A 115,343-nucleotide genomic window follows, 5' to 3' on the forward strand; every position below is an offset into this window, starting at 1 on the left:
CGCTTCTTCTGCAGGTACCGTCACTTTCGCTTCTTCCCTGCTGAAAGAGGTTTACAACCCGAAGGCCGTCATCCCTCACGCGGCGTCGCTGCATCAGGCTTTCGCCCATTGTGCAATATTCCCCACTGCTGCCTCCCGTAGGAGTCTGGGCCGTGTCTCAGTCCCAGTGTGGCCGGTCGCCCTCTCAGGCCGGCTACCCGTCGTCGCCTTGGTAGGCCATTACCCCACCAACTAGCTGATAGGCCGCGGGCTCATCCTTCACCGCCGGAGCTTTTAACCTTCCCCCATGAGAGGGAAAGTGTTATCCGGTATTAGACCCCGTTTCCAGGGCTTGTCCCAGAGTGAAGGGCAGATTGCCCACGTGTTACTCACCCGTTCGCCACTAATCCACCCCGAAAGGCTTCATCGTTCGACTTGCATGTGTTAAGCACGCCGCCAGCGTTCGTCCTGAGCCAGGATCAAACTCTCCGTGAATGTTTTCCCGTAATCGGGTAGACACCACGAGAGCGGGACAACCAGGTCGGAATATGACCGGTCATCCACTATGTCCTCGCTGTGTGCATTGCCTACCAGGCCAGAGACCTGTTAGGACTTTTCAAAGGAACCTCGAACCTGCCGAAGCAGGTCGGGGTATCAACATATCTGGCGTTGACTTTTGGCACGCTGTTGAGTTCTCAAGGAACGGACGCTTCCTTTGTACTCACCCTCAGAACACTTTCTGGGGCTTTCCTCCGGGCGCTTCCCTTCGGTCTTGCGTTTCCGACTCTATCAGACTCTTTCGTGTCCGATTCCCCGTCAGCGGGGTTTGTCTTTCCGGCTGTTGGGCCGTTCCGACGTCCAAACTCTAGCGAATTTTCCCGGCGACTCATAATCGAGTCTTCGTTCTCGATTTCGGCATGCCGAAATCGATCCCGTGTGGGATGTCGCGCTGAAATTTGGTTGCCGCATTCGCGGCGGATCGGTTGTCGAAGAACCGTTCCGGCTCCGTGACAACTCGAAGAACCTTACGGAGCTCGGCAGGCCGTGTCAACCCCTCCCCCGGCGCCCCGGGCAATCGCCTCGCCGGCCGGTCTCAGCCCAGGTCGGTGAGGCGTCCGCCGGCGTCCGGCTGGGCGTGCTCGACGCGGCGCAGGAGGCGGATCAGCATCTCGCCGAGGACTCCCCGCTCATCGCCGGAGAGGTCCTGGAGCAGGTCCTCCTCGAAGTGCGTGGCCATCCGCATCGCCTCCAGCCACTTCGTACGACCCTCGTCCGTCAGCTCGACGATGACGCGCACCCGGTTGTTCTCGTCGCGGTCACGGGTCACCAGGCCCTCGCCCGCCATGCGGTCGATGCGGTGCGTCATCGCGGCCGGGGTGAGACCCAGCCGTTTGGCGAGCTCACCGGGGCCCAGCCGGTAGGGAGCGCCGGACAGGACCAGGGTTTTCAGCACCTCCCACTCGGCGTTGCTGATGCCGAGGGCGGCGACCTGCCGTCCGTACGCCACGTTCATCCGGCGGTTCAGCCTGCCGAGGGCCGAGACGACCTGCTCGACCTGGGGGTCCAGGTCGCGGAACTCGCGCTGATAGGCGGCGATCTGCTCGTCGAGGCTCGGCTCCTGGAGCTCGGGCTCGGTGGTGTCAGCCATGGCGGGCAGTATGGCACGCCCTCCGTAGCCGTCGAAGTCCTTCGGTCTGTATTGTTGACGTTCTAACTTTAGTGTTAAAGTCTTCGGGTTCGAGTCGTTCGTTCATGTGGTTTCTAGACCTTGAGGTAGGTGAGTGTGACCAGGGAAATGGGTGCAGCACTGCGGCGGATCCAGCTGGGGAGCGCGCTGAGCGCGTTCGGGCTGGGGTTCACCGTTCCGTATCTGTACGTCTACGTGGCGCAGGTTCGGGATCTGGGTGCCGGTACGGCGGGAGTCGTACTGGCGGTCTTCGCCATGGCAGCGCTCGCCGTCCTACCGTTCACCGGCCGGGCCATCGACCGTCGCGGGCCGCTGCCCGTCCTGGTCGTCGCCTCGGTCGTCGCTTCCCTGGGCGCCGCCGCGCTGGGCCTCTCCTCGGGCGTCACCGCCTCCGTCCTGTCGGCAGCGGTTCTGGGTGCGGGTACCGCCGTCATGCAGCCGGCCCTCGCCACCATGCTCGTCCGCTGCTCCGACACATCCACCCGCACCCGCGCCTTCGCGATGCAGTTCTTCCTGCAGAACCTGGGACTCGGCATCGGCGGCCTGGTCGGTGGGCTGATCGTGGACACGAGCCGGGCCTCGTCCTTCACGATGCTGTTCCTGATCGAAGCGGTGATGTTCCTCGTTCTCGGCGCCATGGCGGCGACCGTACGGATGCCGCGTAACCCTGCCGTCGTTCAGACGGCGCCGGCCGACGGGTCCGCTCCGCGCGGTGGGCTGCGGGTGCTGCTCTCGCACCGGGCCATGGTGCAGCTGTGCGTACTGGGCTTCGTGGTGTTCTTCGCCTGCTACGGACAGTTCGAGTCCGGCCTCGCGGCATACGGCACCGAGGCTGCCGGGATCCAGCCCTCGACGCTCGGGGTCGCGCTGGCCGCCAACACCGCCGTCATCGTCGTGGCCCAGTTCGTGGTGCTGCGCCTGGTGGAGCGTCGCAGGCGCAGCCGGGTCATCGCCTCGGTGGGTCTGATCTGGGCGTTCGCCTGGATCGTGGCGGGCTATGCGGGTCTCGGACACGGCAGCCAGACCATGGCGACCGCCGCGATGATCTCGACGTACGCACTGTTCGGGCTCGGCGAGTCGATGCTTTCTCCGACCGTCGCGCCGCTGGTCGCCGATCTGGCGCCGGAATCGATGGTCGGTCAGTACAACTCGGCGTTCGCGCTGTGCAAGCAGCTGGCGCTGGCGGTCGGTCCCGCGGTGGGCGGTCCGATGGGGGCGTCGCTGCACGGCCCGTACATCGTGACGTTCGTACTGTTCTCGCTGGGCATCACGGTGCTCGCCCTGCGGCTCGGGCGGCGGCTCACCCCCGTACAGGACCAGCCTTCGCTCGCGGCCGTGCCGTCGCGGGTGGTGGCCGTGTCGCTGCCGGAGAACACGTCGGCAGCGGTGCCGGCGCCCGTCGCCGCCGTGCACTGACGGGGCGGGCCGGCGGGCCCTGGTCCGCTACTGCGGCAGCGCGAATTCGCACCAGACGGCCTTGCCGCCGCCGGGTGTGCGGCGACTGCCCCACGAGGTGGCGATCGACGCGACGATGGAGATGCCCCGGCCCGCCTCGTCCCCCGGTTCGGCCCGGCGGCGTCGCGGCAGGTGGTCGTCGCCGTCCGTCACCTCGATGATCAGCCTGCGGTTCGTGCGCCGCAGACCCAGGCGCATCGGCGGCGTCCCGTGCTGCAGGGAGTTGGCCACCAACTCACCTGCGGCGAGGACGCCCAGGTCGCACAGTTCCACCGGGAAGCGCCACGACGTCAGTACACCCGTCGCGAAGGCACGGGCGCGCGGTGCCGCCTCGATGCCGCCGAGCAGATCGAGCGAGGCGTTGTGGAAGAGTTCCGCGGTCGCTCCGGTGCGCGCGGGGTGCTGGACGACCAGCACCGCCACGTCGTCGTCGTGTTCCGCCGTGATGTTGAGGGAGCGCATCAGGCGGTCGCAGACCACCTGGGGCGACCCCTTGGCACCTGAGAGCGCGCGCTCCAGCGAGGCCACGCCCTCGTCGATGTCCTCGCTGCGGCGCTCGACCAGGCCGTCCGTGTAGAGGACGGCGGTGGAGCCGGGCGGCAGTGCGATCGTGCCCGAGGTGTGGATCCAGCCGCCGGTGCCGAGCGGGGGTCCGGTCGGGTCCTCGGCGCGGTGGACCGTGCCGTCCTCGTCGCGCACCAGGATCGGGAGGTGGCCTGCTGAGGAGTAGACGAGCAGCCCCTCGTTGGGGTCGTGGACGGCGTAGGCGCAGGTCGCGATCTGGCTGGCGTCGATCTCGGCGGCGAGTCCGTCGAGCAGCTGGAGCACCTCGTGCGGCGGGAGATCGAGGCGGGCGTACGCGCGTACCGCTGTGCGCAGCTGGCCCATCACCGCGGCCGCGCGCACGCCGCGGCCCATCACGTCCCCGATGACCAGCGCGGTGCGGCCGGCGCCGAGCGTGATGACGTCGTACCAGTCGCCGCCGACCGCGGCGTCCGTGCCGCCCGGCTGGTAAGTGGCGGCGATCCGCAGGTCGTCCGGCTGCTCAAGCTCCTGCGGGAGCAGCGAGCGCTGAAGGGTGACGGCCGTTTCGCGGAGGCGGCTCTCGCTGGTGCGCAGTCGCTCGGCCGCTTCGGCGTGGTCGGTGACATCCGCCGCGTACACGAGGACGCCGCTCTCACGGTGGTTGTCGCTGTCCTGCCGCACGGGGGTGCAGGTGATCGTGTACGAATTGCCGCTGCCGGCCTTGCGGGACTTGACGGTGCGCGGCGTGCCGCTGCGCAGGACCTGGTCCATCAGAGGGAGCAGGCTGAGCTCGGTGAGCTCGGGCATGGCCTCGGCCGCGGGAACACCGCAGGGGCGGGGGCCGAAAGCTGCGGCGTAGGCGTCGTTGACGTACGCGATGCGGTGGTCGGGTCCGTGCACCAGGGCGACGAGGGCGGGCAGCCGGCCGAGGATGTCGCGGGCGGAGAGGTCTTCCAGGGCGGGTGCGGCGGACGCGGCGCCGGGCCCGTCCTGACCGCCGTCCGGAGGGCCCGACCCGGTGTCGGCCTGTGCGTACTCGGCGCGGGCCGCCGGTACGGGACTGCGGTCGTCCCGGGCGGCTCGACGCTGCGTACCGGGTAGGCGGGCGCTCCAACGCGTGAAGTTCACGGAATCCATTGCCTCGTGTGTCGGTCTGGTCCGCTCGGGCGGGCTGCTTCCTCTGCCGGGGGTCACAAGTATGTGGTGGCGGTCTCTCGCCCCCGGGGACGGTCTTCCTCGATGGTCACTGTCGGTCGCTGCCGGCCGGGTCACTCTGTGCAGATGTGAGCCCACCTATGGTCACACGTCCAGTGTGTCGGACCCTACTGACAGTCGTCGTCCGGCCGGGGGCGCCTTCCTGCGGCGATCTGGAACTCGGCCCTGGGGTGTTCCAGTGAGCCGAGGGAGACGATCTCGCGCTTGAAGAGTGCGGCGAGGGTCCATTCGGCCAGCACCCGGGCCTTCCGGTTGAAGGTCGGGACGCGGCTCAGGTGGTACATGCGGTGCATCAGCCAGGCCGGATACCCCTTGAGGCGGCGGCCGTACACGTGCGCGACGCCCTTGTGGAGGCCCAGGGAGGCGACGGAGCCCGCATAGCTGTGCCGGTAGTCCTTGAGCGGGCGGCCGTCGATCGCCGCGACAAGGTTGTCGGCGAGGACCTTGGCCTGGCGGACCGCGTGCTGGGCGTTGGGGGCGGTCTCCTTGCCGGGTTCGGCCGCGGTCAGGTCGGGGACGGCGGCGGCGTCACCGGCGGCCCACGCGTGCTCGGTCCCGTCGATGGTGAGCCGGGCGGTGCAGACGAGCCTGCCGCGTGCGTTCAGGGGGAGGTCGGTGGCGGCGAGCAGGGGGGCGGGTTTCACTCCGGCGGTCCACACGAGCGTGCGGGTCGGAAAGCGGGAGCCGTCGCTGAGCACGGCGATCCGGTCCTCGCAGGACTCCAGGCGGGTGTCGAGGCGTACGTCGATGTTGCGGCCGCGCAGCTCCCGGACCGCATACCTGCCCATCGACTCCCCTACCTCGGGGAGGATGCGGCCGGTCGCCTCGACGAGGATCCATTTCAGGTCCTCGGCCTTGATGTTGTGGTAGTAGCGCGAGGTGTAGCGGGCCATGTCCTCCAGCTCGGCGAGCGCCTCCACTCCCGCATAGCCGCCGCCGATGAAGACGAAGGTGAGTGCGGCGTCGCGAATGGCGGGGTCGCGGGTGGCGGACGCGATGTCCATCTGCTCGATCACATGGTTGCGCAGGCCGATGGCCTCCTCGATGGTCTTGAAGCCGACGCCGTGATCGGCGAGGCCGGGGACCGGGAGGGTGCGCGACACGGATCCGGGGGCCAGGACGAGCTCGTCGTACGGGATCTCGACGGCGCCGGTGCCGTCCTCGCCCGTCGCGAGGGTGGTGACGGTCGCGGTGCGCTTGGCGTGGTCGATGCGTCGGGCCTCCCCGACGACGATGGTGCAGTGCGCCAGCACCCGGCGGAGCGGCACGACGACATGGCGCGGCGAGATGGAACCGGCGGCGGCTTCGGGAAGGAACGGCTGATACGTCATATAGGGGTCGGGGGTGACGACGACGATCTCCGCCTCACCGCTTCTCAGTCTCTGCTTCAGCTTCCGTTGGAGACGCAGCGCTGTGTACATCCCGACATAGCCCCCACCGACGACGAGAATGCGCACACCCGGCGGGGGGCCGGGGGGTGTTCCCCCGGAATCTGAAGCCATCACCACCCCATGACGCAACGTGCGCAGGAGTTTGTCCACAGCCCCGGCAAATTGTGTGACCGGAGGTTCTGTACGGACCTCAGGTGACAGCCGTGCCGCTTGTGCGGAAGTCGTGCAGGTCAGGGGTTACGGGGACGGCCTCGGGAGGGGCTCCGATCGGTGACCGGCCGGTCCGCGCTCGGGCAGGAAGGCGCTCCCGGCGGGCTGCCCCCTTCTGAATTGACCCGGGCTCAACTATGTTCATATGTCGTCGGGGTGTCGGATGGTGACCATCGATCCACCCTCGACTGACACGGCGGGAGTCTCCGGGGGGAGACGTCATAACCGGGGGAACTGTTATGCATATTCAGGAATCGCATTGGCCGACTGCTGCGGTCACGTCCGAAGGAATCGGGCAGATCGGGGCAGTCGGCACGGTGAGCGGTGTCGGGACCGCCGCATCGTCGGAAGCCGTGAGCGTGCTGGGAGCCGCACTCGGCGCCCAGGCCGGCGGAGTCGTCGCACACGCCCGCTCGGCGCCGCTGCGCGTGGACGCCCAGCGCAATCTGGAGCACGTGCTGCGGGCCGCACGTGAGGTTTTCGGCGAGCTGGGGTACGGCGCGCCGATGGAGGACGTGGCGCGCCGCGCCCGGGTCGGTGTCGGCACGGTGTACCGCCGCTTCCCCAGCAAGGACGTGCTGGTTCGCCGGATAGCCGAGGAGGAGACCGCCCGACTGACCGACCAGGCCCGGTCCGCGCTGGGTCAGGAGGAGGAGCCGTGGTCGGCGCTGTCGCGCTTCCTCCGGACCTCGGTGGCCTCGGGCGCCGGGCGGTTGCTGCCTCCGCAGATACTGCGGGTCGGCGTCGAGGCCGAGGAGCCCGCGGCGGTCGGCGACGAGGGGTCCGTACGGGTCGCGGACGGTGAGGCGGGAGAGGCGTGGGACGAGCCTCGGGTGCCGCAGCAGCGCCAGGAAGCCGGTCAGACTCCGGTCCAGGCGGGTCCGCGGGTGGCCGAGCGCCGTCCCGTACCGGCGGACGAGGTCGTGGACCTCGGCGCCGGGGCGGCGGATCTGCTGGAGGTCGTGGGCCGACTGGTCGACCGCGCGCGGACGTCCGGTGAGCTGCGCCGCGATGTGACGGTGGCCGATGTGCTGCTGGTCATCGCGACGGCGGCGCCCTCGCTGCCCGACGCGGCTCAGCAGGCGGCGGCCTCGGCCCGGCTGCTGGACATCCTGCTGGAGGGACTGCGCTCGCGCCCTGCGTGAGCACGGCCGTCGACACGTCGCGCGGGCCTGCGTGAGCACGGCCCGTCGACGTGTCGTGCGCGGCGGGTGTGAGTGCCGACGGCCCTCGTGCCGCGGCGGTAAGGAGTGGGTGCGGACGTCGTGCCCTGCGCGGCGGTGCCAGGTCGGGTGGCCGTCGTGCCGCGCGCGGGTCGCACTCTCATCCGTCCGGCCGGGGGCGCCGTAAGGAGAGAGGTCCGTCGGTCCGCGTCCGTACGCCGGTCTGCCGCCGTACGGACGAGCCGCTCACGGCGCGACTCCCGCGTCCGGTCCAACTGGCGCGTCAACATATCCCGTTACTCCTTCCCCGAATGAGTGCCCGCTAGCGCACCCCTTCGGGAAAACGCCCCGGATGAGTGGTTGACGGGGCTGAAGGGTCACCGTTTCCGCGCTCTGTGGCACGCTTGCCCGGTATTCGGGTCCGACAGCGCATACGGGGGCGTCCGCGATGAGCGGTGACGGGCAGCAGGAAGAGTCGCTCGACGGTGTCTCCACCGCGGACGGCGGCACCGAAGCGGCCGGGCGGGCCAGTCATCAGGTGCCGAGCCAGGCCGGGTCCCGACGCCCGGACGCAGGGGAAGAGGGCGGCGGCACGGTCCTGCCAGGGCCGTGGCCGCCCGCTCCGGTCGAGAACCCGGCGGGCACGGCCACGGACGCGAGCGATGTCGCAGCCGCGGTGCCCATGCAGCGGATGCCCAGCCGTACGCCCGCCGGGGACGGGCCCTCCGACGCCCAGCTGATCCTGCGGATGCGGGACGGCGACGACCTCGCGTACGAGGAGCTGTTCCTTCGCCATTCCGACGCCGTGCGCCGCTACGCGCGTACCTGCTGCCGGGATGCGCACACCGCCGACGACCTGACGGCCGAGGTCTTCGCCAGGACCCTGCAGGCGGTACGGGGCGGCAAGGGCCCCGAGGAGGCCGTGCGGGCCTACCTGATGACGGCGGTCCGGCACGTCGCCGCCGCGTGGACGAAGACCGCGAAGCGTGAGCACCTGGTCGACGACTTCGCGGTCTTCGCCACGCAGGCGACGCGCACCTCGGAAGTGTCGGACGCGGACACGCTCGATCTGGGTGCCGACGTGCTGGCCATGCACGAGGCCGAGCAGTCGATGGCGATGCAGGCGTTCCGCAGCCTCCCGGAGCGCTGGCAGGCCGTCCTGTGGCACACCACCGTCGAGGAGGAGTCGCCCAGCGACATCGCCCCGCTGTTCGGACTGACGGCCAATGCCACGTCCGTGTTGGCCAGCCGCGCCCGTGAGGGGCTCAAGCAGGCGTACCTGCAGGCCCATGTGAGCCAGGCGCTCACGTCCGGCGGGGACTGCGCGCGCTATGCCGACCGGCTCGGCGCCTATGCCCGCGGGGGTCTGCGGATGCGGGCCGAGCGCGGCCTGCGCGGCCATCTGGACGAGTGCGCGAAGTGCCGGCTCGCGGCAGGCGAACTGGCCCATGTCAACGCGGGGATCCCCGCGCTGCTGCCGGTCGCGGTCATCGGCTGGTTCGCCGCCGGATACGCGCTCAAGGCCGCCGGAATCGTGACGGGCGGCGCAGTCGGGGCCGCGGGTGCGGGGGCCGCGGCCGCGGCGACCGGGGGAAGCTCGTCCGGGGGTTCCGCCGGTGGCGCCGCCGCTTCCGAGGGGCTCGGGGCCCCGGCGAAGGCCGGTATCGCGGCGACCGTCGCCGTCGCGGCCGCGGCCGGACTGGTGTGGGCGCTGGTCGGGAACGACCAGCCGCGCCCCGAGGCGAAGCCGGTGGCCAGGCCCCCGGCCGTGGCACCGGCCGTGCCGACCCCCCTGCCTACCCCCGCGCTGTCGAAGCCCAAGCCGGCGCCACCGGCTCCCGCGCCGCCGGAACCCACGCCGACGCCCACGCCGAAGCCCACCCCGACGCCCACGCCGACCCCGAAGCCCACCCCGACGCCCACGCCTCCGCCGGTGCCGAAGCCCACGCCTCCGGCGCCCCCCGCGCCCAAGCCCACACCGACGCCTACTCCCCCACCGCCGCCCGCGCCGGCCCCGGAGGTGTACCAGGTCAGCGAGCTGGCCTACACCTTGCTCGGCGACCACACCGACCCAGAGGTGGTGCTCAGGGAGAGCAGCTGGGTCTGGCAGCGGTCCGGCATGTCGGTCGGCGGCACGCGGTACGCGCACGGGGTGACGGTCCACAGCCGTTCCTCGGTCTCCATCCAGTTGAACCGCCAGTGCACGCGTTACGAGGCGATGGTCGGCGTGGACGACCTGACCATGGGACTCGGCTCGGTGCGGTTCTCGGTGTTCAACGGCGCCGGGGCGCTGCTGTGGGAGTCCCCGGTGATGAACGGCGACGATCCGGCGGTTCCGGTGAGCGTCGGCATCGAGGGCCAGGAGCGGATCCGGCTCGTCGTGGAGCCGACGACCCCGTTCGGCGGGATCGCCCTGGCCGACTGGGCCGAGTCGCGCATCAGCTGCCGCTGAGGGAGCGCGAGCCGCCCCGTACCTAAGGGCTGTCCCGCAATTCCTGGTGGATCAACGTGCGGCGTCAGATGCGGTGTATCGCAAGGCGGAGAGCCGCCCGCATACTGGATGTATTCGGGCGTTTCGACAACGCGGCGAAGTGCCGTAGCTGTCGTCGTGCGCCCGCCAGGAATTGCGGGACAGCCCTTAGGCCGGGGGAACCACCGGCGTGTGGAAGGGAGTCGTCTCGTCCAGCGTGCGGGGTGAACCGCCCCGGCCCGGGTGGGAGCGTAACGTACAGCGCGAGTGACGCAGTCGTTCCGGGGCCGACTCGCTCATCGTGAAGTGCTCGGCGACGCCCGTGTCCCTCGGAGGTCACGGAAGGTCCGCGGCGAGCCCTTCCAACAGGTCGATGACGTCGTCGATGGTCATACCGAGACCTGCGACGCGCTCCTCCTCGTACCGCAGCGGACCAAGTTCCTCACGGGCCAGCCGCTCGGCCGCATCCACCTCGGCCTGCTCCGCCTCGGTCCTGGGTCCGGACAACCGCCAGGTGTCGGCGGCGGCCAGGATGCGTGCGGCGGCTGCGTGACCGCCCACCTTCGGCAGCACGGTCACCACGCCGTCCGCCAGGTACGCGGTGACGATCTCGGCGCACTGCGCTTCCCTCGCCGCCACCAGAGCCGCCGTCAGCCCGCGCAGTCCGACGACGGGGCCGCCCCCGGGCTCGTCCACGGAGATCCGGGCCGAGAGCCCCTCGAGCGCCACGGTGAAGTGCGACGGCGGGCCACCTCGTCCGGCCTCCTTCTGGGCGGCGACGAGCAGGGGGCGGGCGGTCGCCGCATCACCGTGGTGGAACGCCATGGTGGCCCGGAGGTAGTGGGTGTAGGCGGCCGCGTCGTGCACCTGGTGGCTTTCCGCCTCGGTCTCCGAACGGTCCAGCCCCAGTGCGGCGGCTTCCAGGTCGCCCGTGCGGTAGGAGAGTTCAGCGAGCCGGGCCAGGAGGAACGGGGCGTCGGCGTGGGCCCCCACCTCGCGGGCCAGCAGCAGCGCCTCCTCGTAGGCCGCGCGCGCCTCGTCGTACCGCCCGCGCATCATGCCCGCCTCGGCTGCGGCGCTCGCGACCTGGGCGCGCATCCACCGGTCGCCGATGCGGCGGCTCAGGACGCGTAGTTCGGCGAGGTCGTCGTCGATGCCGGGCATGCCTCCCGGCATGTCGACGAGCATGTGGGTGCGGAACATCAACGTGACGCCGTACTCCCACTCGCCCCCGTGGACACGAGCGTTGTCGACGGCCGCGTCGATCTTCCGCCGTACGTCGTCCGTGGTCCCGGTGAGGAACGAAGTCATCGGCCAGAGCAGCCCGGGGAACCGGGCGCCCCGCGGCCCGGAGGAGGCGAACGTCTCGGCCACCCGGCTCACGTGCGCGTGGAGCTGGGCGTCGTCCTGGTTCATCTCGGTCGGCCCGCGATCCGCCGCGTAGAAGAACCAGAGGATGTGGAGGTTCATCCGGTCCCAGTACCGGGGGTCCGTCTCGTCCGAGGGATCCGGGCCCAGCGCCAGGGTCTTCTCAGTCCAGGAGAGGCCCTCGGGACGGTAGTTGCGCAGCCACCAGAACCAGCCCATGCCCAGCACCAGCCGTGTCGCGTCAGGTTCACAGGGCAGAGCGGGGGAGGTGGTGCGCTGGAGTGCGGCGCGGATGTTGTCGAGGTCCGTCTCAAGGCGCTGGATCCACGGGAGCTGCTCGCCGGAGCGCAGGCGGGGCTCGGCCTCCTCGACGAGCGCGGTGAAGTACGCGGTGTGGGCGCGCCCAGCGGCCTCCCGTATGTCCGGGGTCTCGGCCATGCGCTCGACGGCGTACTCGTGAATGGTCTCCAGAAGGCGGTAGCGCATCGTGCCGTCCTCGGCCGGGGCCGCGACGACCAGCGACTTGTCGACCAGGGCGCCGATCAGATAGGCGGTGCCGGCGCAGCTGTGGGGGCCGGGGCGGGGCGGTGTACTGATGACGGCTTCCGCGGCGGTCAGGTCCCAGCCGCCCGCGAAGACGGAGACCTGGCGCAGAGCGGTGCGTTCGTCCTCGTCAAGGAGGTCCCAGGACCAGTCGACGACCGCCCGCAGGGTCTGCTGTCGGGGCAGCACGGTCCTGCTGCCACCCGTCAGCAGGCGGAACCGGTCGTCGAGCCGGTCCGCGATCTGGCGGGGGCCGAGCAACCTCAGCCGGGCGGCGGCGAGCTCGATGGCGAGCGGCAGCCCGTCCAGGCGGCGGCAGATCTCAGCCACGGCTCCCGCATCGTGGGCCGGTTCGTGCTCGGGGTCGAAACCGGGGCGGACGGCCCTGGCACGCTCGGCGAACAGACGGTGGGCGGGCTCGGCGGGCAGCGGGTCCACCGGTCGTACGGACTCGCCGGGGACGCCGAGCGGTTCACGGCTGGTGGCGAGGACGCGCAGGAGCGGGCAGCGGGTCAGCAGGATCTCGGCCAGAGCGGCGGCCGCGCCGATGACGTGCTCGCAGTTGTCGAGGATGAGGAGGACGGGCCGGGCGCGAGAACCGAGGCGGTCGACCAGCAGATCGACCGGGTCCGTGCGCGGGAACGGTCCCTCGGGGGCGCTGTCCCGCAACAGCGCCGTCTCGCGCAGCCCCAGTGCTGACAGCACGGCTCCCGGGACGGCGTCGGGGTCCTCCACCGGGGCCAGTTCGGCAAGCCAGACGTCACGGGGGGTGGCGTTGGTGCGGTCCTCGCGTGATGCGGACTCCTCGGCAAGGCGGGTCTTCCCCGAGCCGCCAGGGCCGATGAGGGTGACCAAGCGGGACCGGGTCAGGTCGTCCCGGATGGCTTGGAGCTCGGGCTCGCGGCCCACGAAGGAGGTGAGCCGGGGACGGAGGTTGCCGCGGGGCGGTTTCACGTGAAACGTGCCGGTCGGGGCGGGGGTGGGCGGGATGGGGGCGGGGGCGAGCAGTTCGTGGTGGAGGGAGGTCAGTTGGGGCCCGGGGTCCGTGCCGAGGCCCTCGGCGAGGGTGCGGCGCGCGTCCTCGTACGCGGCGAGCGCGTCGGCCTGCCGGCCGTCGGTGCGCAGGGCACGGATGAGCTGGGCACGGAAGCGTTCGTCGTACGGGTGGGCCGCGGTCAGCTCCGTCAGCTCGGCAACGAGGGCGGCAGGGGTCGGGGTGGCGTAGGTCGGGGTGACGTCCGGGGCGCTGGGGGTCGGGGTGGCGGGGGTCCGGGTGACGTCCGGGGTGCTGGGGGTCACCTGTGTCCCGGTCACCGCGCAGCGCAGGTCGGCCTCGATGCGGCGCTCCAGTGCGGCCAGCCGGTGGGCCTCGGGGCGAAGGGCGTGGCCCTGCTTCCCGTCGGGCAGGTCCGCGAGGGCGGGACCGCGCCAGAGTGCGAGTGCGGTACGCAGGGTGCGGGCCGCGTCGGCCGGGGCATCGGCCTCCAGTTCGGCTCCGCCCTGCCTGGCCAGTCGCTCGAAGACGTACAGGTCGACGTCGTCCGGCCGCGCGGCCAGGCGGTAACTCCCGGGGCCGCTGGCCAACGCCTCCTTGCCCAGCGACCGCCGCAGCCGCCCGACAAGGGCCTGGAGCGCGGCGGTGGCGTCCGCCGGGGGCTCATCCGCCCAGACGTCCGCGACGAGCTCGGTGACGGGCACGGCGCGGCCCGGCCTCAGGGCCAGTGCGGCGAGCAGGGCGCGCAGTCGCGTACCGCCGAGGGGCAGCGCAGTGCCGCGCTCGTCCCGCGCCTCCGTGACACCCAGAATCAGATACCGCACCCCGCCATTGTGGCCCGCCGCTCGCACGCCAGGGCATCGAAGGCCGCACCCGTCACGCGGAGTGGGACACCGGACGTGGGAAACCGGCTGCGGCTACCCCTGCAGCGACCGCCGTGCCGGGGCCACTCCGCCGGCGACCGCGCGCTGCCGGGGCGCCGCCGACCCGGTCCAGCAGGTCCCGCGCCGCGAGATGAGACGGCGCAGCCACAGTTCCGTGGACGCGAGATCGGCCAGGCCGTCCAGAGGGAGTGGCTCTCCCTCGGAGGCGGCGCGCAGGGCTTTGCGTACGACGCGGGCCTCGACCAGACCCGCGTCGGCGAGTAGCGGGGCGTCGAAAAGGGCGATCAGCTCGGGCAGGGAGGCGCGCAGACCGGTCCGGGTGACGGCGGCCGAGGTGGCTTGGGACGGGGTGCCCCAGCCGGGCGGCAGTTCGTGGATGCCCGCTCCCGCAAGGACCCGGCGCAGGATCGCCGCGCGGGCGCCCGGCTGGACCCTGAGGGACTCGGGGAGCGCGCGGGCGGCGCGCACGACCTGGTTGTCCAGGAAGGGGGCGTGCAGCCGCTGGCTTCGGACTTCGGCGGCCTGTTCCAGGATTCGGTGACCGGCGGCATGCCGGGCGAGGGAGGCCCTGGCCCTGGCCTCGCCGGGGCGCTGGACGGAGGTGGGGCGGATCGCCGCCTCCTGGAGACGAACGGACACTTCGGCCAGCGCCTCTCCGGTGAGCCACCGTGCGGCAGGGCCCGGCCGGGACCAGGCCAGCGCCGCGAGGGAGGCGTCGGCGGGAGTGTCGAGGTCGGGGGTGAGGCGGTTGGCGTCGGGCAGGCGGTCGGCCGCCGCTTCGAGACCGGTGCGGTAGGACGTACGGGCCAGCCGACGGGCGGCCCGGTAGACGGTCAGCGGCACGAACAGGGAGTGCGCGGAGGGGCGTTCGGCCTTGGCGAGCGCGGCGACGGGGCGCACCAGATGGCGCCGTCTGCGATCGATCAGCAGATCTGCGAGACGGGCCGGATGGGCGTCGAGCACCTGCCGGGCGCCGTCGCCCACGAAATGGTCGGCGCTGCCCGCGGAGAGGCGGCGGCGGTTGCGCTCGACGAGGACGAGGGAGGGGGCCGGCTCGTCGGTGAGCGGCCCGTTCTCCAGGTCGGCGTAGGGCAGGGCCTCTTCGCCTGCGGCCACCACGACGTGGTGCAGCCTCGGGTTGGCGGCGATGAGGCGGGCGCGTTCGAGCTCGTCCTCGTGCGCGCGGGTCGTCAGGTCGTTGAACGTGACGGCGAGCAGCCGCTCGCCCGCTCCGGTGCCATGGCCCAGGATCGTGCCGGGCAGACCGGGGAGCCCGGCGGCGAGCAGGGCGAGCGTCGCGGAGGCGCTGCCCCCGGAGAGGTCGGAGCCGATCCCGGGGACGGGCGCGCCCCGGGCGGCACGGCGTTCGGCAGGGCCCATGCCGGGGACGGGGCCGGGGTCGGGCGGCAGGGTCTCCGGGGCGTGGCGCGGCGCCAGGAGTCTGGCGCGCACCGCCTCGACGAGGGCGTCGCGCACCCCGTCGACGGCGCTCACCGGATCGAGTTCGGGCGCGGCCACGGCGAGGGAGGCCACCGCCTCGTACCCCGTGATCTCCCGTGAGCCCTCGCGGAGGATCAGCGCATGGCCGGGCGGGATGCGCTTCACGCCCTGGTACGGAGTGCCGTCGCGCAGCGCCTCCGGGGTTTCGGGGCAGGCGAGCAGGGCGGCGAGGTGACCGATGTCCAGCTGGGCCTCGATGAGGTCGGCGAGGGGGAGCGCTGCGGTGGCGTACGCCGTGCCGCCGGCCCAGGGCGTGTAGAAGACGGGGCGCGCTCCGGCGAGGTCGCCGGCCACGGTGATCCGTCGGCCTATCTGGACGACGGCCGTGTAACTGCCGGTCCATGCGGTGAGGTGGCGCAGCGCTCCGCCCCGGGCGGCGAGCAGCCCTACGCGCAGTTGTTCGTCGGTGGCACCGCAGCAGCCGAGGACGGCGAGCCGTGCGGTCGGGGCGCCTTCAGCGGTGTTCACCCGGACGGTACGGATCTCGTCGGGTCGCCAGTCGCCCACCGCCCAGAGCGGATCCGGGTCCCCCCAGAGGAGTTGGGAGCCCACGGGGTGCATCGTGCGCCCCTCGTCACTGCCGCCGACCGCTCCGACCGTGCCGAAGCTCGCGGCGATACTGCTCCAACCCACCAACCAACGCACCGCCGCCTCCACAGGCTGTGGACAAAACGGCGCAGCAGGGCAGTATCGGGAGAACTCCGGTAACGCACGGCGCCGTTGCGGACATGCTGCCACGACAACGGCGCGCAGGAGTGGCTACGGACGGCGCACGTCGTGAGCGCATGCGCCCCTGGCAAAGGCCGGAGAGCAGCCGTCGGACCTGGCGTTCCGCGAACGGCCCGCGCGCGTCGGCCCCGACGGCAACGGAGCCACGGATTCCGCGCGTTGCTTGCGCTACAACGCACCGCGGAACGACGACCCGGATCCGGCCACGCCGGCGCATCAACCGGGCGGCCGCCGAGATGTCGCGGAGCCGTCGGCCCAACCTCCGTCGACCGGCGACATCAGGCCAATCTGGGAAGGCGCGGGAACCGATCAATCAGCTCGAACCGACGATATTTACCCGTGTTCGCACCCGTTTGTTCCGAGCTGCGGGGAGGCCTCGGGCGTACCTCGCACGCGCCCGGAAGGGCTCCGCCGCCGACCCGGGGACCGCCCGGACGGATCGCCGCCGCACCGGCGCGACGCACGGTCCGGGAGGCGCGGTCCGCCCCCCGGACCGGTCCGCCGCCTGCGGGGAATGAGGCGACGGTGTTCCCCCAGCCCGCTGTGTCCAGTGCAGCGGGCCGACCCACGCAGCATCCATGCAAGCCCTCTCGCCGGGGCCGGGCCAGAGCGCACGGCCGGGCGCACGGCCACACACCAGGAGCACGCCAGGACACCCCGGACGGGGGCTCCGGCGGGCACCGCCGGAGCCGTAAGGCCAAGGCGCCGGACACACCTCCGCACACGGGTCCTGGCTGGTCGACGGGCGGGAGAGGAGCCCGGCCGACCGCGCCGCCCCCGCGATCCGCTCCCCGTCCGCGCCCTCCTTCACCCTCTCCCGGGCGCCGCCCCGGCGATCTCCGCACGGGTACGGGCGGGCTCCACAAAGCCTCCTCCGTACCCCCGCCATTCCTCCGCCCTTCCTTCGCGCGGCGTTCGCCTCCCGCTCTCCCCTCCTGCCCCTTCGGCCCCTCGCGACGCCCGGCTCCCGACTGTTCGCCGCGTGGTGGCCGGTACGGACAACAATCCCGCCATACGGACGTCTGGCCCTTAACGGTAGGGATGCGGCGAACTACGCTGGGTTTACTGATGTTCTCAGCAGGGCGGCATATTCCTCGGGGCTCGGCCAAATGCGTGTGCGGCCGGAGTGCCGGGGTTCGTCCCTGGGGAGAACCCGGTACGAATGCCGCGCGCCGCATCGGTGACGCGGCTGCCGTCTGTGTGTCGAGGGGTGGCGCATGTCCAGGGAGCAACGCGGACCGAACGAGAAACTCGGAACCGTTCTCGCCCTCGCGGGAATCAGCAACGCCGGGCTCGCCCGGCGGGTCAACGACCTCGGGGCGCAGCGCGGACTGACACTTCGGTACGACAAGACATCGGTGGCCCGTTGGGTCTCCAAGGGCATGGTGCCCCAGGGCGCCGCGCCCCATCTCATCGCTGCGGCGATCGGCGCCAAGCTCGGCCGGCCGGTCCCGCTGCACGAGATCGGGCTGGCCGACGCCGATCCGGCGCCGGAGGTCGGACTGGCGTTCCCGCGCGACGTGGGTGAGGCGGTCCGGTCCGCGACCGAGCTGTACCGGCTGGATCTGGCCGGACGGCGGGCGGGCAGCGGGGGGATCTGGCAGTCGCTGGCGGGTTCCTTCTCGGTGAGTGCGTACGCGACCCCCGCGTCCCGCTGGCTGATATCCCCCGCAGACCCCTCGGTGGCCCGTGCCTCGACGGCGGCAGTGGCCGCCATCCTGGGCACGCACAGCACGCAGGGCGCACGGGGCGCGTCAGGGGCGCAGGGGGCATCGAGTGCTCCAGGCACTTCACCTCCGACCGGCGCTCCGGTCCGGGGGGGCAGCTCGGGCTCCGTACCCTCGCAGGACGCGTCGGGACAGTCCACGGCAGCGGCCCCCGGACGTCACGCCTCCGCCAAGCCCGGCACCTCGCTCATGCCCGGACACGGTGTGTCGATCCCGGTCCAGCCCGGCCCGGATTCCGCGCACGAGGTCTCGCCGTTGCGGGTCGGCCACAGCGATGTGTCCAAGCTGCGGGAGGCCGCCCAGGACGCGCGCCGCTGGGACTCCAAGTACGGCGGCGGTGACTGGCGTTCGTCCATGGTCCCGGAGTGCTTACGAGTCGACGCGGCACCCCTGCTGCTGGGTTCGTACAGCGACGAGGTCGGCCGGGCGCTCTTCGGAGCGGCGGCCGAACTGACCAGGCTGGCGGGCTGGATGGCCTTCGACACCGGTCAGCAGGAGGCGGCCCAGCGCTACTACATCCAGGCGCTTCGCCTGGCACGGGCCGCGGCCGACGTACCGCTCGGCGGCTACGTCCTCGCGTCCATGTCGCTCCAGGCGACCTATCGCGGCTTCGCCGACGAGGGCGTCGACCTCGCGCAGGCGGCGGTCGAGCGCAACCGCGGACTCGCCACGGCACGCACCATGAGCTTCTTCCGCCTGGTGGAGGCCCGGGCCCATGCGAAGGCGAACGACGCGCCGGCCGCCGGGGCCGCCCTGAAGGCCGCCGAAGGGTGGCTGGAGCGCTCCCGGGACGGCGACGCGGACCCGTCGTGGCTGGGCTTCTACTCCTACGACCGGTTCGCGGCCGACGCCGCCGAGTGCCATCTCGACCTGAAGGCGCCCCGGCAGGTGCGGCGCTTCACCGAGCAGGCGCTGTCCAGACCCACCGAGGAGTTCGTCCGTTCGCACGGTCTGCGGCTCGTCGTCTCGGCCGTCGCCGAGCTGGAGTCGGGCAACCTGGACGCGGCCTGCGCGGCGGGCACCCGGGCCGTGGAGGTGGCAGGCCGCATCTCGTCGGCCCGCACCACCGAGTACGTACGCGACCTGCTGCACCGGCTGGAGCCCTACGGGGACGAGCCGCGCGTGGTCGAGCTGCGGGAGCGCGCCCGCCCGCTGCTGGTCGCGCCCGCCTGAGGGCTGTCCTGTCACTCCCGGTGTATCGGCGCGCGGCGTCGAATGCGGTGCGTCGCAGGTGGAAGAGCGACCGCATGGGGGATGCCTTCGGGCGGTCCCGCCAACGCGGCGAGGTGCCGTAGCCGTCGTCGTGCGCCCGCCGGGGATCACGGGCAGCCCTTGGCACCGTCCGGTCCCGCCGGGCCGTGCCGGCCCGCGCTCCCCACGACCGCGCGGGGCCGCCACGTGACGCGCCACGCTGTGCCCGCGCTGGTTTAAGTGCGTTGTCAGTGGGTCAGTGCACTATCGGGGTGGGAGGTGGCGTGATGATGACGCACGCGGCGTACGACTGCGATGTGCTGGTGATCGGCGGCGGGATCGTCGGTCTGTCGACCGCGTATGCGATCACGCGGACCGCACCGGGCACGCGCGTGACGGTGCTGGAGAAGGAGTGGGGCCCGGCGCGCCACCAGACCGGGCGCAACAGCGGAGTGATCCACAGCGGTATCTACTACCCCCCGGGCTCGCTGAAGGCGCGGTACGCGCTGCGCGGTGCGGCGGAGATGGTCGACTTCTGCCGAGAGCACGGCATCGCCCACGCGGTGACCGGCAAGCTGATCGTCGCGACCGGCCGCTCCGAGCTGCCCCGGCTGCACGCCCTGGTGCAGCGCGGCCGGGAGCACGGGCTGCCGGTGCGCGAGCTGGGTCCCGCGCAGATCGCCGAGTACGAACCACGGGTACGGGGCCTCGCCGCGATCCGGGTGGGCACGACGGGGGTGTGCGACTTCGGCGCGGTCGCCGAGCGGTTCGCCACCGAGGTGCGCGGTGGCGGTGGCCTGATCAGGTTCGGCGCCGAGGTCACCGCGATCGACCGCCGGCAGTGGGGCGTCGCGGTGCGCACGGCGGACGGCCTGGTGGTGCGGGCGCGGGTGCTGGTCAACTGCGCGGGGCTGCACTGTGACCGGATGGCACGGCTGGCGGGCGACGACCCGGAGATGCGCATCGTGCCCTTCCGGGGCGAGTACTACGAGCTGGCCCGGCCCGAGCTGGTGCGCGGCCTGGTCTATCCGGTGCCCGATCCGGCGTTCCCGTTCCTCGGCGTGCATCTGACCCGTGGCCACGACGGCAGCGTCCACGTCGGACCGAACGCGGTGCCGGCACTGGCCCGCGAGGGGTACGGATGGCCGGTCGTCCGCCCCCGCGAGCTGCTGGACACGGTCAGCTGGCCGGGCTCGTGGCGGATCGCCCGCAGACACTGGCGGTACGGCGCGGGCGAGGTGCACCGCTCGCTGTCGAAGCACGCGTTCACGGCGGCCGTACGGCGGCTCCTGCCCGAGGTGACGGAGGCCGATCTGCGCCCGGCCCCGGCCGGAGTCAGGGCCCAGGCGGTGCTGCGGGACGGCACGCTGGTGGACGACTTCCTGATCCGCGAGGCCCCGCACACCGTCCACGTGCTGAACGCCCCGTCGCCCGCCGCCACGGCCGCGCTGCCCATCGGCCGGGAGGTGGCACGCAGGGCGCTGCTCCGGGCTCAGGGGACGGGGTGGAAGCCGCCCGCCGTAGAATCAGGGCATTGTGTCTGAGCCCTTGAACCCCTCCCCCGCGACGCCCGGCGACACCGCTGCCGAGCCGGACGGCACGCTCCCCACCGGGGCGCCTCCCACCGGCACGAACGGTGCGGACGACGCCGCCACGAACCATGCGGCCTCCGCCGGCACGAGCCATGCGGCTTCGGCGGGCACGGACGACGCCGACACGGACGACGCCGCCCCCGCGACCGCCGGAATCCCGGACGAACTGCGCGCCGCGGCCCTGGACCGTGCGCGCAGGCTGCGCCAGGAGCCCCGCTTCCCGGGCGGCCCCGCCGCCGATCCGGCCGGCTCGCACCACGAGCGCCGGATCCGTAGTTTCCAGCCGCGCCGCAGCCGGGTCACACCCGGCCAGCAGGACGCCCTGGAGCGCCTCTGGCCGAAGTGGGGCCTGGACATCGACGGGCTGCGGGTCCTCGATCTGCGGGAGCTGTTCGACGGACTCCCGGTGGTCCTGGAGATCGGCTTCGGCATGGGCGAGGCCACCGCTCAGATGGCCGCCGACGACCCGGGCACCGGCATTCTCGCCGTCGACGTGCACACCCCCGGCCAGGGCAATCTGCTCGGCCTCGCGGACCGGAACGGCGTGTCCAACATCCGGGTCGCCAACGGGGACGCGATCATCCTGCTGCGCGAGATGCTTGAGCCGGACGCACTGGACGGGCTGCGGGTGTACTTCCCCGACCCGTGGCCCAAGTCGCGCCACCACAAGCGCCGGCTGATCCAGCCGGAGTTCCTCGACCTGGCGGCGCAGCGACTGAAGCCCGGAGCGGTGCTGCACTGCGCGACCGACTGGGAGCCGTACGCCGAGCAGATGCTTGAGGTGCTGAGCGCGCACCCCCGCTTCGAGAACACGGCCGCGGACGGCGGCTACGCACCACGGCCCGCGTTCCGGCCGCTGACCCGGTTCGAGGGGCAGGGACTGGACAAGGGCCACGTGGTGCACGACCTGCTCTTCGCCCGCCGCTGACCGGACACCCGGCGGTCACCGGCCCATCCGAGTACCCGCCACTGACCGGACACCCGGCGGTCCCCGGCCCACCCGAGTGCGATCCATGCACCATGGCCGTTGTCAGTCCGGCTCGTTAGGGTCGTGGGGTGTCCGACGGGTCTGTTCAGCGACAGTCGCAGCCGGCCGTCCCCGTGCTCGAGGAGCACCGGGTCGGCGAGATCCTGGCTGCCGTACCGGACCGGGGCCAGTGGCGCTATCACCCACGCCGGGTCGGCATGCTGTGGCGGAGCAGGACGTTCCGCCTCGTCGCCGTCTTCACCGTGCTGGCGCTCTGCGGGCTGGTGATCCTCGCCCTGGTCCGCGACCAGACGGGGACGCAGGGGTTCCTCGTCGGGCTGGGTCTGGCCGTGCTGCCCGTCCCGGTCCTGATGACGGCGTTCCGCTGGCTGGACCGGGTCGAACCGGGCCCGTGGCGCACCATGCTGTTCGCCTTCGCCTGGGGTGCCTGCGCGGCCGCCCTGGTGGCGATCATCGCGAACTCCTTCGCGACACGGTGGATCGCCACCGCCACGGCCGATCCGGGCGGCGCGGACACCCTGGGCGCCACGGTCATAGCTCCCGTCGTGGAGGAGAGCGCCAAGGCGGCAGCCGTCCTGCTGCTCTTCCTCTTTCGGCGACGGGACTTCGGCGGGATCGTCGACGGCGTGGTCGTCGCCGGCTTCACCGCGACAGGTTTCGCCTTCACCGAGAACATCCTCTATCTGGGCAACGCCTTCGGCGAGGACCAGCAGATGGGCTCGGGCTTCGCCTCCGTGACCGTGGCGACGTTCTTCGTACGTGCGGTGATGTCGCCGTTCGCCCATCCGCTCTTCACCGTGCTGACGGGCATAGGTTTCGGGATCGCCGCGAGCAGTGCGCGCCATCAGCGGTTGCGGCGCATCGCGCTTCCGCTGCTGGGCCTTCTCCTCGCCATGGGCATGCACGCCCTGTGGAACGGCTCGTCCTCGTTCGGCCCGTACGGTTTCTACGCCGTGTACGGGGCCTTCATGGTCCCGGTCTTCGGGCTGGTGACCTGGCTGGCGATCTGGGCCCGCCGACGCGAGCTGCGCACCCTCGGCGTCGAACTGCCGGCGTACGCCGCAGCCGGCTGGCTGTCCCCCGCCGAGCCTCTCGCCCTCTCCTCGATGCGGGCCCGCGGCATGGCCCGGGACGTCGCCCGCCGGCGCGCGGGGGCAGCGACGGCGGGCCCGTACGGCACGCCTCACGGCTACCCGCACCATCCGGCACACGCTCCCGCGCACGCCCATCACGCCGCCCACGCCCACGCACGCGCCCGGATGCCCGCCGGGGCGCGGAAAGAGGTGAAGGCCCAGGGCAGGGCGGCGGCCCGGACGGTCGCCGAGTACGAGTCGTTCGCGACCTCGCTGGCCTTCCTCCGGCGACAGGCCCGCCGCGGCACGGCGGGCCCGGACTTCGCCGAGCGCGAGCGGGAGTTGCTGCACCACCTGTGGCAACGCAGAGGGACCGCGGGTCCCGCCCTGGCGTTCGCGGCGCAGGCCACGGGTCGTCTGCGCCCGAGGTTCGTGCCCTCTTCGGGCGGGCCGTACCCGGGACCGGCCCAGGGCTACGGGGCGTACCCGCCCCACGGCGGCCATGCCCCGTACCCGCACCCCTCACACCCGTACACCGGGCAGCCCTACAGCGCACCGGCGTACACGAACCCGCCGCACTACAACCAGCCGCGGTACGAACAACCCAGCCCTTAGGCGGAAGCCTCGGTGAGGTCGGCCAGGTCCTGGTCCGTCAGCCGAAGACCGGCGACGGCCACCAGGGCCGGAAGCTGCTCGACCGTGCGGGCCGAGGCGATCGGTGCGGCGACGGTGGGCCGGGCCGCCAGCCATGCAAGCGCCACGGTCGCGATCTCCGCGTCCCGCTCCTGGGCCACCTTGTCGAGCGCGGCGAGCACCTTCTGTCCACGCGCGGACTCCAGGTGCGCGCCCGCACTCCCGGCCCGCGCGCTCTCCACGGCCGTCCCCGGGCGGTACTTGCCGGTGAGGAACCCGGAGGCGAGGGCGAAGTACGGAACAGCCGCGAGGCCGGCGTCGGCGGCGGTGTCCTGGAGCTCGCCCTCGTAGGTGTCCCGGGAGACGAGGTTGTAGTGCGGCTGCAGTGCCACGTAGCGGGCGAGCCCCTCGCGCTCCGAGAAGTCCAGCGAGGCGCGCAGTCGCTGCGAGCTGATGTTGGACGCGGCGATCTCGCGGACCTTGCCGTCCTTCACCAGCTGGTCGAGTGCGGTGATGATCTCCTCGACCGGGACCGTCTCGTCGTCGAAGTGCGTGTAATAGAGGTCGATGTGGTCGGTGCCGAGCCGGCGCAGGGACTCCTCGGCGGCGGCCTTGATGGTGGTGGCGGAGAGCCCCTTGTACGCGGGGTGTGCGCCGACCTTGGTGGCCACGACGATGTCGGAGCGGTTTCCGCGCGCGGCGAGCCACTTGCCGATGAGGGTCTCCGACTCTCCGCCCTCGTTGCCGAGGACCCACGCCGAGTAGGAGTCGGCGGTGTCGACGAAGTTGCCGCCGGCCGCCGCGTACGCGTCGAGGACGGCGAAGGACTGCGCCTCGTCGGCGGTCCAGCCGAAGACGTTGCCTCCGAGGGCGAGCGGGAAGACCTGGAGGCCGGAGGAGCCGAGCTTGCGGAGAGAAGTCATGAAGGGAACAACCGCTGTCACGGGTTCCGCTATTCCGTGGCCGATACATCTGAACCGGCCCGAGAGTGGACGGACACGGACCGGCAGCCCTGACGTCGGGGGGTGAGCGTCAGGGCTGCCGGGGCGATGGGCCGGAGAACCCGGCGGGGGGGAACGGTCTCAGACCGTGAGGCCCCGCGCGGTCAGCCAGGGCATCGGGTCGATGCCGGTGCCGTCCGGGGTGTGGACCTCCAGGTGGAGGTGCGGGCCGGTCACGTTGCCGGTCGCGCCGACGCGCCCGATGGTGTCGCCCGTCGTGACCTTCTGGCCGATGCTGACATCGATCGAGGACTGGTGGCAGAACCACAGCTCCGTGCCGTCCTCCAGCTCCAGGACCGTGCGGTAGCCGTAGGAACCGGAGTAGCCGGCCGACGTGACCGTGCCGGTGTGGATGGCCTTGATCGGGGTACCGGTCGGCGCCGCGAAGTCGAGGCCCGTGTGGTAGCCGGAGGACCACATCGATCCGGCCTCGCCGAAGGTCGAGGTGATCGTGTACGAAGAGGTGGGGATGGCGTAGCTGGCGGCGAGCTTGGCCAGTCGCAGGGCCTCCGCCTTCTTCGCCGCCTCCTCCGCCGCCTTCTTCTTCTCGGCGGCGATCTTGGCCTCGGCGGCGTCCTGCTGCTTCTTCGCCTCGGCTGCGGCCTTCTCCGCTGCGGCCTTCTCCGCGACCGCCTTCACCTCGGCGTCGGCGGCGTCCTGCTGCTGCTCGGCCTGCTGGAGGATGCGGGCGCGGAGTGCCTCACCGGCGTCGGTGGTGCCCTGCTCGGCCTCGGCGGTGGTGATACCCGCCGTCGTCAGCGGAGCGGAAGCGGTCTCGGCCGCGGCCTTCTCCGCCGCGGACTCGGTCTCGCCCGAGAACAGTGCGCCGACACCCGGGAGGGACTTGGCGTCAGGGAGATTGTCCGCGATGGAATCGGGAAGAGAAATGGAGACCGGCGGCTTGCTCTGGGCGGTGGCCATGCCACCCGCACCGACGGCCGCGATGACGCCGACGCCGAGGACGGTGGAGCTGCGAGCCAGACCATTGCGCTGCTTGGCGACGCGGTGCTTGCCGCGCACCGGCCGAATGGACTCCTCGGTGGGATTCCATTCCTCCCAGGTCCTGTCGGGCCCGGAGTCGTCGGCGCGGAAGTCGTTGCCGAAGTCGCTGCCCCGATCGGTCCCGTAATCGGTCGCGTAGGCGGCCCCGTACTCCGTACCGAAAGTGGTGGCGGGCCGGGTCGCGAAGTCATCGCCGTACTCGGACCCGAACCGGGAGGGAGCTTCGGGGGCAGGCTTGTTGGACGCCACTGGGGCGCACTCCTTTCCTTCCTTCTCGCCTACCGGGTTAGCTGACGGGTTCGGAGCAGGAAGGTCTCCTACGGGTGCCTCAGCCTCGTCACGAGACAGAGATGCCCGATTCACCCCATGTAGGTGGTTCCCCGGTTCCCTTGCGGAATTCGGCGCTCGCGCACGGTGCCGCCACTGACGGCGGCTGGGACAACCGCGCTGCGTTATCGAACGTTAATAGACACCGGGGTCCGATTCCAAGCCGTTCCCACTGATCGTTCACGTCTTTGGCCTGGACTTTACGGGACACAACCGGGCGGAATCGGGCGAGTTGATCGCCAGTCAACCGGTAGCCGCTTTCTGACGTTGCGTCAAATGTTATGCGGAGTGGTGCTCTTCAGTTACGGACGGTGGTATCGCCGGCCGGCAGCACCGCACCCACCCGCCCCAGGGGCTGACCGGCGGGCCTTGCGTACGGACCTTGAAGCCATGCTCACCCGATCCCACCCCCCAGGCCCACGATCTTCACGGTCCTGCGCCGGTCGGGCTGGCCCTCGGCCGGTCGCCCGACCGCGAGCAGCGCCATGTCGTCCGTCGACTCGCCACCGGTGTGCAGCCGCACGTCGTCGGTCAGCGCGGAGAGCAGCTCCTCGGGCCCCGGGAAGATCCGGCCCCGCAGCCGTTCGGCGGGGTCGTAGAAGACCCCTTCGTCGTCACGGGCCTCGGAGAGGCCGTCCGTATAGAGGAGGAGCGTCGCCCCGGCGGGCAGATCCCACACATCGGCCCGGTCCGGCCACACCCCCAGGTCCATCCCCAGCGGCAACGCCGGCACCGAAGGAGCGAGCACCTCCAGTGCCCCGTCCGCGTGCAGCAGCAGCGGCTCGGGATGGCCCCGGTTGACGATCCGCACCCGGGTCGAGCCCGGAGGGATCTCCGCGAGCACGGCAGTGATGAAGCCCTCGACCGCGTCGAGGCCGCCGCGCCGGCTCGACTCCCGAGCGAGTGCGCGCTCCAGACGCTGCGCCACGTCCTCCAGGGTCTTCGCCTCCTCGGCCGCCTCCCGGAAGGCCCCGATGACGACCGCCACCGCTTCCACGGCGTCCAGACCCTTTCCGCGCACGTCCCCGACCACCAGTCGCACCCCCTGCGGGGTGTCCGTCACCGAGAACAGGTCACCGCCGACGAACTCGTCCGCCTGCGCCGCTTCGTACCGCGCGGCCACGTGAAGCCCGCCGATCCGCTCGGACGGCGTCGGCAGCACCGCCCGCATGGCGGTCTCCGCGATGACGCGTGCCGAGGCCAGCTGCTCGTTGCTGCGCCGCACGACCCCGTTGATCACGACGGCGAGGACGGAGACGGTGAGGACGGTCAGGAGTTCGATCGAGGGCACGACCTGGATCAGGCTGCCGCTGGAGATCCGCAGCCCGACGACCGCCAGCAGCGCGGCGACGCCGGTACGGACGGTGCTGGCCAGCGAGAAGAACGGCGCGGCGATCAGCGGGGCCGCCGCGAACAACGGGATGGCCGTGAAGGCGGGCGGGGTGAGGGCGTCGAACAACAGGCCCCCGGCGATCATCAGCGCCGGCAGCGCCCGGACGAACCGGCGGGTCCGCACACCCCCGGCACGCCTCCTGCGCCGCGTATCCCGCTTCCCCACCTGCTGGTCTCCTGCCCGGTGCATCCACGGCCGCGGACGGTACCGCGCACCACCACCCCCAGGCTTCCCGGAGCGGGGTCGCGGGGCGACTCCTCGTCGGCCAATGGGGGTACGGATGCGGCCTCTGCGGCTCGCACGGCCGCGACCCGGCGGGCCGGCGGCGTACAAACGAATCAGGCCCGGCACGCTGTATGCATGCCGGGCCTGAATCTTCAGTAGCGGGGACAGGATTTGAACCTGCGACCTCTGGGTTATGAGCCCAGCGAGCTACCGAGCTGCTCCACCCCGCGTCGGTAAACACAACTCTACGGCATGTCGGGGACGCTCATGACCACCCCGTACCCGGACCCTCCCACGAGAACGCCCTCGCCCGGGCCGCCGGCCGTGCGCCGCCCGATCCCCTCCCACCGCGGACACCCTCCGCAGGCAGCCGCTCCTCCCCCTCAACCCTGGCATCTGTACGGGGAATCGACGCACCCGAACCAGAACAAACCCTTCCCACACGCCTTTTGGCGCGCCGGAGCTCCGCCTCCCCTGCGGACGATCTTCACCAGGCCGTCAAAGTGTTGGAAACGAGAAGGTGTTGCGAGGAACACGTGTTCTGCCGCAAGGTAACTGCTGCATCCCCCGGACCGGTGGGCTGCCCGTGCGAGCAGGCCCCGGAACGCGCATGTCGCCGCGCCCCGCAAGCCGCTCCCGGTCTCTCATCGCAGCCTGTCTGGAGGGCCCTCGACGATGACCGCACCGCTCACTCCCGCCCCCGCCCCTGTCCCGGCCACCTCGCCCTCACCCATCCGCGCCGCCGTCCTCAGCGGCGCCATCGGCGGCGTGATGGGGGCGGTGATGAGCGCGGCAGTGAACTACGCGGCCGTCGGCCTTCCGGACAGCGAGTCGGTCAACGCGCTCAACCATGGGATATCGGGCCTGATCAGCGGCTTCATCGCCGGCTTCATCGGGATCCTGACGCACAGCCGGAAGACCGCGTCGGCGGCACGCGCGGCAGAGGCTGCGCCTGCGTCCACATCCGCCTCCGCGATCCCGCGGCCGGCCGAGCCTGCGGAGCCGACCGCCGACGCGGCATCGGCCGCGACCCCCGCGCCGGAGAAGTAGCACCGCACTCCGCGCCGCGTCGCACCGCGCCCGCCCGTCCCCCTTCCCCCTCCCGGCGGAACACGGGAAACCCCAACAGGCGCATGCATAAATGCGGTGATATGACTGATTTCAGATTTCAGTCATTCGACGCGGCGCCGGGAGTGGACCGATGGACGACTATCCGCTGCTCAACCTGTTCTGGACCATGCTCTGGTTCTTCCTCTGGATCATGTGGCTCTTCCTCCTGTTCCGGGTCATCATGGACATCTTCCGCAGTGACGACCTCAACGGATGGGCCAAGGCGGGCTGGCTGATCCTGGCGCTGGTACTGCCGTACCTGGGCGTCCTGATCTACGTGATCGCGCGTGGCAGGTCCATGGGGACGCGGGACGTGCGGGAGGCGAAGGAACGCGACGCGGCCTTCAAGGCGTACGTGAGAGAGGCCGCGAACAGCCCGGACGCCGGCGGCACGTCGAGAGGCGGCCACGTCGAGGACCTCGCGAAGCTCGCGGACCTCAAGGACAAGGGTGCGCTTTCGGAGGAGGAGTACCAGCGGGCGAAGTCGAAGCTCCTCGTCTGACCCCTCCCGGTCGCACAGCCCATCCGGGCCACGGCGTCGGTGACGGCCTTTCCACGGCCGTCACCGACGCCGTCGTCCGTGCACGGCCGGCACCGGGAAGCCGCTCCACCACGCGACACGGCCCGTCAGGTACGCCGCACGGCCGACTCCCACTCCTCGCGGGCCGGCCCGTCGAATTCGGGCGTGAAGTCCGGGTGCTGCGCCAGCCAGCACGCCACGCGGCCGCGCACCTCCTCGGTGCCGTAGGCCTGATCAGCGGGCTGGACGAGATGGCGGATGCGGGCGCGGGCCCGCATGACGACCGGGTCGTCCCAGGAACAGGCGGACAGCGCGGCCTTCTCGCGGGCCGCCCCGGTGGGCGGCTGCGCGGACACCCGCGCGGGATGCCTGAGCCGGTCCTCGTTGGCGCGGTCCATGGCGACCTGGACGTCGAACCACGGGCGCAGGGTCCGCCCGGCCCAGTGGTGGTAGTCCACCGCGAACGCCTCCGGGTCATCGGCGGCATGCGATGCGTGGCCTGCCGCCCACTGCGCCGCCCACAGGGCCAGCGCCACGCCCTGCCCCATCGTGGGATTGGTGTGCGTGACCGCGTCGCCGACCCCGACCAGGCCGGTGGCCACGGGCCCGGCCACGTCGCAAAGGCCGGTCCAGCGGTTGTCGAGGCCACCCATCGCCAGCACTCGGGAAACCGCCTCGGGCCGCAGGTCCAGCCATGCGGCCACAGCGGGAAAGGTCCTGGCCACCCGTTCGAACACCTCGGGGTCCAGGAGGGCGCCACGGGTGGGGTCGGCAGTGGACACGGTCAGGAACACCGCGAACGTGTCGTTGTCGGAGGGGAACACCCCGCCGACCGCGAAGGCCGCCACCGATCCCGCCTTGACCCGCCCCGGATCCCTCGGGCCGCCCGGGGGCAGCCGGTACCAGCGGCAGAAGTACGCGATCCCGATGCGGTGGTTCTCCACGACGGCGTCCCGGCAGCCCGCCTCGGCCAGCCAGCCCGGCACCGGGGAGCGGCGCCCGCCGGCGTCCAGCACCAGATCGGCGTCGTGGCGCCCGGACCGCGACCGCACCCCCGTCACCCGGGGAACGCCCCCGGGTGCGCCTGCTTGCCGGTCCACGGCGAGCCCATCGGCGGGCTCCCCGAGCCGCACGTCCACGGTCGGTTCGCGGTGGACGGCATCGTGCAGCGCGGCCTCCAGCACGATGCGCCGCGTCCGGATCGTGATCAGGTCCTCGTCGCCCGGGAGTGCGGGCGGGCGGGCGTCGAACCAATCGAGCTCGTTGTGTTCGGCCGCCCCCATCCGGAGCATCGCCTCGTACACGTCGGGGGCCTCCTCCCGCAGCACGGTCCGGACGGGTGCCAGGAGCCCGTGGGGCTGGACGGCCTGGGGCACCCCCGGGCGCCGCCAGTCGAAGAAGTCCGCGTCGAGATCGGGCCCCGGCCGGTGTCCGTCCCGCTCCAGCACCGTGACCGGATGCCCCCGACGTCCCAGAAACAACGCGGCGGCAAGGCCGCCGATCCCGCCACCGACTATCGCGACCCGTGTCAATACAGCTCCCTCAGCGCCGAGTTGCCCATCCACGGTAGCCCGGCGGCAGCGGCTCGTACCCGCCGCCCGTACATCCGTGCAGGACGACTTCCGTACCGGCACGCGCGGCGACCCGGGTCACCGCGCGGCAGGCCGACGGGTCACCGTAGGCGTGAGCAGCCTGGCCCGGGACCGGGGCACGAGCACGACCACGAGATCAGCGGGTCGAGTGGAGCAGCGAGGTGAAACGCCAAGCCCAGAATCGCCCCTGGTGGGGAGGGCGCGTGCGGGTCAGGAGGTGACGACGGAGAAGTCCGGGTCACCCGGGTCCAGGAGGCCGGCGAGGCGGGACAGGGCCGATGCGTCACCTGTTGTCTCGATGCCCCGCTCACGCATCGCATGCGCAAGAGCCTTGGAACGACGCAGCGCCCCGACCGGACGAAGCCGGTCGGGGCGCTGCGTGGCAGGTAAGAGGGGCACCCCTCCCTGCATCGCGTAGGCCGTGTGGGACTCGAACCCACAACCAACGGATTAAAAGTCCCGGCGAATTCCTGCCGGGGCTTCCGTGGGGCACTCCGGGGATCCAGAAATTCCTGGTCAGAGACTCGCCCTTGACGGCCGGTCCAGATCTGAGCGCGTCGTGCCAGCACGTCCGCTCACGCATCGCTCACGCATCGAGGAGCAATGCTCGTGACCTGTGGATCGGCCTCGGGACGGACGCGAAGGGCGTACCTTCCCGAGTGATCGACTTCTGGTCATCGAGTAGACCGGCGTTGCACCGTCGGTAGGGAAGGCGTGCCCGTGCTCAGCGTAGTGAACGCCGAGGATCGACCGAGACCGGCTCCCTGATCGACGACATCGTCCGGGAGCGGTGCGCGGCGGCTGCTGGACGCCGCACTGGAGGCCAAAGTCAACGCCTACATGGCCGAGTTGGCGGATCAGCGTGACGAGAGCGGACGCCGTCTGGTGGTCCGCAACGGCTATCACCAGCCGAGGAAGGCGACCACTGCCGCCGGGACGGTCGAGGTGAAAGCGCCGCGGGTCAACGACAAGCGCGTCGATGAGGCAACCAGCGAGCGCAAGCGGTTCAGTGACTTGCTGGCGCCGCCCGCCGAGTGAACTGAAGCTGGCGATCTCCTGTGACGTTTGGTTGGCCTCTCATCCAGTGAGTGGTCCCGTGTCCCGCGCTGCCCTTGCGAGTGCACGGACCAGTTCTGTCTCTCCGGCCGCGGGCCAGATCAGGGCCCAGCTCGCCATCGGGGCGTCGTGCGGGTGGAGATAGCGGAGGCCGTGCCACTGGTAGTAGCGTGCGGCATCGCCGTGGACGAGGCTGATCGTCTCGCCTGCCGCGACCACGGCGGCGAGCTCTTGGAACGAGGAGACCTTCGGGCCGCGCCGGATGGGCCGACCGCCGGGGGTGTGGGTGGGGACGAGCGTCTGCAGCCAGTAGTCGGGGACGGATGTGGCGGAGTGGGGGAGAGGCCAGTCGGCCAGGTCCTCCATGCTGACGGTTTCCCGGCGGGCGAGGGGATGGTCGGTGGCGACCATGAGAAGCAGGGGTTCGGTGACGACGATCGGGCCGACGGTCAGATCTGGTTCACGGACGGGCAGCCAGGCGGTCGCCACGTCGACCGAACCGTTCCTCAGGGGGCCGAAGGGGTCCGTGAAGATGATCTCCTGAATGCGGAGGTCGACCTCGGGGTGCCGGCTCCGGAACAGGTCAAGTATGCGTACTTGGTCGTGTGCCTGCGGGCCGTGCAGCCCGAGGGTCAGTGTCCTGGTGGTGCCGCGGGCGGCCGCAGTGGCAGTGCGAGTGCCTTCGAGTATCTGCTGATAACCCGCGTTGAGGGCTTGCCGAAGTTGTTTCCCGATGGCAGTGAGCTCGACCTGGCGGCTGTTCCGAGCGAAGAGGCGCGCGCCAATTTCGCGTTCCTGTTTGGCGATCGACTGGCTTACTCGCGCCTGTGACACGTGCAGGCGGTCCGCGGTCCGGCCGAAGTGCAGCTCCTCGGCCAGCGTCAGGAAGATCTCGATGTCCCGTAGTTCCATTGCCCCCGCCTTCAGTGATAACTCCTGGGTTATCAGACCATGTGAAGCCGGGCATTGTTCGCGCGTTTCGCGCGCTGCATCCTGGATCACGACCTCTCCGAGGACATCCACTGGTACTCAGCGCAGGCGCAGGGAGATGACGTGCTCACACCGCTCGCGTACGGCTTGGCCGTGGTGCTTGATCTCCTGGTGGTCTTCATCGGGCTCCGCTTCTTCTTCCAGCCGCGGGCCGCTGCCGCAGGCTACGGCGTGCCGGCCAAGGAGAACGGCGACTCCGCGTATCTGACCATCAAAGGGCTGCGTGACCTCGTCTCCGGCCTTCTCGGGCTCGCCCTGCTGGCCTTCTCGGACACACACGCGGCGGCCTGGTTCATGCTCGTGATCGCACTGACCCCGCTCGGAGACACGGTGATCGTCCTCCGTCACGGCGGTACGAGGGCCGTGGCCTTTGGTATCCACCTGGCAACGGCAGTCGCCGTTCTCGTCTCGGCCGGGCTTCTATTTGCGGCCTGACCTCTACGCAGGCCGCACTCCGCAGCTTCTCGAAAGCGAGCAGATGTCCCTGATTCACCCGGATTTCGACCGGTCCCTTGTCATGCGCGAGGCCGATGCCGAGGTCATTGGTCGCGCCCCGACCACCGTTCGCCTGCTGGCCGACAGCCACGCCACCGGCGGCGCCCTGTCCACCCAACGTGTCACCCTCGCCGAAGGCGCGAACGGTGCGAACCCCCACCACCACGCTAACTCCGCCGAGCTCTTCTACCTGCTGGACGGCACGGCTCAACTCCTCTCCGGAGACAACGTCGTCACGGCCGGGCGGGGCGACCTCGTCGTCGTCCCGCCGAACGTGCCGCACGCCTTCGCGGCCGCCCCTGGTGAAAGCGCGGACATCCTCATCGTGATCACTCCAGGGGTGGAGCGGTTCGAGTACTTCCGTCACCTCGAGCGCATCGCGTACGGAAAGGTCCCGCCGGAGACCCTGCTGGACGTCCAAGAGCTGTACGACACGTACTTCCAACAGAGCGAGGCATGGAACGCCGCCCGCGCCTGACCCGGCGGGCCCGCAGGCTCAGTTGGCAGGGGGAGGGGAACACATCATCCGATGCATAGCAGCAGAGAGAAAGGAGTATGCGGTGGCGGAACATGGTGACGGTCGGTGCGGAGCCCTGGCGTTGACGGCAGCCAGTGGCTGCGGCAGCGACACGAGGGCGGCGGCAAGAACAGCGCGGCGGACGGTGACGGATACGGGCAGTCCGCGGGCAGTGGGGGCGGCTCATGGATACCGATACGAACGGCCGGCCTAGTACCACGCCATGGCGGACATCGAGACGTTCGTCAGCCAGCGCACCACGTACCTGCGTCTGGAGGGCAAGGACTACGACGACTAGTAGGCCGACCCGGACGCGGAGTCGGCCGGCAAGCTGTGGGGTATCAATGAGTGCGCCGTCTTTTCGGACGTGACATGCAATGGGGTCACGCTCATGTCCGACGACGACATGAAGAGCTTCCAGACCCAGGCGCGGAAGCGGGGCCCGCTCTTCGCGGGCCGCCGAAGTAGTCCTGGTTGGTCGTCGGCATCTTGATACCGTCCCTTGCCACCCTGTTCACACAGAGCAGCGACAAGGACCCACAAGACACCAGTCTGGCCGCCGGGACTACGGGGGACGGGCCCCCAACGGCGGATGCCATTCTCGATACGCGAGGGAGATCATTCATGGCTCGATGCAAGGCATGTCCCGAAAGGAAGGGCCAGTGCCGCACGTGCAAGGGCACCGGCAAGGTCTACGCATGGTCCGGCCCGCGCAAATGTGACAAGTGCGGAGGCGACGGCGTCTGCTGCGGATGTAACGGGTCGGGCTCCACTCCCGACTGGTAGCCCAAGGGCATGGTCTTAAAGCAACGCACTGCGAGGTCAACGCCATTAGGCTGTTGCGGCGTTGTCCACACGGAGGAGATTACTTTGCGAGCGACGCACCGGCACGTCGTGCATCTGGCTCTTGTGGCTGTACTGACCGGTTTGGCGGGCTGTTCCGACGGCGCGTCGGGCACGGATGCGGGCGCTGGGTCCCCGGATGCGGCTTCCGGCGCCAAGCCTCCGGCCGCGGCGAAGGCGAAGGCGTTCGATCCTCCGACAAAGTTCGGCAAGGAGATCGCCCTGCCCGTGGACGAGGACATCAAGGACTGGGGCTTCGCCCTGCTCGGTCCTACGCTGTACCACCGGACCTCCGCGGCCCTTGACGCCTACGACACCCACTCCGGGCGGAAACTCTGGTCCTCTTCCCTGGGCCGCAAGGACTGGTACACCGGCAAGGAGCGCGAGCCGAGCGACGATCAGACCATCCCCCCGGTCTTCGCCCAGCTGGACGGTCGCACGGGCGTCCTCTTCGCGTACGCCGACTACACGAAGGGCTCGGGCACCGAGCCCGACCGGACCGATGTCTATCTGCGTTCCGTCGACGCGGACAGCGGCAAGGTGTCCTGGACGGTCCGCCTGCCCGCGCCGAAGGGAGCGACCGTCAGCTATCTGGAGCCTGGAGTGATCGGCGCCGAGGACGGAACCGCGGCCGTCAGGGTCCACACCGACAGGGACGATGCCGGCAGTGACGGCGGTCAGAGCGCCACCACCTACGCCGTCGACCTGAAGAGCCACCAAGTGATCTGGCAGAAGGACGGCTTTGCGGGCGGCACGCTGGACAGCGGCGTCGTCATCGGCGCCCAGCTCGGCGACGAGGCAACTTTCCAGGCAATCGACGGCTGGCACTCCCAGGACGAGGACCTCGCTCTCACGGGCCTGGCCCTCACTGACGGCGCCCCGCGCTGGAAGCATGAGGGCAGCACTGGCGTGGAGGTTGAGGCGGTGGGCGGCGGCTTCTTCATCGCGGGCTCGCTGCGCGACAGCCGTACGGGCGAGCTCGTCCCTTCCGCACCGGACGGTAGCTTCATCCACTGCTTCAACGACCAGCGGTCCGTGGTCGTCTGCAACACCAAGGAGACCGCACGGGGTATCGACGCCCAGAGCCGCAAGGTGCTCTGGACCATTTCCCAGGACGACCCCTCACGGAAAAAACCCGACGTCGGGAACGCCTTCCATGGCGCCGTCTACGCCGCCACCGACACCGACGGCGTCATCCTCGACGCCCGCACGGGCAAGGACCGCAGCATCTCCAACAGCGGAAGCAACTACATGATCAACGAGTACGCCGCAGTGGACATCTACATGAGCGTGTACCCCGCGACTGGGTGAGCTGGGGCTTCAATCGATTGCCGTCGCCGCGCGACCACGTCCTGGCTGTCTTCGGTATCGCATTCAGATGAGGAATCCGAGCGGCCGCCGTCAGAGCGCTGTACGGCGGCCCGTCGCTAGCCTCACAGACCGGTCAACTGCGGCTCGCCACTGCAAGGGGTCTTACAGCTTCCCCTCGAGGGTGCACGGCCACCAACTCACTCGAAGGCAAGCCCGCGGAAGACGTTGCGGACGTCCGCCAGGGACTGACGGTCGCGGGTGTAATAGAGCTTGTTGGTCAGGAGCACTGCCCACCGGCGCTGGCCTGGCGAGATCCACATGCCCGTGCCGGTGAAGCCGTAGTGGACCCAGACATCATCAGTGGGCGTAGTTCCGGGCGCGGGGTGCCAGAACAAGCCGCGTACCGGCTGCAGCTCGCCGGTCTGGATGGTCAGCGATTCCGAGGCCCAGGAGGAGCCGATCCCTGCCCGGCTGGGCGCGTTGGTGGGGTCAAGCATGTAGCGCAGAAAGGCGCCGAGGTCGTCCATGACGGTGAAGGCGCCGGCGATCCCGCACACTCCGCCCAGGAGCCGTGCGGAGAAGTCGTGGGCGATGCCCTTGAGGTGGGCGTTGGTCTCCGGGTCGAGTTCGGTCGGGGCGCATCGTGAGGCGGTCTCGGCGGGCAGCGGCCCGAAGCAGGTCGTATGCATGCCCAGTGGCTGCCACGTCCGCTGAGTCGCGAGCTCGTCGAGGCGCTGGCCGGCGAGATGCTCGGCGAGGTATCCAAGGATGAGGGCGGCTCGATCGGTGTACTCGACGGCCTCGCCGGGTGGACGGTACAGGGCTTCGTGGAGGACTCCGTCACGAACGTCTTGTGGGTCCGTGCCGTAGAGGTTCTTGAGCTGGGCTCGCAGCGGAACACCGGCCGTATGGGTCAGCAGCTGTCGGGCGTTTACGACCCCGAGCGGGTGGCCGTCGACTTCGTACCAGAAGGTGCCGAGTGGGATGTCGAGATCGAGTTTGCCTTCCTCCCAGAGGGCGCCGATCGAGGCCCACACCGCGAGGATCTTCGTCAGGCTGGCGGCATCGAAAATGGTGTCAGACTGCATCGGCGTATCGAGGTCGTCGGGGTCGAGCACTCCGGTGGAGCCGGAGGCGTGTACGCCAGCAGCGTCACCGACGGCCCATACGGCACCTGGGTAGACCCTGTCGCGGACGCCTTCGCTCAGGAGCTGCTCGATGCTGTCGGTGCGGTACGTCATGGTCTCCCTGTTCGCCGTGTGCATCCCGCCGGGTCAGCGTAGTGACGTGGGCGGGTCCGGTGGGCGATCGGCGTGGCGGCATCGCCTGCTGTGCGACGTTCATGTGAGCCGGCGGCCCAGGTCCGTCAGGGCTTGAGCGGTCGTTGAGAGTGGGTAGCGGGCGGCGTTCGCGTAGCCCGCCTGTCGGAGAGCGGGCAGCAGTCCCGGTGCGGTCCGTAGCCGGTTCAGGTCGCGGGCGAGTGCGGTGGACTGCGTGAAGTCGGTGGCCATTCCGGACCCTGCGAGGACCTCGGTGAGGCCGGACACGGGCTGGTACAGGACAGGCAGGCCGCAGGCTTGGGCCTCCAGCGCGACCAGGCCCATGGCCTCCAGGGTGGTGGACGGCAAGGCCAGTACGTCGTGCTCGGTGAAGGCTTTCCACAGCTGTGGACGGCGGAGCCAGCCGAGATAGCGGGCCCGCACGCCGGCCCGCTGGAGCAGCGGGGTCAAGGCGCGGAACTGGGCTCGGGGGGCGGCGACGCTCAGCTCGACGCCCGGAATGGGCGCCAGGCCGGTGATGAGGCGCTCGACGCCTTTCTCGGATGTCAGCCGTCCTGCGTACAGGACTCTCAGGTGGCTGGTTGACGTGCGGGCGGGTCTGGCCGGTGGATGAGTGAGCAGATGGTCGGGGATGCCCCAGGGGATGTGGACGACCTTGCGGCGGTCTGTTTGCGGGGCGAGTTTGAGCAGGTGATCGGCCATGGCAACGGTGGAGACCACGATTGCATCGGCGGCTCTCGTTGTCTCGCGCAGTACCTGGAGCTGGTCGCGGTGGGCTTCGGCGAACAGCAGGTCGGTGCCGTGGACCATGGCGATCCTCGGGTGTGCCGGCAGGGCCCGGAGTAGCGCGGGGGTGGCGCCGAACGCGAGATGGTGCAGGTGCAGCACGCCGATCTGTGCCGGATCGATCGCGGTCACCAGAGCCCGGCGCAGGGCTTCGACGTAGCGACTGAAGCTGGCACCTTCCAGACACTTCCCGGACACGGACAGCAGGTCGAGGCCCGAGGGGAGACGGGGCCTGGGGCCCGGGGGTGCCAGCATGAAGGCCCGCGCGGGGATGAGGGGCTCATCGCCGGTATAGAGGTCGAGGAAGAGTTCGACGCTGCCGCCGGGGCTACCCACCGGAAGGTCGAGGAAGGTGGCTGCCAGAGGGCTCGCGGTTGGGCGAACGACGGAACTCACAGCGCTCCTTGGGGGATCTCTTCGTACAGGCGGGAGATGTCGATGCCGTTCGTCGCCGTGTACTTGGCGTGTTGTTGCTGGTAACTGGCCGGGGCGCCAGCAGTGGTGAGGAAGACGAGCTTGCCGAAGGTCATCCCCGGGTAGACGCGGGCGGGCTTGGCGACACGGATCTCCAAGGTCCAGCGGATCGCGTGGCCCTGGTGGCCGAGCGGGGCGGATACGTGGACCCAGATGCCGAGGGCGCCGATGGTGCGGTTCCCGTTGAGTAGCTGTGCGTACGTTTCCGAGCCGGTCTTCTCCAGAGTGATGCCGAGGTAGAGCACTCCGGGCCGCAGGACCAGGCCGGTGGTGGGGATGGGGTGTTCGGTGAAGGTGGTGCGGGAGGCGGCGTCGAGGTCGCCGTCACAGATGCGGATCGTGTCGCCCAGCCGCCAGTCGTAGGCGTTGGGTGAGATCCGCTCGGGCTCATAGGGGGAGATGGTGATCTCTCCCGTGCTGACGGCAGCGGCGATGGTCGAGCCCGTAAGAATCACGAGGCGACCGCCTGGATGGGCGCGGTGTCCTGCCAGTAGCGGGAGGACTGGGGGCCGGCGGCACCCTGGTACTTGCCGCGGTACAGGTCGACGTCGCCGGTGGAGACGAAGAACATGATCTGCCCGATCTTCATGCCCGCGTACACCCGTAGCGGGCGGATGGGCGAGAGCATCAAAGTCCACTGTCCGTGGAAGCCGATGTCGCCGATCGGCGCGGTGATCTCGACGAACAGGCCGAGGCGTCCGACCGAGGAGCGGCCGAAGAGGAGGGGGACGAAGATGTCCGAGCCGACCTCCTCGACGGTGTGGCCGAGGTACAGCTCGCCGGGCTGCAGGACGTATCCGTCGTCGCCGATCAGGATCGAGCGCGTGGGATTGGTCTGGTGGGCGTCGATCACCCTGGCGGCATACGTCAGCAAGGTCGGACCGAGGCGGACGTTGTAGCTGTTGGGGTTCGTCTGGTCCGGGGTGAAGGGGGAGATCCGTACACGCCCGTTGGCCACGGCAGCCTTGATCTCAGGTCCGGTGAGGATCATTACTGGCCTCCTTCTTGGGAGTCGGCGGAGCTGGGGAGCGAGGTGGTCAGGACATGGCTTACGGCTTGGCGAAGGCGTAAGCCCGCTTGATGAGTTCGCCCGCCGAGGTAGCTGTCGGCGAGGTAGTCGGTGGTCAGCACGGTTCGGATCGCCGGGGGGAGAGGCGCAGGGGCGACGATCAGGGGGCCGACGAGTTCGGTGAGGTGGTCGAGCAGCTTGCCGTGGTCCTGGACGTGCTGCTCGGGGAGGAAGGCATGCACGAGCTGGTTGCCGAAGGGCTCGATGGCCAGCAGGTCGCCGAGGGTCAGCGTGGCGCCGAGTGGCACGGGACGCAGGGCGGTCTCGTTGAGGACGACCGCGTCAGCGCCGAGGCCGGAGTGCAGTCGGTCGGCGACCTCTTCGAGCAGTCTGCGGCGATCCAAGGGCGCATCGCGGAGGCGCTCGTCCACAGCGCCGATGGGGCTTCTCAGTCGCAGTCCGATGGCTGAGATCTTCTCCATCAGCGAGGTGCGTTCGTGAGGAACGGAATGAGCGTCGGGGAAGGACCTGATGCGGGCGCCCCAGCCGCTGCCGACAGGCTCGGCGGCGGCGTATCCGACACCCAGTTCGCGGCCCTTGACCACGAGGGTGTCGCCGACGTGCTCGGGGCCGAAGCTGTCGCTGTGGCAGTGCCCGGCGAAGATGACATCGGCGCGCGGGCAGGCTGCGGCCAGCTTCAGGTCCTCGTCGAAGCCGGAGTGGGACAGCACCATCCACGAGTCAGCCCTGTGGTGGTTCTCCTGCATCACTTCGTGCAGCGCCTGTGCTGGGTTGCTGATGCGGTGGCCGGCGCGCTGGTCGGCAGGGATGGCGTTGAACGCCTGCGGGCCCATCACCGCGGTGACAGCGACTCGTCGTCCTCCGATGTGCTGGATGCGTACGCGGTTGAAGAGTGGCGTGCCTCTGTTGTCGGTCGTGTTCGCGCACACGGTCATCCGGTGCAGCTGCGGCTCGAAGTAGTGCGGCCACCCGTGGTTTCCGGGCGCGAGCAGGTCGTACAGGGTGGTGAGGACTTCGCGCTCGATGCGTCCCTCCCCGAGGTGGTAGTAGCCGCTCCCCTCGAAGAAGTCTCCGCAGTCCACGATCAGGCTGTCGGGCCTCGCAGCGTGGAGGTGGGCGAGCATCGGAGCGGCCGAGTCGAAGGCGGAGTGGACGTCGGTCGTCGCGATGATCTGCCGCAGTTGCCGGTTCACGGGATCACCTCGCAGATGTCGGCGCCGAGGGCGTGCAGCTTGACGGGCAGGTCGGCGTGGCCGCGCCGGAGCTGTTCGAGGCCGCCGAGGGTGGTCACGCCGCGAGCGGTGAGGCCGGCGATGAGAAGGGCGGAGCCCGTGCGGATGTCGGTGGCTTCCACTCCAGCACCGGTCAGCTGCTGCGGCCCGGTGAAGCGGCACTGCGTGGGCGACAGCTCGTCGATCGTGGCTCCTAGGCGGGCGAGCTGAGGCAGCAGGTTGCGGTGGCGGCCGGGGTTGATGTCGTCGGCGAACAGGTGCGTGCCGGGCAGGGTGAGGGCCAGAGCCAGCAGCGCGGGCTCGAAGTCCGCGTCCAGACCGCCGGGGGAAAGAGAGGCAATGGCTCGCAATGGTCGGCCAGTGGGCTGCGTGTCCTGCGCCTGGACGGTGAGGGTGCCGTCCTCGGCGTCGGCGGGAATGCCGAGCCAGCGCAGCGCGGTGATCAGAGGGGTGATGTCGTCGCGGCGTACGCCGAGGATGTGCGCGTTGCCACCTGTTACCGCGACTGCGCAGGCCAGCGTGCCCGCTTCGATCTTGTCGCCAGGCACTCGCCACGCGATCTCCTCACCGGAGACGGATTGAGGCGGCTGAAGCGTGAGGACGGCCTCGCTGACTCGGCACTCCCACCCGGAGATCCTCAACGCCTCTACGACACTGAGAACTTCGGGTGACAGGTTCGGTTGGCCCAGTCGCAGCGGCCGTCCGGCGACGACCGTACGCAGGACAGCTGCGATGCTCGCTCCGCGGGACCGGAAGGGGAGCATGATCGACACCGTCCCGCGTCCGCCAGTGGCTGCTTCCACGAGGTAGCCGCGGTCATCGACGGTCGAGCGGTCACCGAACCGCTCGTACACCTTGAAGTGCTGCTCCATCCCGCGTTCCCCGATGGCGCAGCCGCCCGGCCACGGCAGCCGGGCCCGTCCGTATGCGCCGAGAAGTGCCGGGACCAGGTAGTACGAGGCCCTGATACGCGCGGCGACCTCGGGATCGGGATCCGGCCGCTGCTTGTCGCTCGGCAGGATCACCGTGGTGTGTGGATCGCTGACCGGACGGGCCGCGTGCCAGCCGGACTGCTGGAGGAGGGCGAGCATCGTTCCGACATCCGTGTTGGCCGGGACGTTACTCAGGTGCACCGGGCGATGCATGGCTGCGGCGGCGGCCAGCAGGGGCAGGGCCGCGTTCTTCGACCCGTCTACGGTCACGGCCCCTGCGAGCGGAACGCTCGGGCGCACGGCGACGACTTCTGCGGCGACTGGGGGAATGCGTACGGCTGGCAACAGTCAGCTCCTCATCTGGGGCACGTGTGTGGCGACGGTTGGAAGCGGAGCGCTGAGATCGAGCTCGGCCCAGCAGCGCTTACCGGAGGGCAGTGGGTCGAATCCGTGGCGGTCGGCGAGTGCGGCGACGAGGAACAGGCCGCGTCCGCCCTCTTCTTCCGCATCCGGCAGGCCGACTTCCGGGATGTCGAAGCTGGTGTCGATCACGGCGATCCGCAGCGCCTCGTCGCTGAGGTAGGCGCCGGCTGTGATCGGTCCTTTGTGTGCGTGGCGTACCGCGTTGGTGATCAGCTCCGAGGCCACCAGCACGGCCGCGTCCAGGAGTGCAGGTCCAAGAGCGGCGCCCCATTCCCGTATCTCCTGGGCGATCTGCCGGCGCGCCGACGCGGCGCCGGCAGGTGTGCCTGGGACGGGAATCCGGATGTGGTGCGCTTCCATGAGCGGCCTCCTGATCGGTTCGGCCACTCCACGTAACTGCCGGACGGGCCTCTCGGACCAGGGCGTGTGCGGGTGCTGCATCGTCTATGCAGGAGCTGCATCACGGTGCACTGCCGGTCCCTTACGCTCGGTTGGGAAGGCAGGATCGGCGACGGCGGGAGGAGCCGTGGCACAGATGGCCGAAGCGCACAGCGAAGCGAGACGGATCAGTGAAGTGATCCGTCAAGCCCGCGTATTACAGCGGCGTTCGCAGAAGGACGTCGCCTCCGCCCTGGGCTATCACCAGTCCAAGGTGAGCCGCCTTGAGGGCGGTAGGGGCACTGACGACATCCGCATGCTGCGAGATGTCTCGCGCGTGCTGGCGATTCCGCCGCACCGCCTCGGCCTCGCCGCCGCCTCGGACATCAACCACTCCGAACCCGAGACAGAGGACATGCACCGCCGTACCGTTCTCGCCGTCGGCATCGCCGCGCTCGCGACCCCGACCCTCCCTAGCACCGCCCATCAGGACTTGGTCCAGTCCCTGCTGCCTGGAACAGCCCGTGTGACTGCCGAACCGGTGCCTGATCTCCAGTGCATGCGGGACCAAGTCGCAGGTGTACGACGCCTCTTCTGCACCTGCGATTACACAAAGCTGGAAGGCACGCTGCCCGTCCTGATCGGGCAGTTACGGCAGGCCATCAGCGACAGTCCCGGATCGAGCGACCTGTCCGGGCTCCTCGCCACGGCGTACCAGACCTCGGCGAGCCTGCTGCTCAAGCAGAGCGACCAGGGCAATGCCTGGCTCGCGGTCGGACGTGCCATGTCCGAGGCCGAACGCTCCGGCGATCCGGTCGTCCTCGCCTCCAGCGTCCGCGTTCACGCGCACGCCCTGGCCCGTGACAGCCACACCGCTCAAGCCGTCGCCCTCGTCCGGCACACCGCAGACCAGCTCACGGGCTCGTACGACCAGCGCTCCCCGAAGTACCTCGCGGCACTCGGACTGCTGCTTCTGCGCGGGGTCACCGCCGCCAGCAGCGGTGGCGACCGCTCCGCCACCCGGGACTTCCTCACCGAGGCGAAGGAAGTCGCCCGCTACGTGGCACTCGACAGCCCCGACGCCTGGGCCAACTTCAGCCCGACGAACGTCGCCCTGCACGGACTCAGCGCGGCGGTGGCCTTCGGCGACGCGGGCGTCGCCCTGGACACCGCCCGGCCTCTCATGCGCCGCCACATCCCCGTCCCCGAGCGTCGTGCTGCCTTGTGGATCGAGGCCGGCCGCGCATACAGCCAGCAGGGCCGCCTGGCGGACGGGTACCAGGCCCTTCGCATCGCCGAGAGCTGCGCGGCCCAGGACATCCGTCGCCCGGCCGTCCGTGGGCTGGTGGCCGACATGGCCGCCCGCGACCGTCGCCGTACGCTGCCGGAACTGCACCGTTTCAGCCGTCAACTGGGAGTCCCCGCGTGAGTGATCAGCCGGACCTGCAGACCAAGAAGCCTTTCCTGTACGTCGTCGTGTGCGCCTCCGGCATCGCGGGCGACGTCGGCATCCTGATCACCGCGGCGCAGGAGGCGAACTGGGATGTGGGTGTCGTCGCCACCCCGCAGGGCCTCGGTTTCATAGACGCCGAGGCGGTCGAGGCACAGACCGGCTATCCGATCCGCTCGGCCTGGCGCTCGCCCGGCGACCCACGGCCGCTGCCGCCCGCCGACGCCATCGCGGTGGCCCCGGCCACCTTCAACACGATCAACAAATGGGCTGCCGGAATCTCGGACACCCTGGCGCTGGGCATCCTGTGCGAGGCGTACGGCTTCGGCATCCCTACCGCCGTCATGCCCTACCTGAACTCGGCGCAGGCCGCCCACCCCGCATACAGCCAGAGCCTGGAGCGGCTGCGCGAGATGGGCGTCCTGATCGGTTCGTACGAGCCCCATAAGCCGAAGGCCGGCGGTGGCGCGGACCAGTACCGCTGGGAAGAGGCGCTGGAGCTGCTTACTCCCAAACTGTCCGCACCGGCCTGATCACCGCCGCCGTGCTGGCGGTGCCTGCGGCGGCGGAGGCGCCGCTGCCGAGTGGATCGGGGCGGCAGCGCGGGGCGTGGTGCTGCGCGCCCTGGCCGCCTGTGCGCGGGGACCAGGGGCGTGACGGTCACCAAGGCGGCGGATGCGCCAGGTCAGCGCGCGGGCGGGGCTGTGGGCGTCGTCCAGGGTGCGCTGGCCCAGGGCCTGACCGAGGACGGTCGTCGCGTTGTGCCCGACAGCCTCTGCTTCGGCGAGCACGGCGGTGAGTGCGTCCCAGGCGGGGTCGTTGAGGATGCGCTCGGCGTGCTCCGGCACGGCCTGCTGGAGGTGGTGGGCGTAGCGGTGCTTCATCTGAGGGCTGGGGGCACGCTGTGCGAGGCCAGTCAGGACCGGCTCGGCGACCTGGGCGTACGCGACCTGAAGGTGTACGAGAGCCTGTTCTGCTGCCGCTTCCTGCTGGGCGTGCTGGTGGGTGCGGTGCCAGTGCATGGCGAGCACTACTGCCGTGAGCACGGTGTCCAGCAGCATGGCGATTCCCGACCCGTCGCCGTCCGAGGGCCGGTCTCGCCAGATCGTTTGGATTCCCCGCCGCAGAGCGTGGGTGCTGGCGAGGTCGGCTGCGATGCGGGAGCGGGTGGCACGCTCGAAGGCGACAGCGGCTCGTTCCAGTTCGGCCTTCGCCGCGGTCGGTGCGTTGATCGGCAGTAGATCCAGCGTCGCGCCGAGTAGGACCAGTTGGCCTTGGGCGGTCCGGTCGTCGCCGTGGGTGAGGTGGTGGGGGATGCGCTCCGCAGCGGCGGTGGCTTGGTGCCATGGGTTGCCCGGCCGGATGGTGACCGGTTCGGGGCTGGTGGTGGCGAGGCTCTTGCGGATCTTGGGCAGAGACAGGTCGGGGGCGAGGGTGGAGCCCGCGTAGAAGACTGGCTCGCCCTTGTCGTTGGTGTCGTGGGGCAGGGCGAAGTTGCAGCCGAGCGCATCACCGGAGGGGCCGCGCTTGAAGCGCACAGCCACTCCTGTGTTCTCCAGCAGTGCGAAGAACTCGGCCTCGTCGGACGCGGCGGCAACCGCGCGGCGTACCCGCAGACGCAGGACGTCACGGGCGGCGGCTCCCTGGCCCAGGCGCTTGGCCTTGAAGTGCTCCTTGCTGGTGAGCCGCTTTGCGCCGGTGCCGTCTCCCGGCTTCAACCGCCGGAGCCCGTAGTCGACTTCGATCGAGCGGGCCTCACGCTGGACTGCGCGCTGGTCGTAGCCGCGCTCGGGCCTTCGGCCGTCGTGGCGTACGAGGGTGGCGGCGATGTGGATGTGGTCGTCGGCGTGGCGGACGGCCACCCAGCGGCAGGCTTCCTCGTCACCGTCGGGGGCTATGCCGGCGGCGGCCACCATCCGGCGGGCGATGTCCGCCCACTGCCCGTCGCTGAGGATCGGGTCTTCGGGCGCGGCGCGGACGGGGCAGTGCCACACGGTGTCCCTGGGGGCCTTGTCGCCCAGCATCTTCACGGGCTGGTCGAGTTGTGCGACGAGCTGGGCCTGCACGTCCTTCGGGTCGCGGTGGGGGCTGCGGCCGGGGTCCGGGGCGAAGCCGTTCCAGGACGCCACGAGGTGTGGGTCGGTGTGCTCGTTGGCCCGCCCCTTGCCGAAGAGGTAGGCGATGGTGCGTTGCGTGGCTTTCGGGCCCGCACCGAGAATGATCTTGGGAATCACCGGCTCACCGGGCCTCAGTGACCTGGGCGATGGCGATGTCCAGTTCGCCGATGGACGCCTCGACGCGGGCCAGGAGCCTTTGGACAGTGGCCGGGTGGGGCCAGGCTCCGTCCTTGTTGAGGTGATGGGTGAGCTGATTGAGGTTGCTGCCGATTTTGCCGAGCTGTCCGTTGGCGGCCATGAGCGTCTTCACCATGGCGCGGTAGTCGGCGACAGCTGCGGTGGGGTCGCTGGCGCGGGAGGCGGCGAGCGCGCACTCGGCCACATAGCCACCGGTCGCCATGCCGCTCAGAGCAGCGGCGCTCTTGACAAGGACGAACTCTTGGTCGTTGTAGCGGGGGTGGACGCGGCGCTCGCGCAACTGCTTGTCACGCAGACGACGACGCGGCGCTGGCTGCTGCGGCATGCTCGATGACGGCTTGGTGTCCCCTGTCCCGGCTGGCTCCCCCGAGCCGGCCGACTCCGGTGCCGCCTCGGCGCCGGATGCCTCCGCCTGCTCTGGGGCGGAGGTCGGGTAAGGACTCCTTACCCGACAACTTGCTCCGTCTGAAGCAGCCCGTCCGAATGCCTGCCGCACACGTTCCGTCAGCACAGGCGACTTCGTCAGCGGTATCTGTTCCTTGGGGTGGTGTGGATCGTGCGTCATGAACGGTTCTCCCGACGAGGATGAGGCGGGCTCGGTAGGGCCCGCGAGCTGCGAGCGGTCACACAGACCCGTCCTTGGCTGTGATGAGCCAGTAGTGACCGGCCTGGCCGGGTGACCGGAACGGGTTCCGGTCACCCGGAGGGTTCCTGGTCAGCCGCTGGCTGGATCGCTTTCGGCAGTGGCTGTGAGTTCGTTCCGGAGGACGTTGGTCACCTCGGTCAGCCGCTCACTGGAAATCGAAAGGCCCTTGTCCTCAACTGCCTTCCGGACAGTGGCCCGGGTGAGTTTTCCCTGCTCAGCACAGGCAGCCCTGCCGATCTCCACGAGATCCCCGAGCGGGGCGCCGGGCGGACGGCCACCCCGGGACTTGGTCTCCGCAACGTCCGCAGGAGGTTCCGGAGGCCCATCGAGCACGGCGGCCGGTGGCTCGGTGAGCGTGCCGGGTTCCGCTGGCTCCGCTGATATTCGGGCGGCCCGGAGGGGGGTGGTGACCGATGCCGTCAGCACTTGCCCGGAACCTGCGGTCGGGTGCTGGTCCACGAGCTGGTGGATCTGCCGCATCAGTACGGCGAAGGCCACCATCGCGGCTGCCGGGGGAACCGCGGCCACCACGTAATCGAGGAGCGGGGCGTCACCGGTATCGCGTGTGCCGCTGACCCCGGCAACGTTCAAGGCGATGGAGCCGGCCGAGCCGATGGCGGTCACGGCTATGGCCCATCGGTCGGTGACCCGGCGCAGCCCTGCGCGGAGCATCAGCAGCTCACCCGCGACGATGAAGGCGTCCAGGGTGGCGGGCCATGCCCAGCGGCGGACCTGTGAATCTCCCAGCCCGTGCTGCCCGGCGACGTCGGCCAGGTGCGCGTAGGAGAGCCAGAACGCTCCGGCGGTCAGGGCGACGATGACGATGCCGGCCGCGATGAGCGCGTAGCGCTCGGCAGCACCCTGGGACGCTGTTTGTTGTCCTTCGGCCGTCCGGTTCTCCGGCTGGTGGTGGTCCGGGGGCGAGAGGGGAGGGGTGGGCAAGCGGGTGCTCCTGGAGTGGTGGTGTGGTGCGTCTTTGGCGTCTTGGCCGTTGCAAGTGCAGGTCAGGGCGGTACGGCAGCAGCTCCGGCTGGCCGTCTCGGTGGTGCCGCCGGCGTCTTCAGCTCTGTCGAAGTACGGAGCAGGCGGTTCGCCGCGCCAGTACCCGGCCCGGTGGCCGTGTCCCGAGTCGGGACAGCGCATTGCGTCTTCCGTCTCACCGGTCAGGGCTGTGACCTGCACTGATACGGCAAGGACGCGTAAGACGGTGCAAGACGGATCCGGGCAGCGTCTTGAACGGACAGGCCGGTGGTCGTGATCGCGTTGCCGTCTTGACCCCGGTCGCCGTCTCGCCTGCAGGCCGTTTGACCTGCGTGATCACGGCAGGGACGGCAGGGACGGCAACCAGGGCGGCGGGCCTCAGCCCTGGTCGGCGGCGGGGCGGGTGCCGACGGGGTGGACGGTGGGGCAGTACCGCCGCCAGCTGTCGAGGAACTTGTTGCGCGTGTAGCCCTTGCGCTGCGTTCCGTCGGCCATCCGGACGTTGCCCGGCCCCACACCGAAGCCCCGCAGCAGCCTGCCCAACTCACGGGCGTTCAGCCCACCGCGCCCCCACTCCGCCCACGGGCCCTCGGGGTCCTGGCGCAGGTGATGCAGGAGCTCTTCGGTGGACAGGCTGTCCACCTCTCGCTGGGCGGCGAAGACCCGGCGAGTATCGGCGAGGATTCGTGCGCCGCTGGGGTGGTCCTCCTCGGCTGCCACTTCGGCGGCGACCATCCGCGCGCACGCCACTCGGGCCCGGCGCGGCCAGGGCCCCCCAGCCAGTTCGGCGACGATCACCAAGGGCTCCCAGGTGTCGGCTGCACGGTCCTCGACCGGCATGTCCGGCTCAAGGATCGCGGCCTCCTCCAGAAACTGGCGGGCCCACGCGTTGATCCCGTCGCGCAGCTCGTGCAGGGCGGGAATGTCACGACGAGAACGGAAGGGCTTCACCCTCTCCCCTTCGGCCCGCCGACGCATCCGGATCACGACCGACCGGTCCATGATCGTGTCGGGCAGGTTGCCGATCCCCGCGATGGCCGCCATGGCGAAGGTGGCGAACTTGTGCGGGGTGTGGTCGTTACCGACGACCCGAGTCACGTAACGCCCTCGCTGATGACCGGCGTTGAGCAGGCCACGCGTCTCCTCGTTCCGCTCCGCCTGCTTTGGCGTGCCGAAAATTGTGTCCGCCTCGTCCACCAGAAGTGTCGGCGGTTCCTCCTCGGTGATCGAGCGGAAGATCGCCGCTGGTGTGGTGTTAATGGTGAGCATCGGCTCGTGGACCGTCTCGGTCAGCACGTCCAGGAGCCGCGACTTGCCGCACCGCTTCGCCGGCCCCACCACCGCCAGCCGTGGGGCGTGCTGCCACGCGGGCTGGAGATGCGTCGCCACCACCCAGAGGGTGATCGCGTCCAGCGCCTCGGATGAGGGCGGGATCACGAACTGGGCTATCCGGGAGCGCAGTTCGTCGAGCAACATCGTGCCCGGTGTCGGTTCCGCGTCCGGGACGGCCTCCAGTCCGCTCGCCGGGTCCTCCTCACTGGCGCTGCCGTCGGCCGCACCGTCGCCCGGGTCCGCTGCTGCGCTGTCCTCGTGCGCGTGGCGCAGGTGGGCGCCGGGCCGGCCGGGGACGGCCGTGGTGGGCCAGGCCGCTCGGGCAGGGGCGGAATAGGGCTCGGGGTTCTCAGGTTGCACTGGGCGGCTCCTCGTCTGGCGGTGTCGGGCTTGCACGCCCCTGCCGCCGGGTCGATTCTCATGGGATTGCTGGGGAGTCCTGGGGCCTCCGGCGTTGCACCGCCGGGGGCCCATTTCCTTCTGGCGGGTGGCTGGCCGTCCCGTGGCCGGGCATCCCGCGTTCCTTCAGGGAACGCACGGTCTGTTCCCTCGGGGAACACAGGCCGCCGTCCTTCGGGGAACACGGACAGTACGTCCGCACCTCGCAACAGTCCAGCGTTTCTGTGTCAGCTCAGCGCAGAAGCGTCTGCGGCACTCCCGGCGCTTCAAGCCGCCAGGCCCAACAGGGCCAACAGGTCCGCGGTCACCACGCGATAGGCGTTCCCGAGCCTGAGCACCCTGCAGGGGTACTGGCCGCGCTTGGCGAGCTCGTACCCTTTGCTCCGGCCCAGCCCCAGCGCCCGGTTGCCTGTCTCCAGGTCAACGGCTACCGGCAAAGCCAGCAGGTCCTCACGACTCATCCCCTTCAACGACCCCTCCGTGGTGTTCTCGCGCATGCGCCATCCCTTTCGGCACAGCCGTCGGCGAACGCAGTCATCACGTCCGGCTCCAGGCGTCTACCAATCAGGATCCACAAGCTAATGTGTCTTCATGACACAACGTCGTGTGGATGATGAAGCGGACAACTTCCCGGAGTGGGTGGACCGGGTCCAGGCGAACGTGGCCGGCGAAGTCCGCCGCAGACGAAAGGAGATGGGGTGGAGCGCGCAAGAACTGGCCGACCGATGCGAGCAGCTCGGGCACCCGATCCCGCGCAACGTGATCGCCAACATGGAATCCGGCCGCCGGGCCGGCCTGCCATTGGTGGACGTCCTGGTCCTGGCTGCCGCCCTGGAGACGTATCCGGCCTGCCTCGTCTTCCCGGTCGGCTACGTCGACCGGACCCAGGAGCTCCCCTTCGAGCACCTCGTGCCGACCTGGGACGCTCTGCGGCGCTTCACCGGCGAGCAGGAAGTACCGGGGCACGATGCCGGCCTCGTACCCGACTTCGAGATTCACGCCAGCCTTGTGAGCACCGCCCTGGTTGCGCTCGACGAAGAAGAGCAGGCGCGGTTCGCCGTCAAGACGGCAACCAGCCGCGCCCAGCAGGAAGAAGCCGAACGCAAGCGGACCGAGTACGCCGACCGGGCCGTCTCCGCGAAGTACAAGCTCCGCTATCTCCGCCGAGACCTTCTCGACGACGGAGCCATCCCGCCCGACCTCCCACCCGCACTCCACGACGTAGACCCGCCCGAATGGGCCCCTGAGACCACCCCGGAGGAACGCCCTTGAAGGGATCCACCCACCGCCGCTGCTACTGCCGCAACGCCGAGACCGGCAAGCCGCTCGGCAAGAAGTGCCCCAAGCTCACCAGCCGCAAGCACGGCTCCTACTCCATACGCCAGGAGCTCCCGCCACGGGCCGATGGCACGCGCCGCTCCTTCAACCGCGCCGGCTACGAAACACTGAAGGCCGCACAGGTCGACCTGGACCACGTACGAGCCCTCATCGCCATCGCGGACTCGGACGATGATCACGACCTGAACCGGATCGCGGAGCTGCTCGAACAGGTCGCCGACGAGAAGGCTCCCCTGCCCGACATCGATGACACCCGCAGGCGTTTCAGGGCAGGCTTGGACCTGATCGGACGGCGGACAGTGGGTGAGTGGCTCGACCAGTGGCTTGCTGCGAAGAAGTCACGGAAGACGACGCTCAACGGGTACGCCTCCCACATCCGCGTCCACCTGAAGCCCCGTATAGGCCATGTCCGTCTCGATCGTCTCAACGTCGGCCACCTCGTGGAGATGTACGACGGCATAGCCGACGCCAACGAGGTAATCCAGGCGGAGAACCTCGAACGGCGCGAGCAGATCGCCAGGTGCAAGCCCAGTAGGCCCGGCCGTCCCGTCGCAGCCGAACGAGCCCTGCTCGCCGTCGAACGGGCGAAGCTCGCCAAGATGAAGCCGTTCCGGAAGATCACCGGGCCCGCTACGCAGCAGAGCATCCGGCGCACGCTGCGAGCGGCCCTCAACGCGGCGATCGCCCAGCAGTACATCTCCTTCAACCCGGCTTCCCACGTCGAGCTGGAGTCCGGCAAGCGCCCGAAGCCGCTCCTCTGGACCGCGCAGCGAGTGGAGCGCTGGCGTGCAACCGGCGAGCTGCCGTCGCCGGTCATGGTCTGGACGCCGGCTCAGTTCGGAACGTTCCTGGACGCAGCCGAATCCGACCGGCTCTACGTGCTCTTCCACCTCGTGGGTACCCGCGGTCTCCGCAGGGGCGAGGCCGTCGGCCAGAACTGGACGGATGTCGACCTGGACGCCGGCCTCATCACACCGGCCAAAGAGATCGTGGTCGACGGTTGGGATCCGTACGAGTCCGCCCCCAAGACGGACGGCAGCGCCGGGACGATCGCCCTGGACAGCGTCAACGTCGCTCTCCTGCGGGAGCAGCACAAGGCCATGCAGAGCGCTCGGGAGGAGTGGGGCGACGCCTGGAACGAGACGGGCAAGGTCTTCACTCGCGAAGACGGCTCCTGGCTGCATCCGGAGACGGTCTCCGAGACGTTCAGGCGCATCCTCGCCACCACGGATCTACCGCCGATCACCCTGCGCGATCTGCGCCACGTCGCGGCCACGCTCACCCATGGCGGGGGCGGCGACCTGCACACGATCAAGGAGACGCTCCGCCACTCCACGATCACGCTGACCTCTGACACGTACACGAGCCTGCTGCCCGAGGTCGACAAGGCCGCGGCCGAAGCCGCAGCCGCATTGATTCCTCGCGTCAGCCGACGGATGGCGGATGAACGGCGAAACCCGCGTACAGAATGACGCGCCAAGGAAAGGAGGGCGGAGAGGCTTTGCGGTTATGCCATCCCCGTAGCCCTGCCGAGGCTCGTGACGTTCTCCAGCATGGCGTGGAGAAGGAATGGCGGGTCCGTCGCAACAGTGCGCGTCGTCTCCAGATACGTCGCCGCGTTCTTTCCGTCGACGGCCTCGTCCGAGCTCACAAGATCCCTCCTGCGCAGGTCCCAAGCCGGCCAGTGCTGACCGAGGTAAGTCTCCAGGTTGTCCTCGAAAACCGTGTACCGAGCGGTGGACTCGTCCGAAGGCTGAGAGACGACCGTGCTCCCGAGGTACCGTAGAAGATCGGCGTTCTTCTCACGGTTTCGCCGCGCGTCACGCTCGTACTTCAGTTCCTTCTCCCGCCGCTGCTCCGGAAGCAGATTTGCCGTCGACTGCCGCTTACGCTCCTCGGTACCTGCATCCCCGTCAAACACCATGTAGCAGGGAACACCCAGCATCCTGAAAAGGACGTCAGAAATCATCAGGTTGTCCTTTCCAGTCACCTCGATAACGCTGATCCCCTCCGCGCCGAGGTTGATACCAGCACGCTCCGCGCAGCCCGTGATTACTCCCTCGTCTCCTCGCCCCTCAACCAGCACCACTGCGTGGGCAAAGAAGCCCTCGGCAAACAGCCCCGCCAGCCTCCCGACCGTCCGACTCTTGACAGTGTTCGCTTCGATGAAGCCGTCGAGGACACGGCACAGGTCATCCTGGGACGCCTGACGGATCTCGGTGACGGGATGTGCCTCACCCACGGCACGGCGCAGACGGCGGATTTGGTGGTAACCCGTCGGGTCGAGGAAAACAGGGCTGTGCGTGGCGTACATGACCTGAGTGCGCCCCTCGGGGGAAGCAGCCACCAGCTCGCGCAGCACCTTCGCGAAGGTGCGTGCCTGCGGCGGATGCTGGAAAAGCTCGGGCTCCTCGATGGCCAAGCACAGCGTCCGGGAATCGCCCTCTGGGCGTCGGCGATCAGCAAGGTACTTCAGAGCGGCGATGATCAAAGCTCGCTGAAAGCCATGCCCTTGCCGGTGGACTGAGGTCTCTGCCGCGCCATCGCGGATACTCACCTGGAAGGTGGTCCGAGCCGGCCTCGGTGCATGAACCGTGGGAGTCACGACCACCTGACGACCCGTGGTAAACCTCGCGACCTCGGAAGACAGAGCAGCCGAGATGTCATCGAGTACCGGCCCGTACACCTTCGCGTGTACCTCCTGCCGGGCTAGGTGTGCGCTCTCCTCGATCTCGCCAAGCTGCTCATTCGCCTCTGTCCGATCCACTGCGTGGTCCAGGATTCGGCCCAGCGCTGTGGCCCTCTGGTCGTCCGCCTCCTCGTACGCCCGAAGGTCCGCGGAGACGAAAACGAAGTCGATCAGCTGGCCGAGCTTGCTCTGCCCCGCGAAGCCAAAGAAGTGGGTGTCCTCGATCTCCGACTCGGTGAGCTGCTCCCGATGGGCCAGCTCCCAAGTCCGCATGGCCTCAAGTGCCTTGTCCTTGCTCGCGGCCTTCGGCAGCTCCAGGCTGGCATCTCCGTCACGCAACTCGTCGTACGCCTTGCGAAGGTCGGTCGCTTTCTCGAACTTCCTCACCTCCTCGAACGGGTGGTACGCGAGCGCCTTGCCCGTGATCTTGTCCTCGCCGTTCTGCCAGGTCCGCCACACGCTCACACTCTCGGCCCCGTCGGGCGCGTACCGCCCGAGGACCTCCCGGTCGTGGGCAGTGAGCCCATCGAACTCCACCTCGACGACGATGCGGCCGCCCTTCGCCGCCGAGTGGACGTCGTCGTCACTCAGCGCGAGTGACCTTTCGCCGTTGAAGAACCAATCAAGTGCGCGTAGCACGGTGGACTTGCCGACACCGGTCGGCCCGATAAAGGAGGTGATCTCTTCGAACGAGACATCCACGTCGTGCAGACAGCAGAAGTTCTCGATGCGCGCGCGCTTGATCTTCACGATCGTCCTGAGCATGAGGTGTCGAATGGGGTGAGTGATCCCCAAGGTGATGATCATCACGCTAGCAGCCGACTCGATATGAGATGAGAGGTTTTCCGGTATCTGCCCTGCGACCCCAGAACAGCAACGCACCCAGCGCCGATCTGGTATCCGGAGTTCACGAAGCCGCGTCCGTCATGCCTGCTGCCAGACCATCCGCTCACGCATCGCTCACGCAAGAGCCCCGGAACGACGAAGCGCCTCGACCGGCCGAAGCCGCTCGAGGCGCTAAGTAGCAGGTCAGAGGGTTGCCTCTGCCCTGCATCGCGTAGGCCGTGTGGGACTCGAACCCACAACCAACGGATTAAAAGTCCGCTGCTCTGACCAATTGAGCTAACGGCCCTCGGCGAATCACCCCCGAGCATAGCCCGCCGTGGCCCGGCCGCCGATCGGGTATCGGTTGCCGGGCCCCGTCGTCATCGCAGCGGCCCCGTTCAGCGGGGTGAATTGGGGGCGATCGTGCGTGTGTGATCGGGATTGAGGAACCAGTGACGGGCCGAGGCGAACCACCAGGTGGCGGCGAATCCCAGGACCACCAGGACGGCGACCGGTGCGTAGTTGAAGGTCTCCCAGGTGACGGGCGAGACCTGGGGCAGCATGAAGAGCACGGTGATGACCACCACCCACACCACGGCGACGATGCCGATGGGGCGGGACCAGCGGCCGAGGTGCCAGGGGCCGGGGCTGAAGTCGTCGCCGCGCAGGAGGCGGAGCAGGGTCGGAATGACGTACGCGATGTACAGGCCGATGACCGCGATGGAGGTGACGGCCGCGTACGCGGTGACGTTGATCAGGTACGGGAGGCCCAGGGCCAGGGCGCCGAAGGCGGCCAGCCAGACCGCAGCCACGGGGGTGCGGGTGCGTGGGCTGACCGTGTGCCAGACATGCGAGAACGGCAGGGCGCCGTCCCGAGAGAACGCGTAGATCATCCGGCTGTTGGCGGTCACGGAGGCCATGCCGCAGAAGAGCTGGGCACCGATCACCACCAGGAGCAGGAGCTTGCCCGTGGTGGCGCCCAGGGCGTCGAGGAGGATCTGGGCGGGCGGGGCGCCGGTCGGGGAGGCCAGGGCTCCGTCGTACGACTGGATGGCGAAGGTGAAGCCGAGCAGCAGCACGAGGCCGGCGATCCACGAGGTCCAGATGGACTGGACGATGCCGCGCGGGCCGGCGGTCGCGGCGTCGTGCGTCTCCTCGGTCATGTGGGCGGAGGCGTCGTAGCCGGTGAAGGTGTACTGGGCCATCAGCAGCCCGATCATCACCACGTAGAAGCCGCTGCCCCAGCCGGTGTTGTTCACGAACTCGGTGAAGACGAACGACGCCGACTGATGCGAGTCGGGTACGAAGGTCAGCGCGCCGACGATCACGGCGACGCCGAGCACGTGCCACCAGACGCTGACGCTGTTGAGGATCGCGACGATGCGCACGCCGAAGGTGTTCAGCAGGCCGTGCAGCAGCAGGATCGCGGCGAAGAGGAGGATCGTGCGGCCGGGCGTGACCTCGAAGTCGAACTGGAGGTTCAGGTAGGCGCCCAGGAACGACGCCGCCCCGAAGTCGATCCCGGCGGTGACGGCGACCTGGCCCAGCACGTTGAACCAGCCCGTGAACCAGGCCCAGGCCGCCGCCGAACGCGGCGGGGCCAGCCGGTGCGCCCAGAAATACAGGCCGGCGGAGGTCGGGTACGCCGAACAGATCTCCGCCATCGCCAGCCCGACGAACAGCGTCATGAGGCCGACGCCCACCCAGCCCCAGGTGATGACGGCGGGGCCGCCGGTGTTCATGCCGAACAGATACAGCGTCAGGCAGCCGGAGAGCACCGAGATGATCGTGAACGAGACGGCGTAGTTGGAGAAGGCGGACATCCGTCGGGCGAGGACCTGGGTGTAGCCGAGTTCGGCCAGCCTCGCCTCGTCGGAACCGGCGGGCGGACCGGTCGGGAGGGCGTCGGTCGATGGACTTGCGGACGCGAGGCCTTCGGGCGCTGGGTCCGGTGCGTGGGCCGGGGCCGGTTCCTCGGACGGGGCACCGCGGGGGTTGATTGTCATGCCCCCAGCGATTCCCTCGCCGGAGGCATGACATGCGCCGGTTGTCGGCCGCGTAGTCCGTCAGGCTCTCAGAAGAGACCCTTGTACGCCTTCCAGCCGGTGGCGATCTGCGTGCGGGGCCCGAACGACCCCTTGCCGTTGCCGTTGTTGCGGAACAGCTTGCCCGCCGAGTCGCGTACGACGATGTCGTTCTTTCCGTCTCCGGTCAGGTCACCGACGCCCACCATCGCGTTGTACGAGCTCCCCCAGCCCGAGAACACCTGCGCCCGCGGCGCGAATCTGCCGTTGCCCAGGCCGTTGTAGCGCCACAGGCCGCCCTTGCGGTCGTGGCAGAGCAGGTCGGCGCGGCCGTCACCGGTGATGTCACCGACGCCGGTGATCTGTGCGTAGGTCTTCCAGTTGGTGTAGATCCTGACCTTCGGCGCGAACTTCCCCCCGGCCGCCCCGGGGAAGAGGTACATGTCACCGGTGGTCGTCTGCCGGGCCAGGAGGTCGGCCCGGCCGTCCCCGTTCAGATCGCCGGGCGAGGTCAGCACGTCGAACTGCTGCCAGCCCTTGCCGATCGTGGTGTGGCTGCTCTTCGGCGTGTAACCCGACTGGCCGCAGCGGCCGGTGTACTGACGGAGTTCGCCGCCCGGAATCCGTACGAGCAGTTCGGCGCACCGGTCGCTGCCGGTGTCCGCGAACGGAACGGCGAGGGTGCCGGCCGGCCAGCCGGTGCCGGTCTTCTTGCCCTCGAATCTGCCCGAGGTCTGCCCGAACTGAACGGTCAGCCCACCGGACGGGTTGAGGGTGACGAGATCACCCGTACTGAGAAAGCCCTGGTCGTGGAAGCCCGCCGTGCCGCCGCTCACCGTGATGCTCCCGCTGGTGGTGTACATCCCCGAGCCGTCCTCCGCGGTCGCCCGCAGGGTCCAGGTGTGCCGGCTGTTTACGGCGAACTTCCCCGTGTCCGTCCGGCCGTCCCACTCGACGCCCGTCTCGGTGCCGGAGCCGCCCTTGAGGGTGCGTACGGTGCGGCCGGTCACGTCCTTGACGGTGTACGTCCAGGTGACGGGCTTGTTGAACTGCCAGGTGCTGAGCCATGCCTCCGGGCCGTACATGCCCTTGATGTCGATGTAAGGCTCTGCGACATCGGAAGCCAGCTTCGCGAGGGGCTGTGCGGGCACGCCGCTGGGCACGATGTGGATGGACCGGGCGGCATCCAGGTAGGCGATGTCCCCGCCGAACTTGTCCACCGCCCAGGTCAGCCGTCGCTGGTCGGCGGTCTTCCCGGCGGGCAGGTCGGCCACCGCCCGGGGAGCGGCCGCCTTGCCCGTGTGGAAGTCGGTCAGCAGCAGCTTCCCGGCGGTCCGGTCGTGCCGGACCAGATACCCGTCGCCGACGAGGGCGGGCCCGGACGGCACGGTGAACGACTTGTTCGCCGTACGGTCGTACACCCCCGCCGCGCCGGTCGTCCCGCAGTTCCAGTAGATCCAGCGCCCGACCGTGCGCACCTCCTTGATCACACAGGGAGCGCCGGTGGCGAGCGTCTGCACGACCTTCCGCTGCCCCAGATCGGTGGCGGTGAGCGCGCCGGTGGTGGAGGTCGCCGCCCAGAGCGTGGTGCCCCAGACGGATGCGGCGGTGGGCTTACGGACGACGGGGTCGGCGGTGGCGCGATAGCTCGGGTGCACACCGGCCTGCTGTTCGGCGGTCGAGCCGCCGTTGGCGACCCAGGAGCGCCCGGTCAGATCCACGATCTTCGTGGTACCCGCCGGGTAGAGGGGGCCCCCGTAGTGCGAGGTTCCCGACATCCTGTAATTCATGCTCTCCAGGCCGGCGTTGTCGCCTTCCCCGTCGACGAAGACGACGCCGAAGCTCCCGTTGCCCGCGCCGACCAGCTCCACACAGGCGCCCATGTCGCAGGGCACGCTCCTGAGGTGGGCGCCGTTGGCAAAGGGGCCCACGTACCCGCGGCTCTGCCGCTCCCCCACGGTCACGCCGTCGGCGGACACCTGACGCTCGTACACCACCCGGTCACCGCTGGGACTCTGCTCCACGGTGTTCAGCCGCCCGCCGGAGAAGTCGAGGCCGTAGGTACCGGTGGTCGCCACGACGGCCGGAGCCGCGACGGGTGCGGCCTCGGCCGGTACGACAGTCGTCGCGAGGACGGTGACTCCCACTACGGACCCCAGCCATGCGGCACGGCCACGAACGAACGCTGTCAACGCAGTCCCCTCCCAGGTGATGGATCGGCCACGGGGAGGACGCGGCAGCGCGTGCCGCGGTCTGTGCGAAGTGTGAAAGCCCCCCGGCCCCAACTCCCCGTGTGCGTGGGCTGACCTTAACAGCCGCCCCACAGGCACCGTCAGCAAAATTCGAACCCGTTCAACAAAGCAGGACCCGCACATCACCGAGGTGATGTGCGGGTCCTGTCAGGCAGTCAGGCGATCGGAGGATCAGCCGTTGCGCTTCCAGCGCGGCTTCTCGTCACGACGGCCGAAGGAGCCGGTGCTCGTGCCGGTTCCCGTGGCGCGGTGGTCGTCACGGCGACCGGTGGGGCGGTCGCTGCCACCGCCGGAGCGGAAGCCGCCCGCCGGGCGGTCGTCACGACGGTCACGGTTGAAGGGACGGTCGCCGCCACCGGAGCGGAAGCCACCGGACGGGCGCTCGTCACGACGGTCGCGGTTGAACGCCGGACGGTCGTTGTCACGGTTGAATCCGCCCGACGGACGGTCGTTGTCGCGACGCTCGAAGGAACGGCCGCCACGGTCGTCACGACGGTCACCGCCACCGGAGCGGAAACCGCCCGAGGGACGCTCGTCACGACGGTCGCGGTTGAACGCCGGACGGTCGTTGTCACGACGCTCGAAGGAACGGCCGCCACGGTCGTCACGACGGTCACCGCCACCGGAGCGGAAACCGCCACCGACCGGACGGTCCTCACGACGGTCGTTGCTGCCGCGGAACGACGGACGGTCGCTGCTGCCGCGGTAGCCGTTGCTGCCGGCCGGACGGCCGCTGCGCTCGCCGACACGGTCGTTGCCGCCACGGTAACCACCGCGGTCGCCGCCGCGGTTGTCCCGGCGCTCGAAGTTGCCGCGGTCGTCGCGGCGCTCCTCGCGCGCAGCCTGCTGCTCCGGTACGGAGGTGGCGGCCAGGAGTGCGGCCTCCGCCTCGGCGGCGACCTCGGCCACCGCTGCCTCGGGGTCGTCGCCCCGCTCGCGTGCGGCGCGGGCGACCAGGCGGTCGGCCTCCTCGCGCAGCTCCACGGCACGGCGCTGGATGCGCTCCAGCTGCTTGGTCAGGTCGGCGGCCTCGCGCTCGGCCTGCTTGGCGGCGTTGTTCGCCGAGTCGGCCTGGACCTCGGTGAGCGAACGGGCGCCGGTGATCTCGGCGACCTCGGGCTCGAACACACCCGCGCCCTGGACGATGTGGCGCGACGCGTCGACGCCCGCGTCCTCCATCAGGCGGAAGATCTGGCGACGCTGGTGCGGCAGCGCCAGCGAGACGACGACACCGGACTTGCCGGCACGGGCGGTGCGGCCCGAGCGGTGCAGGTAGTCCTTGTGGTCACCGGCCGGGTCAACGTTCAGGACCAGGTCGATGCCGTCGACGTGGATACCGCGCGCGGCGACGTCGGTCGCGACGAGCGCGTTGACGAAGCCCTTCTTGAAGTCTTCGAGAACGCGGGTACGGGCACCCTGCGTCATGCCGCCGTGCAGGGCGTCCGCCTTGACGCCGGCCTCGATGAGCTGCTCGGCGATGCGGTCGGCGCCCAGCTGGGTGCGGACGAAGATGATCGTGCGGCCCTTGCGGGCGGCGATCGCGGAGGTGACCGGCGCCTTGTCCTTCGGCTTCACGACGAGGACGTGGTGCGACATGGTCGAGACGTTGCCCTGGGCGGAGTCGACCTCGTGGGTGACCGGGTTGCTCAGGTAGCGCTTGACCAGGGTGCCGATCTCGTTCTCCATGGTGGCGGAGAAGAGCATGCGCTGGCCGCCGCCGGGGATCTGGTCGAGCAGCTCGGTGACCTCGGGCAGGAAGCCCAGGTCGGACATCTGGTCGGCCTCGTCGAGGACGGCGACCTGGACGTTCTCCAGGGAGCAGGCGCCCCGGTTGATGATGTCGCGCAGCCGGCCCGGGGTGGCGACGAGGACGTCGACACCGCGCTCCAGTGCGTAGATCTGGTTGCCCATCGACGTACCGCCGCAGACGACCTTCATCTTCAGGCCGAGCACGTCGCCGTAGGGCTGGAGCGCGTCCGCGACCTGCATCGCGAGCTCACGGGTCGGGGTGAGGATGATCGCGCGGGGCTTCTTCTTCTCGGTGTGGCCACCGGCCAGGGAGGCCAGGGTCGGCAGACCGAAGGAGAGGGTCTTGCCGGAGCCGGTACGGCCGCGGCCCAGGATGTCCTTGCCGGCCAGGGCGTCCGGGATGGTCGCCGCCTGGATCGGGAAGGGCGACGTCACACCGTTCTGCGCGAGCTTGCGGACGATGCCCTCGGGCAGGCCCAGCTCGGCGAACGTGATGGTCGGCTCGGCGTCCGCCTCGGCGGAGTCGGCGTCGGCCTGCTCGGCCTGGGGGGCGTCGGTCTCGACGGAGTCGACGGACTCGGCGATGACGGCCTCTGCGGCCTCGATGAGCTCGGCGCTCTCGACGTCGTTCTCGACGTTCTCGGGCATGACGGTGTGGTCAGAACTGGAAATTGACATGCGAAATGCGAAACCTTCCGGAGTCTCGGCACGCGCCCGTAACTCCGTGTTTTCGCAATTTCGACCGCCTCAATGCGGTCCAGCCACGGCAAGGGAGAGTACGCGCCACACGGCGCTCTTCTGTGTCGGCGCCGGGCAATGGGATCAAACGATCTATAACCATACGCACTCTTCCCCCCATTACGCAACCCGCCCCATGCCGGCCACCCCCTCAGGCCGGTCCCACCTGCGGTGATGCCTCCGGAGTCCGCCGCGCGTACACGCCGTCCGGCGCACCTTTCGCACCGGTACGGAACTGGGCGGCGGGCGACGCCGAGGGCACCGGGGGCGGCTGCTCGGAGGTCCCCGGCTCGGGCTCCGGCGGCTCCGGCGGCTGCGGGGTCTCGGCGGGGCCCGGACCCGGGCCGGACGGAGTCGGCGATTCCGGCTGCTCGGGGGCTCCGGGCTCCGGCGCGGTGGGCGTCCGTGTCGGCGGACGGCCGCCCTGCGCCGCTCCGGGCCGGCCGGATGCGGCGGCGCCGGGGCTGCCCGAGGGGGCGGCCGAGGCGCTCGGCTCGGCAGACCGGCCGCCTTTACGCTCGGAGTGCGCCTCGGCGCCGCCCCCGGTACGGGCCCGGCCGGTACCGGCCACCGTGGATCCGTCCGGCTCGGCCACCGAGCCCTTCGGCGCGGCGGAGCCGGAGGGCGCCGGCTTCCCGCCGTCGGAGCCGATGCTCATGCAGCCGGTGGACGCTGCGATCGTCACCGCGGTGACGGCCGCCCAGCGGATGGGGACGGGCAACTGGCGCACGGGGGCACCTCCGGGGGCGCGAAGAAGGACGAGGCATCCCGAAAACGAGCCGGGAGCGCTGTGCCCAACTCCCGCCACCCTGCCGGGGACACGCCCGCGGGCGAGCCCGCACACCTCATTCACACCTGACCGTGTGCCGCATCTCACCCGAACTCGTGTGCGCGCGGCCTTCCGCCCTCACCCGTAGCCGAGCGCGTGCAGCCTCTCGTCGTCGATGCCGAAGTGGTGGGCGATCTCGTGCACGACCGTGGTCTCCGTCTCCGTGACGACGTCCTCGCGCGACTCGCACATCCGCAGCGTCGGCCCCCGGTAGATGGTGATCCGGTCCGGCAGGACGCCCGCGTACCACTCACCGCGCTCGGTCAGCGGCGTGCCCTCGTAGAGCCCGAGCAGCTCCGGATCATCGGCTTCCGGTTCGTCCTCGACGAATACCGCGACGTTGTCCATCAGCCGGGTGAGCTCCGGCGGAATCCGGTCCAGCGCCTCGCCGACCAGTTCCTCGAACGCTTCCCGCGTCATCTCCAGCACCCCGCCATTGTCACGTACGGCCGCCGGATGCGCCCCGGTGCACCGACACGCATATCCGCCCCTTCGCCGGGGCATACGCGCCCAATGGCCGACCCGTTCCGTGCCGCAGCAGCCCGTGTCCAACACCTCATCCGCCCCCGCCCGCGCTCCGGTCGTCGGCCCGGTCGCCGCTTCCACGGCCACGGGATGCTCGCCGGCTCGCCGCGTCCGTTCGCCCGCGCGCTGGGGCTGGTCGCCGTCGTGCTGTTCGGCGCCTGGCTGGGGCTGCTGGCCGTCGGCAGCGTCCGCACGCCCGTGGGACCGATGGACACGACCATGACCCTGCGGCCCTCGCTCAGCGGCGGCACCAAGATCAACGTGTCCCCCCTCGGTGCCCTCGAACTGGACTCGCACCACGCCCCGGTCCGGCTCGACGTCGACGTCGACCGCCTCGACCCGGTCCGCTCCGAGGCCCTGGTCCAGCACCCCGAACGGCTCGCCGGTCTGGAGAGCGAGGTGAGCGGTGACGTCAGCGCCGGCGCCCGCGAGCTCGCCGTGCGTTCCTGCGTCGCGGTCGTCTCCGGGGCCACCGCGCTCGGCCTCGCGGTCTACCGCAGGCCCAGGCGCGCCCTGGCTGCCGGAGGGCTGGCGCTCACGCTGCTGGCCGCCTCGGGCGTCGGGGCGTACGCCACCTGGAACCCCGAGTCCGTCCTGGAGCCGAAGTTCTCCGGGCTGCTGTCCAGCGCCCCCTCCGTCGTCGGAGACGCCCGCTCGATCGTCACCGACTTCGACGTCTACCAGCAGGAACTCGCCCGGCTGGTCACCAACGTCACCAAGCTGTACGACGCCACGTCGACGCTCCCCGTGTACAGCCCGGACCCCGCCACGCTCCGCGTCCTGCACGTCTCCGACATCCACCTCAACCCCGCGGCGTGGCACATCATCGGCTCGCTCGTCGAGCAGTACGACATCGACGTGATCATCGACTCCGGCGACACGATGGATCACGGGGCGGCCGTGGAGAACAGCTTCCTCGACCCGATCAGCGACCTGGGTGCGCCCTACGTCTGGGTCCGCGGCAACCACGACTCGGCGGTCACGCAGAAGTATCTGGAGGGGAACAAGCGCTTCAAGAACGTGCACGTGCTCGACGAAGGCCGCGCGGTGACCGTCGGCGGGCTGCGGGTGGCGGGCATCGGGGACCCGCAGTTCACTCCGGACCGCACGGGCCCGGAGCAGGCCGAGGACGTCGAGGGGGCGGCGGGCCGACGCCTCGCCGCGGCGCTGCGCGGGCAGGGGCGGGCGCGCACCCCGGTCGACATCGCCGTCGCCCACGAACCGGAGGCGGCCCGGCAGACGGACGGGGCGGTGCCCCTCGTTCTGGCCGGGCATGTGCACCACCGGCAGAACGAGCTCATGAAGGGCGGTACCCGGCTGATGGTCGAGGGTTCCACGGGCGGGGGCGGGCTGCGGGCCGTACAGAACGAGAAGCCGGAGCAGGTGCTCGCGTCGGTGCTTTACCTGGACCGCTCCACCCGCCGTCTGCAGGCCTGGGACGAGATCACCCTCGGCGGCCTCGGCCTGACGACCGCCGAGGTCAGCCGCCATCTGCCCAAGGAGGGCCGGCCCGACGCGACGCCCTCCCCTATTCGGTTTGGCTGACACCGAAACGCACGTGTATTGTCTCCGACGTGCCCAAGGGCACCGGTCAGGGCTCGACCGTTCTGAAACCTCAGAGGTGGAAGGAAAAGCCGAACCTCTTGAGGGGGGAAGCGGAGTCGGACGCTTCTCACTTTCCCTTCGGGCGACAGACGCAGAAGCAAGCTGTACCAGCAGTTCTGCCCTCATCGTCTAGTGGCCCAGGACGCCGCCCTTTCAAGGCGGTAGCACGGGTTCGAATCCCGTTGGGGGCACGCACAACCTGTGCGACACTTAGTCGCACAAAGCTTGGTCCTGTGGAGCAGTTTGGAGTGCTCGCCACCCTGTCAAGGTGGAGGCCGCGGGTTCAAATCCCGTCAGGACCGCTGCAGCCCTTATGAGCTGCGTGGCTGGGTAGCTCAGTTGGTACGAGCGATCGCCTGAAAAGCGATAGGTCGCCGGTTCGATCCCGGCCCCAGCCACCACCCGAAGGCCCCGTCCGATGGACGGGGCCTTCGTCGTGTCAGACGCCCTCCCCGTCCACGGTGTTCACCGCGTCCGCGCCGTCCCTGCTCCGGCGCCGCCCGGACCGCACCGCGAGTACCAAGAGCACCACGGCCACCACCGCGACCAGCAGCACCGCGTCCGGCACGCGCTCGCCGATGTTCCGGGCCCACTGCTCGACCGCGAACGACTGGTCCACGTCCAACAGTCCGGGCAACGCGGTCGTGCCGTCGTACGCCAGGAAGAGCACGCCGAGGCACATGAAGAAGAGCCCCGACAGCAGGGTCGTGGTGTGCAGCTCGAAGCGCCCGAACCGCAGGACACGGCCGCGCAGCCACGCCCTCCGGCCCAGCTCGAACCGCTCCCAGAGCAGCGCGAGCAGGAAGAGCGGCACCGCCATGCCCAGCGCGTAGACGGCGAGCAGCAGTCCTCCGTACGCCGGGCTGCCGCTGACGGCTGCGACGGTGAGGACGCTGCCGAGGATCGGTCCCGCGCAGAAGCCGGCCAGGCCGTAGACGGCCCCGAGCGCATAGACGGACAGCGCGGTCGTGGGGCGGATCCGGCCGCTGAGGGCGGAGATCCGTCCCGAGGCGAAGCCCACGCCGACGATCTGCGCCACGCCGAGCACGATGATCAGCCAGCCCGCACCGAGCACGAGGGCGTCGCGATGGCTGTAGAAGAGCCGTCCGGCGTACGAGCCCGCGGCGCCGAGCGGGACCAGGGTGGTGGCCAGGCCCGCGTAGAAGATCCCCGTCCGGGCGAGCAGCCGGGAGGCGGAATCGATGGAGTACGCGAAGAAGGCGGGGAGCAGCAGGGCGCTGCACGGGCTGAGCAGGGCCAGCAGCCCGCCGAGGAGTGCGGCGAAGTAGCCGATGTCCGCCGTCACTTCGCGGAGCCCCGGCCGTTCGCGGCGCCTTCCGGGGATGCGGTGCCGTGGGCGCCCTGGCCCGCGTTGCCGAGGTTCTTCGCCCGGTCGGCCGCCTGTTCGATGGCCTGGGTGAAGGTCTCCGCGGGCTGCGCCCCGGCGATCGGGCGGCCGTTGATCAGGAAGGACGGCGTGGACGTCGCGCCGATCCCGTACCCCTGCTCCTGGTCCTTGCTCACCGCTGCCGCGGCCGCCGCGCCGTCCGTGTCGCGGACGAAGCGGTCGAGGTCGGGCACTCCGGCCTCGCGGGCCAGAGCCTTCAGCCGGTCCTTGCCGAACCCCTTCTCCTTGACTCCTTCGGCGTACGCGGCGCGGTGGAACTCCCAGAAGCGGCCCTGCTGCCCTGCGGCCCAGGAGGCACGCGCGGCGGCCTCGGACTCGGAGCCGAAGATCGGGAAGTTGCGCCACTCGATGCGCAGGGTGCCGTTGTCGACGTACTTCTTCACCAGGGCCGGCTCGGTGTCCCGGGCGAACTTGCCGCAGTAGCCGCACTTGAAGTCGGCGTACTCGATGAGGACGACGGGCGCGTCCGCCCGGCCGCGTGCCAGTCTGTCGCCGGCGTCGCGCCGGGCGAGCTTCGCCAGCTCGGGGTAGACGCCCTCGTCGGGGTCCGCGGTGACGCCCGCCACCACCGAGGACGAGGAACCGGGGCCGGGCGCATCCGGGGCGGTCGCCCGGTAGGACACATAACCGAGCAGCGCTGCGGCGACGACCACCCCGGCGCCGTAGATCAAGGGCTTCTTGCCGGCCGCCCGGGACGAGGGCTTCGGGGGCGGGTTGGACGTGGACGTGGGCATGCGGAACTCCGAGCTGGCGATGCGGGAGGAAAGGGGCAGGACGGCCGGGAAGAGCAGGCCGTCTACACCCTCAGCACGGAGAGCTCCACCGGGCTCGGCGCGGCCGCGTCGAGTCCCCGCGGTGTCATCGGCGCGGGCCGGTGGGCCGGGCCCGGAACGGTCGCTGCGGGCAGGCCCCACTCGGCGAGCCCCGGCGCCTGGTCATGGGCCGCGCGGGCCCGCCCGGGAACGGCCGGCACGGTGCCGTCGTGCTCGCCCTTCCTGCCGCAGCCCGGAAGCCCGTCTCCCTGCGCGGTGGCCATGGACGCGGCCACGGAGGGACCCGCCGGAGGCGTCGACGCCGAAGCCGCCGACGGTCCGCAGAACAGCCCCAGGACAACCGCAAGGGCCGCCACCAGGCAGCACCACGACGAACGGGACACGGCGGACAGGCCTTCCGGCAGGGGGCACGGCAGAGGGAGCAACTGTCCGGAATGGTACGTGCTGTGATCACCCCGTCCCCGGGCTCACGGGCCCGGTGACCGAGACCGCGCGAAATAGGTTCGCCGTTCCTCGGGCCCGGGTGAGATCCTGGGACCCGTATGTCTACTTCCTTTGCCGATCTCCAGTCCCAGCTCGGGCAGCTCTCGCTCCGCGACGCGCACCGGCTCGGCCGCCGCCTCGAGGGCGCGCGCCGCATTCGTAAGCCCGAGGCCCAGCAGGCCGTGCTGGACGAGATCGCGGCCCAGGCCACGAAGGCAGCCGGGCGGCTCGCGCTGCGGGCCAGGCGGATGCCTGCCCTTTCGTACCCCGAACAGCTTCCGGTCAGCCAGAAGAAGGACGAGATCCTGGAGGCGATACGCGACCACCAGGTCGTGATCGTCGCCGGTGAGACCGGCTCCGGCAAGACCACCCAGATCCCCAAGATCTGCATGGAGCTGGGCCGGGGCGTCCGCGGCATGATCGGGCACACCCAGCCGCGCCGGATCGCGGCGCGAACGGTGGCCGAGCGGATCGCCGAGGAGCTGAAGACGCCGCTGGGCGAGGCGGTGGGCTGGAAGGTCCGCTTCACCGACCAGGTCAACCAGGACGCGACCTTCGTCAAGCTGATGACGGACGGCATCCTGCTCGCCGAGATCCAGACGGACCGCGAGCTGCTCGCGTACGACACGATCATCATCGACGAGGCCCACGAGCGGTCGCTGAACATCGACTTCCTGCTCGGCTATCTGGCCCGGCTGCTGCCCAAGCGCCCGGACCTGAAGGTCGTCATCACCTCGGCGACCATCGACCCGGAGCGCTTCGCACGCCACTTCGGCGAGGCGCCGATCGTCGAGGTCAGCGGCCGTACGTATCCGGTGGAGGTGCGCTACCGGCCCCTCCTCGAGGAGGACAGCGAGGACTCCGACCGCGACCAGATCACCGCGATCTGCGACGCCGTCGACGAGCTCCAGACGGAAGGGCCCGGCGACGTGCTGGTGTTCCTCTCCGGCGAGCGGGAGATCCGCGACACGGCGGACGCGCTCGGCAAGCGCAACCTCAGACATACCGAGGTGCTCCCCCTCTACGCCCGCCTGTCGCACGCCGAGCAGCACCGCGTGTTCCAGCGCCACACCGGCCGCAGAGTCGTCCTCGCGACGAACGTCGCCGAGACCTCGCTGACCGTTCCCGGCATCAAGTACGTGATCGACCCGGGCAACGCCCGTATCTCCCGATACAGCCACCGCACCAAGGTCCAGCGGCTGCCGATCGAGCGGATCTCGCAGGCCAGCGCCAACCAGCGCAAGGGCCGCTGCGGCCGTACGTCGGACGGCATCTGTATCCGGCTGTACTCCGAGGACGACTTCCTGACCCGTCCGGAGTTCACCGACCCGGAGATCCTCCGTACGAACCTGGCCTCCGTCATCCTTCAGATGACCGCGGCCGGTCTCGGCGACATCGAGAAGTTCCCCTTCATCGACCCGCCGGACCACCGCAACATCCGTGACGGCGTGCAGCTCCTCCAGGAGCTGGGCGCGCTGGATCCGGAGGAGAAGGATCCGAAGAAGCGGCTCACCCCGCTGGGCCGGAAGCTCTCGCAGCTGCCGGTGGACCCGCGGCTGGCCCGCATGGTCATCGAGGCCGACCGGAACGGCTGCGTCCGCGAGGTGATGGTCATCGCCTCCGCGCTCTCCATCCAGGACCCGCGCGAGCGGCCGTCCGAGAAGCAGACGCAGGCCGATCAGCAGCACGCCCGGTTCAAGGACGAGACGTCCGACTTCCTGGCGTTCCTGAATCTGTGGCGCTACATCCGCGAGCAGCAGAAGGAGCGCGGTTCCTCCAGCTTCCGCCGGATGTGCAAGCAGGAGTATCTGAACTTCCTGCGCATCCGCGAATGGCAGGACATCTACGCGCAGCTGCGTACGGTCGCCAAGCAGATGGGGATCGAGCTCAATGAGGACGACGCCCCCGAGCATTCGGTGCACACCTCTCTGCTGGCCGGCCTGCTCTCGCACATCGGGCTGAAGGACACCGAGAAGAACGAGTACCTGGGCGCCCGCAGCGCCAAGTTCGCGATCTTCCCGGGCTCGGCGCTCTTCAAGAAGCAGCCGCGGTTCGTGATGTCGGCCGAACTGGTCGAGACGTCCCGGCTGTGGGCGCGGGTCAACGCCAGGGTCGAGCCCGAGTGGATCGAACCGCTGGCCCAGCACCTGCTGAAGCGCACCTACAGCGAGCCGCACTGGGAGAAGGACCAGGCGGCGGTGATGGCGTACGAGCGGGTCACGCTGTACGGCGTACCGATCGTGGCCCAGCGCAAGATCAATTTCGGCCGTATCGACCAGGAGGCCTCGCGGGATCTCTTCATCCGCAACGCCCTGGTGGAGGGTGACTGGCGCACGCACCACCAGTTCTTCCACGACAACCGCAAACTCCTGGGCGAGGTCGAGGAGTTGGAGCACCGCGCCCGGCGCCGCGACATCCTCGTGGACGACGAGACGCTGTTCGACTTCTACGACCGGCGCATCCCCGAACACGTCGTCTCCGGCGCGCACTTCGACTCGTGGTGGAAGCACAAGCGCCGCGACGAGCCCGACGCGCTGGACTTCGAACGCTCGATGCTCATCAACGAGAAGGCCGGGGCCGTCACCAAGGACGACTACCCGGACTCCTGGCGGCAGGGGAAGCTCAAGTTCCGGGTGACGTACCAGTTCGAGCCCGGCGCGGACGCCGACGGCGTGACCGTCCACATCCCGCTGCAGGTGCTCAACCAGGTCACCTCCGAGGGCTTCGACTGGCAGATCCCGGGCCTGCGCGAGGAAGTGGTCACCGAGCTGATCCGCTCCCTGCCCAAGCCGATCCGCCGGCACTACGTGCCCGCGCCGAACTACGCGGACAAGTTCCTGGACCGGGCCGTACCGCTGCAGGAGCCACTGCCGGTGACGCTGGCCCGTGAGCTCCAGCGGATGGTCGGCGTGCCCGTCACCGCGGACGACTTCGACCTGAGCCGGATCCCGGACCACTTGAAGATCACTTTCCGGGTCGTCGACGAGCGTCGCCGCAAGGTCGCCGAGGACAAGGATCTGGAGGCCCTCCGGGTCCAGCTGCGCCCCAAGGCCCGTCAGGCCCTCTCCAAGGCGGCCGCGGCGACCGCGGGGCCTTCCGGGGAGTCCATCGAGCGTTCGGGCCTCACGGACTGGACGATCGGCACGCTGGACCGCGTCTTCGAGACGCGGAGGGCGGGGCAGCCGGTCAAGGCCTTCCCCGCACTGGTCGACCAGGGCGGGACGGTGGCCGTACGGCTCTTCGACACCGAGGCCGAGCAGCAACAGGCGATGTGGCGCGGCACCCGGAAGCTGATCCTGCTGAACATCCCGGTGAACCCGGCGAAGTTCGCCTCGGACAAGCTCACGAACCAACAGAAGCTCGCGCTGTCCCGCAATCCGCACGGCTCCATCCAGGCGCTCTTCGACGACTGCGCGACGGCGGCCGCCGACCGGCTGATCGCCGCGCACGGCGGCCCCGCATGGGACGAGGCGTCGTTCCGGAAGCTGTACGACAAGGTGCGCGCCGACCTGGTGGACCTGACCGTCCGCACGATCGGCCAGGTCCAGCAGATCCTGGCGGCCTGGCAGGCCTGCGAGCGCCGGCTGAAGGCCACGAACAGCCTGGTCCTGATCAACAACGTCACGGACGTACGGGAGCACCTCGCCCGCCTCGTACCGCCCGGGTTCGTCACCCTGACCGGGCTGCGCAGGCTGCCCGACCTGATGCGCTACCTGGTCGCCGAGGACCGCCGGCTCCAGCAGATGCCGACGAACGTCCAGCGCGACACCACGCGCATGGAGAAGGTCCACGAGATGCAGGACGAGTACGCCTGGCTGCTGGAGCAACTGCCGCAGGGCAGGCCGGTCCCGCAGGAGGTCCTGGACATCCGCTGGATGATCGAGGAGCTGCGGGTCAGCTACTTCGCGCACGCGCTGGGCACCGCGTTCCCCGTCTCCGACAAGCGGATCGTGAAGGCGATCGACGCCGCCGCCCCGTAAAGGGCCCGGCGGTGGCCGCGTAACGGCTCCACCACCAGGAGTGAGGTCGACCGCACCCTCTGACCTCCTGTACAGTCTGTCTTCGCAGCCAGCCGCAAGGCAGCAGCGAAAACCTGGTCCTGTGGAGCAGTTTGGAGTGCTCGCCACCCTGTCAAGGTGGAGGCCGCGGGTTCAAATCCCGTCAGGACCGCAGTAACGAAAGCCCGGATCCTCTGGATCCGGGCTTTCGCGCGTCTTGACTCCGGTGTCCGCCGACGAGTACTCAGAACCAAGGACCGCCCCTGGATTTCCCGGTGGGGGCGGCGCGCATCCACCGGGAGGTGGCGCGGATGACGGCATCCACGGGCGAGGGCTTCCTGTCGGAACGGGCCGATGCCCGCGAGCCGGCCCGGGTCCGGGGCTCGGACCCCGCGCCGGACCCTGACTCCTCCCCGGCACCTGTTCCCGCTCATCCCCCGACGCCCGCCCCGGCCCCCACCCCGGCTCCCGTCCGCCGCAGGGCGCCCCGGCACGAGATACGGGCCCTGCTCCGCGCACACCTGGCGGCCGCCTCGGGCTATCGACACCTCACCCGGCACTGCGCGGTCTGCGCACGGCTGCTCAGGCTCGCCATGGAGTCCCTGGCGGCCCCTGACGGGCCAACGGGGCCCACCGCGACCGCGACCGCCCCCGAACCGTCCGGGACGCCCACAGCGGCCCCGGCGGCGCCCGAGCCGCCAGAGGGAGCCGCGGAGCGCGTGACGCCTTCGGAACCTCCGACACCGCCCGCCCCGGAGACCGCGCCCCGTACCGGCCGTGCGCCCCTCACCGCAGAGCACGCGAGGCCGTCAGGAGCGCCGGAACAGACCGTGCGGCCTGTGACGGCGGGACCCGGGACCGCCCCGCAGGCCCTCGCGAGGCGGTCCGCTCCGGCCCGGACGACGACCCGCCCCACCCCCGCACTCGCCTCGTCGCCGCCCCGCGGCGCCGAAGCGGGCCGGGAAGGGCCGCACGGCCGCGCGGGAGCGGAGGACCAAAGTCCTCCCGCCACGTGACCAATGGCTTCGCCTTCCACTCCCCAGGAGTGGGAGGCTCGACCTTGGCAAGACCCACATCATGTGACGGGTGTCACTGAATCAGTTTTCAGAAGGGGTGGCTTTACACCCTTCCTACAACTGGCGAATTTAATATGTGCAATTGCACCCCTGGCGCGGGGGTGGCGTCGGAAGACCGCACAGCACCCCATGCGGTCCCTGCGGGGCCCCGGCGCACTGACCCTTCGCGGGGGTGAGCGCACCCGAACGAGCCCCTCCCGGAGCCAACCGGACGCCCGGTTTCCAGGGGTCCGGAGTGGCCGGATGCCGACGGGAAGCAGGAGGACCACGGAACCGCACGGTCGGCTGCACGCACAAAAAAGATCGCGCTGGACCCGGCGGAGTCCAGCGCGATCTCATGACGACACCCGTATGGCACAGGTATGGCGCCCGTTGGGGCGGGCGCCCGTCATATGGAGCTATGGGTGGGCTATACGGGTTGGGGGACCCAAAAGCCCAGTTGTGACGCGGCGACAGGGGTATGTCAGGCCTCGCTGCGCTGCTGCGGAATACCCGCAAGCAGTGCGCGGACCTCTGCCTCGCGGTACCGGCGATGTCCACCGAGCGTGCGGATGGACGTGAGCTTGCCTGCCTTGGCCCAACGGGTAACCGTCTTCGGGTCCACGCGGAACATCGTGGCAACCTCAGCCGGGGTCAGCAGCGGCTCGGCATCAGGGGTGCGAGCGGTCATGAGCGGCCTCCTCGGGAGAACCGAACATTCTCGGTTCTTTCCTCTAAATTCTGCACCTTGACCCGCGTTGCCCGAAATGGCGGACGCGGGCCGAGTCGGTTATAGGACGAACGGCTTGTCCTCGGCACTACAACTACACCATCCGTCCAGCCACGTCGGCCAAACCGATGGAATTGCCCTCCCAGGTGTTCATCAGCGACGGAAGCCGATGGACCATGCCATAGCGGACAGTCACACCACCGTGACGATCAGTCACAGAGCGATCAGGAGTCGTCAGACCCCCCATAGAGTGCAATGCTGAGCATTCCGCCCATACTTGGACGGATGGAGCCCTCCCCGGACTCCTTGTCCTATTTTGGCACGAGGAGTAGGTAAGGACGCAAGGGCCCCGTAAGTGCTATCCATCACGCTTGAGACAAAGGCCCGGTTCGGGACGTAGGTCCCGCCACCACTCGGCTACGGTTCCGCCTCTTCACTCCCACGTGTCACATGGGTCACAGGTTCATGGGTCGTCAGTTCGCGAACTGGCGGTCCCTCACGGCCCTCCAGCGCTCCGCCAGCCGCGCGTAGGCCTCGCTCGCACCCTCGGTGTCCCCGGCGCCCAGGGCCGCGATCCCCTCGGCCACGTCCGCGGCGCTCCGGTCCGCCGCGAGCTGCTCAGCCGGCAAGGCATGCACCAGTCCGCCGTAGTCCAGCTCCACGAGCGCGCGCGGATGGAATTCCTCCAGCCACCGGCCGACGTCCACCAACCCCTCGGCCAAGGGGCCGTCGTCCATGGACTCCCGCAGTGTCTTCAGCCCCCGGGCCAGCCTCCGCCGCGCCTGGACCATCGGCGTCCGGTACCGCAGCAGGGGCGGCTCACCGCCCTCGGCCGCCTCCCGGTACTCGCGCTCCTCGTCCGAGAACAGGACGAACCAGCGCACCGGGACCTGCCACACCGCCGTCCTGATCCACGGCCGGGCATCCGGGTTGCGCTCCGCCCACCGCTCGTGGTCGGCCACGGCCTGGCCGCGCACCACCGGGGGCAGCACCGCGTCGAGCACCGCACCCGGGAACATGTCCGCCAGCCCGTCCAGCGCCAGCCACCCGCGCAGCCGGGTCCGCCACGGGCAGACGCACACCACTCCGTCCACCTCCGCGACGAACGCGTCGGCGCTCTCGTGGGGCGGCACGCCGACCGGCGGCGTGGCCGCCAAGTCCGCCAGGGAGCGGCGCAGTTCGTCCTGGGCCGTGGGGATCCGCCCGCGGCCCGCATAGCGGGCCCAGTGAGCACGTTCGGCTTCCGGGAAGGCCGCCAGTGGCTCGTACACCCGGAGGTAGGACGCGTAAGGGACGAGCACTGAAGACACCACCGACATGCAGCGATCGTGTCACGCCCGTACTCCTGTAGTGGGTGATCCACCGCACTGACACGGATCCGTGCCCCCGGAGGACTTACGCTCTTGCCCAGTCGGACCGTCCGTGCCGGTCGGTCCGGGGCCCTCCCCACCTTCAGGGGGGTCTTTCCGCCGCTTCGTACTTGGGAGTCACCACAGTGACCGATGTGACCGACGGCGTCCTGCACACCCTGTTCCACTCGGATCAGGGGGGCCACGAACAAGTCGTGCTCTGCCAGGACCGTGCCAGCGGCCTCAAGGCCGTCATCGCCATCCACTCCACCGCCCTGGGCCCGGCCCTCGGCGGCACCCGCTTCTACCCGTACGCCTCCGAGGAGGAGGCCGTCGCGGACGCGCTGAACCTGGCGCGCGGCATGTCGTACAAGAACGCCATGGCCGGTCTCGACCACGGCGGCGGCAAGGCGGTCATCATCGGTGACCCCGAGCAGATCAAGACCGAGGCGCTCCTGCTGGCCTACGGCCGTTTCGTCGCCTCGCTCGGCGGGCGCTACGTGACGGCCTGCGATGTCGGCACATACGTCGCCGACATGGACGTCGTGGCCCGCGAGTGCCAGTGGACCACCGGCCGCTCCCCCGAGAACGGCGGCGCCGGCGACTCCTCAGTGCTCACCGCCTTCGGTGTCTTCCAGGGCATGCGGGCGTCTGCCCAGCACCTCTGGGGCGACCCGACGCTGCGTGGCCGGAAAGTGGGGGTCGCGGGCGTCGGCAAGGTGGGCCACCACCTCGTCGAGCACCTGCTGTCGGACGGCGCCGAAGTCGTGATCACGGATGTGCGGGACGAGTCCGTGCGCCGGATCACCGACAAGCACCCGGAGGTCGCCGTAGCGGCGGACACCGAGGCGCTGATCCGTACGGAGGGTCTGGACATCTACGCGCCGTGCGCGCTCGGCGGCGCCCTGAACGACGAGACCGTTCCGGTGCTCACCGCCTCGGTGGTGTGCGGCGCGGCCAACAACCAGCTCGCGCACCCCGGCGTGGAGAAGGACCTGGCGGACCGCTCGATCCTGTACGCACCCGATTACGTGGTGAACGCGGGTGGTGTCATCCAGGTCGCGGACGAGCTGCACGGGTTCGACTTCGACCGGTGCAGGGCAAAGGCGGCAAAGATCTTCGACACGACCCTGGCGATCTTTGCTCGTGCGAAGGGCGACGGCATTCCGCCGGCTGCCGCGGCCGACCGGATCGCCGAACAGCGGATGGCTGACGCCCGCCGTAGCTGACCGCGTCGGGGGCCCGACCGGGCGTCATCCCCGTACCTGGCCCCATGCGACCCGCCGACCGGCGAGACAAGACTCACGCCGGTCGGCGGGTCGCATGCCAATATGAGGTTAAAATCGCAGTTGACCAGCGAGGACAAAGCTCCTCGCGGGTCTCTTCCGGGGCACGTGATGCGGGCGGCGTACCGTATGGCCGCGGAAGCAGGTACCGTTAAAGCACTACAGGCACGGTCTCTCTGCCGAGAGTCCGTTCTGAAACATGAACGCGTGTCAAGACTCTGGGGCCGTCGAGCCCCGTCACCGAGGGGGTCGAGCCATGGGGCGCGGCCGGGCAAAGGCCAAGCAGACCAAGGTCGCCCGTCAGCTGAAGTACAGCAGCGGCGGGACTGACCTGTCGCGTCTGGCCAATGAGCTGGGCGCATCACCTTCGAGTCAACCACCGAACGCAGAACCGTTCGAGGACGACGACGAGGAAGATGACCCGTACGCACAGTACGCGGATCAGTACAACGACGATGACGAGGACGAGGACGACCAGTCCGGTCCGTCGTCACAGCGCCGCGGCGCTTGACCTCGCGCTGACACATCAACCCGGTCCGGGCCTGCCCCGGACCGGGTTCTGTGCTGTCCCGGGAAGGTTCTGCGCTGACCCCGCCCGTAGCGGGGGTTGTCCTGGGCAACCACGGGCCCGGTCGTCACGCGCATGGTGTCGGGCCGGCTCCGACCCGTCGGGGTCGTGGCATGCGGACGGGCCTTCGCGGCCCGTCCGCATGTCTGTGCGTCCTGGGCGCGCTCAGCGCGCGTAACCACCCACGAGCTCCGCGCCCGTAGTGTGGGCACCGCGATCGGTGATCTCGCCCGCGACCCAGGAGTCGACGCCGCGGTCGGCCAGCGTCGTCAGGGCCGCGTCCACCGATTCGGCGGGGACGATCGCGATCATGCCGACGCCCATGTTGAGCGTCTTCTCCAGCTCCAGCTGCTCGACCTGGCCTGCCTTGCCGACGAGGTCGAAGACCGCTCCCGGCGTCCAGGTGGAGCGGTCCACCGTCGCGTGCAGGGAGTCCGGGATGACCCGGGCCAGGTTGTTGGCCAGACCGCCGCCGGTGACGTGGCTGAAGCCGTGCACCTCGGTCGTACGGGTCAGTGCCAGGCAGTCCAGGGAGTAGATCCGGGTGGGCTCCAGGAGCTCCTCCCCGAGCGTCCGGCCGAACTCCTCGACCTCGCGGTCCAGCGTCCAGCCGGCCCGGTCGAAGACGACGTGGCGGACGAGCGAGTACCCGTTGGAGTGAAGACCGGACGATGCCATCGCGATGACGGCGTCACCCTTGCGAATACGGTCCGGGCCCAGCAGCCGGTCGGCCTCGACCACGCCCGTACCGGCGCCGGCGACATCGAAGTCGTCCGCACCGAGCAGGCCGGGGTGTTCGGCGGTCTCGCCGCCGACCAGGGCGCAGCCGGCCAGCACACAGCCTTCGGCGATGCCCTTCACGATGGCTGCGACACGCTCGGGGTGCACCTTGCCGACACAGATGTAGTCGGTCATGAAGAGCGGCTCGGCACCGCAGACGACGAGGTCGTCCACGACCATGCCGACGAGGTCGTGTCCGATGGTGTCGTACACGCCCATCTGTCGGGCGAGGTCGACCTTCGTGCCGACGCCGTCGGTGGCGGAGGCGAGCAGCGGACGCTCGTAGCGCTTGAGGGCCGAGGCGTCGAAGAGTCCGGCGAAGCCGCCGAGGCCTCCGAGGCCCGCGACCTCGGGACGCTGCGTCTTCTTCACCCACTCCTTCATCAGCTCTACGGCGCGGTCGCCGGCCTCGATGTCGACGCCCGCTGCCGCGTAGGAAGCACCTGTTGTCTCAGACATTGCCTGGGATCTTTCGTGTGGAAATACGGGGCTGGGGGGAAGGCTGCCGAGCGGTCCGGGTCACGGACGGCGCAGCGCGTCGGCCGCGGCGGTCGCCGCAGGGCCTGCCGCCAGCTCGGTCTCCAGCAGCTGCTTGCCGAGCAGCTCCGGGTCCGGCAGCTCCATCGGGTACTCGCCGTCGAAGCAGGCGCGGCACAGATTCGGCTTGTCGATCGTCGTCGCCTCGATCATCGCGTCGATCGAGATGTACGAGAGCGAGTCGGCCCCCATCGACGTGGCGATCTCGTCGACGGTCATGCCGTTGGCGATCAGCTCGGCGCGGGTGGCGAAGTCGATACCGAAGAAGCAGGGCCACTTCACCGGCGGGGACGAGATCCGGATGTGGATCTCGGCGGCACCGGCCTCGCGGAGCATCCGGACGAGTGCGCGCTGGGTGTTGCCGCGGACGATCGAGTCGTCGACGACCACCAGTCGCTTGCCCTTGATGACTTCCTTGAGCGGGTTCAGCTTGAGGCGGATGCCCAGCTGCCGGATGGTCTGGGACGGCTGGATGAAAGTCCGGCCGACGTAGGCGTTCTTCACCAGTCCGGCGCCGAACGGAATGCCGCTGGCCTCCGCGTAACCGATGGCGGCGGGGGTGCCCGATTCCGGTGTCGCTATGACCAGATCGGCCTCGACCGGGGCCTCGGCTGCCAGCCTGCGGCCCATCTCGACCCGGGAGAGGTAGACGTTGCGCCCGGCGATGTCGGTGTCGGGGCGAGCCAGGTAGACGTACTCGAAGACACAGCCCTTGGGCTTCGCTTCTGCGAAGCGAGAGGTGCGCAGACCGTTCTCGTCGATGGCGACGAGCTCGCCCGGCTCGATCTCGCGGACGAAGCTGGCACCGCAGATATCCAGGGCGGCGGACTCGGATGCCACCACCCAGCCGCGCTCCAGCCGGCCGAGGACCAGCGGGCGGATGCCCTGCGGGTCACGGGCCGCGTAGAGGGTGTGCTCGTCCATGAAGACGAGGGAGAAGGCGCCCCGCACGTCGGGAAGCACCTTGGTGGCCGCCTCCTCGATGGTGAGCGGCTTGCCGTCATCGTCGGTCTGGCCGGCGAGCAGAGCGGTCACCAGGTCGGTGTCGTTGGTCGCTGCGACCTGGGTGGCACGACCGTCCTTGCGCGGAAGGTCGGCGACCATCTCGGCAAGCTGGGCCGTGTTGACCAGGTTGCCGTTGTGACCCAGGGCGATCGAGCCGTGCGCGGTCGCACGGAACGTCGGCTGCGCGTTCTCCCACACCGAGGCACCGGTGGTGGAGTAGCGGGCATGACCGACCGCGATATGGCCCTGGAGCGATCCCAGAGACGTTTCGTCGAAGACCTGCGAGACCAGTCCCATGTCCTTGAAGACCAGGATCTGGGACCCGTTGCTCACTGCGATGCCCGCGGACTCCTGTCCACGGTGCTGCAGGGCATACAGTCCGAAATAGGTGAGCTTGGCGACCTCTTCACCCGGAGCCCAGACACCGAAGACGCCACAAGCGTCCTGGGGGCCTTTCTCTCCGGGGAGCAGGTCGTGGTTGAGTCGTCCATCACCACGAGGCACGCCACCGAGTGTAGGCGAGATCGACCACTGGTCCGAATTGGCGACCCCTCGCCGGAGCGGGCGAGGAGCAACCCCTCGCCCCCTTCCGGAGCCGCACCGGACGGTGACACGGAGTGATCATCGGGTGATGGCGACCGGACGGCCGCAACCGCCTCGGGGCAGTCGCCGCCGGGATCAACGGCGGGTTACCGACGAGTTCCAGCCACCCGCCCGCCGCACTTCCGGACCCGTCCGTGGCGCTCAGTGAGGTGCCTCGGCCCGGACTCCCACGAGCCCCCGAACGCTCGTTTCGTGGTGAGCCTCACACCGCGCGGTGGCCACGAGGACCGGTATGCGGCTTCTCGTAATGCCTGAGACCGCGCCGCCGGGCCGGTGGGTGACGCCCGAGGCCTCGCCGCCGGGCCGGTCGGTGACGCCCGAGCGGAACCGGCGGGCCGGACGGTGACATCCGGGCGTACAGCCGGGACGCCTGAGGCCTCGCCGCCGGGCTGGTTGGTGACGTCCGAGCAGAACCGGCGGGCCGGACGGTGACGCCCGAGCGGAACCGGCGGGCCGGACGGTGACATCCGGGCGTACAGCCGGGACGCCTGAGGCCTCGCCGCCGGGCTGGTTGGTGACGTCCGAGCAGAACCGCCGCGCCGCTCAATGCCACCCGAGCAGAACCGCGGGGACCGTCCGAAGCGCGAGACCGGCGTTGACAGGCGCATGTCTCGTTGGCAGGCTCCTGCCCCATGCAGCCCCTCGGTGACCGCACGGTCACGCTCGTGGAGCGCCGTCACGTCGATCTGGGACGTGTTTCGAGCGCCCTCTGTCGCCGCGCCTGAATCCTTCGGCGCACGCGCGGGTTCCGCTGCTCCCCTCCCCTCCGCCTCGGCCCTTTCTGAAGCCACCCGGTCCCGTCGTCCGACGCGACCTCCCGGCCGCTCAGTGACGCTGCGGTTCCTCGCGTGCACTGCTCGCCCCACACTTCGTGCATCGCGCGTGCCTGTTGCGCCTCATGTCGTACGTGCGCGGAGGTTGCACCTGCCCTTCCTGCTGCGGCTGCGGCTCTGGTCGCGGCTGCGCCTTGGGTCGCGGCTGCGTCTTCGGTCGTAACTGCGCCTTGGGTCGCGGCTGCATCTCTTGCACCGCGCGTAGCTGTGGGACCTCCCGGGCCACCCGCGCCCGGGGCGTCGCGCGGGCATCCGTAGATGTCGGGCTTATCAGGCTTTCGGGGCACGTCCGTGCGGCCGGCCTGCCCTGGCTGTTGAACCCGTCCTGCTGGGAGCGGCTGCCCCCCGCCTCCCCTCCTTGCCCTACCTCAACCTGTCTCGCCCAGTCCCGAACCGACTTTTCTGTCCCGTTCTGCCCTGTCCTGCCCTGCCCTGTCCTGTCCTGTCCTGTCCTGGAGTAGCCATGTCCGACCTTGATCCGAACAGCAATTCCCAGAGCAATTCCCTGACGCGACGCGCCTTCGGCACCGCTGTCGGAGCCACGGCAGCCGCCGCCGCGGTGGGGCTGCCCGCCACCACCGCCTCGGCCGCACCGGCGCACGAGCAGCCCTTCCGCGCGGCCCGGGGCCGGCACTCCCGGCGGCCCAACATCCTCTTCATCCTCGGGGACGACCTCGGCTGGGCCGACCTCTCCTCGTACGGCTCGCCGGATATCCGCACACCGAACCTGGACCGGCTCGGACGGCAGGGCGTGCGATTCACCGATGCCTACGCCGGGTCCGCGACCTGCTCGCCGACCCGGTTCAGCCTGTACACCGGCCGCTATCCGGGTCGCACGAAGGGTGGCCTCGCCGAACCCATCGCAGACCGGTCGGTCGGTCTCGACCCCACCCACCCGACCCTCGCCTCGCTGCTGCGCGGTGCCGGGTACGCGACCGCGCTCATCGGGAAGTGGCACTGCGGCTATCTGCCGGACTACAGCCCGACCAAGTCGGGCTGGGACGAGTTCTTCGGCAACTTCGGCGGGGCGCTGGAGTACTACTCGAAGCTCGGTCTCGGCGGGGAGTACGACCTCTACGAGGGCGATGCCGAGTACAAGGACCTGCGGTACTACACCCGGATCCTCACCGAGCGGGCCAGCGAGTACGTACAGCGCGACCGCGACCGCGAGACGCCATGGCTGCTGAACCTCAACTTCACCACTCCTCACTGGCCCTGGATAGCCGAGGGCGACACGGCGGAGAGCGCCGAGATCGTACGGAAGATCAAGGAGGGCGGCCTCGGTGGACTGTTCCATGCGGACGGGGGGTCGGTCGCCAAGTACAAGGAGATGGTCGAGGATCTGGACCGGTCGGTCGGCGAGGTGCTGAAGGCACTGAAGCAGTCCGGCCAGGAGGAGGACACACTGGTGTTCTTCGCCAGCGACAACGGCGGCGAGCGCTTCTCCTACCAGTGGCCACTCTCCGGCAACAAGAGTTCCCTCCAGGAGGGCGGCATCCGGGTCCCGGCCGTGCTGCGTTGGCCGGCCAGGATCGACCCGGGGCAGGTGAGCGACCTGCCACTGTTCTCGCCCGACTGGACGGCGTCACTCCTGGAGCTGGGCGGGGCCCGGCCCGACCCGGCATATCCGCTGGACGGCGTCAGCCTGGCCGGATACCTGCTGCGTGGCGAGCGCCCGAAGGAACGCGATCTGTTCTGGCGGGTGCGCGGGGAGCGCGCCCTGCGCCGTGGTGAGTGGAAGTACTACCGGGGCAGGAGTGGGGCGGATCAGCTCTTCAACCTGGCGCAGGACCAGCGGGAGCAGGCCGACCGGGCTGCCGCCGAGCCGGAACTGCTGGCCGAACTGCGGGCTGCCTGGGAGCGGACGGATGCCGGCCTGTTGCCGTATCCGAAGGCGTCCTGACGTCCTACCCCTGCTGCCGCTCCTCCTCGTCCCGAGCCGAGGCCGCGAGTCCCTTGCCGCAGCACGGCGAGGGACAGTGCGCGAGGAGCCATCCCGTAAACCGTCCACCTGCCGCGGAGCTCATCGCGCAGGGCGTGCGGGGCGTACGGGGCATACGGGATTGCGGGGCCTGCAGAGGTGCGGGGGGGGCCTGCGGGGATGCGGGGCGTGAAGGCCGTGCAGGTCGTGCTCAGGCCGCTGCGCAGGGCGTGCACATCTGGCGGGTGGCGACGAGGCGGCCGGACGCCGGCGCGGAACCGGCGGCCTCGCCCGTGCCCCCCGGAAGCCGTCACAGCCGAGGGGGCTACGGGCGCGGTGCCCCACAAACCGTCACAGCCGAGGTGCCCTGGGTGGGGTGCCGGGAAGCCGTCACAGCCGAGGCGACTGCGGCCGGGGGCGGCCCCTCAACCCATCAGGGGCAGCAGCGCGGCAAGGTCCGCCCGTTCACCGCTGGCGCTGACCTTGGCCGCGTCGAGTTCCCGTGCCCAGTGCGTACGTCCGGTGGCGAGCCTGATCCAGGTGAGGGCGTCGGTCTCCACGACATTGGGCGGCGTGCCGCGGGTGTGCCGCGGCCCTTGGACGCACTGGACGACCGCGAACGGCGGGACCCGCACCTCGACCGAGCCGCCCGGAGCCTTCTCCGCCAACGCGTCGGCGAGCAACCGGGTACAGGCCGCCAGCGCCTGACGGTCGTACGGGATACCAAGCCCCGTCGCCTCATTGAGGTCGTAGGTGTGGACCACGAGCTCCACAGTGCGGGTGACCAAGAAGTCCCCGAGTCGCATGGCACCGACCCTGGTGGCCAGCAATCGGTCCTCGGGAATGCCGGGCACCAGCGCCTCGAATCGATCTGCCACGTCTCCGTACAGGGCGTCCACATCGGGGTGGGCGGAGGCCAGGGCCGCGGTGTCGTCGGCGATCCGGCCGGCCCGGCCGGCTGTGGAGAACGGCCACTCGAGCAGGTTCACCTCGGGCTTGGCGAGGGCCGGTTCGGGGAGCTCCAGATTCTTGCTGACGTGCGAGAGCGCCATGGTCAGGTGGACGGCGAGCTCTCGCACGGTCCACGTGCCGAGCCCGCTGGGCATGTCCAGTTGCTCGGGCGTCAGGCTGCCTACGGCGGTGCGGACATGGGCGAACTGCGCCAGGACCGCAGTGCGGGTCCTGACCGGGTCGTAGCGGCGAGCGCGCTTCTGGGAGGGCGGCATGGACGGGAGCCTACGGCGTGCCGCAGTTCCCGGACCCACAGCACCGACGGCACCCACAGCCCCGCCAGCACATCCAGCACCTGCAGCACCTGCAGCACCTGCCTGGGCGCGCGGGTCAGGGCCGGGTCGCGAAGTCGCCCAGCCCCTTCTCGAGCAGGCCGAACGCCCGCTCTGCGAGAAGAACGGCATCCGAGGCAATGGCGTCGGCGGAATCACCGGCCAACAGCCGCCGATGATTCTCGGCGATCAGGGTGTTGCGCGTACCGATCAGCTGGGCCGCCACGATGCGCGCGACGGCCGGCTCCTCACCCTCCTCGACCAGGACGTCGATGAGCAGCTCGTCAGTGCGGGCGAAGAACGCGTAGGTCCGAGTGAGCAGGGCCGGGGTCTGCTGAATCAGTTGGAGAAGCCCCAGCGCCACCGGTGAATCGCTCATCCCCACAGCGGGATCCCGGCGCTCGATCGCGGCGAGGAACTGGCGGCGCATGCCGGCTACTGCGGACTCACCGCGGGCCCGGTCCCGCACTACCTGGGCAACGTCCCCGATGTGCTCGGCCATGGGAGCGAGGACCAAGTCCTCTTTGCTGTCGAAGTAGTTGAAGACCGTCATCTTCGACACGTCGGCTGCTTCAGCGATTTCCGCCACTGAGACCTGATCAAATCCGCGTTCGCCGAAAAGCCTTGCGGCCTCGGCCAGCAGGCGGCGTCGCGTCTGGATCTTCTTACGCTCACGCAGGCCCATGCCCTCACTCATGCCATCACTGTACCAGGATGAAATTTATTCCAAGCCTAAATATTTACTTGGTACACATTAATGAGAAGGAGTGGTGTGGCCATCGCAGCACGACGCCGAATGCGAGTTTCGCCGCGCCCGAAGGCACAACCAGCACGGCACCCGAAGCACAACGCGAAAGCCACGCGCCCAGCAGTGTCTGCCACAACTCTGCCGCAACGCCTCAGCCATGTCAGCGGCAACGCCTGCAGCCACATCCGCTCCTGCGCCTGCATCAATGCCCGGAGCCGGCCCCGGGCTCGGCCCCGGCCCCGGCCATACCGTCGGCATCGCGCCCTGCATCATCACGATCCTGCTGTCCGGGCTCAACTCGAACATCGCGCGCTCGGCAACTGCGCCCATCGTCCGCGACCGCGATCCGGCACAGGGGGGGCGAGCGGGCCCCTGGTTGATCGCCGCCTATCAACTCGCCGCGCCCGCCGCGCTCCCGCTGTAGGGATAACTGGGCTTCGCCACGCCGGAGTCCGCTTCTTCCAGACGCTCGACACCACCCTCGGCGCTTCCGTTCTCGGAACTCTGCTCAGCATGGTGTACGCAGCTCGGGGAGCCGGTGGGACGACCAGCGACATCAACCGGCTCACCAGCACGCATACCAACAGGCCGTGAGCGCCTTCATTTCCTCCCCTTCATGGGCTTCGGCTGCGCAACCACCGCAATGGTCCTGGCCCTGGTCCTGGCCATCCGGCTCCTCGGGCCTGGCAGAACTCAGAGGGCCTGAGCCACGCTCGAATCCGGAGCGTGAGGGCCGCCCGCCTGCCCCCCGGCTGTGAACGCCTCCCCGCTGGCAGGCACACCTATCCCCCGCCAGGTGAAGGGAATCCCGATCGCCACGTCGAGGTCCGGGTCGTCCATCAACTGGAAGTGCACATGGGGTTCGGTGGAATTCCCCGAGTTGCCGCACTGGGCCAACTGTTGTCCTGCCCGGACGGTCTCCCCCGCGTGCACCTGGAGTGAACCCCGCCGCAGATGGGCGTACATGGCATACGTGCCGTCTCCCAGATCGAGCACGAGGTGGTTCCCGACGATGCTCCCCGGACCGAGTACGTCCCGCACGGACGCCTCGACCAACATCAGATAGATCAACGCCGGCAAGGAATTACGGCTGAGGTGGTCGCGTTTGCCATCCGCTGCGTACACGACTGTTCCATCGGCCACCGCAAGCAACGGGGCCCCGAAGGCCGGGAAGTGGCGGTTGCGGCGGGCGACCGGCCACACACGGCGGAACTTCGGACGGGAGCGACCTCCCGCACCCTTCGGCTCATGCTCGGGCTCGGGCTCGGGCTCGGGCTCGGGCTCGGGCTCGGGCTCGGCCACTATGTCGATCGCGTACGTCTGCCCGTAGCCGTGTATCCCGTGGCTGGGCACCTTGTCCGCCGGACTGTTCAGCGCGACCCACCGCCCTGTCACGGGCAGCCCGACCTCCACTGCAGGTCGTGGGTCCGCGGCTGCCGAGCGGGCCTTACGGCCCGCCGCCAGAGCGAGCGCAATCGCGGCCGCCGCGGGTACCCAGGTCAGCCAGTAGGGGAACAACGGGCGGGCGAAGAGGCTGAGGACCACCATCACGAAGAAGATGACCCAGCAGACCCGGTACAGCACCATGACGGTTTTACGGACAGACATGACTTCCCCCTGGTAGCCGGTCTCGTCGTCGGATCGCCTCTCGGCTCGTTTCTTGGTTCGCCGTTGGGGCCGCCTTTCGATTCCTTCGGTTCGTTCCTCGGTTCGCCTCTCGGTTCATCTCTCGGTTCGAACGCCGGATTTCTGCGTATGGCGCGACTCAGGGCTTCGCAGCTGTGAGGACCACCAGTAGCGGCACCACGCGGGCAGGAGGAACCTCATATCTCCCCCGCCCCTTCATTTGCAGCCAGCCCGCACCGGTCAGCTGACGCAGATGGTGATAGATCTGCCCCGTCGTCCCGGTCTCGTCGAGAGCCGCGAGTTCTGCGGCCGTGCGCCTGCCGCGAAGGATCTCCCGGAGCAGCCGCAGCCTCACCGGGTGACCGAGCGCGGCAAGCGCTTCGGCGGTATCCGCCCAGTCGGCACCCGCAGGTGCGGGGCCGTCCGCCTCGCTCCGCACGTTCGCCTCACCTGGGTCGCCCGGGGCCAGCAGCTGCTCCGTCAGCGCGCCGTACTGCCACTCGTACCGCTCGCCCGTCGGCAGCCGTACCGCGCCCGTGTACAACACCCCGCCGTCAGCCGCCTCCGCCCCCGCGAGCTGCTGCTTCAAACCCTCCAGCGCCCAGAAATCGGCAGCCGCCGGAGGCGGGGTGAGAGGTCGCTCGCCCACAAGGGCCTCAAGTCGCCGCTCCAGCTCCGAGACCCGCTCCTCCAGTTCCATAATCAAGGATTACGTAATTACGTAATCCCCGTCAAGAGGCCATGCGAAACCAACACGCGGCGCTTCGTGCCGCCGCACCACCCCTGCACGCGCAAGCCCCCGCCCGGTCGAACCGGGCGGGGGCTTGCGCGAAGGGTGACGGATGCGCCCGTCGAGCTACGCGAGCAACGCGGGGATCGTCCCCTCGTGCGCCGTACGCAGCTCGCTCAGCGGAATGCTGAACTCGCCCTGCACCTCGATCTCCTCGCCGTCCACGACACCGATCCGGGTCACGGGCAGGCCTCGCGCCCCGCACATGTCGTTGAAGCGGAGTTCCTCGCTGCGCGGGATCGAGACGATCGCGCGTCCCGCCGACTCGGAGAACAGGAACGTGAACGCGTCCAGTCCGTCCGGAACGACCAGCCGGGCACCCTTCCCGCCGCGCAGGCAGGACTCGGTGACCGCCTGGATCAGGCCCCCGTCGGACAGGTCGTGCGCCGCGTCGATCATGCCGTCGCGGGACGCCGAGATGAGGATCTCGCCGAGCAGCTTCTCGCGGCCCAGGTCGACCTTGGGCGGCATGCCGCCGAGGTGGTTGTGGATGACCTCGGACCAGGCCGAGCCGCCGAACTCCTCGTGGGTGTCGCCGAGCAGGTAGAGGAGCTGGCCCTCTTCCTTGAAGGCGACCGGCGTACGACGCGTGACGTCGTCGATCACGCCGAGCACGGCCACGACCGGCGTCGGGTGGATCGCTGTGTCACCGGTCTGGTTGTACAGCGACACGTTGCCGCCCGTCACCGGGGTGCCCAGTTCGAGGCAGCCGTCCGCCAGGCCACGCGTGGCCTCGGCGAACTGCCACATGACGTCCGGGTCCTCGGGCGAACCGAAGTTCAGGCAGTCCGAGATGGCGAGCGGCTTGGCGCCGGAAGCGGCGACGTTGCGGTACGACTCCGCCAGCGCGAGCTGCGCACCGGTGTACGGGTCGAGCTTCGCGTACCGGCCGTTTCCGTCGGTGGCCATGGCGACACCGAGGTTGGACTCCTCGTCGATGCGGACCATGCCGGCGTCCTCCGGCATCGCAAGCACGGTGTTGCCCTGCACGAACCGGTCGTACTGGTCCGTGATCCAGGACTTCGAGGCCTGGTTCGGCGAAGAGACCAGCGCCAGCACCTGCTCGCGCAGCTCGGCGCCGTTGGCCGGACGGGCCAGCTTGCCGGCGTCGTCGGCCTGCAGCGCGTCCTGCCATGACGGGCGGGCGAACGGGCGGTGATAGGTCGGGCCCTCGTGGGCGACGGACCGCGGCGGCACGTCCACGATCTGCTCGCCGTGCCAGAAGATCTCCAGCTGGGAACCCTCGGTCACCTCACCGATCACGGTGGCGATGACGTCCCACTTCTCGCAGATCTCCAGGAAGCGGTCCACGTGCTGCGGCTCGACGATCGCGCACATGCGCTCCTGCGACTCGCTCATGAGGATCTCTTCGGGCGAGAGCGAGGAGTCACGGAGCGGCACGGTGTCCAGCTCGACGCGCATACCGCCCGAGCCCGCGGAAGCCAGCTCGGAGGTGGCACAGGAGAGCCCGGCGCCGCCGAGGTCCTGGATACCCGCGACGAGCTTCTCCTTGAAGATCTCCAGGGTGCACTCGATGAGGAGCTTCTCCTGGAACGGGTCGCCGACCTGTACCGCCGGGCGCTTGGCCGGACCGGTCGACTCGAAGGTCTCCGAGGCCAGCACCGAGACGCCGCCGATGCCGTCGCCTCCTGTACGGGCGCCGTACAGGATGACCTTGTTGCCGGGCCCGGAGGCCTGGGCGAGGTGGATGTCCTCGTGCTTCATCACACCGATGCAGCCCGCGTTGACGAGCGGGTTGCCCTGGTAGCAGGCGTCGAATACGACCTCGCCGCCGATGTTCGGCAGGCCCAGGCAGTTGCCGTAGCCGCCGATGCCCGCGACGACACCCGGGAGCACACGCTTGGTGTCGGGGTGGTCGGCCGCACCGAAGCGCAACGGGTCGACGACGGCGACCGGGCGGGCACCCATGGCGAGGATGTCGCGGACGATGCCGCCGACGCCGGTTGCCGCGCCCTGGTAGGGCTCGATGTACGAGGGGTGGTTGTGCGACTCGACCTTGAAGGTGACCGCGTAACCCTGACCGACGTCGACCACACCAGCGTTCTCGCCGATGCCGACGAGCATCGCGTCGTTGTCGGGGACCTTCTCACCGAACTGCTTGAGGTGCACCTTGCTGCTCTTGTAGGAGCAGTGCTCGGACCACATCACGGAGTACATGGCGAGCTCGGCGCCGGTGGGGCGGCGGCCCAGGATCTCGCGGACCCGGGCGTACTCGTCCTCCTTGAGGCCGAGCTCCTTCCAGGGCTGCGCGGTGTCCGGGGTTTCGGCCGCGTGCTTGACCGTGTCCAGGCTCATGCGTTGACCAGCTTCTTGATGATCGAGGTGAAGAAACCGAGGCCGTCGGTACGACCGGTGCCGATCAGCGGCTCGACAGCGTGCTCCGGGTGCGGCATCAGGCCGACGACGTTGCCCGCGGCATTGGAGATGCCGGCGATGTCGCGCAGGGAACCGTTCGGGTTGACGTCCACGTAGCGGAACGCGACGCGGCCCTCGGCCTCCAGCTCGTCGAGCGTGTGCTCGTCGGCGGTGTAGCGGCCGTCCATGTTCTTGAGCGGTACGGAGATTTCCTGGCCCGCGGAGTAGTCCGAGGTCCAGGACGTCTCCGCGTTCTCCACGCGGAGCTTCTGGTCGCGGCAGATGAAGTGCAGGTGGTTGTTGCGCAGCATCGCGCCGGGCAGCAGGTGCGCCTCGGTCAGGATCTGGAAGCCGTTGCAGATACCGAGAACCGGCATGCCCGCCTTCGCCTGCTCGATCACCGTCTCCATGACCGGCGAGAAGCGGGAGATGGATCCGGCCCGCAGATAGTCGCCGTAGGAGAAACCGCCCGCGAGGATGACCGCGTCGACCTGGTGCAGGTCCTTGTCGCGGTGCCACAGCGATACGGGTTCGGCGCCTGCGACCCGCACGGCCCGAAGGCTGTCCTGGTCGTCGAGCGTGCCCGGAAAGGTGACGACTCCGATACGAGCAGTCACTTCGACTCCTCGGCCTTCTCCACCTTCACGGTGAAGTCCTCGATCACGGTGTTGGCGAGGAACGTCTCGGCCATCTCGTGAATACGGGTGAGGGCGGCGTCATCGACCGGCCCCTCGACCTCCAGCTCGAAACGCTTTCCCTGACGTACGTCCGCGATTCCCTCGAAGCCGAGACGGGGCAGCGCACGCTGCACAGCCTGTCCCTGCGGGTCGAGAATCTCGGGCTTGAGCATGACGTCGACTACGACGCGTGCCACTGGCACTCCCGGTGTGGTGGTGTGGTGCGGCTGTTTCTCCGGGGGGTTCCCCAGACCCCCGCGGGTCCACTCAGCGTACCTGGCCAGAAATTCTACGCGGGTAGATATCGGGCGACCCAGATCACGCCGAGATATCGGCCGCGACAACAGGTGCGAAAAATCCTGCAAAAAAATCCCCACCAGCAGCACACAAAGCAGGTTGACACGCGCAGGTAATTGGGTGGGCTTCACAATGCGGCCCCCGTCGCTGTACAAATGATTACCAGGGAAAGCAACATTGCCCCTAAACGGCCGACACCGGTCGGCCCGCATCCGCGCTCACAGCCGGAAGGCCGGCATCCGCGCACGTCAGGCGTGGATGCCGTAGGAAAGGACCGATATCCGTGGCTCAGCGCGTAGTGGTCACGCTCTCCGACGACATCGACGGGGGAGCAGCGGCGGAAACGGTCACCTTCGCCCTGGACGGGAAGTCGTACGAGATCGACCTCAATCCGTCCAATGCAAAGAAACTGCGCAAGGCCCTGGCGCCCTACGTGGCAGCCGGCCGCAAGCAGACAAATGCAGGCAAGCACGGCAAGGTTCCCGTCTCGTACCGGCACACCTCGCTCGCGCCCGACCCGGCGGCCGTCCGCGCCTGGGCACGCTCGCACCGGATGGAGGTGCCGGCCAGGGGCCGGATCCCCAAGAAGGTCTACGAGGCGTTCCAGGAAGCCAGTTGACCGGGCGGGCGCTGCCGGCCGACAGGTGGGCGGGTGTCGGACCCCTCGCCACCGGCCGCCCGGACGACACCCCGCGGGAGCCGACTTGCGCGACACCCCTGCAGGTCGGCTAGAGTCTGGAGCACGCCGAGGGGCAAGGCCGAAAAGCCAAACCTCGCGCAGCGTGCGGGTGTAGTTCAGTAGTAGAACATCCCCCTTCCAGGGGGAAGGCGCAGTGTGCAATTCCTGTCACCCGCTCTGCATCGCTCTCCTCAACCACTCCGGTGGATCAGGTAGAGTAGTGCTCGCTCCACCGGTGAAAGCCGAGTGGCTGCAATGCGGACGTAGCTCAGTTGGTAGAGCGCAACCTTGCCAAGGTTGAGGTCGCCAGTTCGAACCTGGTCGTCCGCTCTTGATAGAAGGCCCTGGTCGATTTCGACCGGGGCCTTCGTCGTATTCGCTTCATGGACATATTTCTCCCCACCTCCACTCGCCTCACCCATGACGTTTGTCATGGGCAGCGGTGACAGCTCGCACTGCTCCTGGTCCCGTCCGGGGGCCAACCTTGAGTCCATGACCAGCGACGAGATTTCCCGTGACTGCGTGATCGAGGTGGACAGCGTCCGTCGCAGTTATGCGGGCGGCTTCGAGGCCGTGACCGGCGTCTCATTTTCCGTAGCGCGTGGCGAGCTGTTCGCTCTGCTCGGGACGAACGGCGCCGGCAAGACATCCACCGTCGAACTCCTGGAGGGGCTGGCCCGGCCCGACAGCGGCGCGATACAGGTGCTCGGCCACGACCCGTACGCCGATCGGGCCGCAGTCCGGCCGCGCATCGGGGTGATGCTTCAGGAGGGCGGCTTCCCGTCCGACCTGACCGCCGCCGAGACCGTGCGTATGTGGGCGGGCTGCACCAGCGGTGCCCGGCCGATCACCGAGGCGCTGGAGCTGGTGGGGCTCGGCCACCGGGCCGGGGTCCGGGTCAAGCAACTCTCCGGCGGCGAGCGGCGACGGCTCGACCTGGCGCTCGCCCTCCTCGGCCGGCCCGAGGTGCTCTTCCTCGACGAACCGACCACCGGCCTCGACGCAGAAGGGCGGCGCGCCACCTGGGAACTGGTGCGGGAGCTCAAGGAGGACGGCATCACCGTGCTGCTGACCACGCACTATCTGGAAGAGGCCGAGGCTCTCGCCGACCGACTGGCGATCATGCACCGGGGCCGGGTCGTGACCACGGGCAGTACCGCCGAGGTGACGGCCGCGCGGCCGGCCAGGATCCGCTTCGAGCTGCCCGCCGGAATCGCACCGGCTCGGCTGCCGCTCAGTCTGCACGCCGCGGCCGAGGGTCGGCGGGTCGAGATCCGTACCCACCGGCTGCAGGAGTCGCTGACCGAACTGCTGGGCTGGGCAGCGGAGTCGGATGTTGCCCTGACCGGGCTCGACGCCCGGTCAGCCTCACTCGAAGAGGCATTTCTCGATATAGCGAAGTCCGCCGCAGAGACCGAAGAGGTGACCGTGTCATGACGACCGCAACAACCACAGCACCGGCCGCAGCGATCCGGACCATGACAACGGCCCGCGGCAGGATGCTGGCCCTCGGCCGGGCCGAGATGACCCTGCTCGCCCGCAACCGCACGGCTGTCGTCGTCGCACTACTGGTCCCCTCGGCCATGATCATGGCGATGAAGTCATCGCTCGAGAAGGTGGACCTCGGCGGGACGGGGCTGACCGTGGCGGCGGCCGCGCTCACCGGCGGCATTGGAACGGTCCTGATCCAGGCCGTCTACATGAACATGGTCGCCGCCTATGTGGCGCGGCGCGAGGACCTGGTCCTCAAGCGACTGCGTACCGGCGAGGTCAGCGACGGCGAGATCCTGACCGGGACCGCGCTGCCCTCAGCAGCTCTGGCCCTCGCGCAGTCCGCGCTGATCATTTCGACCGGTGCGGCCTTCTTCGGCATCACTGCTCCACGTCGGCCCGAACTCCTCCTTGCAGGGCTGCTGCTGGCCGTTGCGCTGTTGACGCTGCTGGCCGCGGTCACCTCCATAGTGACGCGCACCGTGCAGACGGCCCAGCTCACTACGCTGCCACTGTTCCTCGTCTCGATGATGGGCTCCGGACTCTTCGTTCCGCTCGAAATCTTTCCCGACCCGCTCGCGTCAGCCTGCGAGTTCCTGCCACTGACCGGCGTGATGACGCTCGTACGGTCGGGCTGGCTGGGCGTCAACGAGGGCACTGACCTGCTCGGCGCAGCGTTGACCGGACTGGTCTGGGCAGCGCTCGCGGTGTTTGCTGTGCAGCGGTGGTTCCGCTGGGATCCCCGACGCTGAGAGAGGTTGTGGCGCGTTGATGCACGTACGGGGCTGGCGCCGCAGCTGGCAGGAGCGCAGCAAGCTTGAGCGGATCGATCTCTATTCGCGGGTGACCATCTCCTCGATCCCCTGGCTCTTCACCCTCTCGTGGCAACTGGCACCCTTCAAGTCCGACATCCGCCATGAACCGCTCCCGCTGGTACTGGGCTCGCTTCTGCTTCTCGTGAGCCTCGCGCAGTGCCTGCTGAGCAACCGCAATGTGCAGCGGTCGTATGCGCACTACCTGGGCATCTCCGTCTTTCCCGGTCGGCGAACGCTCGCGCCGTTGGCCCTGCTGCTGCTCGGAGTGGGCCTGCTGGCGTCCCTGGCCGCGGTGGACGGTGTCGCGGGCCCTGGACTGCTCCTCATGAGCCTGAACGCGCCGATGGCGTTCGTGATCACGCGGGTGCTCCTGGTTCCTCTCCGCACGTTTGTGATCGAGTCGCTCGTCCTCACCGCGCTGACCACCGCCGCCCTCGCCGCGGCAGGAGTGCGGGGAGGGACCTTGGCCGGCGTCGTGCCGACCACGCTCTTCGGGTTCGTGCTGGTCCTGATCTCGGTGCGGCCCAGCGCCTGGAGCCTCAGCGTGATGTGGCAGGCCGAGGAGGCCCGGGACGTACAAGCCCGGCTTGCCGTCGCCGAGGAACGGCTGAGGTTCGGGCGGGACATGCACGATGTGCTGGGCCGCAACCTCGCGGTGATCGCGCTGAAGAGCGAACTGGCGGTTGAGCTCGCACAGCGCGGCAGGCCCGAGGCACTGGACCAGATGGTCGAGGTTCAGCGGATAGCCCGCGCTTCGCAACAGGAGGTACGCGATGTCGTGCGGGGTTACCGGGAGGCCGACCTGACCACGGAACTGGCCGGGGCCCAAGGAGTGTTGAGGGCGGCCGGTATCGAATGCGCGGTCACGGGCGGCGACGGTACCGGGCTGCCCGGCCCCATCCAGTCGGCCCTCGGCTGGGTGGTGCGCGAGGCCGCGACCAATGTGCTGAGGCACGGCGATCCGGGCCGCTGCACGATCCGGCTCGACGTCTCGGCGGACACGGTGGTGCTGAGCGTGGAGAACGACGGGGCGTCCACCACGGCCCCGGAGGGGACCGGTTCCGGGCTGGCCGGACTACGCGAACGGCTCGGAGTGCTCGACGGCGTGCTGGAGGCGGGTCCGGCGAAGGACGGTCTGTTCCGGCTCAGCGCGCGCATTCCGCTGGCGCGCGCGGAGTCCCCTGACGCCCCGCACGCGCCTTCCGGTGACATGTCGCGTATGGCCCTTCTGGAGGAACGACGATGACCGCGGTACGGGTGCTGCTCGCCGACGACGAGCACCTGATCCGGGGCGCACTCGCCGCCCTGCTCGCATTGGAGGACGACCTCATGGTGGTCGCGGAGGCCGCGACCGGCCCCGAGGCGCTCGCCATGGCCCGGGCGCACCACCCCGATGTGGCGGTGCTGGATCTGGAGATGCCGGGGGCGGACGGTGTGAGCGTCGCCATATCGATACGGTCCGAACTGCCTGGCTGCCGAACCATGATCGTGACGAGTCATGGCCTCCCAGGGCACCTCAAGCGCGCCCTCGCGGCAGGCGTGCGGGCGTTCGTCCCGAAGACCGTAAGTGCCCGCCGACTGGCCGAGATCATCCGTACCGTGCACGGCGGAAACCGCTATGTGGACCCGGAGTTGGCGGCAGACGCCATCGCAGCGGGGGATTCACCGCTGACCGGGCGCGAGGCCCAGGTCCTTGAGCTGGCGGGCGACGGGGCGCCGGTCGCCGAGATCGCGGAGCGGGCTTCCCTGTCACAGGGAACGGTGCGCAACTACCTCTCGGCAGCGACCGCGAAGCTCGGGGCGGACAACCGTCATGCCGCAGTGCGTCTCGCACGGGAGCGGGGATGGGTATAGTAGTTCTCGCGCTTCGGCGCTTGCGGACGTAGCTCAGTTGGTAGAGCGCAACCTTGCCAAGGTTGAGGTCGCCAGTTCGAACCTGGTCGTCCGCTCGGTTCAGCAAGAAGCCCCCGGCCATTCGGTCGGGGGCTTCTTCGTGTGCGGCCCTGGGGCCTTTCGCCTGGATCAGCCCGCGAGCCCGGCATGATCCGGACGAAGGGCGAGGCCTTTCGTTGGGATCAGGCCGGATCAGGGAGCGGGGCCCGGTGGGTGCAGGTGCAAGGCGGAGGACCCGGAACCACTGCGGGGCACGGGGGCGACGACAACACCGCAGGTGTGGGTGCCGGGCCCCGCGAGCCGCATGGTCCAGACGAGAGGCCCTAGCTTGACTCTGTCGGGGATCTTGGAATTCCTCGGTGCAGCAGCATGATCAACGGGCATGCTCGGGTAGTTCCGCCGACCGATGCAGCTGTTGAGGTGCCCGTTGTCCCTTCGCCCCCATTCCGGTGAGCAAGTCCCTTCTCTGACCGCGCAGATCGCGCGGGCGAGCAATCCGGACGGTACGACGGCGATATGGGTTCGCGACCGCCTCGATGGGCTGTGGTGCGACGAGGACTTCGCCCACTGGTACCCACGGGATGGGCGCCCGGGGCTCTCGCCCGCTCAACTGGCCACCGTCTGTGTGCTGCAGTTCCTGCTCGGCCTGTCGGACCGGCAGGCCGCCGAGGCAGTCCGCTGTCGCATCGACTTCAAGTACGCCATGGCGATGGAGCTGGACGATCCCGGATTCCATCACAGCGTGCTGGCCGACTTCCGCGACCGTCTCGCCGAAGGCGACCGGGCTGACCGACTCCTCGACCTCATGCTGGCCCGTCTCAAGGAGGCCGGCCTGGTACGCAAGCGCACCGACTCCACCCACGTCCTGGCCGCGGTGCGTGACCTGACCCGTCTGGAGCTGGTCACCGCGGCGGTCCGCGCCGCACTCGAAGAAGTCGCTGGTGTGTCCCCTCACCTGCTGGACGGGCTGGTCGATGAGGAGTGGGGCCGCCGCTACGGTCGGCCGGTCCGCCTGGGAAAGAACCCCACCAAGCCCACGACCAGGATCCTGACCACCGGGAACGATGCTGTCCGGCTCCTGGAACACATCTACCAGCACGAAACAGGCCGCACGTCCGGCCCTCGCATCCAGGCTCTGCGCCAGATCATGGTGCAGAACTACCACCGTGACCAGGCAGGCCGGCTGGCGCTGGCGCACCGCCGAGAAGGAAGGCGGCCCCGGGCTCCCGCCCTCGTCCCGGGCAATCGTCTCGCCGTACGACACCTCGGCCCGCCACGCGAGACACGGGCACATCATCAGCTGGAAGGGGTTTGCCGCTCATCTGACCGAGACGTGCGCTCCCGACGGCTTCAACGTGATCACGGATGTGGCCACCACCGCGGCCACCACCCACGAGTCAGGTCCTGCCCGGCATCCACACCCGTCTGGCGCGGCGCGGGCTGCTGCCCGCCGAGCACCTGGTCGACGCCGGCTACACGTCCCTGCCCCACCTGGAACAAGCCACCCCTGAACACCAGGTCACCGTCTCCGGACCGCTGCGGAGCAACCCCACCCGCCAACACCGGCAGAACGAGGGCTTCGCCCGGGACGACTTCCACATCGACTACGACCGTCAGCAGGTCACGTGTCCCCAGGGCCAGGTCAGTGCGGGCTGGCACGGCCCTTACCCGACCTCGTCACCCACCGCGGCCCCGCTGATCGTGGCCAGATTCACCAAGAGTCAGTGCCGTCCCTGCCCCGCCCGCACTCAGTGCACCTCCACCGCGGACAGTGCCCGAACCGTGGGCTTTCCCCCGCAAGAACTCCATGACCTGCAACTTCGCGTCCGCGCGGAGCAACAGACGCCCGAGTGGAAGACCCGCTAGCGGTCCGCTCGGGAGTGGAGGGCACACTCAACGAGTTCGCCCACGGACACGGAATACGGCGCTGCCGCTACCGAGGACAGGGAAAGGCCCACATCCAGCACGTTCTGACAGCCATTGCCGTCAACATCGAGCGCCTCAGCGGACTGCCACCGGCCGAAGAAACACCGACGTCCCGCCGACCGACTGCCTTCCAGCGCTACCTCGACCAGCGCGAGATACCCCGGCCGAAGTCCTGGCGAACCCTGGGAACCTGACCGGCACCTTCAAGATCCCCGACAGAGTCAAGCTAGTTCCAGGGCGTGCCGGTGAGGAGTTCGTACGCCTCGAGGTACTTGGCCCGGGTCGCGTCCACGATCTCCTGGGGCAGCGCCGGCGGCGGCTGCTCACTCTTGCGGTCCCAGCCGGAGGCCGGCGAGGTCAGCCAGTCGCGCACGAACTGCTTGTCGTACGAGGGCTGGGCGCGGCCCGGCTCCCAGGCAGCGGCCGGCCAGAAGCGGGAGGAGTCCGGGGTGAGTACCTCATCCGCGATGATCAGTTCCTCTCCCCCGTCGGCGGTGGGCGCGAAGCCGAACTCGAACTTCGTGTCCGCCAGGATGATCCCGCGCTCGCGCGCGATGTCACGGGCACGGCTGTATACGTCCAGGGTCGTACGGCGTAGCTGTGCGGCAGTCTCGGCACCGACCTGGTGGACCACTTCCTCGTAGCTCACGTTCTCGTCGTGGTCACCGACGGCTGCCTTGGTGGCGGGGGTGAAGATCGGCGCCGGCAGCTCGGAGCCGTCGACGAGACCCTCGGGAAGGGCGAGGCCGCAGACGGTGCGGGACGCGTTGTACTCGACCAGACCGGAGCCGGTCAGATAGCCGCGGGCGACGCACTCGACCGGCACCATGCGCAGCGACTTGCAGATCGTCGTGCGGCCGGCCCAGTCCGCCGGGGCGCCGGCGGGCAGCTCCGTGGACAGGACGTGGTTCGGCACGAGATCGGCGAGCTGGTCGAACCACCACAGCGAGAGGCGGGTCAGGACGCGTCCCTTGTCGGGAATCTCTGTGGGCAGGACCCAGTCGTACGCGGACATCCGGTCGCTGGCGACCATGACGAGGTCGCCCGCCTCGTTCCGGTACAGGTCGCGCACCTTGCCCGTGTGCAGGTGGGTGAGCCCCGGAACCTGCACGGGCTCGGGCTTTTCTACAAATCCGGACACGCTGCCTCCGCGTAGGTTGATCCAGGAGCTGTTCCGATTGTCCCGTATCCGCATGCGAACGACTGCGGAGGGGGTGCGGATGCGCTACCCGAAGCAGGAGGGGCGGTCGCGAGGCTCAGGCGCGCTTGCAGATGCGGTCGAGGAGGTTGGCGGTCGCCCGCTGGATGCGTGGGTCCACATGGCCGGGGCGGTCCAGGGCCGGGGACCAGGCGAAGGTGCCGGAGGCGAAGACGAGCGCGCCCGACGGGGCCCGGTACAGGGACGTCTCCTGGTGGCGGGTCACGCCGTCGCTGTCCTGGTACGGGGAGTGCGCGAGCAGGATGCGGTTGTCGTGCTCGGGGAGCGTGGTACGCGGGAAGTAGCGGTCGGCCTCACCCGCGACCAGGCCGTCGATCTCGTCCCCCTCGACTGCGCCGGTCGCGTCCCAGAGCCAGTGCTGCGCGTTCCGCACGACCAGGGGGTGGGGGTCGGGGACCCGGCCTGCGTACTGGATGCCGAGCAGTTGCTGCTCGGGGCGGTCGAGTTCGCGCCAGAGCGCGGGCTTGCCGGGGCCCCGGCGCTTTCGGCAGCTGAGCAGCCGGTCCGGGACGCCTGACGGCGAGGGCCCGAGGCTGACTTGCCAGTACATGGTGTTGGCGGAGAGGAAGACGAGGGACGTGCCGTTGTCGCGGGCCAACTCGGCGGTGCGGCGCATGGGCACCGACCAGTACTCGTCGTGGCCGGGGAAGACCAGGCCCCGATAGCGGGTCGGGTCGATCCGGCCCGCGTGCAGATCGCGGGTGTCGGCGTAGGCGATGTCGTATCCGTACCGCTCGGCCCAGCGGATGAAGTCGTAGGCATGACCGACGTGGAGCGGCAGCCCCGCGCCCGCGTAGGGGCGGTCGAAGGAGACGGTGACTGCCGCGTCCTCCTCCCCCAGGAGCCGGCCCTGTGCGTCCCAGGCGTGATAGAGACTGGCGCCGGTCACGCCGTCCTCGGGGTAGAGGTTGTACGCCTGCCACGTGATGTCGGGAAGCACCAGCAGCAGGTCGGCCGGGTGGTCGTCGCGGACCGTGAACGGAATGTGGGAGCGGTATCCGTCGACCGTGGTGAGCACGGCGACGTACGCGCCGATCGACCAGTACGTGGGGATCTGCAGCCGCCAGGACTGCCACCAGTGGTGGCAGGAGACCGTGCGGTCGGCGGTGAGGGGGGGCGGCTGGACGATCCCGGAGAGTCTTGGGCTCGTGGTGATCTTGGCGGCGCCGTCACCCCCGTAGTGGCCGATCCGGTAGATGTCCACGGAGAACTGCTGGGGCGGGTCCACGGTGATGTGGAAGTCGATGGCCTCACCCGGGGCGGCGGCACCGGTGGAGATGAACCCCTTGATCTGGCGGCGGACGTCGTCTGCGGTACGCGTGCCCCCGCCGGTGGAACCGCGGGGCAGGGTGGGATCGGCGTACCAGGGCACGACCTGACCCGTGTCGTCGATGTAGTTCTCACTCCCGCGCAGCCAGGGAAGGGGGCCCTGACCGAACGGATCGGTGACAGCGTGCGCGAGGGCACCCGACTCCCAACGACGAATCTGCTCCGCCCCCATGGCACACCCCTCCCTCAGACCCCCGGAACAACAGTGGTGCGCCGACTGTCAGCGCCGGTCCCCAGCACATCACATAACGCATGCACTCCGTCACCGTTCGTCGCGAATTGACGTGAACGGAACCTGCCGTTCCGGGGATCGGGAACGGTCGCTGCGAACGGCCGTCCGTCCAGGCCTGTTTCAGACGAGGCGGACGGGTTTGTCGGTACGGACACCTACCGAGTCGAGCCAGGACCGCAGGGGCCCGGCGTCACCGTCCTCGACAAGACTGAGGACGGGGCTGCCGAGGTCGGCCCGCCGTTCACCGTCGACCAGCAGCGCGGGGCCGTCGAGCCAGTCCAGTCCGGGCACCGCGCCCGCCGTGTCGACGGCGGCGCAGCAGACCATCGCCGCGACATGGTCCGCGAGCAGCTCGGTCCCGGTACGGGGCGGCTGGAGCGGCAGGAGCGGGAGCGGATCGGGCCCCCAGAGGTCCAGCACGTCGCTGCCCGCGCCTCCTGCGCCGCCGCCGGCCGGCTGAGGGGCTTGCGCCTCCTCCCGGGCCACAGCTGCGCTGATCCCGGCCGCGAGCTCATCGCCGCCGCCCTGGTCCGATGTCAGGTGCTCGACGACGCGCGCCAGGGTGGGCACCCCGGCGCAGGCGGTGACGGAATCGGAGCCGGAGGCCGGGGGTACGCCCATGGTGTCCAGGACGCGGTGCAGCCGGGCCGCCTCGGAGCGCCACTTCCGGTCGACGACCTCTTCCGGATACTGCTGCCAGTCCACGGGGGCCCAGTCGGGGCCGGTCTCTGCGGGGCCGCCGTGGAAAAGCCGTGCGGCCAGCAGGGACGCCGCCTCGTCGGCTGCCCCCGGCTCTTCCAGGAGGTCGCAGGCAGGACGCTCACCGAGCCGGGTGGTGAACCCCTCGGCAAGCCGGTCGCGCCGGGAGAGCTCGGTGAGGGCGGAGACGACGCCCGCGTCCAGCCGGGAGGGCCAGCGCCCCATCCGCCAGGCGGGAAGCGCGACGCGGGTCAGCAGCCGGTCCCAGCCCGCGTAGGCGAGACCGACCTGTTCCTGGGCGACGACCCGCAGCCCGTAGTCCACTTCCTGTGCGCGCGTCGACGCGGCGGTTGCGACTCCCCGCTCCATCTCGGCGGCGTGGTCGCGGCAGCTGCGCAGCAGCAGTCGGGCGATCCTGCCGACGAAGCGACCCGGCAGCCGCAGGACCTTGCGCAGCGGCCCCTGGACGGGCGCCGCCGCATCGGCGACCGCGCCGTCGAGTCCCCGTACGAAACGCCGGGCCGCGGCTATGTCGGGGTGGGCGGAGGGGCCGGTGCCGGCCACCACCGGGGCGAGCACCGCCCGCAGCTCTGCGACCCGCATCCACCAGAGGAACGGAGAGCCGATCACCAGCACGGGGGCCGCCTGAACCCGGCGACCGCGTCCCGCCCGGCGGCCCGGGCCAGCCGCCGAGCCGCTCGGGGCCTGGCGCGCAGCCTTGTGGGGCGGCCGCTCCGCAGCCGGGTGGGTACGGTCCTCCAGCCAGCTGTCGCAGTCGGGCGTGAGCGCTATGGACGAGGGGGCGGGCACTCCGAGCCGCTCCGCCAGATCACGGACCAGCCGGTAGAGATCGGGTGCCGCAGCCTCGGTGAGCGGGACAGTCGGGCTGACCGCCGGCTTCGCCCGTACGACGGCGATCGCGACGGCCGCGGCGACGAGCAGGACCACGACAGCGCAGGCCGTCACGGCCCAGCGCACCACGTCCCAGCTGCTGCCCCGGGCGAAGCCCTGCGCGCCTGCGGCGAACAGCACGACGGCCAATGCGGCCGGTAGCAGTGCCACGGCCGTTGCCCTGCTGCGGATGCGCAGCAGCACGAGAGCTCGGGCGCGCGCTGCCTGCGCACCCAACTCCTCACCTGTACCGGTACCGGACACGGCCGGACGTCACCCCCTCTGCCCCCACGGCGGTGTTGCTCACTCCCCCACTGTGGCACCCGTCACTGACATCGCAATGCCGGTGGGCCAAGTGCCGGAACGCTTGCGCCGCACCCTAGTTGGGGCTTCGGCGGACGTCATCCGGATGGCTCAGCCGTCACTCGATGGAATGGCTTTGGGTAAAGGTGCTGACGCGCCGCTGTCCATGGGGCAGCGGCGCGTCGGTGGCGGTCGAGGCGGTACGGCTCCGGCTTCCGCGGGCCTCTCGCGGAAGCCGTCCGGCTCCGGATTCCCCGGACTTCGTGGAGCTTTCGCGGACCGGTAGGGCTCAGGCCGCGGACCGTTACGGCTCAGGTCGCAGACCTGTACGGCTCAGGTCGCAGACCGTTCCGGCTCAGGCCTCCGCGGCCTTCTTGGCGATGTCCGTACGGAGCTGGGAGCCGTCGAGCCGGATGCGGGCCGCCGCAGCGTAGGCGCGCTCGCGGGCGCCCGCGAGGTCCTTGGCGGTCGCGGTCACGGAGAGCACCCGGCCGCCCGCGCTGACGACCGCGTCGCCGTCCTGCCGGGTCCCGGCGTGCAGAACGTAGGCGTGCGGCGCATCCTGTGCGGCGACCTCGTCGAGCCCCTCGATCGGATCGCCCGTCCGCGGGGTGTCCGGGTAGTTGTGGGAGGCGATGACCACGGTGACGGCAGCGTCGTCGCGCCACTTCAACGGGGGCAGCTCATCCAGGGTTCCGTTGGCGGAGCCCAGCAGGACACCGGCCAGCGGGGTCTTCAGCCGGGCCAGGACCACCTGGGTCTCAGGGTCGCCGAACCGGGCGTTGAACTCGATGACCCGTACGCCGCGCGAGGTGATCGCGAGACCCGCGTACAGCAGCCCGGAGAAGGGCGTACCGCGGCGGCGGAGCTCGTCCACGGTCGGCTGGAGGACCGACTGCATGACCTCGTCGACCAGCTTCGGGTCGGCCCACGGCAGAGGGGAGTAGGCGCCCATGCCGCCGGTGTTCGGGCCCTCGTCGTTGTCGAGGGCCCGCTTGAAGTCCTGGGCGGGCTGGAGCGGCAGCACGGTGTTGCCGTCGGTGATCGCGAAGAGGCTCACCTCGGGACCATCGAGGAACTCCTCGATGACCACGCGGTCGCAGGCCAGCGCGTGGGCGCGGGCCGCCTCGATGTCGTCGGTGACGACGACGCCCTTGCCCGCGGCGAGACCGTCGTCCTTGACGACGTAGGGGGCACCGAACGCGTCGAGGGCGGTGTCGATCTCCGCGGGCGTGGTGCAGACGTAGCTACGGGCTGTCGGAACGCCCGCGCCGGCCATCACGTCCTTGGCGAAGGCCTTGGAGCCCTCCAGCTGGGCTGCTTCTCCGGACGGCCCGAAGCAGGGGATGCCGGCTGCGCGCACGGAGTCGGCGACCCCGGCGACAAGCGGCGCCTCCGGGCCGACGACCACCAGCTCGGCGCCCAGCTCAGTGGCGAGGCGCGCGACGGCAGCGCCGTCGAGGGCGTCGACCGGGTGCAGTTCGGCCACCTCCGCGATGCCGGCATTGCCGGGAGCGCAGTAAAGAGCGGTGACGTCGGGGTCGAGGGAGAGAGAGCGGCACAGGGCGTGTTCGCGGGCGCCGCCGCCGATGACGAGGACCTTCACGGGGTGCAGCCTAGCCGCCGGGGCGCGGCTCCCTTGACGGAAGCCGCTCCGTGGACACTGCGGGCACCGGGCGGGCCGGGCCGGGGCCGCTCATGGAAGGGCCCTGTCGAGCGCCCTACTCGTTGGTGAATTCCTCGACGACCGTGGCGCCCAGTTCGCGGACGATCAGGTCGTGGCCGGACAGGGCCGAATCCACGAGGTCGGGGTCATCGGCCTCGGGGGTGTCGTCCTCGGGGGCGACCGACCGGGGCGGTTCGGGGGCGGAGTACGACGGGGGCGCGGGCTCCGGGGCGGAGCCACTCGGGTGCTGCCGCTCGGGGGCGGGCCGGGGCTCGTACGACTGGGGCGCGGGGGCCGCGGGGCGCTGCGGCACGGGCGGTGCGGAGGCGGAGGGGCGGCCGCCGCCGACCTGCGGTGGCTGCCCGGCACCGCCCGACGGGTCGACGATCGCCTCGATCTTCCACTGCGCGTTGAACCGCTCGGCCAGTGCCTGCTTCAGCACCTCCTCGCTGCCGCTGCTCGCGAAGTTGTCGCGGGCGCCGGCGTTGAGGAAACCGATCTGCAGGGTGGCTCCGTCGAAGCCCGTGACCTGGGCGTTCTGGCTGAGGAGGATCCATGTGAACCGGCGGCGGCCCTTGACCGCCTCCAGGATGTCGGGCCACATGTTGCGCACCTGCGCGGCGCCCTGTGCCGATCCCGGAGCGGGCTCGGCGGCAACGGGGACCGCAGCGGGGGCGGGGGCAGGAGTGGGGGCGGCAGCAGCCTGGGGCGCGGGGGCCTGGCCCGGGGTGGAGGCGGTCGGCCAGCCTCCGGGCCGCCGTCCCTGCTCGGGCGCGGCGGCAGCGGGCCAGGCACCGGGCCGCTGCCCTTCCGCAGGGGCCTCGGCGGGTGAGGGCTGCACGGGGGCGGCGGCTGAGGCCGGGGCCGCCTGCACGGGAGCAGGCGGGGCCGGGGGCGCGTCCCCGCGTGCCGCCGCACGCGCGGCGGCGGGGCCCGATCCGGCATCCGGCTGCGCGAAGGGGGGCGGCGTGGGGGCGGCGGCCTGTGGCGCGGCCGGGGCATGGGCCAGCACCTCGGGCCCTGGGACGTACCCCATCGAGGGCCCCGGCCCGGTGGTGGCAAAGGACGCGCCCCGCTCCAGGCGGTCCAGCCTGGCCTGGAGTGAGCGCTCATCGTCGAAGGCCCCGGGCAGCAGCACCCGGGCGCAGATCAGCTCAACCTGAAGGCGCGGCGAGGTCGCCCCGCGCATTTCCGTGAGTCCCTCGTTGACCAGGTCGGCGGCGCGGCTCAGCTCAGCGGCGCCGAAGACGGACGCCTGGGCCTGCATCCGCTCGACGACATCGGCCGGTGCGTCGATGAGGCCCTTCTCGCCCGCGTCGGGCACGGCGGCCAGGATCACCAGGTCACGCAGCCGTTCCAGCAGGTCGGCCACGAATCGGCGCGGGTCGTTGCCGCCCTCGATCACCCGGTCCACGACCTCGAAGGCGGCGGCCCCGTCGCCCGCTGCGAAGGCGTCCACGATCGAGTCGAGCAGGGAACCGTCCGTATAGCCGAGCAGGGACGTCGCCATGGCATACGTCACACCGTCGTCGGCCGCACCGGCCAGCAGCTGGTCCATGACCGACATCGAGTCACGGACGGATCCCGCACCGGCTCGCACGACGAGCGGGAAGACCCCGTCCTCGACGTGGCTGTTCTCCTTGGCGCATACCTCAGCGAGGTACTCGCGCAGCGTCCCGGGCGGCACGAGCCTGAAGGGGTAGTGGTGGGTACGCGACCGGATGGTGCCGATGACCTTCTCGGGCTCGGTGGTGGCGAAGATGAACTTGAGGTGCTCCGGCGGCTCCTCGACCACCTTCAGCAAGGCGTTGAACCCCGCCGAGGTGACCATGTGCGCCTCGTCGATGATGTAGATCTTGTAACGACTCGACGCGGGCCCGAAGAACGCCTTCTCCCGCAGATCACGGGCATCGTCCACGCCACCGTGCGAGGCGGCGTCGATCTCGATCACGTCGATCGATCCCGGTCCGTTGCGCGCGAGGTCCTGGCAGGACTGGCACACCCCGCAGGGCGTGGGTGTGGGCCCCTGCTCGCAGTTCAGGCAGCGGGCGAGGATGCGCGCGCTGGTCGTCTTGCCGCAGCCGCGCGGACCGCTGAACAGGTACGCGTGATTGACCCGGTTGTTCCGCAGGGCCTGCTGCAGCGGGTCAGTGACATGCTCCTGACCGATGACCTCGGCGAACGACTCGGGGCGGTAGCGGCGGTACAGCGCAAGGGACGACACACATACGAGGTTATCGGGGTCGACTGACAACCGGCCCCGGACCGGGCACACCATCGACTGCGGGAAACCTCACCACAGGAAATCCGGACACCGGCAGACCCCGGCCGAGGAGCCCGGACATACAAGGGCCCCCCACGCACCCGCCAGAGCCAACTTACCCTTGCTGCCTTCCGGCCCTGGGGGAGTTCAGTCAGATAGCGCCACGTGAGGGGCTGACGCCCACCTTAGCCGATCCCCACCCCCGCAAGTCCACCTCCCCCGCACCCCGGACCCCCGCCGAGACCGCCCGGAGAGGTCCGAGGCGGAACGGGTTCGCGAGCACTCCTCAACGTCTTGTATTGTTTGCCGCGGAGGATTCGCCTAGTGGCCTAGGGCGCACGCTTGGAAAGCGTGTTGGGGGCAACCCCTCACGAGTTCGAATCTCGTATCCTCCGCCATTGCTCTCACCGGGCAATACGTCGAAGGCCCCGACCGGGAAACCGGCCGGGGCCTTCTGCGTTCCCTGGTCGCAAGTGCCGCGGAGGCAGCCCCGTGGGGGTTGTGGCACGGCGGCTGTGAACGGACGTGTCCGTGGGCCCGACGTCATTGCGGACCCGCGGACACGAAACGCCCTCGGCAGGATTCAGCGGCACAAGGCGGTGTCCACGGCGCGTTCGAGACTTCTCCGGGCCGCCTTGTCGGTGAGCTGCGTGGTGACCGCGACGTCGGCGGCGCGGCCGTCGTCGGTGACCCCGCCACGGGTCTCGTACCCCGGAAAACTGCCGCCGTGGCCCCAGGCCAGGCCGCCGCACGGCAGCGGTCTGCTGACAAGTCCCAGTCCGTAGCGGGCGCCCGGTCCGAAGGTCGCTTCGGCCGGGACGGTGGAGCGCATCCGGGCGAGTTGGGCCGCCGGGAGGAGGCGGCCGGCCAGGAGCGCGGTGAAGAAGCGGTTGAGGTCGGAGTTGGTGGAGATCATCTGTCCTGCCGCCCAGCCCCAGGAAGGGTCGATCTCCGTGATGTCGCGCAGCGGCGTCTGTGTCGATTCCTGGTAGTAGCCGTGGGGGTGAGGCTCTCGGATGCTCGCATCACCGGGAGCGGGGAAGTAGGTGTGGCGCAGCCCGATGCGCTTGATGATCCGCCGGTCGATCTCCTCGGCGAGAGGGCGGCCGGTGACCTTCTGGACGATCAGGCCGGCGAGCACGTAGTTGGTGTTGCTGTACTTCCAGCTCTTCCCGGGGTCGAATTCGGCGGGGTACCGGAGTGCTGTGGCGAGCAGTTCACGGGGGGCGTAGTACCGCGCGTCGTCCCCGAGGTGGTTGCTGTACTCCGGGAGTCCGCTGGTGTGCTGGAGGAGGTGGCGGACGGTGATGCGGTTCCCGTCGATGCCCTCCCCGCGTACGAGGCCGGGCAGGTAGGTGTCGACGAAGGCGTCGAGGTCGATCTTTCCCTCGCCGACGAGCTGCAGCACCACGACCGCCGTGAACGACTTGGTGTTGCTGCCGATTCTCACCTGCCCGTCCCTGGGAACCTTCGAGCCGGTGGCCAGGTCGCCGACCCCCGCGGTGTAGGTGCGGATACGGCCGTCACGGCCCTTGACGCTTGCCAGCGCGGCGGGCGTCCCGCCATCGCGCACCAGCGTGTTCAGGGCCTGCTGGACGGCGTTCGGCCTGGCGACAGCAGCAGAGGTGGTGGAAGCGGCGGACCCGAAGGCGGCGGGCGGGGCGAGGACGCCCAGGGTCATGACGCCGACGGCCACCGCGGCCAAGGCCGACACGGCCCGTCGCCGTCGGCCGCCCTGGTGCCGGATCGAGAAGCGAATGCCCTGGCGTGTCCGATCACTCATAAGTCACTCCCGGGAAATCGTGTGGTCGGGGCACGAATCCTGGCTCCCGGGGCCCTTGGACCGCATCGCGGGAAGGCAGGAGAAATCACTCCCCCGATCGGGGGAGGCCGCCGGCGGGCTGCCCGACGATACTGGCGATCATGATCAGGGGAATTCGGCTGTTGCTGCGCGGCTCCACTTACTCAGGTGTGCTGTTCGCGTACTGCGGCGCGTTGGCGAGCCTTCCGCTGCTGCCTTTCGCCTTGCTGCCGGCGCTGTCGTGGCGCTCCGCCCCCGAGAGCGTGCAGGTCGTCGTGGTCCTGCTGGTCTGGGCGGCGCTGGTCGGCGTGGTCGGACTGGCACACCCTGTACGGCGAGCGCTGGTCGCGTCCGCCCGCCGGCTGCTGCGGGTGCCGCTGCCGAATCCGGTGGCCGGCCGCCGCGCCTCCGGTTCGCTCGGCCTCGACCGCTGGCGGACCCCGCTCTGGCTGGTCCTGCACATGGCCGCCGGATGGACGGGGGCGCTGGCGGGCGGGGTGCTGTTCATCATGGGTCTCTCACTGCCGGGGAACTGGCTCGGCGGCGAGGTGCGGGCGAGCCTGTTCGGCACGTCGGTCCGAGTGTCGGGCGGGTGGAGTTGGGTGGTGGCTGCGGCGTGCGTCCTGCTGGCGGTCGCTGTCTGCGTGCTGGTGACGAAGGCCCTGCGGTGGTCGGCGCCACGGCTGCTGGGGCCGTCGGCGGCCGAACGGCTCGCGCTGGCTGCCGAGCGGGAACTGCTGCTGGCCGAACGCAACCGGATCGCCCACGAGTTGCACGACTCGATCGGGCACACGCTGACGGCGGCCACCATCCAGGCAGCGGTGGCCGGAGAGGTGCTCTCCGCCGACCCGGCTGCGGCGCGGGCCGCCATGCGCAGCATCGAGGAATCGACGCGGGCCGCGCTGGAGGACCTGGACTACGCGCTCGGAGTACTGCGCGAGGAAGAGCCGGGGACGGCACCGACCCGGACCCTGGCCGACCTCCCCGAACTGCTGGAACGGCTGCGGCACGCGGGCGCGGTGGTGGAACCGGAGCTGTCGGGTGAACTGGCGCGGGTGCAGGGCACGCTCTCCCGAGCGGCGTACCGGATCCTCCAGGAGGGGCTGACGAACGCGTTGCGCCACGGGGCGGGCGGCCCGATCGAGGTCCGGGTGGCGGCCGGACCGGACGGGCTGGACCTCACCGTGGTCAACCGGACCGGGACGCGGAGGGGGCCGGGCTCGGGAGCCTTCTCGACCTCCGGCCACGGTCTGCCCGGACTGGCCGAGCGCATCCGGCTGCTGCACGGTGAGTTCCGGTCCGGCCCGGACGGGGCGGGGCACTGGCGGCTGGCCGTCCGGCTGCCGGTACGGGCGTCGGCGTGAGTGGATCCGACGCGGACCGAGGTACGGCCCTGGCCGCAGAAGGCTCCGCCGTCACCCTCCTGATCGCGGACGACGACGAGGTGACCCGTAGCGGTCTGGGCATGCTGCTCGCCGCGCAGCCGGGGATCACGGTGGTCGGCGAGGCCGCCGACGGCGTCGAGGCGCTCGACCGGGCCCGGAGCCTACGGCCGGACGTGGTCCTGATGGACGTCCGAATGCCGCGTCTCAACGGGATCGACGCCACCCGCCGACTGCTGGCCGAAGCGGCCGACCCGCCGAGGATCGTGGTGATCACCACCTTCGAGAACGACGGCTACGTCACCGCCGCCCTCAGCGCGGGCGCCAGCGGCTTCGTCCTCAAGCGCCTGCCGGTCCGCCAGATCGCCGAGGCGGTACGGGTGGTGGCGGCGGGCGAAGCGGTCCTCTTCCCGGCCGCACTGAGTCGCATGGTCGCCGCCCGCCCGCTGGGCTCCGCAGAGGCCCTGCCCCAAGCTGCCCTGACCGGCCGGGAGGAGGAGGTACTGCGCCTGATGGCCACCGGGCTCTCCAATCCGGAGATCGCGGAGTCCCTCACGGTGAGCCTGGAGACGATCAAGACCCACGTCGGAAACGTGCTGACCAAGCTCGGCGCGCAGAACCGGACCCACGCGGTGGTGATCGCCTACGAGTCCGGCCTGGTGGTCCCGCGCTTCGCCGGCTGACCGGCTTCCGCTCCTCTTCACGGCCGCCCGCACGGCTCTCCGGTCTCGGTCCTGGTCTCGTTCAGCCCCGTCCGGAGCTGTCCGGACGAGGCCATCCCACCTACTCCACCACAGGTCAGGGCGAGTACGGCTCTCGCCGAACCGCCAAGCGAACGTGGAAAGCGTGTGGGGGGCAACCCCTCACGAGTTCGCATCTCGTATCGTCCGCCATTGCTCTCACCGGGCAATACGTCGAAGGGCCCCACCGCTTGCAGTGGGGCCCTTCGACGTTCACGGCCCGATCGCCGTTTTCGGTCCGCGTCGGCAACTCGTCGACGCGACGCTTCACACCTTGTGCGCCCGTCCCAGTCGGAGGGCGGAGACGAGGAAGAAGACGCCGCCGAGGAAGGCGTAGCCGGCCAGGTTGTCGAGGGAGGCTCCGGCCTTGCCCGCCGCGGCGAGGAACGAGGCGCCGGCGAGGGTGGAAATGGCGCCGCTGGCGATCATCGCCCACTGGCCGCCGAGTTGACGTCGGGCGGCGCCCACGACGAGCTGGACGATGCCCGCGGTGACGGCCCAGGCGCCCCAGACCCGCAGGACGGCGGGGATGCCGGAGGTGGCCGCGGCGGCGAGGCCGATGCCGGTGAGGGCGCTGAGCGCGATGTTCACGTACAGGGCGCGCAGCGGTTGGCCGTTCGCCCGGGCCGACCTGATGTCGACGATCGCGCAGGCCACGTCGAACAGGGGATAGACCACCAGGAGCGTGACGGCGAACGCGCTCAGCTCGTCGGCCGTCGCAAACAGCAGGGCGGCCCACACCGCGGCGAACGCGAAGCGCAGGAAGTACAGCTTGCGCAAGGCAGCGGGAACGGTGGTGGGCGCCGTACCGACGAGGGTGTCCACGGAAGTTCCTTTCACGAAAAAGCGAGTGGGTGTCGGACGACCAAACACCGAGGGAGAACGTTCTGTCTCTTTCATGGTCGAGGGGCGGGCCGACCCTGTCAAGACCGAACGTTCTCCCTCACCCCTGGGGTAATCTGGCCGCATGAGCGAAGGCGGAGGAGGGAGCAGTACGTCAGCGGCGCGAGCGCGGCTGCTCGATACGGCGACCAGAATCTTCTACGCGGAGGGCATCCACTCCGTCGGCGTCGACCGGATCATCGCGGAGGCGCAGGTCACCCGCGCCACGCTGTACCGGCACTTCACCGGCAAGGAGGAACTCGTCCTCGCCTACCTCGGCCAGGCCGACCGGGGGATCCGGGCGGGGACCGACATCGCGCGGAAGGGCGAGGAGTCGGCGGCCGACGCTGTCCGCGCGGTCTGCCGGTTCATCACCGGAGGCATCAAGGGCCCTGGCTTTCGCGGCTGCGCCTTCCTCAACGCGGTGGCCGAATACCCGGACCCCGCCCATCCCATCCATCAAGCCGTCCTGGACCACCGCCAGTGGTTCCTGGAGACCGTCACCGAGTTGCTGGCGCAGGTCGGCGACCAGCCCGCTGACGAAGCCGCCCGCCACCTCGTCATGCTCCGCGACGGAGCCATGGCCGCGGGCTGCCTCTTCGACCCGGAGTTGATCTCCGAGACCTTCCTCCGCGGCGCCGAAGAGATCCTGCGGGCACGCGGAGCCTGAGCGGCCTCGGCCGGGCCTCCGCCGCCGCGGGCCCACGACCTCGCACGCACCGTCACCGTCACCGGCCTGGCCGGACCGGGCAGTGGTACAGCCCGGTGACCGGCAGCTGAAGGCCCGCACGGTCTCGGTTCCGGTCGCATTCACCGGCGTACGCCACGGTTCGGCAAGCGTGCACCCGCCGACGATGTCGCAGGTAGGTACGACGTCCTACGCGTCGGAGAGCAGCGGGTCGTAGGGGGTCGAGCGCTGACGACCCGACATGAAGGACAGGAAGTCCCGTACGAATGCGCTCCGGGAGTAGCGCCCTTCGGCGTCCAGGACGGTCCGCCCGAAGCCCCGCCTGAACAGGAGGCGGTACTCCTCGGCGTCGATGAACTGGTCGCCGTCCTTGTCGGTGACAGCAAAAAGAACCTCGGCCACCCTGATCAGCGCCGGTCCTGCCAGCGACGGGGCTGCGGCCGCGTACTCGTCCTCGCTCACCCGGCCGTCACCGTCACTGTCCATGGCCGCCTGAAGTTCCCTCCACCACGCCGCGAACGCGTCGTACAGCCGGGTCTCCTCCGGCTCGTCCAGGTCGAGACGGGAGCAGAGTTCCCGGGCCATGGCGGCGAGGTCGGGCCAGTCCAGACAGCCGTCCCCGGTCTGGTCCAGCACCTCGGTGAAGAAGACGCGGGCACTGCGCCGGCTCTCGGGGCCGACCGCACTGTCCCGTGGGGCCGGCACCGGTGTGATCAGCCGGATGAACGCGCCGGCCCGTTTCGTCCGGGCGCGCAATGCGGCGAGTGCCTCGGCGCAGGGGCCGTCGCCGTCCGGCGACAGCTGGAGCAGACCGACGACGTTCTCTGTCTGAATCCAGTGGTCGGGCAGGGCTCCGGCCAGGCGGGCGGCAAGGTAGGCACCCTGCATCAGGGTCTGCGCACCAGGAACCTCCGGCAGTCCCGCCCGCCGGCGGAAGACCTCGGGGAGGGAGGCGACGGTGACGGTGCCGATCACGGGTCCCGCCAGCGCACGTCCGGTCGCCCAGACCGTGGGCAGACCTGCGAACAGCGGCGGCGCCGGTAGATGTTCGAAGAGCTTGAAGAGGATGATGCGCAGCGCCTCGGTGTTCTGCAGTTCCTCCGCGACCATGCGGTCGTAGTACTGCCAGAACTCGGGCAGGGTGGGCGGGAGGTGGCCCGCTTCGTCCCCCAGGGCGGCGAGAAAGGCCTGGAACTCGGCGTAGAGCCGTTCCATGGTGATCTGGTCCAGGGGCTGCCCGCTCAGTCGGCACATGGTGACGGAGCTCTCGAAGAGCGTCGCGACCACCCAGGCGCGCACTTCGGGGTTCATGGCGTCGTAGGGCCGGTTACTCGCGTCCGTCCCGTTCAGCCGTGTGTGCAGGCGGTTGAGCCGTGCCGCCTCCCGCTGCCGTGTGGGCTCGTCGGCGCCGAACATGCGTTGCAGGCTCACCAGAGTGTTGCTCAGGCGTCGCCACGGATGCACGACGAAGGAGGAGTTGTCGGCCAGCGCGGCACCGATCTGCGGGTGGGCGGCTTCCAGCACCGTGGCCCTGACGACGGCCAGTGCCCAACGGGGGTCGTTGAAGAAGCGGTGGAACTGCGACTCGGGACCGAACAGGGATTCGGTCGGCGGGTCGGTGGCCTCTCTGTCGGGGCCTTCGTACGGGCCCGAGGCGTCGGGGGCGCCGTGCGGGCCCGAGGCGTCGAGGTCCTCGTGGGGGCCCGTTGCTTCGGGGCCGGTCCGCGCGGAGTGGCTGCTGTCCGTGTCCTTCACCTGCGGGGCTCTCCGTTCGCTTGCGGGGTCACGCCGCCGAAGCGGCGGTCGCGGCTTCGGTAGTCGTGCAGGCACTCCAGGAAGTGCGACGCACGGAAATCGGGCCACAGCACCGACGGGAAGGTCCACTCGGCGTAAGCCACCTGCCAGAGCATGAAGTTGGAGATGCGCTGTTCACCGGAGGTACGGATGACGAGGTCCACGTCAGGCGTGTCGGGGACGGGCAGATGAGCGGCGAAGCGTGCCTCGTCGACGGCATCGGCGGACACCCCGGCACGGATCAGGGACCGTGCCGCGGACACGATGTCCTGGCGCCCGCCGTGGTCGAACGCCACGGTCAGCGTCATGCCCCGATTGTTCTCGGTGAGTGTCATCAGGTCGGCGAAGTCCTGGGCCAGGGCGGCGGGGATCCTCGGGTCCCCGGCGCCCAGGAATCGGCAGCGGATTCCGCGGGCGTGCAACAGCGGCGCGTGTTTGCGCACCACGCGGCGCACCAGACGCATGAGGAAGTCGATCTCCTCGCCCGGCCGCCGCCAGTTCTCGGTGGAGAAGGCGTACAGGCTGAGCCACTCGACCCCCGCCGAGCGCGCCGCCTCGATGACGTCGATCACCGTGGTCTCGGCCGCCCGGTGCCCTGACGTCCGCGGCAGGGAACGCTGCTGCGCCCACCGGCCGTTCCCGTCCATCACGCAGGCGACATGGCGTGGCACCGGCCGCTGCCGTACCCCGCCGGACCCGCCGGACCCGCCGGATCCACCGGACCGGCTTCCTGCCGGCTGCACCGGGACGGCTGGTGGAGCGGCGCCTTCCGATCGTGTGCCGACGCCGTCGGCCGGCTCACCCCTCACATGAGCCCGTCCGGATCGTGCTGCTCCACTGGATGTCATCGAAGCGCCCCCGTCGACTCGAGTCCGCAGGCTCCACCGAGGCGGATGGCGCACCCCCCGTTGCTCCTCACATTCAGCAGAGTGGCGGTGCCCGGTCCCCGGCGCATCGCGATGCCGGCCTCTTCACCCGTAGCACGTCAGTCGGAGGACACCGACGGGATGGGTCGCGGACAACGAAACCTTCGCTGTCCGCGACATGGCGTCAGCGGCTCACCCGCCACCGCCGTTCGGTTGGGGGGCGAGGTCGAGGGTGAATGCCACCCGGTCGAGCCCGGGGCCGTCGTAGTCCCGCTTCACGGCGGACGCCGTAAACCCGATGCTGGCGTGAAAGGCCCGCGATGCGGTGTTCTCCGGGCTGGTGATGCTGTGCACGTAGCGGCGCCCGTGAGACCGGGCCAGCGCGAAGAAGGACCGGTAGAGGGACCGCCCGACGCCTCGTCCGCGCAGGGCCGGGTCGACGCCGACGAAGTGTACGTAGGCGGCATCCGGCTCTGTCTGAGACAGGAAGCCGATCAGGAAGGCGACGATCTCCCCACCGTCGTCCTCGACCAGACAACTGGACGCGGTGAAGTGCTGGAAGTAGAGGCGGGGCAGGAGCAGCGCGCGTTCCGTCGCGCCCGCTTTCCCCTTCAGGCCGCCCCACCACGTGTCCAGGACGGCGAGCACGCGGGGGTGGTCCTCTTCGACGGGGCGCCGCGCCTTCAGGCCGACGGGAAGGTCATCGATCATCTGCGCAGTCTGCCAACGCACGGGCCGCCTCGTGAGTGTGTCCGGGTGAAAGCCCAAGGCGCGCACGCGACAACGCGACGGCCCAGGGGGTGGACAGCCCGGATGGTGCACGAGATGTTGGCTGCCCCCGCCGCCCACGGTGACGCTGAGCGGGACGTCTCCGGGGTCCCACGGGCGCGGACGGACCCGCGCCGGCCCCGGGGTGGCGGAAGGAGTCACACCATGAGGGTCATGCTGCGGGCACAGCTGGACACCGGGCTCGCGAACGAAGCGGTCAAGAACGGCACCCTGGCGACGATCATGCTGTCGCTCACGGAACGCCTCAAGCCGGAGGCCGCCTACTTCGGCCCGAGCGAGGGCAAGCGCAGCTGCACCTTCGTCTTCGACATGCAGGACAGCTCGGTGCTGCCCTCCATCGCGGAGCCGCTCTTCGAGGGACTCGGCGCGAAGATCGAAATCCAGCCCGTCATGAACACCGACGACATGAAGAAGGGCCTTGCCGCCCTGCAGCGGGGCTGACCCAGGGCTTCACATCGGCCCCGCACCACGGCGTACGCCTTCGGAGGCCGCCCCCTGTCACCGGCCCCGCCCCTGCCCCTGCCCCTGGGCCGTTCCGGGAATTCTCGGGGATTGTGGAAATCCGTCCGGCGCGGTGTCGAGAACCGTCGCCCCGCTCCGACGTCCCCTGTGAGAGTCGCCCCACGAGGGGGCGGCCGGTAGGCAGAGGGAGCGGGATCATGAAGTACCTCGTGATGGTGACGGGCTCGCAGGCCGACTACGAGGCGATGCGCGGGAAGGCGTCCGCCGACAGTCCGGCCTGGAGCGAGGAGGACGTGCAGGCCATGTTCGCGTTCATGGGCGCCGTCAGCAACGATCTTGCCGAGACGGGCGAACTCATCGATGCGCAGGGCCTGGTCGAACCGGCGAAGACCCGGCACGTCCAGGCGGGTGAGGACGGCCGGCCGGTCATCACCGACGGTCCGTACGGGGAGACGAAGGAGCTGCTCGCCGGATACTGGGTGCTCGACTGCGAGAGCCTGGAGCGGGTCACCGAGATCGCCGCGCGCGTCACGCGGTGTCCGGCGCCCGCCGGTGCACCCGCCCGTCCGGTGGTCATCCGGCCCATCGACAGCGGCGGAGGCGATGTGTGAAACGTACGGCCGAGGTCGAGGACCTGTTGCGGCGGCACGCCCCGCAGGTCCTCGGCGCGCTGGTGCGACGTTACGGGCACTTCGACCCGGCCGAGGACGCGGTGCAGGAGGCCCTGATCGCCGCCGCCCGGCAGTGGCCGGAGCAGGGGGTGCCGGACAACCCGCGTGGCTGGCTGATCAGGGTGGCCTCGCGCCGGCTCATGGACCGGCTCCGCAGCGACGCGGCCAGGCGGGCGCGCGAGGAACAGGCGGCCGCGCTCACGCCCAGGGACGCCTTCACCGCGTCGGCAGCCGACGAGCCCGTGCCGGGCGGCAGCCGGGCCCCTTCCGAGGACGACACCCTCACCCTGCTCTTCCTGTGCTGCCATCCGGACCTGGCCCCGGCCGCGCAGATCGCCCTGACACTGCGGGCCGTCGGCGGGCTGACCACGGCCGAGATCGCCCGAGCGCATCTGGTGCCGGAAGCAACGATGGCGCAGCGGATCAGCCGGGCGAAGCGGAAGATCCGGGGTGCCACCTTCGTCCAGCCCGTTCCCGCCGACCGGGACCGACGGCTCGCGGCTGTGCTCCAGGTGCTGTACCTGATCTTCAACGAGGGCTACACGGCGACGTCGGGACACGCCCTGCACCGCGCCGGCCTGGCCCGGGAGGCGATCCGGCTGACCCGTTCGGTCCGCCGGCTGCTGCCCCGGGACGGCTCGGTGACCGGTCTCCTCGCGCTGATGCTGCTGACCGACGCCCGCAGCGCCGCGCGCACCGGGCCGCACGGCGAACTGATCCCGCTCGACGAACAGGACCGCACCCGATGGGACCGGGCCGCCGTCGCCGAGGGGCTCGCCCTGGTCCAGGAGGCACTGGAAGAGGG

The 115,343-nt window shown here is 70.0% G+C and carries 89 protein-coding genes, 12 tRNA genes, 1 rRNA gene, 1 other RNA gene, 2 pseudogenes and 1 riboswitch (2 of these 106 running past the window's edge); of the genes and pseudogenes, 47 read left to right on the forward strand and 58 right to left on the reverse strand.

Going from position 1 to position 115,343, the window contains the following annotated elements; translation table 11 throughout:
* Together OG538_RS16820 and OG538_RS16825 are read right to left on the reverse strand one after the other, a co-directional pair.
* Positions 1-474, reverse strand: a 16S ribosomal RNA gene (locus OG538_RS16820); it reaches 1,052 nt to the left of the window's first position.
* A gap of 598 nt (positions 475-1,072) precedes the next feature.
* Entirely contained in the window at positions 1,073-1,627 is a 555-nt protein-coding gene (locus tag OG538_RS16825; RefSeq protein WP_406094425.1) for a MarR family winged helix-turn-helix transcriptional regulator, read from the reverse strand.
* A gap of 147 nt (positions 1,628-1,774) precedes the next feature.
* Between OG538_RS16825 and OG538_RS16830 the strand changes: the two genes are divergently transcribed.
* Entirely contained in the window at positions 1,775-3,082 is a 1,308-nt protein-coding gene (locus OG538_RS16830) for an MFS transporter (protein WP_406100180.1), read from the forward strand.
* Between the two features lie 27 nt (positions 3,083-3,109).
* On the opposite strand, the gene OG538_RS16835 is transcribed toward OG538_RS16830, so the two are convergent.
* Both OG538_RS16835 and OG538_RS16840 read right to left on the reverse strand, forming a co-directional pair.
* Positions 3,110-4,774, reverse strand: a complete 1,665-nt coding sequence (locus OG538_RS16835; RefSeq protein WP_406094427.1) for a SpoIIE family protein phosphatase — start codon at positions 4,772-4,774, stop codon at positions 3,110-3,112.
* Between the two features lie 194 nt (positions 4,775-4,968).
* Complete coding sequence (locus OG538_RS16840) at positions 4,969-6,282, reverse strand: NAD(P)/FAD-dependent oxidoreductase (RefSeq protein WP_406094429.1); 1,314 nt, start codon at positions 6,280-6,282, stop codon at positions 4,969-4,971.
* 419 nt (positions 6,283-6,701) lie between these two features.
* On the opposite strand from OG538_RS16840, the gene OG538_RS16845 reads away from it, so the two are divergent.
* The gene (locus tag OG538_RS16845; protein ID WP_406094431.1) at positions 6,702-7,607 is read left to right on the forward strand and encodes a TetR/AcrR family transcriptional regulator; all 906 of its coding nucleotides are present in this window, start codon (positions 6,702-6,704) and stop codon (positions 7,605-7,607) included.
* Between the two features lie 466 nt (positions 7,608-8,073).
* Positions 8,074-10,077, forward strand: coding sequence for a sigma-70 family RNA polymerase sigma factor (locus tag OG538_RS16850; RefSeq protein WP_406094433.1), 2,004 nt, complete (start codon positions 8,074-8,076; stop codon positions 10,075-10,077).
* Positions 10,078-10,431: 354 nt separating this feature from the next.
* Here OG538_RS16850 and OG538_RS16855 read toward each other — a convergent pair whose 3' ends face one another.
* Together OG538_RS16855 and OG538_RS16860 are read right to left on the reverse strand one after the other, a co-directional pair.
* On the reverse strand, positions 10,432-13,824 hold the full coding sequence (locus tag OG538_RS16855) for an AfsR/SARP family transcriptional regulator (protein ID WP_406094435.1): 3,393 nt from the start codon (positions 13,822-13,824) through the stop codon (positions 10,432-10,434).
* Positions 13,825-13,917: 93 nt separating this feature from the next.
* Positions 13,918-16,029, reverse strand: a complete 2,112-nt coding sequence (locus OG538_RS16860) for an asparagine synthase-related protein (RefSeq protein WP_406094437.1) — start codon at positions 16,027-16,029, stop codon at positions 13,918-13,920.
* A 1,301-nt stretch (positions 16,030-17,330) separates the two neighbouring features.
* Here OG538_RS16860 and OG538_RS16865 point away from each other — a divergent pair.
* From OG538_RS16865 to OG538_RS16880, 4 genes are all read left to right on the forward strand, one after another.
* Positions 17,331-19,013 (forward strand): sporulation protein, encoded by a 1,683-nt coding sequence (locus OG538_RS16865; RefSeq protein ID WP_406094439.1) that lies wholly within the window; start codon positions 17,331-17,333, stop codon positions 19,011-19,013.
* A 305-nt stretch (positions 19,014-19,318) separates the two neighbouring features.
* Positions 19,319-20,575 (forward strand): L-2-hydroxyglutarate oxidase, encoded by a 1,257-nt coding sequence (lhgO, locus tag OG538_RS16870; RefSeq protein WP_406094441.1) that lies wholly within the window; start codon positions 19,319-19,321, stop codon positions 20,573-20,575.
* The gene (gene trmB, locus OG538_RS16875) at positions 20,568-21,551 is read left to right on the forward strand and encodes a tRNA (guanosine(46)-N7)-methyltransferase TrmB (protein ID WP_406094443.1); all 984 of its coding nucleotides are present in this window, start codon (positions 20,568-20,570) and stop codon (positions 21,549-21,551) included. The genes lhgO and trmB overlap by 8 nt, the downstream gene beginning before the upstream one ends.
* 128 nt (positions 21,552-21,679) lie before the next feature.
* A complete protein-coding gene (locus OG538_RS16880) occupies positions 21,680-23,299 on the forward strand; it encodes a PrsW family glutamic-type intramembrane protease (protein ID WP_406094445.1) in 1,620 nt (539 codons plus the stop codon).
* Here OG538_RS16880 and OG538_RS16885 read toward each other — a convergent pair.
* From OG538_RS16885 to OG538_RS16900, 4 genes are all read right to left on the reverse strand, one after another.
* Positions 23,296-24,240 (reverse strand): aldo/keto reductase, encoded by a 945-nt coding sequence (locus tag OG538_RS16885; RefSeq protein WP_406094447.1) that lies wholly within the window; start codon positions 24,238-24,240, stop codon positions 23,296-23,298. The two genes, OG538_RS16880 and OG538_RS16885, sit on opposite strands and share 4 nt — an antisense overlap.
* Positions 24,241-24,399: 159 nt before the next feature.
* Positions 24,400-25,569 carry a M23 family metallopeptidase gene (locus OG538_RS16890; RefSeq protein ID WP_406094449.1) on the reverse strand — a complete coding sequence of 390 codons (1,170 nt, stop codon included), beginning with the start codon at positions 25,567-25,569 and terminating at the stop codon, positions 24,400-24,402.
* 11 nt (positions 25,570-25,580) lie between these two features.
* A riboswitch (cyclic di-AMP (ydaO/yuaA leader) is annotated at positions 25,581-25,734 on the reverse strand.
* 307 nt (positions 25,735-26,041) lie between these two features.
* The gene (locus OG538_RS16895) at positions 26,042-27,229 is read right to left on the reverse strand and encodes a PP2C family protein-serine/threonine phosphatase (protein WP_406094451.1); all 1,188 of its coding nucleotides are present in this window, start codon (positions 27,227-27,229) and stop codon (positions 26,042-26,044) included.
* Between the two features lie 192 nt (positions 27,230-27,421).
* A tRNA-Met gene (locus tag OG538_RS16900) sits at positions 27,422-27,495 on the reverse strand.
* A gap of 445 nt (positions 27,496-27,940) precedes the next feature.
* Here OG538_RS16900 and OG538_RS16905 point away from each other — a divergent pair.
* Together OG538_RS16905 and OG538_RS16910 are read left to right on the forward strand one after the other, a co-directional pair.
* Positions 27,941-28,315 carry a hypothetical protein gene (locus OG538_RS16905; RefSeq protein ID WP_406094453.1) on the forward strand — a complete coding sequence of 125 codons (375 nt, stop codon included), beginning with the start codon at positions 27,941-27,943 and terminating at the stop codon, positions 28,313-28,315.
* Positions 28,316-28,466: 151 nt separating this feature from the next.
* On the forward strand, positions 28,467-28,877 hold the full coding sequence (locus OG538_RS16910; protein ID WP_406094455.1) for an SHOCT domain-containing protein: 411 nt from the start codon (positions 28,467-28,469) through the stop codon (positions 28,875-28,877).
* A gap of 125 nt (positions 28,878-29,002) precedes the next feature.
* Here OG538_RS16910 and OG538_RS16915 read toward each other — a convergent pair whose 3' ends face one another.
* The 3 genes from OG538_RS16915 to OG538_RS16925 all read right to left on the reverse strand — a co-directional run bounded on the left by OG538_RS16915 (position 29,003) and on the right by OG538_RS16925 (position 30,971).
* Positions 29,003-30,427 (reverse strand): NAD(P)/FAD-dependent oxidoreductase, encoded by a 1,425-nt coding sequence (locus OG538_RS16915; protein ID WP_406094457.1) that lies wholly within the window; start codon positions 30,425-30,427, stop codon positions 29,003-29,005.
* A gap of 270 nt (positions 30,428-30,697) precedes the next feature.
* Positions 30,698-30,886 carry an alkyl sulfatase C-terminal domain-containing protein gene (locus OG538_RS16920; protein WP_406094459.1) on the reverse strand — a complete coding sequence of 63 codons (189 nt, stop codon included), beginning with the start codon at positions 30,884-30,886 and terminating at the stop codon, positions 30,698-30,700.
* A 19-nt stretch (positions 30,887-30,905) separates the two neighbouring features.
* A tRNA-Lys gene (locus OG538_RS16925) sits at positions 30,906-30,971 on the reverse strand.
* A gap of 280 nt (positions 30,972-31,251) precedes the next feature.
* Here OG538_RS16925 and OG538_RS16930 point away from each other — a divergent pair.
* Positions 31,252-31,513, forward strand: a pseudogene (locus tag OG538_RS16930) (transposase); the annotation flags it as partial.
* Between the two features lie 51 nt (positions 31,514-31,564).
* Here OG538_RS16930 and OG538_RS16935 read toward each other — a convergent pair.
* Complete coding sequence (locus OG538_RS16935) at positions 31,565-32,455, reverse strand: LysR family transcriptional regulator (RefSeq protein ID WP_406094461.1); 891 nt, start codon at positions 32,453-32,455, stop codon at positions 31,565-31,567.
* Positions 32,456-32,596: 141 nt separating this feature from the next.
* On the opposite strand from OG538_RS16935, the gene OG538_RS16940 reads away from it, so the two are divergent.
* The 3 genes from OG538_RS16940 to OG538_RS16950 all read left to right on the forward strand — a co-directional run bounded on the left by OG538_RS16940 (position 32,597) and on the right by OG538_RS16950 (position 35,699).
* Positions 32,597-32,968 carry a DUF4267 domain-containing protein gene (locus OG538_RS16940; protein WP_406094462.1) on the forward strand — a complete coding sequence of 124 codons (372 nt, stop codon included), beginning with the start codon at positions 32,597-32,599 and terminating at the stop codon, positions 32,966-32,968.
* A gap of 43 nt (positions 32,969-33,011) precedes the next feature.
* Positions 33,012-33,506 (forward strand): cupin domain-containing protein, encoded by a 495-nt coding sequence (locus OG538_RS16945; protein WP_406094464.1) that lies wholly within the window; start codon positions 33,012-33,014, stop codon positions 33,504-33,506.
* Between the two features lie 909 nt (positions 33,507-34,415).
* Positions 34,416-35,699 (forward strand): hypothetical protein, encoded by a 1,284-nt coding sequence (locus OG538_RS16950; protein WP_406094466.1) that lies wholly within the window; start codon positions 34,416-34,418, stop codon positions 35,697-35,699.
* A 197-nt stretch (positions 35,700-35,896) separates the two neighbouring features.
* On the opposite strand, the gene OG538_RS16955 is transcribed toward OG538_RS16950, so the two are convergent.
* From OG538_RS16955 to OG538_RS16985, 7 genes are all read right to left on the reverse strand, one after another.
* Positions 35,897-36,940 (reverse strand): serine hydrolase domain-containing protein, encoded by a 1,044-nt coding sequence (locus OG538_RS16955; protein WP_406094468.1) that lies wholly within the window; start codon positions 36,938-36,940, stop codon positions 35,897-35,899.
* Between the two features lie 99 nt (positions 36,941-37,039).
* Positions 37,040-38,161, reverse strand: a complete 1,122-nt coding sequence (locus tag OG538_RS16960) for a glycosyltransferase family 4 protein (RefSeq protein WP_406094470.1) — start codon at positions 38,159-38,161, stop codon at positions 37,040-37,042.
* Positions 38,158-38,694, reverse strand: coding sequence for a dCTP deaminase domain-containing protein (locus OG538_RS16965; RefSeq protein ID WP_406094472.1), 537 nt, complete (start codon positions 38,692-38,694; stop codon positions 38,158-38,160). Before OG538_RS16965 ends, OG538_RS16960 begins: the two co-directional genes overlap by 4 nt.
* Positions 38,691-39,230 (reverse strand): dCTP deaminase, encoded by a 540-nt coding sequence (dcd, locus tag OG538_RS16970; protein ID WP_406094474.1) that lies wholly within the window; start codon positions 39,228-39,230, stop codon positions 38,691-38,693. Before dcd ends, OG538_RS16965 begins: the two co-directional genes overlap by 4 nt.
* Positions 39,230-40,462 (reverse strand): metallophosphoesterase, encoded by a 1,233-nt coding sequence (locus tag OG538_RS16975; RefSeq protein WP_406094476.1) that lies wholly within the window; start codon positions 40,460-40,462, stop codon positions 39,230-39,232. Before OG538_RS16975 ends, dcd begins: the two co-directional genes overlap by 1 nt.
* Positions 40,459-41,763 (reverse strand): UDP-N-acetylglucosamine 1-carboxyvinyltransferase, encoded by a 1,305-nt coding sequence (locus tag OG538_RS16980; RefSeq protein ID WP_406100181.1) that lies wholly within the window; start codon positions 41,761-41,763, stop codon positions 40,459-40,461. Before OG538_RS16980 ends, OG538_RS16975 begins: the two co-directional genes overlap by 4 nt.
* 18 nt (positions 41,764-41,781) lie before the next feature.
* On the reverse strand, positions 41,782-42,216 hold the full coding sequence (locus OG538_RS16985; RefSeq protein ID WP_406094478.1) for an ATP-binding protein: 435 nt from the start codon (positions 42,214-42,216) through the stop codon (positions 41,782-41,784).
* A 175-nt stretch (positions 42,217-42,391) separates the two neighbouring features.
* Between OG538_RS16985 and OG538_RS16990 the strand changes: the two genes are divergently transcribed.
* Positions 42,392-43,663, forward strand: a complete 1,272-nt coding sequence (locus tag OG538_RS16990) for a helix-turn-helix domain-containing protein (RefSeq protein ID WP_406094480.1) — start codon at positions 42,392-42,394, stop codon at positions 43,661-43,663.
* On the forward strand, positions 43,660-44,217 hold the full coding sequence (locus tag OG538_RS16995) for a flavoprotein (protein ID WP_073736488.1): 558 nt from the start codon (positions 43,660-43,662) through the stop codon (positions 44,215-44,217). The genes OG538_RS16990 and OG538_RS16995 overlap by 4 nt, the downstream gene beginning before the upstream one ends.
* On the opposite strand, the gene OG538_RS17000 is transcribed toward OG538_RS16995, so the two are convergent.
* The 5 genes from OG538_RS17000 to OG538_RS17020 form a co-directional block, all read right to left on the reverse strand.
* Positions 44,218-45,918, reverse strand: a complete 1,701-nt coding sequence (locus tag OG538_RS17000) for a mobilization protein (RefSeq protein WP_406094482.1) — start codon at positions 45,916-45,918, stop codon at positions 44,218-44,220.
* 4 nt (positions 45,919-45,922) lie between these two features.
* A complete protein-coding gene (locus OG538_RS17005; protein ID WP_406094484.1) occupies positions 45,923-46,324 on the reverse strand; it encodes a plasmid mobilization protein in 402 nt (133 codons plus the stop codon).
* A 390-nt stretch (positions 46,325-46,714) separates the two neighbouring features.
* A complete protein-coding gene (locus OG538_RS17010; protein ID WP_406094486.1) occupies positions 46,715-47,587 on the reverse strand; it encodes a DUF2637 domain-containing protein in 873 nt (290 codons plus the stop codon).
* Between the two features lie 417 nt (positions 47,588-48,004).
* The gene (locus OG538_RS17015; RefSeq protein WP_406094488.1) at positions 48,005-49,318 is read right to left on the reverse strand and encodes a DUF3631 domain-containing protein; all 1,314 of its coding nucleotides are present in this window, start codon (positions 49,316-49,318) and stop codon (positions 48,005-48,007) included.
* Positions 49,319-49,623: 305 nt separating this feature from the next.
* Positions 49,624-49,854, reverse strand: coding sequence for a hypothetical protein (locus tag OG538_RS17020; RefSeq protein ID WP_406094490.1), 231 nt, complete (start codon positions 49,852-49,854; stop codon positions 49,624-49,626).
* A 94-nt stretch (positions 49,855-49,948) separates the two neighbouring features.
* On the opposite strand from OG538_RS17020, the gene OG538_RS17025 reads away from it, so the two are divergent.
* A complete protein-coding gene (locus OG538_RS17025; RefSeq protein ID WP_406094492.1) occupies positions 49,949-50,629 on the forward strand; it encodes a helix-turn-helix domain-containing protein in 681 nt (226 codons plus the stop codon).
* Positions 50,626-52,167, forward strand: a complete 1,542-nt coding sequence (gene xerC, locus OG538_RS17030; protein WP_406094494.1) for a tyrosine recombinase XerC — start codon at positions 50,626-50,628, stop codon at positions 52,165-52,167. The genes OG538_RS17025 and xerC overlap by 4 nt, the downstream gene beginning before the upstream one ends.
* A gap of 35 nt (positions 52,168-52,202) precedes the next feature.
* Here the strand turns inward: xerC and OG538_RS17035 are convergent, their stop codons facing one another.
* The 7 genes from OG538_RS17035 to OG538_RS17065 all read right to left on the reverse strand — a co-directional run bounded on the left by OG538_RS17035 (position 52,203) and on the right by OG538_RS17065 (position 62,230).
* The gene (locus OG538_RS17035; RefSeq protein WP_406100182.1) at positions 52,203-54,191 is read right to left on the reverse strand and encodes an AAA family ATPase; all 1,989 of its coding nucleotides are present in this window, start codon (positions 54,189-54,191) and stop codon (positions 52,203-52,205) included.
* 251 nt (positions 54,192-54,442) lie between these two features.
* A tRNA-Lys gene (locus tag OG538_RS17040) sits at positions 54,443-54,516 on the reverse strand.
* A gap of 91 nt (positions 54,517-54,607) precedes the next feature.
* The gene (locus tag OG538_RS17045) at positions 54,608-56,215 is read right to left on the reverse strand and encodes an amino acid permease (RefSeq protein WP_406094496.1); all 1,608 of its coding nucleotides are present in this window, start codon (positions 56,213-56,215) and stop codon (positions 54,608-54,610) included.
* Positions 56,216-56,283: 68 nt separating this feature from the next.
* Positions 56,284-58,425, reverse strand: coding sequence for an FG-GAP repeat domain-containing protein (locus OG538_RS17050; protein WP_406094498.1), 2,142 nt, complete (start codon positions 58,423-58,425; stop codon positions 56,284-56,286).
* A 231-nt stretch (positions 58,426-58,656) separates the two neighbouring features.
* Positions 58,657-60,912 carry a DEAD/DEAH box helicase gene (locus OG538_RS17055; RefSeq protein ID WP_406094500.1) on the reverse strand — a complete coding sequence of 752 codons (2,256 nt, stop codon included), beginning with the start codon at positions 60,910-60,912 and terminating at the stop codon, positions 58,657-58,659.
* 211 nt (positions 60,913-61,123) lie between these two features.
* A complete protein-coding gene (locus OG538_RS17060; protein ID WP_406094502.1) occupies positions 61,124-61,702 on the reverse strand; it encodes a hypothetical protein in 579 nt (192 codons plus the stop codon).
* A 177-nt stretch (positions 61,703-61,879) separates the two neighbouring features.
* Positions 61,880-62,230: a metallopeptidase family protein gene (locus tag OG538_RS17065; protein ID WP_406094503.1), complete on the reverse strand. Its 351-nt coding sequence runs from the start codon at positions 62,228-62,230 to the stop codon at positions 61,880-61,882.
* A gap of 84 nt (positions 62,231-62,314) precedes the next feature.
* On the opposite strand from OG538_RS17065, the gene OG538_RS17070 reads away from it, so the two are divergent.
* The 4 genes from OG538_RS17070 to OG538_RS17085 all read left to right on the forward strand — a co-directional run bounded on the left by OG538_RS17070 (position 62,315) and on the right by OG538_RS17085 (position 64,332).
* On the forward strand, positions 62,315-63,871 hold the full coding sequence (locus OG538_RS17070) for a metallophosphoesterase (protein ID WP_406094505.1): 1,557 nt from the start codon (positions 62,315-62,317) through the stop codon (positions 63,869-63,871).
* A gap of 178 nt (positions 63,872-64,049) precedes the next feature.
* Positions 64,050-64,122, forward strand: a tRNA-Glu gene (locus OG538_RS17075).
* 36 nt (positions 64,123-64,158) lie between these two features.
* Positions 64,159-64,233, forward strand: a tRNA-Asp gene (locus OG538_RS17080).
* Positions 64,234-64,255: 22 nt separating this feature from the next.
* Positions 64,256-64,332 (forward strand) — tRNA-Phe (locus OG538_RS17085).
* A 38-nt stretch (positions 64,333-64,370) separates the two neighbouring features.
* Here OG538_RS17085 and OG538_RS17090 read toward each other — a convergent pair.
* From OG538_RS17090 to OG538_RS17100, 3 genes are all read right to left on the reverse strand, one after another.
* Complete coding sequence (locus OG538_RS17090; protein ID WP_406094507.1) at positions 64,371-65,237, reverse strand: cytochrome c biogenesis CcdA family protein; 867 nt, start codon at positions 65,235-65,237, stop codon at positions 64,371-64,373.
* Positions 65,234-66,073 (reverse strand): DsbA family protein, encoded by an 840-nt coding sequence (locus tag OG538_RS17095; RefSeq protein WP_406094509.1) that lies wholly within the window; start codon positions 66,071-66,073, stop codon positions 65,234-65,236. Before OG538_RS17095 ends, OG538_RS17090 begins: the two co-directional genes overlap by 4 nt.
* A 62-nt stretch (positions 66,074-66,135) precedes the next feature.
* Complete coding sequence (locus OG538_RS17100; RefSeq protein WP_406094511.1) at positions 66,136-66,495, reverse strand: hypothetical protein; 360 nt, start codon at positions 66,493-66,495, stop codon at positions 66,136-66,138.
* A gap of 159 nt (positions 66,496-66,654) precedes the next feature.
* On the opposite strand from OG538_RS17100, the gene hrpA reads away from it, so the two are divergent.
* The 3 genes from hrpA (at position 66,655) to OG538_RS17115 (ending at position 71,609) form a co-directional block, all read left to right on the forward strand.
* Entirely contained in the window at positions 66,655-70,575 is a 3,921-nt protein-coding gene (hrpA, locus tag OG538_RS17105) for an ATP-dependent RNA helicase HrpA (protein ID WP_406094513.1), read from the forward strand.
* 115 nt (positions 70,576-70,690) lie between these two features.
* Positions 70,691-70,765 (forward strand) — tRNA-Asp (locus OG538_RS17110).
* 139 nt (positions 70,766-70,904) lie between these two features.
* Complete coding sequence (locus OG538_RS17115; RefSeq protein WP_406094515.1) at positions 70,905-71,609, forward strand: DUF6274 family protein; 705 nt, start codon at positions 70,905-70,907, stop codon at positions 71,607-71,609.
* Between the two features lie 523 nt (positions 71,610-72,132).
* Here the strand turns inward: OG538_RS17115 and bldC are convergent.
* Both bldC and OG538_RS17125 read right to left on the reverse strand, forming a co-directional pair.
* Positions 72,133-72,339 carry a developmental transcriptional regulator BldC gene (gene bldC / locus OG538_RS17120; protein ID WP_003949541.1) on the reverse strand — a complete coding sequence of 69 codons (207 nt, stop codon included), beginning with the start codon at positions 72,337-72,339 and terminating at the stop codon, positions 72,133-72,135.
* 512 nt (positions 72,340-72,851) lie between these two features.
* Positions 72,852-73,697: a hypothetical protein gene (locus OG538_RS17125; protein ID WP_406094517.1), complete on the reverse strand. Its 846-nt coding sequence runs from the start codon at positions 73,695-73,697 to the stop codon at positions 72,852-72,854.
* 176 nt (positions 73,698-73,873) lie between these two features.
* Between OG538_RS17125 and OG538_RS17130 the strand changes: the two genes are divergently transcribed.
* Together OG538_RS17130 and OG538_RS17135 are read left to right on the forward strand one after the other, a co-directional pair.
* Positions 73,874-74,956 (forward strand): Leu/Phe/Val dehydrogenase, encoded by a 1,083-nt coding sequence (locus OG538_RS17130; protein WP_406094519.1) that lies wholly within the window; start codon positions 73,874-73,876, stop codon positions 74,954-74,956.
* 313 nt (positions 74,957-75,269) lie between these two features.
* The gene (locus OG538_RS17135; RefSeq protein WP_266780548.1) at positions 75,270-75,524 is read left to right on the forward strand and encodes a DUF3073 domain-containing protein; all 255 of its coding nucleotides are present in this window, start codon (positions 75,270-75,272) and stop codon (positions 75,522-75,524) included.
* 222 nt (positions 75,525-75,746) lie between these two features.
* Here OG538_RS17135 and purM read toward each other — a convergent pair whose 3' ends face one another.
* Both purM and purF read right to left on the reverse strand, forming a co-directional pair.
* On the reverse strand, positions 75,747-76,820 hold the full coding sequence (gene purM / locus OG538_RS17140; RefSeq protein ID WP_406094521.1) for a phosphoribosylformylglycinamidine cyclo-ligase: 1,074 nt from the start codon (positions 76,818-76,820) through the stop codon (positions 75,747-75,749).
* Between the two features lie 60 nt (positions 76,821-76,880).
* Positions 76,881-78,407, reverse strand: a complete 1,527-nt coding sequence (gene purF / locus OG538_RS17145; protein ID WP_406094523.1) for an amidophosphoribosyltransferase — start codon at positions 78,405-78,407, stop codon at positions 76,881-76,883.
* A gap of 731 nt (positions 78,408-79,138) precedes the next feature.
* Between purF and OG538_RS17150 the strand changes: the two genes are divergently transcribed.
* Positions 79,139-79,231: a putative leader peptide gene (locus OG538_RS17150; RefSeq protein ID WP_365397685.1), complete on the forward strand. Its 93-nt coding sequence runs from the start codon at positions 79,139-79,141 to the stop codon at positions 79,229-79,231.
* Between the two features lie 571 nt (positions 79,232-79,802).
* A complete protein-coding gene (locus OG538_RS17155; protein WP_406094525.1) occupies positions 79,803-81,242 on the forward strand; it encodes a sulfatase in 1,440 nt (479 codons plus the stop codon).
* A 443-nt stretch (positions 81,243-81,685) separates the two neighbouring features.
* Here OG538_RS17155 and OG538_RS17160 read toward each other — a convergent pair whose 3' ends face one another.
* The 7 genes from OG538_RS17160 to purS all read right to left on the reverse strand — a co-directional run bounded on the left by OG538_RS17160 (position 81,686) and on the right by purS (position 88,957).
* The gene (locus OG538_RS17160; protein ID WP_406094527.1) at positions 81,686-82,486 is read right to left on the reverse strand and encodes a sterol carrier family protein; all 801 of its coding nucleotides are present in this window, start codon (positions 82,484-82,486) and stop codon (positions 81,686-81,688) included.
* A gap of 115 nt (positions 82,487-82,601) precedes the next feature.
* On the reverse strand, positions 82,602-83,240 hold the full coding sequence (locus OG538_RS17165; RefSeq protein WP_406094529.1) for a TetR/AcrR family transcriptional regulator: 639 nt from the start codon (positions 83,238-83,240) through the stop codon (positions 82,602-82,604).
* A 744-nt stretch (positions 83,241-83,984) separates the two neighbouring features.
* On the reverse strand, positions 83,985-84,899 hold the full coding sequence (locus tag OG538_RS17170; RefSeq protein ID WP_406094531.1) for a M23 family metallopeptidase: 915 nt from the start codon (positions 84,897-84,899) through the stop codon (positions 83,985-83,987).
* Between the two features lie 157 nt (positions 84,900-85,056).
* Positions 85,057-85,617, reverse strand: a complete 561-nt coding sequence (locus tag OG538_RS17175; RefSeq protein WP_406094533.1) for a helix-turn-helix domain-containing protein — start codon at positions 85,615-85,617, stop codon at positions 85,057-85,059.
* A 156-nt stretch (positions 85,618-85,773) separates the two neighbouring features.
* Complete coding sequence (purL, locus tag OG538_RS17180) at positions 85,774-88,023, reverse strand: phosphoribosylformylglycinamidine synthase subunit PurL (protein WP_406094535.1); 2,250 nt, start codon at positions 88,021-88,023, stop codon at positions 85,774-85,776.
* Positions 88,020-88,700 (reverse strand): phosphoribosylformylglycinamidine synthase subunit PurQ, encoded by a 681-nt coding sequence (gene purQ, locus OG538_RS17185; RefSeq protein WP_406094537.1) that lies wholly within the window; start codon positions 88,698-88,700, stop codon positions 88,020-88,022. The genes purL and purQ overlap by 4 nt, the downstream gene beginning before the upstream one ends.
* The gene (gene purS, locus OG538_RS17190) at positions 88,697-88,957 is read right to left on the reverse strand and encodes a phosphoribosylformylglycinamidine synthase subunit PurS (protein ID WP_030929711.1); all 261 of its coding nucleotides are present in this window, start codon (positions 88,955-88,957) and stop codon (positions 88,697-88,699) included. Before purS ends, purQ begins: the two co-directional genes overlap by 4 nt.
* A 383-nt stretch (positions 88,958-89,340) precedes the next feature.
* On the opposite strand from purS, the gene OG538_RS17195 reads away from it, so the two are divergent.
* The 11 genes and pseudogenes from OG538_RS17195 to OG538_RS17245 all read left to right on the forward strand — a co-directional run bounded on the left by OG538_RS17195 (position 89,341) and on the right by OG538_RS17245 (position 96,055).
* On the forward strand, positions 89,341-89,676 hold the full coding sequence (locus OG538_RS17195; protein ID WP_219568703.1) for an Lsr2 family protein: 336 nt from the start codon (positions 89,341-89,343) through the stop codon (positions 89,674-89,676).
* A gap of 165 nt (positions 89,677-89,841) precedes the next feature.
* Positions 89,842-89,913, forward strand: a tRNA-Gly gene (locus OG538_RS17200).
* 80 nt (positions 89,914-89,993) lie between these two features.
* Positions 89,994-90,066: transfer RNA gene (locus tag OG538_RS17205), tRNA-Gly, on the forward strand.
* 162 nt (positions 90,067-90,228) lie between these two features.
* On the forward strand, positions 90,229-91,173 hold the full coding sequence (locus OG538_RS17210) for an ABC transporter ATP-binding protein (protein ID WP_406094539.1): 945 nt from the start codon (positions 90,229-90,231) through the stop codon (positions 91,171-91,173).
* Positions 91,170-91,979, forward strand: a complete 810-nt coding sequence (locus tag OG538_RS17215) for an ABC transporter permease (protein ID WP_406094541.1) — start codon at positions 91,170-91,172, stop codon at positions 91,977-91,979. Before OG538_RS17210 ends, OG538_RS17215 begins: the two co-directional genes overlap by 4 nt.
* Before the next feature lie 19 nt (positions 91,980-91,998).
* Positions 91,999-93,288: a sensor histidine kinase gene (locus tag OG538_RS17220; RefSeq protein WP_406094543.1), complete on the forward strand. Its 1,290-nt coding sequence runs from the start codon at positions 91,999-92,001 to the stop codon at positions 93,286-93,288.
* Positions 93,285-93,896, forward strand: a complete 612-nt coding sequence (locus tag OG538_RS17225) for a response regulator (RefSeq protein ID WP_406094545.1) — start codon at positions 93,285-93,287, stop codon at positions 93,894-93,896. The genes OG538_RS17220 and OG538_RS17225 overlap by 4 nt, the downstream gene beginning before the upstream one ends.
* 22 nt (positions 93,897-93,918) lie before the next feature.
* Positions 93,919-93,991, forward strand: a tRNA-Gly gene (locus tag OG538_RS17230).
* 350 nt (positions 93,992-94,341) lie between these two features.
* Positions 94,342-94,677: pseudogene (locus OG538_RS17235) on the forward strand (transposase); the annotation flags it as partial.
* Between the two features lie 623 nt (positions 94,678-95,300).
* The gene (locus OG538_RS17240) at positions 95,301-95,801 is read left to right on the forward strand and encodes a transposase (RefSeq protein ID WP_406094547.1); all 501 of its coding nucleotides are present in this window, start codon (positions 95,301-95,303) and stop codon (positions 95,799-95,801) included.
* Positions 95,802-95,815: 14 nt separating this feature from the next.
* Positions 95,816-96,055: a transposase gene (locus OG538_RS17245; protein WP_406100183.1), complete on the forward strand. Its 240-nt coding sequence runs from the start codon at positions 95,816-95,818 to the stop codon at positions 96,053-96,055.
* Positions 96,056-96,087: 32 nt separating this feature from the next.
* On the opposite strand, the gene OG538_RS17250 is transcribed toward OG538_RS17245, so the two are convergent.
* The 6 genes from OG538_RS17250 to ffs all read right to left on the reverse strand — a co-directional run bounded on the left by OG538_RS17250 (position 96,088) and on the right by ffs (position 104,641).
* Positions 96,088-97,002 carry a phosphoribosylaminoimidazolesuccinocarboxamide synthase gene (locus tag OG538_RS17250; RefSeq protein ID WP_406094549.1) on the reverse strand — a complete coding sequence of 305 codons (915 nt, stop codon included), beginning with the start codon at positions 97,000-97,002 and terminating at the stop codon, positions 96,088-96,090.
* A gap of 115 nt (positions 97,003-97,117) precedes the next feature.
* Positions 97,118-98,581: a N,N-dimethylformamidase beta subunit family domain-containing protein gene (locus tag OG538_RS17255; protein WP_406094551.1), complete on the reverse strand. Its 1,464-nt coding sequence runs from the start codon at positions 98,579-98,581 to the stop codon at positions 97,118-97,120.
* 180 nt (positions 98,582-98,761) lie between these two features.
* On the reverse strand, positions 98,762-100,495 hold the full coding sequence (locus tag OG538_RS17260) for a hypothetical protein (protein ID WP_406094553.1): 1,734 nt from the start codon (positions 100,493-100,495) through the stop codon (positions 98,762-98,764).
* Between the two features lie 394 nt (positions 100,496-100,889).
* Complete coding sequence (gene purD / locus OG538_RS17265) at positions 100,890-102,140, reverse strand: phosphoribosylamine--glycine ligase (protein ID WP_406094555.1); 1,251 nt, start codon at positions 102,138-102,140, stop codon at positions 100,890-100,892.
* A gap of 115 nt (positions 102,141-102,255) precedes the next feature.
* Entirely contained in the window at positions 102,256-104,424 is a 2,169-nt protein-coding gene (locus tag OG538_RS17270; RefSeq protein ID WP_406094557.1) for a DNA polymerase III subunit gamma and tau, read from the reverse strand.
* 120 nt (positions 104,425-104,544) lie between these two features.
* Positions 104,545-104,641: signal recognition particle sRNA small type (gene ffs, locus OG538_RS17275), an RNA gene on the reverse strand.
* 132 nt (positions 104,642-104,773) lie between these two features.
* On the opposite strand from ffs, the gene OG538_RS17280 reads away from it, so the two are divergent.
* Positions 104,774-104,861, forward strand: a tRNA-Ser gene (locus tag OG538_RS17280).
* Positions 104,862-105,046: 185 nt separating this feature from the next.
* On the opposite strand, the gene OG538_RS17285 is transcribed toward OG538_RS17280, so the two are convergent.
* Complete coding sequence (locus tag OG538_RS17285) at positions 105,047-106,246, reverse strand: serine hydrolase domain-containing protein (protein WP_406094559.1); 1,200 nt, start codon at positions 106,244-106,246, stop codon at positions 105,047-105,049.
* Positions 106,247-106,386: 140 nt separating this feature from the next.
* On the opposite strand from OG538_RS17285, the gene OG538_RS17290 reads away from it, so the two are divergent.
* From OG538_RS17290 to OG538_RS17300, 3 genes are all read left to right on the forward strand, one after another.
* Positions 106,387-107,628 carry a sensor histidine kinase gene (locus OG538_RS17290; protein ID WP_406094561.1) on the forward strand — a complete coding sequence of 414 codons (1,242 nt, stop codon included), beginning with the start codon at positions 106,387-106,389 and terminating at the stop codon, positions 107,626-107,628.
* Positions 107,625-108,329, forward strand: a complete 705-nt coding sequence (locus OG538_RS17295) for a response regulator (RefSeq protein ID WP_406094563.1) — start codon at positions 107,625-107,627, stop codon at positions 108,327-108,329. The genes OG538_RS17290 and OG538_RS17295 overlap by 4 nt, the downstream gene beginning before the upstream one ends.
* A 118-nt stretch (positions 108,330-108,447) precedes the next feature.
* A tRNA-OTHER gene (locus OG538_RS17300) sits at positions 108,448-108,539 on the forward strand.
* Between the two features lie 114 nt (positions 108,540-108,653).
* Here OG538_RS17300 and OG538_RS17305 read toward each other — a convergent pair.
* On the reverse strand, positions 108,654-109,211 hold the full coding sequence (locus tag OG538_RS17305) for a hypothetical protein (protein ID WP_406094565.1): 558 nt from the start codon (positions 109,209-109,211) through the stop codon (positions 108,654-108,656).
* A 142-nt stretch (positions 109,212-109,353) separates the two neighbouring features.
* On the opposite strand from OG538_RS17305, the gene OG538_RS17310 reads away from it, so the two are divergent.
* The gene (locus OG538_RS17310) at positions 109,354-109,938 is read left to right on the forward strand and encodes a TetR/AcrR family transcriptional regulator (RefSeq protein WP_406094567.1); all 585 of its coding nucleotides are present in this window, start codon (positions 109,354-109,356) and stop codon (positions 109,936-109,938) included.
* Positions 109,939-110,145: 207 nt separating this feature from the next.
* Here the strand turns inward: OG538_RS17310 and OG538_RS17315 are convergent, their stop codons facing one another.
* From OG538_RS17315 to OG538_RS17325, 3 genes are all read right to left on the reverse strand, one after another.
* Positions 110,146-111,555 (reverse strand): oxygenase MpaB family protein, encoded by a 1,410-nt coding sequence (locus OG538_RS17315; protein WP_406100184.1) that lies wholly within the window; start codon positions 111,553-111,555, stop codon positions 110,146-110,148.
* Between the two features lie 152 nt (positions 111,556-111,707).
* Complete coding sequence (gene uppS, locus OG538_RS17320; RefSeq protein ID WP_406094569.1) at positions 111,708-112,421, reverse strand: polyprenyl diphosphate synthase; 714 nt, start codon at positions 112,419-112,421, stop codon at positions 111,708-111,710.
* 387 nt (positions 112,422-112,808) lie between these two features.
* Entirely contained in the window at positions 112,809-113,327 is a 519-nt protein-coding gene (locus OG538_RS17325) for a GNAT family N-acetyltransferase (RefSeq protein ID WP_406094571.1), read from the reverse strand.
* A 222-nt stretch (positions 113,328-113,549) separates the two neighbouring features.
* On the opposite strand from OG538_RS17325, the gene OG538_RS17330 reads away from it, so the two are divergent.
* From OG538_RS17330 to OG538_RS17340, 3 genes are all read left to right on the forward strand, one after another.
* Positions 113,550-113,846, forward strand: coding sequence for a hypothetical protein (locus OG538_RS17330; RefSeq protein WP_406094573.1), 297 nt, complete (start codon positions 113,550-113,552; stop codon positions 113,844-113,846).
* A 218-nt stretch (positions 113,847-114,064) separates the two neighbouring features.
* Complete coding sequence (locus OG538_RS17335; protein ID WP_406094575.1) at positions 114,065-114,478, forward strand: YciI family protein; 414 nt, start codon at positions 114,065-114,067, stop codon at positions 114,476-114,478.
* Positions 114,475-115,343, forward strand: partial view of an RNA polymerase sigma factor gene (locus OG538_RS17340; RefSeq protein ID WP_406094576.1) — the 5' portion only. The gene runs 379 nt beyond the window's last position; 869 of the gene's 1,248 nt are visible here — the first part of the coding sequence; it begins with the start codon at positions 114,475-114,477; the stop codon falls past the right edge of the window. The genes OG538_RS17335 and OG538_RS17340 overlap by 4 nt, the downstream gene beginning before the upstream one ends.

The sequence above is a fragment of the Streptomyces sp. NBC_01013 genome (assembly GCF_045162765.1).
Lineage (GTDB): Bacteria > Actinomycetota > Actinomycetes > Streptomycetales > Streptomycetaceae > Streptomyces.

Excerpts from the sequence above, each read along its gene's own strand:
- OG538_RS16825 (WP_406094425.1), bottom strand. The coding sequence starts at position 1,627 with ATGGCTGACACCACCGAGCCCGAGCTCCAGGAGCCGAGCCTCGACGAG.
- OG538_RS16830 (WP_406100180.1), top strand. The coding sequence starts at position 1,775 with ATGGGTGCAGCACTGCGGCGGATCCAGCTGGGGAGCGCGCTGAGCGCG.
- OG538_RS16840 (WP_406094429.1), bottom strand. The coding sequence starts at position 6,282 with ATGTACACAGCGCTGCGTCTCCAACGGAAGCTGAAGCAGAGACTGAGA.
- OG538_RS16845 (WP_406094431.1), top strand. The coding sequence starts at position 6,702 with ATGCATATTCAGGAATCGCATTGGCCGACTGCTGCGGTCACGTCCGAA.
- OG538_RS16850 (WP_406094433.1), top strand. The coding sequence starts at position 8,074 with ATGAGCGGTGACGGGCAGCAGGAAGAGTCGCTCGACGGTGTCTCCACC.
- OG538_RS16865 (WP_406094439.1), top strand. The coding sequence starts at position 17,331 with ATGTCCAGGGAGCAACGCGGACCGAACGAGAAACTCGGAACCGTTCTC.
- lhgO (WP_406094441.1), top strand. The coding sequence starts at position 19,319 with ATGATGACGCACGCGGCGTACGACTGCGATGTGCTGGTGATCGGCGGC.
- OG538_RS16885 (WP_406094447.1), bottom strand. The coding sequence starts at position 24,240 with ATGACTTCTCTCCGCAAGCTCGGCTCCTCCGGCCTCCAGGTCTTCCCG.
- OG538_RS16895 (WP_406094451.1), bottom strand. The coding sequence starts at position 27,229 with ATGCACCGGGCAGGAGACCAGCAGGTGGGGAAGCGGGATACGCGGCGC.
- OG538_RS16905 (WP_406094453.1), top strand. The coding sequence starts at position 27,941 with ATGACCGCACCGCTCACTCCCGCCCCCGCCCCTGTCCCGGCCACCTCG.
- OG538_RS16910 (WP_406094455.1), top strand. The coding sequence starts at position 28,467 with ATGGACGACTATCCGCTGCTCAACCTGTTCTGGACCATGCTCTGGTTC.
- OG538_RS16935 (WP_406094461.1), bottom strand. The coding sequence starts at position 32,455 with ATGGAACTACGGGACATCGAGATCTTCCTGACGCTGGCCGAGGAGCTG.
- OG538_RS16945 (WP_406094464.1), top strand. The coding sequence starts at position 33,012 with ATGTCCCTGATTCACCCGGATTTCGACCGGTCCCTTGTCATGCGCGAG.
- OG538_RS16955 (WP_406094468.1), bottom strand. The coding sequence starts at position 36,940 with ATGACGTACCGCACCGACAGCATCGAGCAGCTCCTGAGCGAAGGCGTC.
- dcd (WP_406094474.1), bottom strand. The coding sequence starts at position 39,230 with ATGATCCTCACCGGACCTGAGATCAAGGCTGCCGTGGCCAACGGGCGT.
- OG538_RS16985 (WP_406094478.1), bottom strand. The coding sequence starts at position 42,216 with ATGGAAGCGCACCACATCCGGATTCCCGTCCCAGGCACACCTGCCGGC.
- OG538_RS16990 (WP_406094480.1), top strand. The coding sequence starts at position 42,392 with ATGGCCGAAGCGCACAGCGAAGCGAGACGGATCAGTGAAGTGATCCGT.
- OG538_RS17005 (WP_406094484.1), bottom strand. The coding sequence starts at position 46,324 with ATGCCGCAGCAGCCAGCGCCGCGTCGTCGTCTGCGTGACAAGCAGTTG.
- OG538_RS17020 (WP_406094490.1), bottom strand. The coding sequence starts at position 49,854 with ATGCGCGAGAACACCACGGAGGGGTCGTTGAAGGGGATGAGTCGTGAG.
- OG538_RS17025 (WP_406094492.1), top strand. The coding sequence starts at position 49,949 with ATGACACAACGTCGTGTGGATGATGAAGCGGACAACTTCCCGGAGTGG.
- OG538_RS17035 (WP_406100182.1), bottom strand. The coding sequence starts at position 54,191 with ATGATCATCACCTTGGGGATCACTCACCCCATTCGACACCTCATGCTC.
- OG538_RS17045 (WP_406094496.1), bottom strand. The coding sequence starts at position 56,215 with ATGACAATCAACCCCCGCGGTGCCCCGTCCGAGGAACCGGCCCCGGCC.
- OG538_RS17055 (WP_406094500.1), bottom strand. The coding sequence starts at position 60,912 with ATGTCAATTTCCAGTTCTGACCACACCGTCATGCCCGAGAACGTCGAG.
- OG538_RS17070 (WP_406094505.1), top strand. The coding sequence starts at position 62,315 with ATGGCCGACCCGTTCCGTGCCGCAGCAGCCCGTGTCCAACACCTCATC.
- OG538_RS17095 (WP_406094509.1), bottom strand. The coding sequence starts at position 66,073 with ATGCCCACGTCCACGTCCAACCCGCCCCCGAAGCCCTCGTCCCGGGCG.
- hrpA (WP_406094513.1), top strand. The coding sequence starts at position 66,655 with ATGTCTACTTCCTTTGCCGATCTCCAGTCCCAGCTCGGGCAGCTCTCG.
- OG538_RS17115 (WP_406094515.1), top strand. The coding sequence starts at position 70,905 with ATGACGGCATCCACGGGCGAGGGCTTCCTGTCGGAACGGGCCGATGCC.
- bldC (WP_003949541.1), bottom strand. The coding sequence starts at position 72,339 with ATGACCGCTCGCACCCCTGATGCCGAGCCGCTGCTGACCCCGGCTGAG.
- OG538_RS17125 (WP_406094517.1), bottom strand. The coding sequence starts at position 73,697 with ATGTCGGTGGTGTCTTCAGTGCTCGTCCCTTACGCGTCCTACCTCCGG.
- OG538_RS17135 (WP_266780548.1), top strand. The coding sequence starts at position 75,270 with ATGGGGCGCGGCCGGGCAAAGGCCAAGCAGACCAAGGTCGCCCGTCAG.
- purM (WP_406094521.1), bottom strand. The coding sequence starts at position 76,820 with ATGTCTGAGACAACAGGTGCTTCCTACGCGGCAGCGGGCGTCGACATC.
- OG538_RS17150 (WP_365397685.1), top strand. The coding sequence starts at position 79,139 with ATGCAGCCCCTCGGTGACCGCACGGTCACGCTCGTGGAGCGCCGTCAC.
- OG538_RS17155 (WP_406094525.1), top strand. The coding sequence starts at position 79,803 with ATGTCCGACCTTGATCCGAACAGCAATTCCCAGAGCAATTCCCTGACG.
- OG538_RS17160 (WP_406094527.1), bottom strand. The coding sequence starts at position 82,486 with ATGCCGCCCTCCCAGAAGCGCGCTCGCCGCTACGACCCGGTCAGGACC.
- OG538_RS17165 (WP_406094529.1), bottom strand. The coding sequence starts at position 83,240 with ATGAGTGAGGGCATGGGCCTGCGTGAGCGTAAGAAGATCCAGACGCGA.
- OG538_RS17170 (WP_406094531.1), bottom strand. The coding sequence starts at position 84,899 with ATGTCTGTCCGTAAAACCGTCATGGTGCTGTACCGGGTCTGCTGGGTC.
- OG538_RS17175 (WP_406094533.1), bottom strand. The coding sequence starts at position 85,617 with ATGGAACTGGAGGAGCGGGTCTCGGAGCTGGAGCGGCGACTTGAGGCC.
- purL (WP_406094535.1), bottom strand. The coding sequence starts at position 88,023 with ATGAGCCTGGACACGGTCAAGCACGCGGCCGAAACCCCGGACACCGCG.
- OG538_RS17210 (WP_406094539.1), top strand. The coding sequence starts at position 90,229 with ATGACCAGCGACGAGATTTCCCGTGACTGCGTGATCGAGGTGGACAGC.
- OG538_RS17215 (WP_406094541.1), top strand. The coding sequence starts at position 91,170 with ATGACGACCGCAACAACCACAGCACCGGCCGCAGCGATCCGGACCATG.
- OG538_RS17220 (WP_406094543.1), top strand. The coding sequence starts at position 91,999 with ATGCACGTACGGGGCTGGCGCCGCAGCTGGCAGGAGCGCAGCAAGCTT.
- OG538_RS17225 (WP_406094545.1), top strand. The coding sequence starts at position 93,285 with ATGACCGCGGTACGGGTGCTGCTCGCCGACGACGAGCACCTGATCCGG.
- OG538_RS17240 (WP_406094547.1), top strand. The coding sequence starts at position 95,301 with ATGTGGCCACCACCGCGGCCACCACCCACGAGTCAGGTCCTGCCCGGC.
- OG538_RS17255 (WP_406094551.1), bottom strand. The coding sequence starts at position 98,581 with ATGGGGGCGGAGCAGATTCGTCGTTGGGAGTCGGGTGCCCTCGCGCAC.
- OG538_RS17285 (WP_406094559.1), bottom strand. The coding sequence starts at position 106,246 with ATGAGTGATCGGACACGCCAGGGCATTCGCTTCTCGATCCGGCACCAG.
- OG538_RS17290 (WP_406094561.1), top strand. The coding sequence starts at position 106,387 with ATGATCAGGGGAATTCGGCTGTTGCTGCGCGGCTCCACTTACTCAGGT.
- OG538_RS17310 (WP_406094567.1), top strand. The coding sequence starts at position 109,354 with ATGAGCGAAGGCGGAGGAGGGAGCAGTACGTCAGCGGCGCGAGCGCGG.
- OG538_RS17325 (WP_406094571.1), bottom strand. The coding sequence starts at position 113,327 with ATGATCGATGACCTTCCCGTCGGCCTGAAGGCGCGGCGCCCCGTCGAA.
- OG538_RS17330 (WP_406094573.1), top strand. The coding sequence starts at position 113,550 with ATGAGGGTCATGCTGCGGGCACAGCTGGACACCGGGCTCGCGAACGAA.
- OG538_RS17335 (WP_406094575.1), top strand. The coding sequence starts at position 114,065 with ATGAAGTACCTCGTGATGGTGACGGGCTCGCAGGCCGACTACGAGGCG.